The sequence below is a fragment of the Paenibacillus turpanensis genome, assembly GCF_011421635.1.
Lineage (GTDB): Bacteria > Bacillota > Bacilli > Paenibacillales > YIM-B00363 > Paenibacillus_AK > Paenibacillus_AK turpanensis.
In genome coordinates this window covers 1-115343 of record NZ_WTLI01000004.1, presented here as the reverse complement: position 1 = coordinate 115343, position 115343 = coordinate 1, and the positions used below count along the sequence as shown (strand labels likewise).

The 115343-nt window shown below is 52.4% G+C and carries 84 protein-coding genes and 1 pseudogene (1 of these 85 running past the window's edge); 58 read left to right on the top strand and 27 right to left on the bottom strand.

Annotation, left to right across the window (positions count from 1 at the left end; all coding sequences use genetic code 11):
- Window positions 1-129: the end of a Gfo/Idh/MocA family protein gene (locus tag GQS10_RS05195; protein WP_243734986.1), read on the top strand. The gene continues 849 nt to the left of window position 1, outside the view; only the last 129 of its 978 coding nucleotides appear in the window; its start codon lies beyond the left edge, outside the window; the stop codon is at window positions 127-129.
- Window positions 130-290: 161 nt separating this feature from the next.
- On the opposite strand, the gene GQS10_RS05190 is transcribed toward GQS10_RS05195, so the two are convergent.
- Window positions 291-1412, bottom strand: a complete 1122-nt coding sequence (locus tag GQS10_RS05190) for an alpha/beta fold hydrolase (RefSeq protein ID WP_166239726.1) — start codon at window positions 1410-1412, stop codon at window positions 291-293.
- 260 nt (window positions 1413-1672) lie between these two features.
- Between GQS10_RS05190 and GQS10_RS05185 the strand changes: the two genes are divergently transcribed.
- The 8 genes from GQS10_RS05185 to GQS10_RS05150 all read left to right on the top strand — a co-directional run bounded on the left by GQS10_RS05185 (window position 1673) and on the right by GQS10_RS05150 (window position 15189).
- Window positions 1673-2458 (top strand): TetR/AcrR family transcriptional regulator, encoded by a 786-nt coding sequence (locus GQS10_RS05185; RefSeq protein ID WP_166239724.1) that lies wholly within the window; start codon window positions 1673-1675, stop codon window positions 2456-2458.
- Window positions 2459-2500: 42 nt separating this feature from the next.
- A complete protein-coding gene (locus GQS10_RS05180; RefSeq protein WP_166239722.1) occupies window positions 2501-3007 on the top strand; it encodes a DUF6653 family protein in 507 nt (168 codons plus the stop codon).
- 220 nt (window positions 3008-3227) lie between these two features.
- Entirely contained in the window at window positions 3228-6083 is a 2856-nt protein-coding gene (locus tag GQS10_RS05175; protein ID WP_166239720.1) for an SLC13 family permease, read from the top strand.
- A 336-nt stretch (window positions 6084-6419) separates the two neighbouring features.
- Window positions 6420-7385, top strand: a complete 966-nt coding sequence (locus tag GQS10_RS05170; RefSeq protein WP_341805005.1) for an alpha/beta hydrolase — start codon at window positions 6420-6422, stop codon at window positions 7383-7385.
- A gap of 233 nt (window positions 7386-7618) precedes the next feature.
- The gene (locus GQS10_RS05165; RefSeq protein ID WP_166239718.1) at window positions 7619-9901 is read left to right on the top strand and encodes a clostripain-related cysteine peptidase; all 2283 of its coding nucleotides are present in this window, start codon (window positions 7619-7621) and stop codon (window positions 9899-9901) included.
- 406 nt (window positions 9902-10307) lie between these two features.
- Window positions 10308-12365, top strand: coding sequence for a methyl-accepting chemotaxis protein (locus tag GQS10_RS05160; protein ID WP_166239716.1), 2058 nt, complete (start codon window positions 10308-10310; stop codon window positions 12363-12365).
- Window positions 12366-12539: 174 nt separating this feature from the next.
- Complete coding sequence (locus GQS10_RS05155; RefSeq protein ID WP_341805004.1) at window positions 12540-14066, top strand: glycoside hydrolase family 43 protein; 1527 nt, start codon at window positions 12540-12542, stop codon at window positions 14064-14066.
- A gap of 142 nt (window positions 14067-14208) precedes the next feature.
- A complete protein-coding gene (locus GQS10_RS05150; protein ID WP_166239712.1) occupies window positions 14209-15189 on the top strand; it encodes an aldo/keto reductase in 981 nt (326 codons plus the stop codon).
- A 111-nt stretch (window positions 15190-15300) separates the two neighbouring features.
- Here the strand turns inward: GQS10_RS05150 and GQS10_RS05145 are convergent, their stop codons facing one another.
- The gene (locus GQS10_RS05145; protein WP_166239710.1) at window positions 15301-16188 is read right to left on the bottom strand and encodes a hypothetical protein; all 888 of its coding nucleotides are present in this window, start codon (window positions 16186-16188) and stop codon (window positions 15301-15303) included.
- Between the two features lie 182 nt (window positions 16189-16370).
- On the opposite strand from GQS10_RS05145, the gene GQS10_RS05140 reads away from it, so the two are divergent.
- Complete coding sequence (locus GQS10_RS05140; RefSeq protein ID WP_166239708.1) at window positions 16371-17561, top strand: M14 family metallopeptidase; 1191 nt, start codon at window positions 16371-16373, stop codon at window positions 17559-17561.
- 496 nt (window positions 17562-18057) lie between these two features.
- On the opposite strand, the gene kduD is transcribed toward GQS10_RS05140, so the two are convergent.
- The gene (kduD, locus tag GQS10_RS05135; protein WP_166239706.1) at window positions 18058-18819 is read right to left on the bottom strand and encodes a 2-dehydro-3-deoxy-D-gluconate 5-dehydrogenase KduD; all 762 of its coding nucleotides are present in this window, start codon (window positions 18817-18819) and stop codon (window positions 18058-18060) included.
- Between the two features lie 391 nt (window positions 18820-19210).
- Here kduD and GQS10_RS05130 point away from each other — a divergent pair, with 391 nt between their 5' ends.
- The 17 genes from GQS10_RS05130 (at window position 19211) to GQS10_RS05050 (ending at window position 39735) form a co-directional block, all read left to right on the top strand.
- Window positions 19211-20554: an ABC transporter substrate-binding protein gene (locus GQS10_RS05130; RefSeq protein WP_166239704.1), complete on the top strand. Its 1344-nt coding sequence runs from the start codon at window positions 19211-19213 to the stop codon at window positions 20552-20554.
- A gap of 88 nt (window positions 20555-20642) precedes the next feature.
- On the top strand, window positions 20643-21590 hold the full coding sequence (locus tag GQS10_RS05125; RefSeq protein ID WP_166239702.1) for a carbohydrate ABC transporter permease: 948 nt from the start codon (window positions 20643-20645) through the stop codon (window positions 21588-21590).
- On the top strand, window positions 21587-22447 hold the full coding sequence (locus GQS10_RS05120; protein ID WP_166239700.1) for a carbohydrate ABC transporter permease: 861 nt from the start codon (window positions 21587-21589) through the stop codon (window positions 22445-22447). The genes GQS10_RS05125 and GQS10_RS05120 overlap by 4 nt, the downstream gene beginning before the upstream one ends.
- 57 nt (window positions 22448-22504) lie before the next feature.
- A complete protein-coding gene (locus tag GQS10_RS05115) occupies window positions 22505-24265 on the top strand; it encodes a cache domain-containing sensor histidine kinase (protein ID WP_166239968.1) in 1761 nt (586 codons plus the stop codon).
- Window positions 24262-25608 carry an ABC transporter substrate-binding protein gene (locus GQS10_RS05110; RefSeq protein ID WP_166239698.1) on the top strand — a complete coding sequence of 449 codons (1347 nt, stop codon included), beginning with the start codon at window positions 24262-24264 and terminating at the stop codon, window positions 25606-25608. Before GQS10_RS05115 ends, GQS10_RS05110 begins: the two co-directional genes overlap by 4 nt.
- Window positions 25609-25632: 24 nt before the next feature.
- A complete protein-coding gene (locus GQS10_RS05105; RefSeq protein ID WP_166239696.1) occupies window positions 25633-27378 on the top strand; it encodes a response regulator in 1746 nt (581 codons plus the stop codon).
- A gap of 137 nt (window positions 27379-27515) precedes the next feature.
- On the top strand, window positions 27516-27821 hold the full coding sequence (locus GQS10_RS05100; RefSeq protein WP_166239694.1) for a hypothetical protein: 306 nt from the start codon (window positions 27516-27518) through the stop codon (window positions 27819-27821).
- 84 nt (window positions 27822-27905) lie between these two features.
- Entirely contained in the window at window positions 27906-28298 is a 393-nt protein-coding gene (locus tag GQS10_RS05095; protein WP_166239692.1) for a VOC family protein, read from the top strand.
- A gap of 40 nt (window positions 28299-28338) precedes the next feature.
- On the top strand, window positions 28339-28779 hold the full coding sequence (locus tag GQS10_RS05090; RefSeq protein WP_166239690.1) for a hypothetical protein: 441 nt from the start codon (window positions 28339-28341) through the stop codon (window positions 28777-28779).
- Between the two features lie 147 nt (window positions 28780-28926).
- Window positions 28927-30714, top strand: a complete 1788-nt coding sequence (locus GQS10_RS05085; RefSeq protein WP_166239688.1) for a stalk domain-containing protein — start codon at window positions 28927-28929, stop codon at window positions 30712-30714.
- Between the two features lie 44 nt (window positions 30715-30758).
- Complete coding sequence (locus GQS10_RS05080; RefSeq protein WP_166239686.1) at window positions 30759-32531, top strand: copper amine oxidase N-terminal domain-containing protein; 1773 nt, start codon at window positions 30759-30761, stop codon at window positions 32529-32531.
- 500 nt (window positions 32532-33031) lie between these two features.
- Window positions 33032-34219, top strand: coding sequence for an SHOCT domain-containing protein (locus tag GQS10_RS05075; RefSeq protein ID WP_166239684.1), 1188 nt, complete (start codon window positions 33032-33034; stop codon window positions 34217-34219).
- Between the two features lie 305 nt (window positions 34220-34524).
- A complete protein-coding gene (locus tag GQS10_RS05070; RefSeq protein ID WP_166239682.1) occupies window positions 34525-35220 on the top strand; it encodes an aspartate/glutamate racemase family protein in 696 nt (231 codons plus the stop codon).
- 161 nt (window positions 35221-35381) lie between these two features.
- Window positions 35382-36197 (top strand): hypothetical protein, encoded by an 816-nt coding sequence (locus GQS10_RS05065; protein ID WP_166239680.1) that lies wholly within the window; start codon window positions 35382-35384, stop codon window positions 36195-36197.
- Between the two features lie 254 nt (window positions 36198-36451).
- On the top strand, window positions 36452-37492 hold the full coding sequence (gene add, locus GQS10_RS05060) for an adenosine deaminase (protein WP_166239678.1): 1041 nt from the start codon (window positions 36452-36454) through the stop codon (window positions 37490-37492).
- 293 nt (window positions 37493-37785) lie between these two features.
- Window positions 37786-38418, top strand: a complete 633-nt coding sequence (locus GQS10_RS05055) for an FMN-dependent NADH-azoreductase (RefSeq protein WP_166239676.1) — start codon at window positions 37786-37788, stop codon at window positions 38416-38418.
- 114 nt (window positions 38419-38532) lie between these two features.
- Window positions 38533-39735 (top strand): sensor histidine kinase, encoded by a 1203-nt coding sequence (locus tag GQS10_RS05050; protein ID WP_166239674.1) that lies wholly within the window; start codon window positions 38533-38535, stop codon window positions 39733-39735.
- 103 nt (window positions 39736-39838) lie between these two features.
- Here the strand turns inward: GQS10_RS05050 and pdaA are convergent, their stop codons facing one another.
- The gene (gene pdaA / locus GQS10_RS05045) at window positions 39839-40567 is read right to left on the bottom strand and encodes a delta-lactam-biosynthetic de-N-acetylase (RefSeq protein WP_166239966.1); all 729 of its coding nucleotides are present in this window, start codon (window positions 40565-40567) and stop codon (window positions 39839-39841) included.
- Between the two features lie 304 nt (window positions 40568-40871).
- Here pdaA and GQS10_RS05040 point away from each other — a divergent pair, with 304 nt between their 5' ends.
- The gene (locus tag GQS10_RS05040) at window positions 40872-42644 is read left to right on the top strand and encodes an S-layer homology domain-containing protein (RefSeq protein WP_166239672.1); all 1773 of its coding nucleotides are present in this window, start codon (window positions 40872-40874) and stop codon (window positions 42642-42644) included.
- Window positions 42645-42881: 237 nt separating this feature from the next.
- Window positions 42882-43715 (top strand): peptidoglycan-binding domain-containing protein, encoded by an 834-nt coding sequence (locus GQS10_RS05035; protein WP_243734972.1) that lies wholly within the window; start codon window positions 42882-42884, stop codon window positions 43713-43715.
- Between the two features lie 183 nt (window positions 43716-43898).
- On the opposite strand, the gene GQS10_RS05030 is transcribed toward GQS10_RS05035, so the two are convergent.
- Window positions 43899-44858 (bottom strand): Gfo/Idh/MocA family protein, encoded by a 960-nt coding sequence (locus GQS10_RS05030; protein ID WP_166239670.1) that lies wholly within the window; start codon window positions 44856-44858, stop codon window positions 43899-43901.
- Window positions 44859-44989: 131 nt separating this feature from the next.
- Between GQS10_RS05030 and GQS10_RS05025 the strand changes: the two genes are divergently transcribed.
- The 3 genes from GQS10_RS05025 (at window position 44990) to GQS10_RS05015 (ending at window position 51610) form a co-directional block, all read left to right on the top strand.
- Entirely contained in the window at window positions 44990-46747 is a 1758-nt protein-coding gene (locus GQS10_RS05025) for an ABC transporter ATP-binding protein (RefSeq protein ID WP_166239668.1), read from the top strand.
- Window positions 46740-48590 carry an ABC transporter ATP-binding protein gene (locus GQS10_RS05020; RefSeq protein WP_166239666.1) on the top strand — a complete coding sequence of 617 codons (1851 nt, stop codon included), beginning with the start codon at window positions 46740-46742 and terminating at the stop codon, window positions 48588-48590. Before GQS10_RS05025 ends, GQS10_RS05020 begins: the two co-directional genes overlap by 8 nt.
- Window positions 48591-48787: 197 nt before the next feature.
- The gene (locus tag GQS10_RS05015) at window positions 48788-51610 is read left to right on the top strand and encodes an S-layer homology domain-containing protein (RefSeq protein WP_166239664.1); all 2823 of its coding nucleotides are present in this window, start codon (window positions 48788-48790) and stop codon (window positions 51608-51610) included.
- A 146-nt stretch (window positions 51611-51756) separates the two neighbouring features.
- Here GQS10_RS05015 and GQS10_RS05010 read toward each other — a convergent pair whose 3' ends face one another.
- Both GQS10_RS05010 and cls read right to left on the bottom strand, forming a co-directional pair.
- On the bottom strand, window positions 51757-52884 hold the full coding sequence (locus GQS10_RS05010) for a glycoside hydrolase family 88/105 protein (protein WP_166239662.1): 1128 nt from the start codon (window positions 52882-52884) through the stop codon (window positions 51757-51759).
- 167 nt (window positions 52885-53051) lie between these two features.
- Window positions 53052-54497 (bottom strand): cardiolipin synthase, encoded by a 1446-nt coding sequence (gene cls, locus GQS10_RS05005; RefSeq protein WP_166239660.1) that lies wholly within the window; start codon window positions 54495-54497, stop codon window positions 53052-53054.
- 257 nt (window positions 54498-54754) lie between these two features.
- On the opposite strand from cls, the gene GQS10_RS05000 reads away from it, so the two are divergent.
- The 4 genes and pseudogenes from GQS10_RS05000 to GQS10_RS04985 all read left to right on the top strand — a co-directional run bounded on the left by GQS10_RS05000 (window position 54755) and on the right by GQS10_RS04985 (window position 62154).
- On the top strand, window positions 54755-56041 hold the full coding sequence (locus GQS10_RS05000; protein WP_166239658.1) for an MATE family efflux transporter: 1287 nt from the start codon (window positions 54755-54757) through the stop codon (window positions 56039-56041).
- 304 nt (window positions 56042-56345) lie between these two features.
- Entirely contained in the window at window positions 56346-58064 is a 1719-nt protein-coding gene (locus GQS10_RS04995; RefSeq protein ID WP_166239656.1) for a cache domain-containing protein, read from the top strand.
- A 379-nt stretch (window positions 58065-58443) separates the two neighbouring features.
- Window positions 58444-59217, top strand: a pseudogene (locus GQS10_RS23615) (DUF2087 domain-containing protein); the annotation flags it as partial.
- Window positions 59218-59862: 645 nt separating this feature from the next.
- Window positions 59863-62154, top strand: coding sequence for a putative bifunctional diguanylate cyclase/phosphodiesterase (locus GQS10_RS04985; RefSeq protein ID WP_207952143.1), 2292 nt, complete (start codon window positions 59863-59865; stop codon window positions 62152-62154).
- Window positions 62155-62221: 67 nt separating this feature from the next.
- Here the strand turns inward: GQS10_RS04985 and GQS10_RS04980 are convergent, their stop codons facing one another.
- The 5 genes from GQS10_RS04980 to GQS10_RS04960 are packed head-to-tail and all read right to left on the bottom strand — an operon-like array spanning window position 62222 to window position 65891.
- Entirely contained in the window at window positions 62222-62452 is a 231-nt protein-coding gene (locus GQS10_RS04980) for a hypothetical protein (protein WP_243734970.1), read from the bottom strand.
- A gap of 33 nt (window positions 62453-62485) precedes the next feature.
- On the bottom strand, window positions 62486-63073 hold the full coding sequence (locus tag GQS10_RS04975) for an HMA2 domain-containing protein (protein ID WP_166239652.1): 588 nt from the start codon (window positions 63071-63073) through the stop codon (window positions 62486-62488).
- On the bottom strand, window positions 63070-65181 hold the full coding sequence (locus tag GQS10_RS04970) for a heavy metal translocating P-type ATPase (protein ID WP_166239650.1): 2112 nt from the start codon (window positions 65179-65181) through the stop codon (window positions 63070-63072). Before GQS10_RS04970 ends, GQS10_RS04975 begins: the two co-directional genes overlap by 4 nt.
- A complete protein-coding gene (locus tag GQS10_RS04965) occupies window positions 65171-65710 on the bottom strand; it encodes an HMA2 domain-containing protein (protein ID WP_166239648.1) in 540 nt (179 codons plus the stop codon). The genes GQS10_RS04970 and GQS10_RS04965 overlap by 11 nt, the downstream gene beginning before the upstream one ends.
- A 13-nt stretch (window positions 65711-65723) precedes the next feature.
- Window positions 65724-65891, bottom strand: coding sequence for a hypothetical protein (locus GQS10_RS04960; protein WP_166239646.1), 168 nt, complete (start codon window positions 65889-65891; stop codon window positions 65724-65726).
- Between the two features lie 521 nt (window positions 65892-66412).
- On the opposite strand from GQS10_RS04960, the gene GQS10_RS04955 reads away from it, so the two are divergent.
- The 7 genes from GQS10_RS04955 (at window position 66413) to GQS10_RS04925 (ending at window position 76193) form a co-directional block, all read left to right on the top strand.
- On the top strand, window positions 66413-67276 hold the full coding sequence (locus GQS10_RS04955) for a helix-turn-helix domain-containing protein (protein ID WP_166239644.1): 864 nt from the start codon (window positions 66413-66415) through the stop codon (window positions 67274-67276).
- A gap of 51 nt (window positions 67277-67327) precedes the next feature.
- Window positions 67328-68629 (top strand): ABC transporter substrate-binding protein, encoded by a 1302-nt coding sequence (locus GQS10_RS04950; RefSeq protein ID WP_166239642.1) that lies wholly within the window; start codon window positions 67328-67330, stop codon window positions 68627-68629.
- 76 nt (window positions 68630-68705) lie between these two features.
- Window positions 68706-69608, top strand: coding sequence for a carbohydrate ABC transporter permease (locus GQS10_RS04945; protein WP_166239641.1), 903 nt, complete (start codon window positions 68706-68708; stop codon window positions 69606-69608).
- 1 nt (window position 69609) lies between these two features.
- Window positions 69610-70431, top strand: a complete 822-nt coding sequence (locus GQS10_RS04940; protein WP_166239639.1) for an ABC transporter permease subunit — start codon at window positions 69610-69612, stop codon at window positions 70429-70431.
- A 69-nt stretch (window positions 70432-70500) separates the two neighbouring features.
- A complete protein-coding gene (glpK, locus tag GQS10_RS04935) occupies window positions 70501-71988 on the top strand; it encodes a glycerol kinase GlpK (protein WP_166239637.1) in 1488 nt (495 codons plus the stop codon).
- A 25-nt stretch (window positions 71989-72013) separates the two neighbouring features.
- The gene (locus tag GQS10_RS04930; RefSeq protein ID WP_166239636.1) at window positions 72014-74500 is read left to right on the top strand and encodes a glycoside hydrolase family 31 protein; all 2487 of its coding nucleotides are present in this window, start codon (window positions 72014-72016) and stop codon (window positions 74498-74500) included.
- Window positions 74501-74525: 25 nt separating this feature from the next.
- Entirely contained in the window at window positions 74526-76193 is a 1668-nt protein-coding gene (locus GQS10_RS04925; RefSeq protein ID WP_166239634.1) for an FAD-dependent oxidoreductase, read from the top strand.
- Between the two features lie 211 nt (window positions 76194-76404).
- Here GQS10_RS04925 and GQS10_RS04920 read toward each other — a convergent pair whose 3' ends face one another.
- From GQS10_RS04920 to GQS10_RS04905, 4 genes are all read right to left on the bottom strand, one after another.
- Window positions 76405-78216, bottom strand: coding sequence for an ABC transporter ATP-binding protein (locus GQS10_RS04920; RefSeq protein WP_166239958.1), 1812 nt, complete (start codon window positions 78214-78216; stop codon window positions 76405-76407).
- Window positions 78217-78391: 175 nt separating this feature from the next.
- Window positions 78392-80137, bottom strand: a complete 1746-nt coding sequence (locus GQS10_RS04915) for an ABC transporter ATP-binding protein (RefSeq protein ID WP_166239632.1) — start codon at window positions 80135-80137, stop codon at window positions 78392-78394.
- Window positions 80138-80143: 6 nt separating this feature from the next.
- On the bottom strand, window positions 80144-81529 hold the full coding sequence (locus tag GQS10_RS04910; protein WP_166239630.1) for an MFS transporter: 1386 nt from the start codon (window positions 81527-81529) through the stop codon (window positions 80144-80146).
- A 6-nt stretch (window positions 81530-81535) separates the two neighbouring features.
- Window positions 81536-81985: a MarR family winged helix-turn-helix transcriptional regulator gene (locus GQS10_RS04905; protein WP_166239628.1), complete on the bottom strand. Its 450-nt coding sequence runs from the start codon at window positions 81983-81985 to the stop codon at window positions 81536-81538.
- 185 nt (window positions 81986-82170) lie between these two features.
- Between GQS10_RS04905 and GQS10_RS04900 the strand changes: the two genes are divergently transcribed.
- On the top strand, window positions 82171-83040 hold the full coding sequence (locus GQS10_RS04900) for a manganese catalase (protein ID WP_166239626.1): 870 nt from the start codon (window positions 82171-82173) through the stop codon (window positions 83038-83040).
- Between the two features lie 197 nt (window positions 83041-83237).
- Window positions 83238-84776 (top strand): helix-turn-helix domain-containing protein, encoded by a 1539-nt coding sequence (locus GQS10_RS04895; RefSeq protein ID WP_166239624.1) that lies wholly within the window; start codon window positions 83238-83240, stop codon window positions 84774-84776.
- Between the two features lie 91 nt (window positions 84777-84867).
- On the opposite strand, the gene GQS10_RS04890 is transcribed toward GQS10_RS04895, so the two are convergent.
- The 9 genes from GQS10_RS04890 to GQS10_RS04850 form a co-directional block, all read right to left on the bottom strand.
- Window positions 84868-85857, bottom strand: a complete 990-nt coding sequence (locus GQS10_RS04890; protein ID WP_166239622.1) for a siderophore ABC transporter substrate-binding protein — start codon at window positions 85855-85857, stop codon at window positions 84868-84870.
- Between the two features lie 81 nt (window positions 85858-85938).
- On the bottom strand, window positions 85939-86697 hold the full coding sequence (locus GQS10_RS04885) for an ATP-binding cassette domain-containing protein (protein ID WP_166239620.1): 759 nt from the start codon (window positions 86695-86697) through the stop codon (window positions 85939-85941).
- Window positions 86691-87641, bottom strand: a complete 951-nt coding sequence (locus GQS10_RS04880) for an iron chelate uptake ABC transporter family permease subunit (RefSeq protein ID WP_166239618.1) — start codon at window positions 87639-87641, stop codon at window positions 86691-86693. Before GQS10_RS04880 ends, GQS10_RS04885 begins: the two co-directional genes overlap by 7 nt.
- On the bottom strand, window positions 87631-88584 hold the full coding sequence (locus GQS10_RS04875) for an ABC transporter permease (protein WP_166239615.1): 954 nt from the start codon (window positions 88582-88584) through the stop codon (window positions 87631-87633). Before GQS10_RS04875 ends, GQS10_RS04880 begins: the two co-directional genes overlap by 11 nt.
- Before the next feature lie 334 nt (window positions 88585-88918).
- The gene (locus GQS10_RS04870; RefSeq protein WP_166239613.1) at window positions 88919-90565 is read right to left on the bottom strand and encodes a catalase; all 1647 of its coding nucleotides are present in this window, start codon (window positions 90563-90565) and stop codon (window positions 88919-88921) included.
- A 1184-nt stretch (window positions 90566-91749) separates the two neighbouring features.
- Window positions 91750-92550 carry a PHP domain-containing protein gene (locus tag GQS10_RS04865; RefSeq protein WP_166239611.1) on the bottom strand — a complete coding sequence of 267 codons (801 nt, stop codon included), beginning with the start codon at window positions 92548-92550 and terminating at the stop codon, window positions 91750-91752.
- Window positions 92547-93368, bottom strand: a complete 822-nt coding sequence (locus GQS10_RS04860) for an energy-coupling factor transporter transmembrane component T family protein (RefSeq protein WP_166239609.1) — start codon at window positions 93366-93368, stop codon at window positions 92547-92549. Before GQS10_RS04860 ends, GQS10_RS04865 begins: the two co-directional genes overlap by 4 nt.
- Window positions 93328-95418, bottom strand: a complete 2091-nt coding sequence (locus GQS10_RS04855) for an ABC transporter ATP-binding protein (RefSeq protein ID WP_166239607.1) — start codon at window positions 95416-95418, stop codon at window positions 93328-93330. The genes GQS10_RS04860 and GQS10_RS04855 overlap by 41 nt, the downstream gene beginning before the upstream one ends.
- Entirely contained in the window at window positions 95411-96289 is an 879-nt protein-coding gene (locus GQS10_RS04850; protein ID WP_166239605.1) for a DUF8171 family membrane protein, read from the bottom strand. Before GQS10_RS04850 ends, GQS10_RS04855 begins: the two co-directional genes overlap by 8 nt.
- A 202-nt stretch (window positions 96290-96491) precedes the next feature.
- Between GQS10_RS04850 and GQS10_RS04845 the strand changes: the two genes are divergently transcribed.
- From GQS10_RS04845 to GQS10_RS04805, 9 genes are all read left to right on the top strand, one after another.
- Window positions 96492-97325: a MurR/RpiR family transcriptional regulator gene (locus GQS10_RS04845; protein WP_207952142.1), complete on the top strand. Its 834-nt coding sequence runs from the start codon at window positions 96492-96494 to the stop codon at window positions 97323-97325.
- A 283-nt stretch (window positions 97326-97608) separates the two neighbouring features.
- A complete protein-coding gene (locus GQS10_RS04840) occupies window positions 97609-99909 on the top strand; it encodes a helix-turn-helix transcriptional regulator (RefSeq protein WP_166239603.1) in 2301 nt (766 codons plus the stop codon).
- Between the two features lie 410 nt (window positions 99910-100319).
- Window positions 100320-101279: an ABC transporter permease gene (locus GQS10_RS04835; RefSeq protein WP_166239601.1), complete on the top strand. Its 960-nt coding sequence runs from the start codon at window positions 100320-100322 to the stop codon at window positions 101277-101279.
- Window positions 101280-101291: 12 nt separating this feature from the next.
- Window positions 101292-102164: a carbohydrate ABC transporter permease gene (locus GQS10_RS04830; RefSeq protein ID WP_166239599.1), complete on the top strand. Its 873-nt coding sequence runs from the start codon at window positions 101292-101294 to the stop codon at window positions 102162-102164.
- 163 nt (window positions 102165-102327) lie between these two features.
- Window positions 102328-103998, top strand: a complete 1671-nt coding sequence (locus tag GQS10_RS04825; RefSeq protein ID WP_166239597.1) for an extracellular solute-binding protein — start codon at window positions 102328-102330, stop codon at window positions 103996-103998.
- 102 nt (window positions 103999-104100) lie between these two features.
- Window positions 104101-104808, top strand: coding sequence for a response regulator transcription factor (locus GQS10_RS04820; protein WP_166239954.1), 708 nt, complete (start codon window positions 104101-104103; stop codon window positions 104806-104808).
- Window positions 104805-105884: a sensor histidine kinase gene (locus GQS10_RS04815; RefSeq protein ID WP_166239595.1), complete on the top strand. Its 1080-nt coding sequence runs from the start codon at window positions 104805-104807 to the stop codon at window positions 105882-105884. The genes GQS10_RS04820 and GQS10_RS04815 overlap by 4 nt, the downstream gene beginning before the upstream one ends.
- A gap of 181 nt (window positions 105885-106065) precedes the next feature.
- Window positions 106066-106845 carry an ABC transporter ATP-binding protein gene (locus tag GQS10_RS04810; protein WP_166239593.1) on the top strand — a complete coding sequence of 260 codons (780 nt, stop codon included), beginning with the start codon at window positions 106066-106068 and terminating at the stop codon, window positions 106843-106845.
- Window positions 106820-108739, top strand: coding sequence for an FtsX-like permease family protein (locus GQS10_RS04805; RefSeq protein ID WP_166239592.1), 1920 nt, complete (start codon window positions 106820-106822; stop codon window positions 108737-108739). The genes GQS10_RS04810 and GQS10_RS04805 overlap by 26 nt, the downstream gene beginning before the upstream one ends.
- Window positions 108740-108880: 141 nt before the next feature.
- Here GQS10_RS04805 and GQS10_RS04800 read toward each other — a convergent pair whose 3' ends face one another.
- The gene (locus GQS10_RS04800; RefSeq protein WP_166239590.1) at window positions 108881-109720 is read right to left on the bottom strand and encodes a manganese catalase; all 840 of its coding nucleotides are present in this window, start codon (window positions 109718-109720) and stop codon (window positions 108881-108883) included.
- A gap of 240 nt (window positions 109721-109960) precedes the next feature.
- On the opposite strand from GQS10_RS04800, the gene GQS10_RS04795 reads away from it, so the two are divergent.
- From GQS10_RS04795 to GQS10_RS04780, 4 genes are all read left to right on the top strand, one after another.
- Window positions 109961-110548 (top strand): uracil-DNA glycosylase, encoded by a 588-nt coding sequence (locus GQS10_RS04795; protein ID WP_166239588.1) that lies wholly within the window; start codon window positions 109961-109963, stop codon window positions 110546-110548.
- A gap of 54 nt (window positions 110549-110602) precedes the next feature.
- Window positions 110603-110938 carry an Mpo1-like protein gene (locus GQS10_RS04790; RefSeq protein WP_166239586.1) on the top strand — a complete coding sequence of 112 codons (336 nt, stop codon included), beginning with the start codon at window positions 110603-110605 and terminating at the stop codon, window positions 110936-110938.
- Window positions 110939-111031: 93 nt separating this feature from the next.
- The gene (locus tag GQS10_RS04785) at window positions 111032-112303 is read left to right on the top strand and encodes a methyl-accepting chemotaxis protein (protein WP_166239584.1); all 1272 of its coding nucleotides are present in this window, start codon (window positions 111032-111034) and stop codon (window positions 112301-112303) included.
- A 100-nt stretch (window positions 112304-112403) separates the two neighbouring features.
- Window positions 112404-114176: an ABC transporter substrate-binding protein gene (locus GQS10_RS04780; protein ID WP_166239582.1), complete on the top strand. Its 1773-nt coding sequence runs from the start codon at window positions 112404-112406 to the stop codon at window positions 114174-114176.
- A gap of 12 nt (window positions 114177-114188) precedes the next feature.
- On the opposite strand, the gene GQS10_RS04775 is transcribed toward GQS10_RS04780, so the two are convergent.
- Complete coding sequence (locus tag GQS10_RS04775; protein ID WP_166239580.1) at window positions 114189-115073, bottom strand: hypothetical protein; 885 nt, start codon at window positions 115071-115073, stop codon at window positions 114189-114191.
- Window positions 115074-115343: the final 270 nt, after the last annotated feature.

The window sequence follows — 115343 nt, the reverse complement described above, 5'->3', positions numbered from 1 at the left end:
CTTATAGGCGGAGAAAAGCCGCTGTCCACGATTGAGGACGCGGTCGATGCGCAGGTGCTGCTGGAGGCCATCCAGCAGTCAGTTCGTACAGGCGCTGCGGTCGAAGTGGATTGGAATCAATCGGTGTAAAAGATTTATAGATGGTGAGTAGGGGATTGGCTGCGGCGGCGGCCAATCCTTTTTTAATACCAAGAACATGTGTCCACGTTAAGCCTTAACCGCTGCGGGGAGACTTTCTTTGACGATCTTTTCCGACCCCAGCGGCCGTCCATCCATTTGGTTTGATCGGCTTACTGGCACTGTGCTTTGATCATGCGCATCCATTCGGCGAAGCGCTCGGGCTCCTCCATATGGGGAAAATGCGCCGAATCCTCGAACCATTGGAACTGCTTAAACGGAGCGTCCAGCTGCTGCATATAATCGAATGCAACCTCGGAAGGCGTCATGTGATCATGTCTTCCCATCGCTACATAAACGGGCAGCTCCAGCTTGGGCACCGTTTCGAATAAGCTGACGTGCTCGATCTGCGGCATGATCGTCTTCGCGCTGAAGGAATTGCCGACAGCAAGCCGCAGCCCGTCGAGCCAGGTATACTCCGGGGAAAGCAGAATCCCCTCCAGTAAATCGCGGGAAGAATGGCTTCCGCGCTCCGATCCGCCAAAGGCGGCAACCCATTTGCGTTCGAGGGTCGTGTCCTTGCGGGGATTGCCGTAAGGCGGAGGACCGATCGCCTCCAGCTCTTGAATCGCTTTGGCGTCGTTTCTGCGCTTCGCTTCCTCCAGCACGAACCGGTAGGATGCCGATTCCGCACGGGGAGAATCGGCAACCTGCCCGATGCCGATATAGGCTAAGTAATCGCCCGGATAGCGCTGAGCCGTCCATATGCCAAGCAAGCTTCCCCATGAATGTCCGGCTAAAAACAGCTTCGGCTGCTGAAAACGCTGCAGCAGCAGCTGTGTCAGCTCGTGCGTGTCCTCGATGAGCCGTTCTACCTGCAAATCGTTGGCGCTCATTCCCCAGTGATACGATTTGCCGGAGCCCCGCTGATCCCACTGCACGACGACAAAATGCTCTTCCAGCAGCTCCTGATGCTTGCGGGCGAACGGAATTTGAGGGTATCCCGGCCCGCCATGCAAGAAAAGCAGGACCGGGTTGCGCCGATCCTTCCCCCGGATCAGCACGGATTGCTTGAATCCGCCTAGCTCCACCTGCTCAAGAACAGCAATGCTCTCGGGAATCGGCTCCCCTTTATCGCTTCGAATGGCCGGTGTCCAGGCAGGAAAGGCAAATAAAGCAACGATGAAGAGGATTAGAACGGCAGCTATTGTGAAAAAAGTCCGTTTCCGCCGCCTGTTCACAGAGGATGCGGTACTGATCTCGATTTGGTGAATTCTGCTTGGCTTCCTTACCATGTAGTCCCCTCCGCGTACTCATTCATTATGGTGGTATTGTAGCATGAATGCTTCAAGTGATGTCCATTTTCTTCCAATGGGATTGCTGCTCATTTTAAGGTAGCGAGAATTCAATTGGCCGAAAAAGCTGGTTGTCATTACGGCTTTGCATCTTGTTGACCAGGTGGTCAAAAGAGGTGTATACTCAGTGTTGACCGGATGGTCAACTGGGCTGGATGATTTCAAAAACGAATGAAGGCTTGAAGAATGGAGTGACGCGGATGAAGGACAGAACACCGAGAAAAGGTGGAGAACCGAGGGTTTCGCAGGTTTCGCAGGTTCCGAAGGCAGCGAAGGTTCAAGCCGAACCAACAAGCGAGAGCCGGAGTGACGCTGCCACGGCGATGGCCTCCCAGGCTCAAACGGCCGATAGATCGGGGCAAGCGGGACCCGATGACAAGAAGCAGCAGCTGCTTTCGATCGCGCGGGAGCATTTTTCCAAGCAGGGGTATGCCAAAGCGTCAACCAATAAAATAATTGAGGAAGCGGGAATCTCCAAGGGGATGCTGTTTCATTATTTTTCAAATAAAAAAACGCTATATCTGATCATCTTGGACGATGCACTGGAGCGAATGCGCGGATTTCTCGAGTCGGAGCTGGGTACGCTGCCTGCGGATGTTTTCGAGCGGGTAGCCCGGGTGAGCCGGTGTAAGCTGACGTTTTTTGTGCGGTTTCCGCAGCTTTATCGGATTTTGATGGATGCTTTTACACCGCCGATGGAAGGTGAGCTTGCGGAGGAGCTGGCGCAGCGGAGCAGGCAAATGGCTGAGGCGATGTCGATCACGATGGACGATGCGGATGCATCCGGATTTCGGCAGGAGGTCGATGCGGGGAAAGCATTTGATCTCCTGGTCACCTCGATCAATGCGCTGAACCTGAGGTTCATGGCAGTGTGCCAGCAGCATCCGGATAAAGGCTTGGCACTGCTGGAAGCTCATTTGCAGGACATTGAATGTTATTTGGATATGCTGCGGAAGGGAATCGGGCGGGCTTGTAGAGGAAAATAGGCTGGCGGTTATTTAAAGGATCAGGGAAAGGTGGAGCATGCGATGACAATGGAACGGAAAATCAGCAAGCTGTACAAGCTCGATGATGCTTCTTGGATGAGGCATGCGAGCCCGTGGAGTGTGTGGACGCGGAACACGGTGCTGCCGCTGCTGGTGCTCGCCTTCTGGAGCAGAATCTGGCTTGGCTGGTGGGCCGCCATTCCGGTAGCGTTGGCGGTGCTGTGGGGGATCGTGAATCCGCATGTGTTTGCTGCACCGAAGAGCTTCTCTCATTGGGCGTCAAAATGTGTGCTCGGGGAACGGGTTTGGCTGAACCGAGATCAGGTGCCGGTTCCGGCGTATCACCGGAGAGCACCGCACATTCTCAGCACGGTTGCGGCGATCGGCTCGCTGTTTGTTATTGCGGGAGTGGTTCAGCTGCATCTGTGGATGACGCTGTTCGGTTCGGTGCTTATTTATGCCGGAAAGCTGTGGTTCTTGGACCGGATGGTGTGGCTTTATGAGGATATGAAGGAGCATCCGGCTTATCGGGAGTGGGTTCGCAATTGAAGGATAGCGCGATACCCGGGAGAATGGATGAAAGTAAGCTCGAGATAACGATATGGATGGGCCGCAGGCGCCCGGCAGGAATATGTGCAGGCAAGAGGGCAGCTTGGAAGGCATGGTTTGGTTGATAAAACAAGGCTATTCAAGCTGGGCCGGTTTGTTTACTATTAGGGAAGCTGTTTATATTACTTTCCAATAGGAATGCACGAGGTACGAGACACTGATGTCACGATTATTGCATATACCGATGTTTCAAACATTATCCAATATGGAGCTGTCTAAGCTGTTGGGCAAATTGGAAAAACAGCAGCTTCCCGCGCAATCGACACTGTTCCGGCAGGGGGACCACGGGGATAGTATGTATATCGTGGAAAGCGGACGGGTTGAGCTGTTCGTCGATTCTCCAGGCGGCGGCCGGCAGCTGATTGCGGTGCTGGAAGAAGGCAGCACGCTCGGAGAAATGGCGCTGTTAACGGGCGATCCGAGGACGGCGACGGTTGTTGCTGCGGAAGATACGATGCTCTATGTCATTGACTGGGAGACGCTGGACCGTCTCGTTGAAGAGCAGCCGTCCATCTCGGCGTATTTCATCCGGCTGCTCTCCCAACGGCTGGTGTCGACGAATGAGCGGCTGCAGGAATCGAAGGCTTCCAAGCTGCAGTGGGTGAAGCGGGAGCTGGAGCAGCTGCCGGAGGCCGTCGTGGCCTGCTTGCTGTGGGCGGCGCATGTGCCGCTGTTCGACAGCAGGCTGGCGCAGCGTGCGGTCGGAGGTGCCGCAGCCGGTCTGGCGGAGCAGCTTGCGGCGCTGCCTGCGAACGGGCCGCTGCTGCGCAAGGAAGTGGGCCAGCCCGGCTGGTACGCGGTGCAGCACAGTGCGCGGCGGGTGCTGCAGGAGCTCGCGCAGGCGCCGGATGCAGACCGCGAGCGGTGGTGGCGGGAAGCGGCGCTGGCTTACGCCGATGCGGGCCGCTGGGATGCGCTGTGCGAGCTGTACGGCGAGCGCGGCGAATGGGAGCGGCTGATCGAGGCGCTGCTTGCAGCGGAGCGGGAGCTCCTGCGGGAGCAGGGCCGCGAGCGTTCTGGCGCAGCGGAGCCGCGACAAGCGCGCAAGCTGGGGCAAGGGCTGGGGCGGAGCGGGGAGCAGGAGCGGCGGAACCGTGCGCATGAACAAGGGGCTGAGCTGGAGCAAGGGCAGGGTCCGGAGCCGGGACAAGTGCGCAAGCTGGGGCAAGGGCTGGAGCAGGGGCGTAAGCGGGAGGCGGGGCAAAAGCCGGGGACGGAGTCGCCGCAGGAGCGGCCGCTCGGCGAGCTCTATGCCGCATTGCGGACCTGCCCGCCCGATGCGCTGGCCGCACACGCCGGACGGCTGTCCGGCTTCTTGGCCGACTGCGCAGCCGCTGCGCCGGAAGCCGGTCTCGCCGTCGTCGAGGCGATCCTGCACCGCCAAAGCTGCGCCGCTTCTGAGCTGCCGCGCTTGTACGAGTGGGCGGCAGAATTTTGCCGCCTGCTCGGTATGAAGCAGCAGATGCAGGAGTATATGCAGCTGGCGGAGGCGGCCGTGAGCGCGGATTCCGCAGGCGGCGACAGCGGCGGCTTGGACGATCGGCGCTACGGCCTGCAGAAGCAAAGCTTGGCCCGCCGCCGGAGCCAGTCTCTCGCGGAGAGCGCCGGACGGCTGCTGAAACGCAGCCGCCTGACGGGCTTGTCCGCCATAGTTCTAGCGCTGCTGTGCATGCTGGCGTTCCACGTGATGGAGCCGTTCGGCGGATTAAGCCGCGAGGCGATGGATTTTATCGGTATCGGCGCGGCGGCGGTTATTTTTTGGATGGTGAATATCATCCCCGATTATATTGTCGCGCTGGGCATGGCCATGCTGTGGGTGACCGGAGGACTGCTGGAGCCGGAGGTTGCTTTATCCGGCTTCGCGTCAACGACATGGCTGTACATGATTTTTATTATGGCCCTTAGCGCGGTCATTACGAAATCCGGTATTTTGTACCGGTTTTCCCTTCATGCGCTGCAGCGGTTTCCGCCTCACTATCGGGGGCAGCTGTGGGGGATCGTAACGGGTGGAGCCCTACTGAACCCGATGATTCCCTCCTCTTCCGCCAAAGTATCCCTTGGCGTGCCGATCGCCCAGACGATCGCCGAATCGATGCACTTTAAGGAGCGAAGCGGGGGGGCTGCAGGTCTGGGGCTGGCGGCGATGGTGTTTTACGGCTTTACGGCTCCTTTCGTGCTGACCGGATCCTATACAAACGTGATGGCCTATGGGCTCACCTCTGCGAACGCCCCGATCGGGTGGCTGCAGTGGTTCATCAACGCCCTGCCGGCCTTTCTCATTTTTAGCGTAGTCATGCTGATATGGCTCTCGCTTCTATTTCGAAAAACCGCTGCGCCGAGGCCGGTGGAGGCTGCCGTGCTGAAGGAGCAGCTTGCCTTACTTGGCCCGCTGACGAAGGAAGAACGCATTTCGGTCGGCACGGTGCTTGGGGCCATTGCGCTCATGATCGCCCAACCGCTGCACGGGCTGGATAATGCGTGGGTGATGCTGCTCGCTTTTGCCGTATTGATCCTTACTGGGGTGCTGGATAAAAAGACGATCGCGACCGGGATCGATTGGACGTTTCTGCTGTTTCTTGGCATCGCCTTCAGCTTTGCCGGCGCTTCGGAGCAGCTTGGAATCACGGAGGCGATCGGCAGCGCACTGGCCGGCCCGATGTCGCTGTTTATTTCGTCGCCGGTGCTGTTCTTGACCGCAGTCATCCTGATCAGCTTTCTCGTAACTCTAGTCGTCCGCGATGACCCTGCGGTAATTTTGCTCGTCACGGCGCTGCTTCCGCTCGCTGAGCAGGCCGGTATTCACCCCTGGGTGCTGGTGTTTGTCGTTCTGCTTTCGACCGATCCCTTCTTCTTTTCCTATCAATCGCCGACTTATTTGACGGCGTATTATAGCTCGGAAGGAAAAGCGTTCTCGCATCGCCAAGGGCAGAAGGTGGCGTTAGGCTACGCGCTGGCTGTTCTCGCGGTCGCGGTGCTTTGTATTCCGTACTGGCAGTGGCTCGGTCTGATAAAATAAGCGTAATAGTGGGTAAGACGAGGGAGCAGTAGAGGGTCAGCCAGACATTCTGGCTGGCCCTTTTTACGAGATAGAAAGTAACATTATAGTGGAGTTGATGATTTGTTCATCATCGAAAGGTCTCGTAACAGGTGTCTTACGCCGTGTCGATGCTGCTGGGAACCGTGGTGTTTTGATGCAGAGTAGGGGCTGCAAGTTGAGCAAGACGGCTTTTGTCTAATCGTGTCGAACAAAAAAGATTTTACGAATTTTCGCATACCCCGTATAATAGCTCTACTGGAGATTTTGTCGAATTATGAGATATTATTTTTTTGTTAGGAAGAAAGGGGAACAGAAGTGGCGACAATACCGCAGATAAAACAGCAAGAGCAGACAGCCGTTCGTAAGCAGAGACGCCCCCTCCGGATTGTGCTGTGGACAGCCGTTGGAATCGTAATTACCGCTATCATAGCTTGCCTCGGCATATCCGTTTATGTCGGGCTTACTCTTACGCATCCGGAGAAAAAGCCGATTACGCAAACTCCCGCTGAGCTTGGCCTGCCGTTTGCCGATCAAGTGTTTACAAGTGCAGATGGGAGCACATCGCTGAAGGGATGGGTCATTGAGCCGGAGAATCCAAAGCTGACGGTCATTATGTCCCACGGGTATCGGGGAAATCGGGTGGAAAAGAATTTGCCTTTTCTTCCGATCGCCAAATCGTTCCATGATGCAGGATATCGCGTGCTGCTCTTTGATTTCCGTTATAACGGCGAATCGGGAGGAAGCATGACGACGATCGGTGCTAAGGAGAAGCTAGACCTGCTTGGTGTGATTGGGTGGGCAAAGCAAAATCATGATGAGCCCATTGTACTCTACGGCATCTCGATGGGAGCGGCCACGTCCATTCTAGCAGCCGGTTTATCGCCTGACGTTTCCGCAGTGCTTGCGGACAGCCCCTATAGTGATTTAGAGAGCTACCTAAAGACGAATCTGTCGGTGTGGTCGAAGCTTCCGGAGTTTCCGTTTACACCGCTCATTATGGCGTTAATTCCGAAAGTAACCGAGCTGGACCCGAAGGAAGCGAGCCCGATGGCCGAGCTGGATAAGATTTACCCGCGTCCGGTGCTGTTTGTTCACGGGCGCAATGACGCCTACATACCAAGCGCAGAAAGCGAAAAGATGGCGGCAGCCCATCCGGATCGATTTCAGCTGTGGGTTACGGAAAATCAGGGGCATGTGCAGTCTTATAAGCATCATTCCGAGGAGTATATGAAGCGGGCGATCGAATTTTTTAAAGCATTCGAGAAGCAGCCAGGGCAATAACAGGAACGTGTGAAAAAGAGGCAATACAGTTGGAGCTGTAAAGAGGCGCGAAGGCGTCTCTTTATTGCGTTAACCGGAGGTAAGGGCCAAAGGATGGTTATTACGCTTGAAAGCAAGAAGTGACCTGCAAGATAGGTCGCTTCTTTTTTTGCAGATTTCCCCTCCGAATGCAGGAAGTGGGGAGCGGGGCAACGAAACAATAGGACGGAAATTCGACAAAAGGGGAGAAAAATGTGAATTCGATAGTCCGAAAGCTGGGAATGCGTCTCGTCGCACTGTCTATGGCCGTATGTCTTGCGTCCACATGGGGAGCACCTGCGGCCCAAGCAGCAAATGAAAAAGTAACCGTACTGATTTACATGAACGGCTCCGATCTGGAAAGTGAGGACGGCGCAGGCGCGGCCAGCAAGGATCTTGAGGAAATGATGGCTATCGGCTCAACGGATAACGTGAAGGTTGTAGTTGAAACGGGTGGTACGCTTCAGTGGAACAACCCGAATATCAGCGGGGAGGAAAACCAGCGCTGGCTCGTTGAAAAAGACGGTATTCAGCTGCTGTCCGAAGGTCTCGGCGCACGAAATATCGGTGAACCGGCGACACTTCTGGATTTCGTCACTTGGGGTGTAAAGGAATATCCAGCGGATAGATACGTTCTGCTGTTTTGGGATCATGGCGCGGGATCGGTAAACGGATTTGGCGCGGATGAGCTCCATAACGGCGATTCCCTGCTGCTGCCGGAAATTCAGCAGGCGATGTCCGGCGCTGTCAAAGAGACCGGCGTTTCCTTTGAGCTGGTCGGCTTTGACGCTTGTTTAATGGCGACGGTTGAAACGGCGAGTTTGTTTGCGCCTTATTCGAAGTACTTCATTGCGTCCGAGGAGCTAGAACCGGGGCATGGCTGGAACTACACGCCATTCTTGGACTATCTCACGAAAAATACGAATGCAAGCGGCGCTGAGCTGGGCCAAGTCATTACCGATGGCTACCGTGCGCAGGCGGAGGCAGAGGGTACAGCGAGTGAAATTACGCTTTCCGTTATCGATTTGACCCAGATTGATGAAGTGGAAGCGGCACTCGGAAGCCTTGTGGAGAAGGCTGCGCTCGATTTAGGCCAGCCGGAGCGCATTCAAGCGATCGCGAAAGCCCGCAGTCGTTCCGAGGATTACGGAAGCAGCGGCGCGCATGGCGGAAATACCGATATGGTCGATTTAGCAGACCTTACCGGACAAATTTCCTCCCTGTACCCGGCTGAGGCGAAGAAGCTGCTGAAGAGCATTGAGGATGCCGTTGTGTACAGCATTAACAGCACGACCAAACCGAAGGCGGCAGGATTATCGGTTTACTTCCCTTATAAGGATAAAGAAAACTTCCAAAGCAATCTGGAAACCTATCGCACGCTTTCATTTTCAAAAGCATATCTGGATTTCGTGGAATCGTATGTAGAAGTGATCGACAGCGATGCAGAGCCTGTACAATTCACCAATGCGGCCCCGGAAGCGGCGGCATCGGAGGAAAGCTCAGGTGGAGCGATGCTTTATCAAGTAGCCCTGGATAAAACGGACATTGCGGAAATTGCGGAAGCTTACTCCGTTCTTACTACCTATGCCGATGAGAATACGCTTGTTACACTAGGCATGGACGACTCTGTAACCATTGATGAGGAAACGGGCATTTTAGAGGACGAGTTTACTGGGGAATGGGTTACATTGGACGGGAATTTAGTCTCCATGTTCGTGAATGGACACGGCGATGACTTTACGGAATATGCGATCCCGGCCAAGCTGAACGGTGAGGAGGTCGATATTCTCGTTACTCTAAATTACGAGACTGGCGAGAGCCGGATCATCGGCGCATGGCGCGGAATCGATGAACTATCGGGAATGGCCGACAAGAACATTTTGAAAATCAAAGCGGGAGACCGCGTGACGCCGATGTTTTACACGTACAATGAAGCCTCCGGTGAGGATGGCTTCCTGGAAGGTGAAACATTTACGGTGGGGCAGGAGCTGGCGCTCGAGGGCACGGTACTGCCGGAAGGTCAATATCAGTACGGCTTTTATTTGATTGATTTTGCTCAGAACGAATCGTATTCCGATTTTGTAGAAATCGATTGGACAGGCGAAACGGCGGGAGCAGGCGACGCTGCAGAAGAGCCGGTGGACCCGAATGCAGTGCATGTGGAAATCAACGGAGAGCTGCAGGAATATGTTCAGCCGCCGGTCATTATTAACGATAAGACGATGGTTCCGCTGCGTGCGATCTTCGAAGCGCTAGGCGCGACGGTAGAGTGGGAAGCGGCGACGCAAACGGCGACGGCGGAAAAAGACGGCACTGTTGTTGTGCTGCAGATCGGCAACCCAGTCGCAGCGGTTGACGGTGAGGCGGTAACGCTTCAGCAGGCGGCTGAGCTTGTGAATGGGCATACGATGGTGCCTGCCCGCTTTGTCAGCGAGGCGTTAGGCGCAGAGGTGAAGTGGGACGGAACTACGCGTACGGTGATCATCACCTACGAATAATTGGACGAGTGAAGCGGATAACACGAGCTGATTGATGTCCCGATTACTACATGATGCCAAGATCAGTATTATTCAGAAACAGCAGCTTTATTTCGGTTTCTACCGGGGTAAAGCTGTTGTTTTGTTGTATAAGATGCATTTAGAATACTGAGCTGGTTCATTATTCGCACTTTGAATACTATTGATCAAACTATTTTTAATGTTAGAAAAAAATAATTATTAAAAAATAGGTCATTTCGACTAGGCAAAAAGTGGTGGCGCGAGTATACTAATCCATAGATTTTGTCGAATTCCGACTGATTCAAAACTCCAAAGGGGGAAACACCACTTTTTTAAAGCGATTTGTACGGATCATGCAGATGATATCACAGCAGAAGGTTAAGACGAACTAGAGGTGGACAAAGCGATGAGAAAGTGGTTGAACGTTAGAAATAGCTTGTTCGTAAGGATTTTGGCAGTATCGCTAGGTTGTATGATCGTGCCGATGCTGATCAGCTTGTTTTATACCAGTCAGCAAACGACCCAATTCGTAGAGCGGGAAGCGAGTCATTCCTTAACGCAAATTGCAGCGGAAAAACGGGCGCAGCTCGAGGCCGTGCTGCAATCTAAAATGACGCTCGCGGATTCGATTGCCGATGAGCCGTATACTATTGATTTTTTCCAGCAAGCAGAAAAGACCGGGAAACTTGATAAAACGAAGCTTGCCCGCATTCAAGAAAACCTGACGACAAAAGTGAAGAACGCAAACGGCTTGTATGAAAACATCTTTTTTACTCATGAGGATAAAGTGCTGGTCGATGGAATCGGCGGGCAGTCCGTTGGACATGCGTTCGACGATGTAACGGAGGCATGGTATAAATCAGCCTTGAGTAACCCAGGAACCTTTAACGGTGGTCTGATGACGTCTCCGATTACCGGGAGACCGGTTATTGTCGTTGGGGATACCGTTATGAACCCGGCAACCCATACTCCATTATCGGTGTTTGCGCTGCCGATTGACCTAATCAAGCTGACGGAGCCCGTGATCAAGGGCAATACGGAGGATCAGATCACCACGATGATCTTGAACGAGTCCGGGCTTGTTGTTGTGTCGGCAAACCAAGACCAGGTGCTGAAGTTTGATTTCAGCAAGGAAGCGTCGACGCAGGAATTGTTTCAGAAAATGCAGTCCGAGGCTTCAGGCTACAGCTATGTTGACGTAAATGGGACGTCGCTTGTCGGCGCTTTTGTGAAGGATGAAAAGCTGAAGATGTACGTTGTTTCTTTCCTTCCGCTGGAAGGCTTTACGAAGCAAATCGAGGAACTGGAAAAGGGAATGCTTCTGTTCACGGTGCTGTGTATTGTGATTGCAGCGGCGGCTGTCTTTTTTGTCGTTCGAACGATCGTGAGACCGATTCGAGTTGCTTCGAGCTATCTTCAAACGATCGCGACAGGCAATTTTTCCGGAGAGATCGAAGGGAAATATCGCCGTTCCAAGGATGAAACCGGGATACTTATCGATTCGATTCACACCATGCAGCAGTCGATCAAGGAGATCGTCGGAACCGTGGTTACCGAATCCGATAAGCTGGAGCAATCGGTTGCAGGGGCAAGCAGCCATATTACGGATCTGAACGGAGAAATCGGTACCGTAACGACAACGACGAAGGATATGTCGCTGGCTATGGATCAGACAGCGGCAGCAACCAAAGAGATCAACCTGTCGGCGCAGGAATTTGAACGCGCAATTGAATCGATGGCCGAGCATGCTCAAGAAGGTGCGGAGGCGTCAGGCGAAATCAGCAAACGCGCGCAGCAGCTCAAGGAAAGCGCGGTTGCTTCTCAGCAGGCAGCGCATGATATACGCGAACGCGTTGATTCGGGGCTGCGGTCGGCGATCGAGCAGTCGAAATCGGTGGAGCAGATCCACAGCTTGACCGATTCGATCCTGCAAATTACGGCGCAGACGAATCTGCTTGCGCTGAACGCTTCAATTGAAGCGGCGAGAGCCGGGGAAGCCGGCAAAGGCTTTGCTGTTGTGGCGCAGGAGATCCGCAAGCTGGCGGAAAGCTCGAAAACCGCGGTGGAGCAAATCCAAGGCGTAACCGGAAACGTGGTCGCGTCGGTAGAAAATTTAATGATGTACTCCAATCAAGTGCTCGAATTTATCGACACTACCGTCATTCGAGATTATGGCTCGATGGTGGAGACTGGGGAGTATTATTTTAAGGATGCCGAATATGTCGAGAGGCTGGTTACGGAGTTCAGTGCAACGACCCAGCAGCTGAGCGCCGCTGTGCAAAACCTTTCGAAGGCGATCAGTGAGATTTCCGCTTCGAACGATGAATCGGCTCAAAGCACCGAGCATATCGCTGAAAGAGCGCAGGCCGTGCTGCAAAAATCGAGCGAGGTGGAAAAGGTGGCCGCCGAGACGAAGGAGAGCTCGACTCGCTTGAAGGACGCCGTTGCTAAATTCAAGGTGTAATTAATGAAGAGGACCTGTCCACATGCTTTTGGACAGGTTCTTTTTTGTTATACGGAAGCTGACCTGCCTGTAAAATAGCAACGAAATGATAATGTACACGTGAACATTTTGCCGGGGCTTCGTGATATGATAACGGTATCATTTAGGAAATCATCCTCAAAGGAGCTGGTTACTGTGTCCGAACGCACCTATACTAACCCGATTTTACCGGGATTTCATCCTGATCCATCGATTGTACGGGTTGGGGAAGACTACTATATGGTCAACTCGACGTTTCAATTTTTCCCCGCGATTGTCATTTCGCATTCCCGTGATTTAGTGCATTGGGAATATATCGGTCATGGCATTGAACGAAGCGAGGATATTCCGCTGCGGGATTTGCCGGACTCCTTCGGCATCTGGGCGCCGGATATTTCCTATGTAGACGGAACGTTTTATATTTTTGCGACGCTGCGTCTGCACGGCTCGGGCCGGGTGAACATTATGGTGCAGTCGGAGCGGCCTGAGGGGCCGTATTCCAAGCCGGTCGTCCTGAACGAGCTTGGACTGGATCCGTCGCATTTTGTGGATGACGACGGTACCCGGTACATGGTGTATGGCGGCGGAGGCGCATGGATCCAGAAGCTTTCTCCGGATAGCAAGGAATCCGTCGGCGAGCCGATAAAGCTGTGGGAAGGAACGGGACGTGCTTCGCCGGAAGGGCCGCATATTTTGAAAAAGGACGGCTATTACTATATCATCCTGGCGGAAGGCGGAACGGAGTACGGTCATTGCATCACCGTTGCCCGGTCGCGGGAGCTGTTCGGATCGTATGAGCCGTGCCCGTTTAATCCGGTACATACGCAGCGCGATCCAAACGCACCGATCCAGCGCGCGGGACATGGCAAGCTGGTGCAGACGCAGCATGGCGAATGGTGGATCGTGCACTTGGGCGGACGTCCGGTGGGCGGGCCGTTCTGTACACTGGGCCGGGAAACGTATTTGGAGCCGGTGCAGTGGACAGCGGACGGGTGGTTCCAGGTTAATGAAGGCCGGGGCCCGAGCGTGGTGCAGCAGGCGCCGCGTCTGGAGGAAACGCCGTATTCGATTCCGGACGTTGACGATTTTGACGGGGCGAAGCTGCCGCTGCATTGGAATTTTGCCCGCAATCCGTACGAGGACAATTGGTCGCTTCGCGAGCGTCCGGGACATGTGCGGATATGGACGGCGGATGCGGAGCTGCAGATGATCGAAGCGCAGAATGTGATCGTGCGCCGGGAAATGCATCACTGCTACACGGCTTCTCTCAAGCTGGAGTTCCATCCGGAGCAGCCGAGCGAACAGGCCGGGCTCGTCTGCTACTACGATTCCCGCTGCTTCATCAGCTTAGTGTTAACGTATAAGGATGGCTTGAAGGTGCGCTTAACCGAAAATCGGGCGAGAACCATCCGTGTGCTGCAAGAGTCCGATGTGGATGCGGCGCCGGGACCGATCTATTTGAAGGTTCAGGTGGACGGACAGCGGCGAAGCTTTGCATTTAGCATCGATAATGCGAATTGGCAGGAAGCAGGAGTCGTGGAGGACGCGACGTTTTTAAGCGATGAAGGAACACAGGAGAAAAAAGCGTTCACCGGCACGATGGTCGGGTTCTTTGCCAATAACGGCGGCTCCGGCCGGAGGATTGCCGCGGACGTGGATTGGTTCCGTTACGAGGCCGAGTAGGGCTGAGCAGGGGAAGTAAAATGGATGGAGCTTGAGCTGTGTGAGCTTGGGTTTATCTTTCTGAGCCGTGCGGGTTCGTCCAGATATCCAGAACAGGTATAGACTAACGCTAAAGACCTTCAGGAGGAAAGGTGGGAATTCCTTGGAGTACCGTACATTAGGAAAAACCGGGATGAAGGTGTCGCGGCTTTGCTTCGGGACGATGTCATTTGGCGGCAATGCCGATGAGGCGGCGTCCCTAGCCATATTCCACCGCTGCCGAGAAGCGGGTATTAATTTTTTTGACAGTGCCAATGTGTATAATGGCGGCCGTTCTGAAGAGATTTTAGGAAAGTGTATCGCGGATTGCCGGGATGAGCTGATTTTGACCACGAAGGTGTTTGGAGCAGTGGGCGGGAAAGGTGTCAATGACCGCGGTTTATCGCGCAGACATATCATGCTGGCGGTAGAGGATAGTTTGCGCCGGCTGAAAACGGACCGGATCGAGCTTTATTTTGTGCACCAGTTCGATCCGGAGACGCCGATCGAGGAAACGCTTCGTGCCATGGATGATTTGCAGCGGCAGGGCAAGATTTTGTATCCGGCGGTAAGCAACTGGGCCGCTTGGCAAATTGCCAAGGCGTTAGGAATTTCGGCGAAGGAGAGCCTTGCGCGCTTTGAGTGCATCCAGCCGATGTACAACCTAGTGAAGCGGCAGGCTGAGGTTGAAATTTTGCCGCTGGCCCAGTCGGAGCAGGTCGGCGTAATTACGTACAGTCCGCTTGGCGGCGGATTATTGACCGGGAAATACTCCAGCGGCGCAGCGCCGCAGCAGGGCAGGCTCGTAGAGCAGGAGATGTACCGCAAGCGGTACGGGCAGGCAAGCTACCATGCGACAGCCGAGCGCTTTGCCGCTTATGCGCGGCAGGAAGGAATCGACCCCGCCTCCTTGGCGGTGGCGTGGGTTATGGCGCATCCCGGCGTAACGGCGCCTATTATTGGCGCTCGCAGCGTGGAGCAGCTGGAGCCGTCGCTGGCCGCGCTTGAGGTGGCAATGGACGCCGAGCGATATGCGGCCATTGCTGCGCTGTCCGACGCCCCGCCTCCGGCTACGGACCGGTCGGAGGAAGCAGCAGGATCGTAAAAGGTTGATCAGGCGTTTACCCGAGGCAGCGCCGCTGAGGGTGCATTACGGCAGAGGATATTGCATAACGGGTGCCGAACATCGTCGGTGAGGATGTTGTTCCCCTTTTCCTTATTTTCCGAAAATAATTTTGATAAATGCGGGAAGGGCAATAAACTGCATATAGCGCAGCTTATCTTCATGCAGGGGTACGCGCAGCTTCAGCAAATCATCGCTCATGGTAAATGAATCCCGATTTCGCGAAGGAGTTCCGGCGTTAATAAATGTCATCAGATTGTTCTGCTCCGCATCGTTGATGACAAATTCAGAGCCGATGAGATCCTTGCTCTTGGTGGTTCCGATGAGCGTATCCTGAGTATCGAACACGGATATTTCAGCTTTGATCATTCCTTGTTTATAGGTAGCAATCGTCTCGCCGCTTGGCAGCTTGACTACGATTGGAGAATTGAGGCCCGCCTTTTGTGTAAACAACAGGCGGACCTCGCCCTGCCTATCAAGGATGGCAAAGGACCGTTTTAAGAAGGACCTCAGATCGAATAGATCGCTGAGCACATGAAGAGGATGCGTCGTTTCCTTTAGCTCAAGAAGCTTTTCGCCGTTTACGGAGAAGTAATGGATGGACGGAACCATCCCGGCCGCCTTTTTCAGCATGACTTCATGCTCTTGGATATAGAAAGGCTCCCCCTCCAAAAGCGGGCTTGTCTCGCTGCGTGCCATAGGTTTCGCCGCTTTACGCTTATATACAAGACCGACACTGATTAATGTGAGCCCGAAAATCGTAAATTCCCCTGTTGTGAGCAGCAGGTCGGTTGTTTTCTCCATCCAGTTAAATACCCAGCCAAGCAGACCGAACAGAATGGCCAATGTTAAGACAATAACCCCAACCCAGAAGCATCGTATGGAATTGCGCTCATGAAGCTGCTGCCAATCCGATTTAGGCGGTTCCGGCTGTTTCCCATCAGTGGCGCTCGATTTATTCATCTTCTCTTTTGTTCCCATATTCCCATCCCTTTCAAGATACTGTGCACCAATCAATCACTTCCCAAATAAACCCAAAACAGGATTTCATGTTCCTCAATCCATAATTACGTAGAAGGACGATTATCGTTGCGAATGGAGGCAAGTTTGCCGGAAAACACCCATATCCTATTATAAAGTCCGCATAGGGTTGGAGGTTTGCGATGAAGATTCGATTTCGTCAAGGGGACACATTATGGTTGTACAGCCGCTGGTTTGACATCCCGCTGCAGCTCATTATCGATTCGAACCCGATCCTCGATCCAGCATTGATTTCACCCGGCGAGCAGGTTGAGATTCCGGGGTTTATAGATGTTGCTTATCGTGTTGCACCAGGCGATACCTTATGGCAGATTGCCGCGTCAAAAGGTACCTCGGTGGATTTGCTGATGCTGCTCAATCCCGGAGTTACTCCGCAGACGCTTACAATCGGTCAAGTGCTCCGAGTGCCGGTACGCGTGACGGCGCCGATCGTGCAGGGCGCAAGAGCGTATGATTATGCGGCGATGGTAGCTGATCTGAACCGCTTAGTGGAAATTTATCCATTTCTGCGTCGGCGTTCGATCGGCTCCTCGGTGATGGGAAAGCGTATCCCGGAGGTTCGAATCGGCAGAGGGAGCAAAAAGATTCATGTAAACGGCTCGTTTCATGCTCATGAGTGGATTACGACGCCGGTGCTGATGCGATTTCTAAACGAGTACGTGCTTGCGCTTACGAATCAGGGGGCGATTCGCGGACTCGCTATGGAGCCGTTATATCAAGGGACGGAGCTTTCGCTGGTGCCGATGGTGAACCCGGACGGCGTGAATTTAGTTGTGAATGGACTTCCTGAGGAACAGCCGTATCGTAATCTGGTGCTGTCGATCAACGGCGGCCGGACGAATTTCAGCGGGTGGAAAGCGAACATTCGCGGCATCGATCTCAACGACCAATTCCCCGCATTGTGGGAGCTGGAAGCTGCCCAGCGCACGAATCAGCCGGCACCGCGGGATTACCCGGGTACTGCGCCGTTGACCGAGCCGGAAGCCGAAGCAATGGCGGCTCTTACTCGAGCGGGCGGCTTCGAGCGGGTGCTTGCCTTCCATACGCAGGGGAAGGTGATTTACTGGGGCTTTGAAGGCTTGCAGCCGCCGGAAGCAGAGATTATCGTAAACGAGTTTGCCAGAGTGAGCGGCTATATCCCGGTAGAGGGAGCAGGCAGCTATGCGGGCTATAAGGATTGGTTTATTCAGGATTTCCGCAGACCGGGGTATACGGTGGAGCTGGGGCGGGGAGTGAATCCGCTGCCTATAACGCAGTTTGAGGAGATCTATCAGGAAAGCCTTGGGATATTGCTGGCTTCGTTGTATATGTAAATTGGATCTAGCAGAAAACGAGCCACCTAAGCAAAATACCCAGTCTTCCTAAGTAAAACACTCTCCTCCTAAGCAGAATACCATCTTCCTAAGCAAGAGGCCCTAGTAATACAAATGATTTGTATTGTTTTCTCGATGCATCCATCTGGAAGTCGAACCAAACACAATTATTTGTATTATTTTCGGTATAACGCAAGGGATATGAGCAAATCGTCCAAACTTATACAAATCATTTGTATTGTCCCTTGTTGTTTGTCGCTAAAAATGGCGCCACCGGACGATTAATCACAATGATTTGTATTATTGATGGTGGCATTGGTTGTTTACTAGGCGGGCTGAGTGGGCTGCGGGTACTGCAGCGGTGAAATTGCGATATGAACAAAATAATCGTTATTTTATTCATAGAAAAGGACCGCCATTTGAGGCGGTCCTTCCTTTATACGACAGTATAGCTGTGCGGACGAAGCCGCTAGTCATAGTTCCGGACGCAATCGACTTATCGAGCCAGCCAGCCGCCGTCAACCGCGATGGTGTAACCGTTGATGTAGCTCGATGCTTCGGAGGCCAGGAATACGACCGGGCCAGCCAAGTCACGCGGCTCTCCCCAGCGGTCCGCCGGAATGCGGTCGAGAATAGCCTGGCTGCGGTTTTCATCTGCGCGAATCGGAGCGGTATTATTCGTTGCCATATAGCCTGGAGCGATCGCGTTGATGTTAATGTTAAACTTCGCCCATTCGTTCGCCATCAGGCGGGTGATTCCCATGACGCCGCTTTTACTTGCGGTATAGGAAGGGACACGGATGCCTCCTTGGAAGGAGAGCATGGAAGCGATGTTGATGATTTTTCCGCCGGTATTTTGCTTCATGTATTGTTTAGCCACCGCTTGGCAGAAGAAGAAGACGGTCTTAAGATTGATGTTCATGACGTCGTCCCAGTCTTTTTCCGAGAAATCAATCGCATCCATTCTTCGGATGATTCCCGCATTGTTCACGAGAACATCGATGGAGCCAAATACGTCAACCGCTTCTTGAACAAGGCCGGGAATCGGCTTAGTAGTCATTAAATCGGCCACGATCCCGTGAAACTTGCGGCCTGTAGCTTCAATGACCTGCTTCGTTTCCGGCATTTCCACGTAATCCACACCAACGATGTTGGCGCCGGCCTCCGCCAGCGAGAGGGCCATGCCTTGACCAAGCCCAGTGCTTGCTCCAGTTACAATTGCGGTTTTTCCATCTAATCGAAATGAGTCGAGAATCATCGTAAATTCCTCCATCCATATAGTGAGCAGGCCGGCCTTGTCTATCTGTGCCGGTATGCAGCTCTGTTTGTGAACTATCGTAACGGAAAACCGGACGAAACATTGTGACCGATTTCACAATACCGGTGAATTGTTTCACAAACAGGAGGGTTCACCGCCATCGGGTGGTGGTGAACAGTGCACGCTAGTACGCTTTCTCCAAAATCAGGCCTGCATAGAAAAGCTGCTCATCCAGAGTAGAGAAAACCCGTCATTTCCCCTAAAAATGAATTTAGCTCCATCGTAAAAATTTCAACCCCAAATCGGAGATTTGCCTCCTCAACTTCCCGTTTGCAATCGTTTACAGTTAAATCGTGAACAGAAAATCCAATGGGAAGGGGCAAATAAACAGATGCGGAAAATGAAACAATGGACGATCCTGATGCTCAGCTTTCTGCTAGTGTTCTCACTGGCAGCATGCACAAGCGGTGGGACGACAGAGGGCGGAGGCTCAACTCCAAGCGGAGGTGAAAAACCGAAGGAAGGCGGCGAACAGCCGAAAGCGGAAGGGAAAGTGGAGCTTTCGTTCTGGACACTCGGCAGCAACGGGTACGAGAAGCTGGTTGAGGAATGGAACAAGGCCAATCCGAATATCCAAGTCAAAATTCAAAATACCGGCGACCAAACCGCGCATCACAATAATTTGACGACAGCGCTGTCCGCAGGCTCCGGCGCACCTGACATTTTCATGCTGGAAATCGGTTTTATGGAGCGCTTCATCGGAGCTCAGGACAAATTCCAAAACCTTAACGATTTCGGGGCAAAGGATATCGCAAAGAACTACCTCGACTGGAAATGGAAGCAGGCTTCCTCCGTGGACGGCAAGTTCCAAATCGGCCTGCCGACGGACATTGGCCCGACAGTCGTATTTTACCGCACAGACCTGCTGGAGCAGGCGGGTCTTCCGACAGACCCGGAGGCGTTCGCCAAGGAAATCGATACATGGGATAAGTTTGCAGCGGTTGCAAAGCAGTTTAAAGAGAAAACCGGCAAGCCGTTTACGGATTTGAAGGATCTCGTATACAACGCTTTGCGCGATCAGTCGCAGGATCAAATTTACTTTAAGAAGGAAGATAACTCGTTCATCGGCGATCAAAATCCGCAGGTGAAGAAGGCTTACGATTACACGGTAAAAGGCATTCAGGAGGGCTGGATCGGCAATTGGGCGATTTGGTCCCCGGAGTGGGGTCAGGCCACGGATAAGGGTGAGTTTGCAGTCATGCTCGGCCCAGCATGGATGACATCGGTTATTAAGGGCAATGCCAAGGCATCGGCCGGCAAATGGCGCATCACACAGCTGCCGGAGGGCGCAGGCAACTGGGGCGGCTCGTTCCTGACGATTCCGAAGCAGGGCAAGCATCCGAAGGAAGCCTATCAGTTCATCAGTTGGATGGTGAGCAAGGAGAACCAGCTGAAGACGTTCCAAGCAAACGGTCTGATGCCTTCGATCCCTGAGCTGTACACCGACCCGGCGTTTACCGGATTCAAAGATGAGTTCTACGGCAATCAAGCGGTTGCGGTAGAGTTCGGTAAATCGGCAAACCGCGTTAAGCCGGTATACTATGGTCCGCTGCACGACCAAACGGACTCCTTCATCAAAGCCGGTTTGCAAAACGTTATGGAGAAGAAGACCGATCCTGCGCAGGAATGGGCGGACGCGATCGCCAAGGCGAAGAAGCTGGCGGAGCGTAGCTAAGGTTGCAGCCAATAGTTGAAATATGAAATGAGCCGGATTCGCGGGGAAGTCTGCGAGTCCGGTTACTTTACCGATATGGAGGTGCGCCATGCCGAATCCGGTTCCTTCCCATGCGCCCGCCAAGCCGGGGCGTCCTTGGCTAACGGAGCGAAAGCGAAGCAATCTTATGGCCTACATGTTTATTTCACCGTTTTTCGTCTTGTTCGGAATTTTCGGCGTGTACCCAATTTTTTTCACCATTTACCTGTCCTTTTATAAATGGGACGCGCTTGGCCCGATGACCTTCGTCGGCATGAAAAATTACGAGCTGATCACAACCGATCCGATCTTCTGGATTTCCTTTATGAACACGCTCATTATCGGCCTGCTCGGAACGGTGCCGCAGCTGTTGGCGGCGCTGGTCCTGGCCGTTGTCTTAAATTCGGCGCTGACGCGGTTCAAAAAGCTGTTCCGCATTCTCTATTTCCTGCCGAATATTACGTCGATCGTCGCCGTTACACTGCTCTTCAGCACGTTTTATGGCAATAACGGGATGGCCAACTGGATGCTGAACAGCTTAGGCTTCGACGCCGTCGCCTGGAATTCCGGCTGGTGGGGCGTGAAGCTGGCGATCGCCTCGATGGTCATGTGGCGCTGGACGGGCTACAACGCCATCATTTATTTATCCGGCCTGCAGAGCATCCCGACCGACCTGTACGAGGCGGCGCGCATCGATGGGGCGGGACGCTGGCAGCAGCTGATCTTCATTACGCTGCCGCTGCTGAAGCCGTTTATCATTTTTACCGTGCTGCTTTCCACGATCGGGAGCCTCCAGCTCTTCACGGAGCCTTACGTATTCCTTGGCCAGACAGGCACGGGCTCAACGCGTGAGGAAGGCATCACGATGGTGATTTACTTGTACAGCGAAGCGTTCCGCAACGGCTTCTTCGGTACGGCGGCGGCAACGGCGGTGCTGCTGTTCATCGTGACCATCTTGTTCTCGGCCGTTAATATGTGGGTCTCTAACAAGCTTAGCGGGGAAGGAGGGAAAGCATGAGCGCAGGTGCAGGTACGTCGGTTCAGGAAAAGCAGAGCTCGCTGAGCCGCGCTTTCTATTATGTCATTTTGATCGCAGGCGCGCTTCTCTCCGCCTTCCCGTTTTATTGGATGCTGGTAATCGCGACGAACGATCGCAGCGGGGTGTTCCATGTGCCGCCGCTGCTCACGGTGGGGGATCAATTTTTCGTTAACTTCAAGCGGGTGATGGAAAAGTCCGATTTTTTCCTCGCGCTCGGCAACTCCCTGTTTGTTTCGGTGGCGGTGACCGTATCGGTCATTTTCTTCTGTACGCTGGCAGGGTACGCCTTCGCCAAATACGATTTTCCGTATAAAAACGTGCTGTTCATTCTCGTCATCGGTACGCTGTTTGTACCGCAGCAGCTTAGTGTGCTTCCGACGTACGTCATTATGGCGAAGCTGCAGTGGATTGATACCTTTAAGGCGCTGATCGTGCCGGCGATGGTCAATGCCTTCGGCATTTTCTGGATGCGGCAATATATTTCGGCGGCGGTGCATTCCGAGCTGATCGAAGCGGGACGGATGGACGGCTGCGGGCATTTCCGCATTTTCTGGAACATCAATGTTCCGATCATTACGCCGGCGATGGCGACGCTTGGGATTTTGACGTTTATGAACACCTGGAATGACTTTTTTTGGCCTCTCGTCGTATTGAAGAACCGGGAGCATTTTACGATCCAAATCGCCCTTCAGCAGCTCTTTACGACCCGTGACGGTCTTGATTACGGCATGATCATGTCGGCAACCTTTACGGCTACGCTGCCGCTGCTGATCGTCTTCCTGCTGTTCAGCCGCTGGTTTATAGCGGGTCTTACTTCCGGTGCTGTAAAAAGTTAACAACGCAAACTCAAGCTGGGGTATAATGAGGGAAAGCGGTTTCAAGGGGTGGCGGGTCTGAAGCTTCGACGCAAAATTTTAACGGCAATCATCCTCCTCATTTTTATTCCCGTCATTGCGATGGGCTTGATCTCGTACTCGCATTTTTCCCATGCCATTGAAAAGAAATCAAGTACGTTTTATTGGATTTCGCTGCTGGAGACGGACCGGAAGCTGAACTTCGCCTTGAACGAAATTTCGGCCGTTTCCAATTCAGCGATTACCCAGCCGTCGCTGCAGCAGCTGCTCAAGCGCACGGAGGAGGAGCTTTCGTACGACCAAAAGCAGGAAATGAACAATCTTCTGATCAACCACTCGATGATTACCTCATTCAGCCTTTATTCAAACGACCGATTGATTTACGAATACAATGCGCCGATGACGGTGGAGGAGCTGCGGAGCCAGCCGTGGTACCACCGAATGAAGGCGGCGGAAGGGCGGCCGATCTGGTCGGGCCCGGGGGAGAACGGCTCTGCACAAGCCGGAAGGCCCCAATTGATTCATGCCCGTGTCATTAAGGATTATTACTCGCTGGAGAACATTGGCTCACTTGTCATTTCGGTGAAGCCCGATGTGCTGGATCAAGTGTTTTGGGAAGCGGCCACGCTGAAAAAAGGCGATATTTTGCTGGTCAATAAGGAAGGCTCGATTGTCTTTACGAAGTCCGGGCTGCATATTGGCGAGCGGGCGGAGTTTCCTTTTCTAAAATCAGATTACACGTCCGAAGAGGATTATTATATTGACCGGTATCGTGGAGAACGGTCGCTGATTACGTATTTGCCTTCGCATGACCCAGAATGGACGCTGGTCGCCATTACCCCACTGCAGCTGCTGCAGTCGGAGTCGGTGCCGCTGCGAAATATTGCGGTCGCTTTAGTCGCTTTTTCCCTCGTATCCGCGCTGCTGTTCGACCGTTTTTTTGTGGCACGGCTCGTGCGCACGATCATTAGTACGTTAAACGGGATGAGGAGGGTGGAGCGGAGGGTGTTTACCCCGATTTCGTCTTACGGCAAGTCCGGGGATGAAACGGATCTGCTCATCAGCGGCTTTAATCAAATGAGCAAGCAGATTAACGAGCTGCTGCATCAGGTCGAGACGGAGCAGGCGCGCAAGAAGGAAGCGGAGCTGCAGGCGCTGGTCGCGCAGATCAACCCGCATTTTATTTACAACTCGCTCGAATCCATCAATTCGATGGCGGTGCTGCAGGGCAATAAGGAAATCAGCCGCATGGTGGTCTCCTTGGGCAAGCTGCTGCGCATCAGCATTAGTGAGAATCAAGAGCTTATTCCGCTGCAAATGGAGTTTGAGCATGTTCGGCATTACTTGAACATTCAAAAATTCCGCTTTGAGGATAAATTCGAATACGAGCTGGAGCTGCCCGATTCGCTGAAGGGCTGCATGACACAAAAGCTGATCGTTCAGCCGATCGTGGAAAATGCGCTGTACCATGCCATCGAGCCGATGGAAGGCAAGGGATACATTCATGTCCGCGCGACGGATGCCGGGCATTCGATTTGGATCGATGTGACGGACAACGGTCCCGGCTTCGATAATGATACGCTATCGACGCTGTGGGAGGACACTCCGGGGGCCCCGAAAAAATACCGCAACAGCGGCGTCGGCTTAAAAAATGTGCATGAGCGTCTGCGGATCCGCTTCGGCGGCCATTTCGGCATTTTGGTCTGCTCTTCGCCGGGCAGCGGTTCGATCATTCGAATTCGCGTGCCGAAAATTACGCCGTACGACCCGGCTGTGGTGAAGGGGAGGCTGCGCGCATGAAGCGGTTTGCGAATTGGAGCTGGTTTGCGCTGTATGTCGTCGTGCTCGCGGCCACGGTGCTTATGAGTACGAGCGGAAAGACGGAGCCGATTGAAGAGGACTCGACGGAGAAAATGACGCTGACGTTCCGCCATTTCTGGACCAAGGAGCATGACCGGCCGATGCTGGCGATCTTCGAGGATGTCGTGCAGCAGTTTCAGCACACGCATCCGAATGTGAAGGTCAATTTCGAGGGCATGGATCAAACAATACACCGTGAGCAGCGGCTCAAAAGCGAAATGGTGACCGGCAACCCGCCCGACCTCTTCGTCTTATTCGGCGGGGCGGAAATTGAGCCGTATGTCCGCTCAAACCGGCTGATGGATTTGACTGGCTTTGTGGAGTCGGACCGGCTGCGTCACCCCTTTAACGATCTAAATTTGTGGACGTTTGACGGACGGGTATACGGTTTGCCGATCGAAGGGAATGCCGAGCCGTTATTTTATAATCAAGACATTTTCCATTCGCTGGGGCTGAAGCCGCCGGAAACACTGGCCGAGCTGACGAAAGCGATTCAGGTCCTAAGTGAAAACGGATATATACCGATGGCGCTAGGCAACGGCGACCGCTGGCCGGCGGGCATTTATGCGCATTATGTGATGGACCGGTTCGCAGGTCCGGCGCTGATCGATGAGCTGGCGAAGGGGGAGAGGGAGGTTTCCTTCTTCAACCTAGACTATATTCGCGCACTGAAGCAGCTGGACCAGTGGGCGGAGATGGGGGCGTTTCCGCCCGGAGCTAACAGCTTGTCTAGGGAAAAAGCGATCGAGCTGTTCACGCAGGGCCGGGCGGCCATGTATTTAAACGGCAATTGGGATATTACGCTGTTTCATAATCAACAGGCGCCGGCGGAGTTTGAGCGAAAGGTCGGGGTGCTGCCGTTCCCGGCGCTGGGAGCCGGCGGAAGCCGGTCGATGGCCGGAGGGTACACCTTCGGCATCGGGATGTCGGCACATCTTCCGGAGGCGAAGCGGGAGGCGGCCTTTGCCTTGATGGAGGCGCTGTACTCCGAGGAGGTGCAAACCCGCATCGTGTATGAAGGCCGCCGCCTTCCCGCCATGCGGGTGCCGTACGACCCGGACAAAACCGGGCCGATCTTCGCGCAGGTGCTGCGGCTGATGGAGAAGGGGGCACCGAACTTTGTGCCGTACGATAACATTTTGCCGCCGGAGGTGAAGCGGGCGTTCTTGAAGTCGGTCGAGGAGCTGATCGACCAGACGGTGACCCCGGAGGAGGCGCTCGAGCAGATGGAGAGCGCATCGGACAATTACTGGCAGCTGAGGCGAAGCTCGGCAGCCCAATAAGATGAAAGCAGGGAGCGTGGCGAGATGCGAAGGGAACCGTACAAAGTCATCCTAGTTGACGATGAACCGATTATTTTACGCAGCTTGAAGGCCGCGATTCCCTGGCAGGAGCTGAATCTCTCCATTTGCGGGGAGGCTCGAAACGGCGAGCAGGCGCTGCAGCTTGTGCTGGAGGAAGCGCCGCACATCGTCATCAGCGATATCCGTATGCCGGTTATCGACGGCATTTCGCTGATGAAAGAGGTGATGGCGCGGCACCCGAAGCTGGTGTTTATTTTCATCAGCGGGTATGGCGAGTTTGAGTATGCAAGAGAGGCGCTGCGGCAGGGCGCCTTCGATTATATGCTGAAGCCGATCGATCATGAGGAGCTGACCGACATGATTGAGCGGGCGGTGGCGAAGCTGGATGAGGAGCGGCATGCCCGTCTGGAAAACGAGCGGCTGCTGCACTCGGTGGAGACGCTGTCGATGCTGGCGCAGGAGCGGATGTTTGCGGAGCTGATCGAGGGCAACCCGCGGCCGCTTACGCGGCTGACGTGGCTCGAAAACAGCGAGCTGGAGAAGGACTATTTCATGGCGGTGGCGCAGCTCGATCAGTACAGCGCGATGAATCGGCAGTGGACGGCGGATGAGAAGCGGCTTTGGTTTTTTGCGGTGCGCAACATTCTGGAGGAATGGTCGGCGCAGAACGGCGGCCTGACGGTGTTTCCGTTTCACAGCGGGGAATGGATTTTGCTGTTCCCGGCAAAGGGTGTGGCGGAGAAGCGGCGCCTGGGTGAGGATATTGTGCATCATATTAAGACGTATACGAAGCTGTCGTGTTCGGTTGGTCTGTCATGTGACGGACGGGGCATGGAGCAGCTGAGCGACAGCTATCAAAGTGCGGCGCGTGCTCTGTATCAGCGGTTTCGCTTCGGCCGCGAAGGCGTTTATTTGGATGCGGAGCCGGATGGATCGGGCGGTGCGATCGAACGGAGCGTGGTGTCCGGGAAGCTTTCGGGCGGAGCCGAAGCGAGGGTTGAGACGGCAGGAGGGCAAGGCGGATCCGCTGAGTGGGACAGAGGCGGCAGCGGATCAAGGCAAGGAGAATCCGCCGAGGATAATCGGCAGCCCTCGATTCCGTACCCGAAGCAGTTGGAGGAGCAGATGCTGGATTGTATTCGGGCACTGTATATTCCGGGGCTGAGGCGGCGGTTCGATGAGTTGAAGGAAGAGTTGATCCGGCTGGAGGTTACTCGGGAAATCGCCGAGCGGCTCATCCTGGAACTGGTGGTGATATTGAACCGGCAAATGGAGCATGTACATTCATCCGTCCAGGGGACGGTGGAAAGCGTCATGCACCGCCTGCAGGATTCCGGTACGCTGGAGGAAATGATCGAGGTTGTAAAAAGCGAGATTGCAGGCTGGATGGAAAGCGCGAAGGAAGCCACCGCCAAAGAGGACTGCCGCTCGGTTGTCGATAAGGCCAAGAAATACATCGCCGCCCACTATCACAAAGACCTGGGGATCGATGAGGTTGCCGAGTCCGCCGGGCTGAGCACGAGCCATTTTTGCACCTTGTTTAAACAGGCTTCAGGGTATACGTTCTTGGAATATTTAACACAGTGCCGGATTGAAAAAGCAAAGTACATCCTTGCGAATACCGATGTGCGTGTGTATCAGGTGGCGCCGCTTGTCGGCTATCAGGACCCTCGTTATTTCACGCAGGTATTTAAAAAGCTAACCGGGCTGACACCGTCCGAGTATCGTGAATCCCAGACGGCGGTGTAGGGAAAGCCATTTTATGTTCGCCGATGCGGCATGGTTGCTCCTGACGTGGTACAATACGACAAAGGAAGAGCGGTGAATTCGTCGACCGGGTTCGGCCGCTTTTTTTCGCCCATTCGTTTGAAAAAGGAGCAGCCGCGTTGAACAAAAATGTCCTTAGCTTACTGTTGCTTATTGCAGGGGGATTACCTCTTATTCTCTACCCATTTGTCATGATTGCCAATATTATGAGTCTGGCCGGGGAGCGGAGCGGAAACGAAAGCATGCTCCTGCTGCTCGTTGTGTATGCGTTTATTTTTCTTTCCAGCACGTATGTGATTACCTATTTGATCAGCGTGATCCTGTATATTAAGAAGAAAAGCAGCAGACTTAAGATGGCAGCCATTCCGCTGATTCACCTTGCTCTTGTTGTGTGCTCTTTTCTTTTGTGGATGGGAATGGAGTAAGATGAAAAACCCGCCGACAGCGTGAGCGCCGAAGGCGGGTTTCGTTATGCTAGGACCTAATGTCTAAAAATAGGGGGAATTGTGGTGCTGCATGCGGTACAGGTTACAAAACTTGGTGCGGTATTTGTACAGGTCAGCGATTTGGATCAATCGGTGCGCTTTTATTCTGAGGTGCTGAAGCTTCAGCTGAGGAATATCGAGAATTGGGAGGATGGCCGGGGAGCGAATTATAAGATTGGCTCGGACGGCCCGCTGCTTACCTTATTGGAAAAAGTGAATCCGCAGAGGCTCCAGCAGCCCGCTTTTAATTTGTGCTGCGAGAATATTGTGGAGGGGTACGAGGCGCTGAAAAGCCAAGGTGTAAACGTAGGCCCCTTAAATCAGTGGTCTTCGGATCAGAACGATCATATCGATTTTGATGTGTTCGATCCGGATGGCAACGCGATAAATTTGATTGAGTGGAAACGCAGGGCATAAAATATCGTAATGGTACAAAAAGGAAATGGGGATGATGGTTATGGAAGTGGAAGCTACCCCCACATTTACGGTCAAACGCTATACGCTGCATTTTCTGGTCTTTTGGCTGCTGCCTGTAAATCTGATTAATCTAATTAATATTATAAATCCGAATGTAAATGAGTTTTGGAAAGCGGTATTGGTTGCCTGTCAGGCTGTGGTCGTCTTCGTGCTGGTAGCAGCTGTCGTCTGGGTCTTCCGGCATCGTCATGAGTTGCTGCCTGTGGAATTGAAGCCGGGCTCTATTCGAATCAAGGGGCGGGAATACGAGGTACACAGATTGAAGGAGGTTCGGCTCGTTTCGACGATGCTTCAGATTCGGTTGAATGATCGCTGGAGTGCGCCTACGTATCTGGTAGAGGCCGATCAAAAAAAGGAGATTGAGCAGCTGCTTGAGCGCTTTTGCGCCGAAAATGGGGTTCCTTATCGTAACAAAACATAGTATTGTGCGAGAAGGGGTCCGGCGCTAGCATAGCCTAGCAACCGCTGGTAAATATCTGTTGAAGAACCATGAAAAACCGTGCTACATTTAACAAGCACGGTTTTTTTCTATTCTATTGAAACAACTCTAGCAAAGGGGATACAAGATTTGAAGAAGCATCCGTTGGTTTATGGTGCAGTCAGTGCTATGTTGTTTGGTTCAATGGCATTTCCGGCGGCAGCCGAAGAGGTGTCGGGGACGACGATTCGTTTGGTGCTGGAGCATCAGGCCGAATCCGCGTTGGTGAATGGTCGGGAAGCCAAGCTGGAGGCTCCGGCAATGGTGGTGGATGGAAGCTTTTATGTACCGGTCAAGTGGGTCGGCGATCAGCTTGGTCAAAAGGTAGAATGGCACGGAGATCGCGGAGCGGTCGGGCTTACGACGCCGCTCGCATATATAGAATGGAATTTGGGTGCGGGAACGGCGGCTGTAAATGGAAAAACACTGCCGATCGCAGAAACGGCGGTGGTGCAGGACGGCAAGCTGCTGGCTAAGCTTTCCTGGCTTGCGCCGTACATGCAGGCCGCCTACAGCTACGAGCCGAACCCTAGCCGAGTGACGCTTACGTTTGTGCAGGCGCCGAATGCGCCTTATTCGGAGTCCGTGTACTCTGAGGATAAACAACCGAACTCCCGCCCGATGGCGAAATTTATGACGGATAAGGCAGAATACCGGATCGGCGAGCCGGTGCAGTATTTTCAAATGAGCTACGATCCTGATTCGGAGGGGCTCCCGGAGATACAGTGGACGGGGAAAAAGGATGCTTTCTTCGAAGCGGGAACGCACCCGGTTACGCTGCGCGTGAGGGATTGGAAGTACAACTGGAGCAAACCGTTTACGCTGAACATTACGGTGAAAGATGAGGTGCTGTACACGCCGGTGGAGTACGGTTGGTACGAGCGGGCGCCGGGCACCTTGATCGGTCGGGCTTCGGCTGTGGTTGGAGCGGATGTTGTGGAGACTGCCGAGCTTTCTTCGGAAGGGCTGCCGGAGCTTAGCGGATCGGTGAAGCAGGACAGCCGCGTACGACTCGTGAGCGGGAACGGAGCCTCTTTTGAAAGCGAAGGTCTTCTTTATAAAGGGAAAGCAGCGGGCAAGGCCCGTATCTATGCGCATTACGCCAACGGCTTGGATCGGGAAGAGCGCCTAACGGCTGTGATTCGCAACCCGAGCCGGGAAAAGGCGGTAACCGTGAAGGTGGAGAAGGAAGGCAAGCTGGCGCCGACGCTTTATCATCGGGCAAACGGCTTCGCCGCGGTATGGGAGTATTTGAATGTGCCGCCGGAAGGGCGCGAGCTAACGATTGAGCCAGGCGAGACGGCGGTGCTGGATGCGTTTGCCCTGCAGCCGGGGCAAGGTGTAGTTGCGATTCGGGATCTCACGGCAAGCGGCAATGTGGAAATCGGCTGGATCGCCCATCGGGGCGAGGTCGAGCCGCTGGAGGCGTATGCAGATCCGCGCGCTGCGGCGGGGTTTGACGAGGCTGGAAGCGCTGGAGCAGTGCGTGAAGCGAGTGGAAGCCTCGGCCTTGCGGCGAGCGGTGAATTCGCGTACGCCGATGCGGTGCTCTTGCTGAACCAGCAGGCGGTAACGGAATTCTCCAAGTGGACGATAGATACGCCCGCGATTGAGCGTGCGGGTACGGTATACACGATCAAGCTGGACAACAAAGCTAAAGCTTCTATCGCTTTACGCGCGACGAAAGGAATCGTGGACGGTTCGCTGCGCGTGAACGGCAAGGTGGTTGCTCTTCCGCAGGGCGGTTTGACGGAGCGGGACGGAGCGCTGCTGGTTCACCGTACGGACGGAACCGGCAAGGAAGTCGTTGTTGAGTGGATGGAAGCGCCGGGAAGTACGCGGACGGTCGAGTGGCTGTATTATCCGCTGCAAAAATAATCGGGTCTCACAAGGCATAGAGATCTAGAAAGGATGTTGAGATGATGCATAGGTTCCAGTTGCGGAAAATGCTGCTTTCAGCAAGTGCGTCTCTTCTGCTTGCAACTTCAATAGGGCCGGCTCCGCTTTATGCAGCGCCGGAAAGCGTGCAGCTGTTTTTATATCCGGACAGCAAGACGGTTTATGTGAACGGAGAAGAACGTCAGGCCGAAGCTGCTATGATCACGAAGGATAAGCGCCATTATTTGCCGGCAGCCCAGCTCGCCGAATGGTTGGGAACGCCGGTAGCTTGGAATGCCGAGAAGGGCGCAGTCCAAATTACGGCTTCCCAAGCGTATCTTGAGTTTTATCCGAGAGAGCAGAAGGTGCTGGTGAATGGCAACCCGGTGGCTTGGGAGGATGCAGCCTTGTTTGAGCAAGACAGGCTGTTTATCGATGTGGAGTGGCTGAAGCAATATGTCGGCCTGCACAGCAGGTACGATGAAAAGCTTCAGCGCTTAGAGCTGCGATATATTCAAACTGGCGATGGGCAGCTGTTCCGGTCGGACACTTTGCCGAACGCAGCACCGGTCGCAAATTTTGCGATCGCCAAGGATTCGTACCGGATCGGCGAGCCGATTCACTATAATAATTTGAGCTATGACCCCAAGGGTAATGCTTTGAGCACCATCGATTGGGGCGGTGCGGCGGAGGCTATTTTTACACCGGGGCTGTACAAGGTGTGGCTGCAGGTGAGGGACACCGAGGAAAATTCGAGCATTAATTTTGACCGGAATATTTGGATTCGAAATGAGCCTTATTTGGATGCTTTTGATTACAACGTTTATCATAAGCCGGTCGGCAGCTTTGTGACGGAGCAGGAAAGCGTACTTCGCAGCCGTCTTCGCGGACTTCCTCAGCTGGAGAAGAAAACCGAGGTCGTCAAGGATCGCCCGCTGCTGGTCAGCGATAGCCCCGAGATTTTCACAAAGAGGGGCGTATTGTATGAAGGCGTGGTCAACGGTAAAGCGAGGCTGTACGCGGACCATATTAATGGTACCGACCGCAAGATGCAGTTTGCGATTGCCGTCCGTAATCCGCACTCGGACCGCAGCGTAACGATCACCACGACCAATAAGGGCGAGGTCTTTCCTTCCAAATATGCGATGCTCATCGGAAATGAAGCGACGATTGAGTTTTTGCAGGGGGAGAAGAAGCCGGAAACACTGGTGGTTGGCCCGGGTGAAACGGTGTATTACAAGGTGATGCCTGGGTTTTATCCGGAGCAGGGCATGAACGTCATTTATGACGTGGAGACAGACGGCGATGCGCAGTTTATGTTCTTGGCCATGGAACCGGGCGATACGCTGGAGACGGTTCAGTACTATCCGAAGCTGCCTTACGACAGCAATGTGCGGGGGACGTTCATCGGCTCCGAAGTAAATTGGGAGATTCGGGCGGGTGGCGTGCGTGAGCCTTCTAGCTTTGCCATTGGCGACGGTACAACGGACGTGTTCTTGCCGGGCACGGATGAGATGCAGAAGATGGACTCCGTCAATTACGGCAACTACGGCGTTGTATACAACATCAAGGTGCGGACGCCTCCGAAAATGGCGGTGTTGATTCTGGCGCGAGGCGGCCATTTCCTCGGCCCGTTCACGGTGAACGGGAAGATCGTGCAGGCGCCATCGTCGGGCATTATGACCGCGTATGGAGGCTATACGATTTTAACACGGACGACGGGCACGGAGCCGATGCTGGATTTGTCGTTTTCACCGGCTGCGGGTTCGGCATTTCCGATTGATGTCATTTTTTATCCATTGAAGGATTTGGAATAGCATAGGGTGAAGGCAGCAAAATGGGGCGGGGACCGTAATGGTTCTGACGCCCCTTTTTCATGTTCGGCCGGGGGGTGAGCAGTTGGGTGCCTTGTAATGGAATGGAAAGGCAGGCGAAGGAGCCGCGCACAAGTTTATGCGACGTTGGATAATATGACCCCAAATTTCCTCTATATCTCCGAATTGTAAAGTTTAGAGGAAGAAGCTTCTCTTAACATGGTGTGGTCCCCCAAATAGCGGAAGTTCCTCCCTCTAAGATGGACGGGCCCTGGAGGGGCCTAGGGGGGCGGAGGTGGCTGCGCGATCGCTTTCGGCGTTGACTTCAACGTTGGTTCGGGTGGAGACTAGCCGTGACGTGCAAATCAAACAAACATTCAGCGGGCTTTAAGATTACTTTAAAGCTCCGCTCAGGTTGGGGGGTTAAGATAGGTCTTGTAAGGGACATACAACACAGAAAACACATAAAACGCAAAATAAAAATTGAAATGGAGAGATGGAGCATGAAGAAAAAAGCATGGGTAGCAGGTACGGTAGCATTGGCGATTACGATTGGCGGAGGGCTGTGGGCCGGGCAGTATGCAAGTGCGGCATCGGATACAGCGACCAATGCAGCGCAGTCTCAGGCGCAATCGCAAAAGATGTTCGGCGGTAAGATGGGCAAGCGCGGGGGCGGCTTCTTCGGAGGACAAGCCGAAAGCGTAGCAAGTGCGCTGGGCATCACGGCGGATGAGCTGCAGGAAGCGATGAAGTCTGGCAAAACACTGGCGGCGCTTGCAGCTGAAAAGGGTGTTGATGTGCAGGTAATCATTGATCTGCAGGTAAAGGCGATGACGGAGATGCTGGATCAGCAGCTGGCAGCAGGCAAGCTGACGCAGGAGCAGTACGATGAGCGCAAGGCACAAATGACCGATTCGGTGACGAAAATAGTAAACGGTGAGCAGCCGGCGAAGCCGGAGGCTGGCGAGCGCAGCGGACGCGCGGGTCATGGCGGCAAGGGGCTGATGAAGTCCGAGGAGCTGGCGACTGCTCTAGGCGTAACTGCCGATGAGCTTGCAGAGGCCGTGAAGTCTGGCAAGACACTGGCGGCCATCGCAGCGGAAAAAGGCGTAGACACGCAAGTGGTTATCGACCTTTTGGTGAAAGGAAGAACGGAAAAGCTCGACGAGCAGCTGGCAGCAGGCAAGCTGACGCAGGAGCAGTACGATGAGTTCAAAGCACAGCTAACGGATTCCGTAACGAAAATGGTAAACGGTGAATCCACAGGTGCAGGGTTTGGTTTTGGCGGAGGAATGGGCCATCATGGCGGTAAGGGGCTGATGAAATCCGAGGAGCTGGCGGCCGCTTTAGGCGTAACTGCCGATGAGCTTGCAGAGGCCGTGAAGTCCGGCAAGACACTGGCGGCCATCGCAGCGGAAAAAGGCGTAGACACACAAGTGATTATCGACCTTTTGGTTAAAGAAAGAACAGTCAAGCTCGACGGTCAGCTGGCAGCAGGCAAGCTGACGCAGGAGCAGTACGATGAATTCAAAGCACAGCTGACTGAATCCGTGACCAAGCAGGTTAACGGCGAAGAAACCGCAAAAGGAGGCAAAGGATTCCCAGGCAGAGGCTTTAAGGGAGATCGCGGCCCTCGCGGTACTGTAGAGCAGACGACATCGGAAACGGCAGAAACAGCGGAAACTTATTAAACAAACGAGATCGGGAGAGTCGCATCAGGAGAAGTTAAACTCAAACCATGACGAGGCAGCTCAACCAAACCAAGAACCAAACCAAGAACCAAACCTAGAATCAATTCGACTGCTGTCGGAAGCAAAATACGCATGGGCATGCGTTTCCGCGGCAATGACGCCAAAAGACATCCTTCAGGGATTCCCCCTCTCTCCCTGGGATGTCTTTTGCTTTTTGGCGCTGCCCATGGTTTGAAGGTTCCGCCCCGTTGTCATATAATTCCATCAAAGAGACTAGGATCATGATAGTAGGGAGGGTGGGGCGGATGAAAACCATTGGGTTGATTGGCGGGATGAGCTGGGAGTCGACGCAGGAATACTACAGAATCATGAATGAAGCAGTGAAAAGCAAGCTGGGAGGCCTGCATTCGGCAAAGCTGGTTCTGTATTCTGTCGATTTTGAGGAGATTAAAGAACTGCAGTACGCAGGGCGCTGGGACCGGCTTACGGAGCTGATGGTGCAGGCTGCCCAAAGCATCGAAGCTGCCGGAGCCGAAATGGTGGTGCTTTGTACCAACACGATGCACAAAATGGCCGATGAGGTACAGTCCCGCGTGCAGATCCCACTTTTGCACATTGCAGATGCGACGGCCGCGAAAATTACAGCACAAGGTATCCGAAAGATCGGTCTACTGGGAACAAGCTTTACAATGGAGCAAGACTTTTATAAAGGGCGTCTGCAGGAGCGGTTTGGACTGGAGGTTGTCGTTCCGAAGGAAGAGGACCGGCGGATCGTGCACGAGATTATTTATGAAGAACTGTGCAAAGGGGTCATTCGGTCCGAATCGAAGGCGCGATATCTTGAAATTATCGGACGGCTGGTTGACGATGGTGCAGAGGGTGTTATTCTGGGCTGCACGGAAATCACTCTGCTGATTCATCAAGCGGATTGCGGAGTGCCGGTTTTTGATACGGCCCGCATCCACGCCCTTCAGGCGGTGGATGCGGCTTTGGCCAAATAGTGAGGGAGGCATTCGTTCGTCGAGCGAATGCCTTTTTTGTATAGTCGGAACCATTAATTCGCCAAAATTCATACGCATTTCATATCTCTCTTTTATATTATGTTGAGAGGAAAGGAGATTTCTGCTTTCTCGCAACTGATCACAGGGAGGCTGATAGCATCATGAGAATCACTTTGAGAGATGTGAAAAAAGGCGTGATGGGTTCGCTTCTTTTGTTCCTCTTAGCAGGCTGCATGTTCCAAGGCTCTACGAAAAGTACAGAGGCTCCCGATCTAATGGAGGTTGGAAATTTCCGGGCCGGCCCGTCAACCAGCTCCAACGAGCCGACAACTGCGGTGGATTTCACCTTTGATCAATCCGCTTATCTCAATGGAGGAGACCGATCAAATTTTCACCTAGTACCGCTGAGTGGCGGGGACGTCATCGACGGGTCGACGAATGTGCTTCCACCAAACGATAAGGAAGGCGATAAAACAGTAACCGTACTATTCCCGGGACAATTAAATCCTGAAGATTTCGCCAGAGGGTATGTCGATTCTAAGGTCGTGAATTCCAATTCGAATAACACGAGCGCAGAGCATCCGATGAACATCAATCAGTCGAAGCCAATTAGCAATCAGGGTAAGACGGAAAACCCGGATCTAGTTCGCGTAACCCGGGATGGCAATTCTTATCTGTTTGAGTTTGATGAGGCGTTGACATCGGATGATGTGATCCAGAATTCGAGCGGCTTGCGTATTTATTTTCCTGAAGCGAAGCAGGGCAGCACCATTCCCTCGGCTGGCTCGTCGCGTGTGGAAACCGTTAACGATACCACACTGCGAGCCTTTTACGAGGGGACAATTCCCGGTGATTATACACTGGATGATGTGGTCGGCGCATACGTCGTTCAAGGGACGGTACAGGCCGCGCAAGGCTCACGAGGCGGCAATGACGGAAAAAATGCCTTTGACGAGCTTCGTATGCAGGCAAGATGAAATGTTGTTGTTAAAAAGCAGTAGGCGATTTTGCGTGCTATTGTTACCGGTCTGGGAATCAGGCCGGTTTTTTTTATTGCCGAAGCGCATATTGTGTTATGTATTTGTAACAATTTTTAACCTACAACTTAACCAAATCACAAATGAATACATATATTATAAAAAGATAAGTAAAGTATATTGACACAGAAATACCATCAATGATAGTGTGTTCAAAATATAACTGTAAACAAGGTGAAAATGGAGGGGTTGCAATGGTTGAACAGGCTGAACTGCTTCGTAAGCTTCCGAAGGTAGATCTCCATCTTCATTTGGACGGAAGTCTGAGGACAGAGACCATTTTAGACTTGGCCGCTCAGCAAGGTCTGCCGCTTCCTGTGAATACGCTGGAGGAGCTGGCCCCTTATGTCCAAGTAGGTGAGGACTGTCGAAGCTTAAGCGAATACTTAAGTAAGTTTCATTTTACAACGAAGTTTCTGCAAACAGAAGAAGCGTTGGAGCGGGCGGCTTACGAAATTGTCGAACAGTCGGCGGAACATAATTGCGGGTATATTGAGGTTCGGTTCGCCCCTCAGCTGCATCGGGAGCAGGGACTAAGCGCGGAAGCGGCGATACAGCATGTTCTGAATGGGCTCCAACGGGGAGAGAGGGAATTCGGCGTCGTTTCCCGTGCGATCGCCATCTGCATGCGAAATCATTCGACGAAGGAAAATATCGAAGTCGTGGAAGCCGCCTCACAGTTTGCCGGTCTGGGACTCGCTGCCGTCGATTTGGCCGGCGATGAAGCCGCCTATCCTCCGCACCTATTTCGCGAGGTGTTCGCTCGCTGCGGCCGCAAAGGGCTCCATGTCACGATCCATGCCGGAGAAGCGGGCGGGGCTGATCATATCGATGAAGCGCTTCATGGCTTGGGTGCTTCGCGCATTGGGCATGGCGTGCGGCTGCACGAAAATCCCGCCCTGATGAACCGAGTTATCGAGCGGCAGGTTCCGCTGGAGATGTGCCCGATCAGCAACCTTCAAACCAAATCCGTTCCCGATTGGGATCGTTACCCGATTCGTGACTATTTTGATAAAGGCATTAAGGTGACGGTCAACACGGATAATCCGGGTGTATCCGGGACCAATATTACGAAGGAATATGGCATATTATGCGAGAGGTTCGGGTTTTCTATACAGGAGCTGGCTATGATTGCATGGAATGGACTGGATGCAGCGTTTTTGGACGACTCAGATAAAATCCAGCTGAAGCGAAAGTTTCGCGAACAGGTGAAGTGTCTTGGCCTTACGGTTTAGGCGGGCATCTAACGTAACAGAACGACCCGTTGGAAGAAACGAACATCCGTTAAGGCAACGGATGTTTTTTCATGTTCCCAGAAGGAAAATCATTTGGATGAAGGGCATGCTTCGGTGGGATAGTATTTTGGGAAACTACGACGCCGCCCTGTCAACTGCCGAACCGCAAAAATCAATTAACTTACTTTCAGTATACGACTCGAAAAAAGTTCACTTTTTCTTTTGGTTCGGTTATAATGAAAAAGAAAATAATAGCTGCTAATTAAAAATCAGTTTGAAGGAGTGTTTTAATCATGGCAAAAGTTTTGTACATTACTGCAAACCCGGGCACTGTGGAAAAATCGTTCAGCTTGTCCGTTGGCCAAGCGTTAATTCAAGAATATCGCTCCCTTAACCCTAGCGATGAAGTGGTTGAGCTTGATCTGTACAGCATGACCGTTCCTTTGATCGACCGTGATGTTTTAACGGCATGGGAAGCGCTTCGCGGGGGCCAATCCTTTGACTCCCTTACTCCGGCACAGCAGCAGAAGGTTGGAGCTATCAACCAACTGACGGATCAGTTCGTTGGCGCAGACAAATTTGTATTTGTAACGCCAATGTGGAACCTGACGATCCCGCCAATGATGAAGGCTTACATCGATACCATCCTCGTTGCCGGCAAAACCTTTAAGTATACTGCTGAGGGTCCGGTTGGCTTGATGAAAGGCAAGAAAGCCGTGCACGTACAGGCGCGCGGCGGCTTGTACCCGAACGGCCCGCAATCCGGCGAATTCGGCGACAGCTACCTGAAAGCTGCACTTGGCTTTATCGGCCTGGAGCTGCTTGATTCGGTAATCGTTGAAGGTATGGCTTACACACCGGACAAAGCAAATGAAATCAAACAAGCTGCAATCGAAAAAGCAAAGCAGGCTGCAAAAGCGCTGTAAGGCGAATTGCAAATCAAGACGTCTCTTCACGGAGGCGTCTTTTTTACTGCCTAATGTTATCGTTTTGAACAAATGACGTTTTTTCCCTTCCTTCTTCGCCCTCATTGTACTAGGATGAAAGGAAGAGACAAATTCTGTCACTACGGTTTGAAAGCAGGGATCGATGTGTGGTTTACAAGATTTACGGATGAGTATAGGGATCGGATTATCGATATGTGGCTGCAAACCTTTAATGATGAATTTCCCGGCTTTTTTGATTTGGTGCAGCTCCGAAGAAATGGCGAAGTCGTTTACTCGTTAATTGCGGAGATCGAAACCCCGCTGGAAAACTGTGAGCTTTACGACTTCTTGCCTAGAATTGGAGAATACCATGCCAAACGAGGCACGAGAATAGATCAAATTATCCGCAGTTTCCATATCTGGAGACGGTCGTTTGTCGCCTGCTCGAAAGAGTGGATCCAGACCGATCAATTTCAAGTGTCTTTGCTCGAGGTTTACGAAACGTTTCCATCTGTTCATGAGCGGATTGACGAAATGCAAAAAAGGGTAAGTGCGCTCTATTGGGCATATTTCGAAACGCAGCTGAATCATAAGGATCAAACCATCCATCAGCTGCACGGCGATCGTCTTAATTTGCTAGGGAAAATGGCAGCGAGCATGGCCCATGAGATCCGCAACCCGTTATTTGCAATCGAGGGCTTTCTAAAGCTGATTCGCAAGAAGCTTCCTGAGGATGCTTTGTATCAGGTGGAGGGATATATTGATGTAATGGAGAGTGAGTTTAAGGGGCTGTACAGCCAAATTACAGGGATCCTAAGTTTTTCTAAAAACAACATATTGGAAGAGCCTCTACTCCCCTGCTCTCTGCAGGAGCTGATCACCACTGTCGTAAATCTGACGTGGCCAAGGTTGAATGCGGATAATATAGAGCTATTGCAGGATATTGACCAAGAATATACAGTTACTGTCCAACGAATCGCGATTCAGCAGGTGTTGACCAATCTGATTAACAACAGCATTGAGGCATTTTCGGACGTAACTTCGCCTGACAAAAGGATATCGATTTCCATTCAATCGGAAGGGCAAAACTACTGCGTTTCCGTGAAGGATAATGGCCCGGGAATCCCTGATCATATTCGCGACTCGATCTTTGAGCCTTTTGTTACCGGCAAGCAGCACGGTACCGGACTCGGGCTTTCGATTTGCCGTCAGATCATGGAGAAAAATCATGGAGAGTTATCGTTTCGTTCGAAAGCTGGGGAGACGGAATTTGTCTTGGAGTTCAACAAGGTATCGTCAATTTCGAATGTTTCTTGATCATGAAAAGAACCCCTTCACGGGCGCCGTACAAATGGCCGTATCGGTGCCGTTGGCCCGTGAGGGGAGGAAGAAACCTTTACAGAGATAAGTGTGCTTTTCGTTACGGTTTCTTTGTTAGTTCATCCAAGCTTTTAAATTCATAACCCTGCTTCCTTGCCTCGTCAATGATTTTGCCGAGAGCTTCCGCGTTGTCTTTGGACACGGAATGGAGCAAGATAATGGCCCCGGGGTGGAGCTGCGCGGTTACTTTATCAAAGGCGTATTTCCAGCCCTTCTGATCTTTTACATCCCAGTCTTTATAGGCGACCGACCAGAACACATTGGTATAACCCGCCTGATGGCTTACCGCGAGAGTGCGGTCACTGAAAATTCCGCGCGGCGGGCGAAGATACCGCATTTCCTGCTGTCCGGTAACAGCTGTTACCTCGGATTTCACCTTCTCCAGCTCCGTACGGACCTTCTCATCGGAAATCCGAGTCATGTCCGGATGACTCCAAGAATGGTTACCGATGATATGTCCCTCATTGACCATTCGCTTGAGCAGCTCCGGCTGGTCTTCGATATAGTGCCCCGTAACAAAAAAGAGAGCGGGAACCTTTTTTTCCTTTAACGTATCGAGAACCTTGGCGGTGTAGCCATTTTCGTACCCGTTATCAAAGGTAAGAAAAAGCTCTTTTTTGTTTGGATCTCCCGTAAAAATCGCGCCGTTTTTCTCCAAAATTGCCTTGAAGCCTTCTTGGTCGATCGATGCCGGCTGCCCGTTTTTGCTCTTTTTAAAGCCAAAATGGAACGGCTGATCCGCATGGACCCCCGTGGACATGCTGAACATCGCCAGCAGCGATAGCAGCACGGCTAGAACCCGGTTACGTGTGCCTGTCAATTTCAAATGACCTCCTTACAGGGAACTAGGGGTAATATCCCACCGAGGGGAAGGATTTACTCCACACCGCAAACGGTTGTATACATTTTCCAAAGGGGAGGAAAATGAAGGTTTGGACATGTAATAAAGTGGAAACTTATTTCTAAAAACTCTTGTGGTAAAAAGTGGACGAGCAATCATATAGGAGTTTTCGTTTCCAAGGTGTTCCTTCGCTGGTATAATGACTCTATTCTTTCAAAAGGGGATAGACATCATGAGAAAGCCGATTCAAACGAAGATGGGGCTCCTGCTAAGCAGCTTGCTTCTAACGACGCTGGCTTCGCCAATGGGGGCGAGTGCATCCGCGGTACAGTTCAGTGACATAAAGAATTCCTATGCGAAAGATGCGGTTCAGTCCTTAGTGGAAAAAGGCATTATTAACGGCGTAGGCGATGGCAGGTTTGATCCGGCTGGCCAAATTAAACGTGCCGATTTCGCCATTATTTTAGCGAAAACGCTGGATCTCGATGTTACCTCGGCCCCTGCAGAAGCTACCTTCTCGGACGTCCCTTCCTCACATTATTCGTATAAATTCGTTGAAGCGGCGGCAAAAGCAGGTCTGATCAGCGGGATGGGGGACGGAACGTTTGGTGCGGGCTCCAGTCTTTCGCGCCAAGACATGGCCGTGTTGTTCACTCGCGCATTAGGAGCCGATATGGAAGCGGCGAAGGGGAAGCAGAATTTATCATTTGCGGATGCAGGTGCGATTGCGGATTATGCCAAAGATTCGGTAGCATATGTTGTTGAATTAGGACTCATTAGCGGCAATCCGGGTAACTCGTTCAATCCGCAAGGGAATGCAGAGCGTCAGCAGGTGGCTTTGGTTGCTTCGAAATTCCTAGGTGTGAAAGAGGCTATTGGTAAGGCAATGATCACAGATGCGGGAGCTGTAAACGGTACAAGCTTCAATGTACATTTCAGCAAAGCACTTGAAGATTTGAAAGCGACCGATATGGAAGTTACAGTTAAGGCGACGGGCGAAAGTGTTGACATCTCTACAATCAATCCTGACGCCTCTAACAAAAGCTATACAGTAGAAGCAAAGCTGGAACCGGGAACAACTTACCAAGTTACTTATGATGAGCGGACCGTGGAATTCACAACCGCTCCTGCAGAAATGACCGCGTCTTTCGTCGACGCGGAGACGGTAAAGGTTGCTTTCCAAGGGATAAAGCCTACCGGGCTTCTCAAGGATTACGCAATGAAGGTAAAAGGTACAGAAGAGCGTGTAGCCTTTACTCTTCTCAGCCTAAGCCCCTCTACCTCGACGGTTACACTTCGAGTGGCCAAGCTCAGTCCGGCAAAGACGTATGTGATCTCCTATAAAGATTCGGTTATGGCTGAGTTTGTATCGGATGCAGGAACCACTCCGGTATCGATCGATGTAGCGACGCCATCCAGCTTTGTTGTGCATGCGGGGGATTCGATTGCGCTGACCTTAAAAGTGATGAATGTGTACGGACAAGACATTTCGGCAGGGAAAGCAGAACAGGTTGAGTGGAGCTACCCGACGGATGACGGCTCTTCCTTTGATACCGCTGCGCTGAAGTTTACCGGTATGAGCGGCAAAACCTATAAGATCACGGCAAAGTACGGCGAGTTGAGTGATACCGTCGAAGTGCCTTTTAATAGCGTAAGCAGCGGCTCCAGTCAGGAAGAAGTCATTGTGGTTGAGCCGCCTATCGACGCTCTTCCGCCTGTTGATGAAGTGGCCCCGACGTTGACGGCAGTATCGGTTACGGGGACGACGTATTCCTTCTCCAGCAATGAAGTAGGGAAGATCTATGTGACAACCGATTTCGGATTTATCGATCCACCGGCGCAGGTCACGCAGCTGCAGCTTGAGGAGCACGCGTTTGTGAAGCAGGAGATTTTATCCCCGAATGCGTCTTTCGAGAGAGTGCTTGATTACGGTACATTTTACGCTTTCGCTGTTGATGCGGCGGGGAATGTAAGTCCGTGGACACGAATTCAATTCATAGACTAGTAGGTTAACACTCATTTTGGTAGAACAGGCCGCAGCCTCGCTGCGGTCATTTTTGCGCTTTGCGCGGCGGCTTTGCACGAGTGAAGTCTAGTAATCTTGTAATCGGGCTGTCATTTGAAACGATATTTTTTAACAATCTCTTAAATATCTGGTTACATCAATCTATCAATTTGTATGATAGAATAACAATAACAACAAGAGTTACAGAAAAACCAATAAATGGAGGTATGTGAAAAGATGAAAATGCGGAAAAAGGTGTTTGCGTCGTTTGTCCTCACAGGTGTTATGATGGCTGCCTTGTCCACGAGTGCCTTCGCCCAGTATGGAACGAATGGAATTGCAGCGGTTGGAACCAGTGCGTTAAATTCCAAATGGGGCACCAATTTTCAAAGCACGTACTCTCTCGGACAAACGCATGCCCAGATCGGCGTGTTGAAGGAAAACTTGAAAAAATGGCGTTCCTATAATCCTAGCTTATTTACTGGCGTTCAAGCGATAACAAGCACATCGAACTATTTTGACCAAGCAACCAAAGATAATTTGATCGTGTTCCAAAAAGCGAAGGGCCTGACGGCGGATGGAATCTACGGCGCCGCATCGCGCAACGCTATGCATGCTTCGATGGGAGTTTCTCCGAAGGGGTGGGTCCGGATCGCGAACACCTCGTACTATATTAACTACAACGATACGAAGGCGGGTCTGGCGGCCGATGCTGCTTATAAGCTGGACCACAGCTGGGTCACGACTTCGACGAAGTCGACGCTGGACAGCATTGCGAAGAGCTTCTACAGCGCGTACAGCAAAAAGCTGGAGATTAACGATGCCAGTCTGATGGATGGCTACGATACACCAGAGCATGCGACTCATATGGATGGCAAATCGGTCGATGTCCGCAATAAATTCGGAACGACAGCGATGACTGCAGCGCAAGAGAAGAAGTTCTTGGAGCTTGCGGTGGCCAATCCGAACGTGAAGGAAGTATTGTTCTACAAAAACCATGGCTTGACCAGCGCCAAGATTAAAGTTCGTGCGGATCATGCCGACCATTTCCATCTGACTACGGTAAATTAATAGAGTAGGTTAAATAGCCCTAATTCTACTTATCTACAAAAAAAGCCGCCGTCGCTGCGGTGAACTGCACAGGGAGTGCAGTTCACTTGCGATCGGCGGCTTTCTCTATTTACGGGCAAATGCTATAGCTGGACATAGGAATGGGGATGCTCCCTGCATACATAGAATGTAAGATTAGGGCGATTAGCTGCGCAAGGTTTGCTGCAGCATGTCCATCACGCTCATACAGCGCAGCGTCTCTTCATGGCTGACCAGCGGCTGGCGGTCTGCAAGAATCGCGTCGGCAAAATCGGCAACCTCCAGCGTGTAACGGTCGGATTCCTCGACCTCGACCTGGCGGGTCCCCGATTCGGTAACGACGGTGATCGCGCCTGCATCGCCGGCAAAGGTGTCCGGCACCTCGATCCGGCCGGCCGTGCCGATAATTTCGGAACGCATATGATGATATGCGTTGAAGCCGCTGTGAATGGAAGCGATTACGCCATTCGGATATTTCAACACGGCGGAGAAGATCATGTCGACGCCGTTTTCTTCGATGTATTCGCTGGAGCACGACACCGGCAGGTCCTGCGTAACAAGGCTGACGAAGCTGATCGGATAACAGCCGACATCGTAAAGTGAGCCTCCTCCGAGCTCGGGCTGGATCTTGATCGTGTTCGGGCGGTTCAGCAGGAAGCGGAAGCTGGAATTGATGAAGCGAAGCTCGCCGATTTCACCGCTGGCGAGAACGTCCTGCACCTTGCGAATGCGGTCGGTATACCGGTACATAAACGCTTCCATCAGCAGCACGCGGCTTTCGGCAGCCACGGCGATCATTTCCGCGCAGTCGGCGGCGGTTAAAGCCATCGGCTTCTCGCAGAGCACATGCTTTCCGGCGCGCATCGCTTGGATGGCCCAATCCTTATGCATGGAGTTCGGCAGAGGAATATAAACGGCTTGAACCTCCGGATCCTGCAGCAGGTCTCCGTAGCTGCTGTAGAGCTTCGTGTCGGGGTAAGCCGTTTTGCATTCCTCCAGCTTTTCAGTATTCTCGGTAGCTATGGCATACAGCGAAGAGTTATCCGCTTTCAAAATTGCCGGGATGACCGAGCCTTTGGCGATGCGGGCATAACCGAGAATTCCCCATTTTACGGGCGTTGTCATGGCTTTCACTCCTCCATTGAAATCGGTTTCCTCTCTATTATAAACGTCTAATCGGCACGCTGGGCAGAAACATGGTAAAATTTTTATGCGGAGTTGGGTACGGGGGGATCAAAAGAGATCGGAGGGCAATGATGCGAAGCGTACTTTCTTTTTTATATCCATATCGTAAATCGATGTCTGTGGCCATTGCTCTCATGCTCGTGGAGCTTATGGTGGAGCTGTGGCACCCGCTGTTAATGGCGAAAATCATTAATGAAGGCATTTTGACAAGGGATTTGTCTGTCGTGCTTACTTGGGGCGGGGTTATGGTGGCGCTGTCCTTGGCGGGATTTGCTGCGGGAATTACGAATTCGTTTTTCGCGGCGCATGCGAGTCAAGGCTTTGGGTTTGATTTGCGGAAGCAATTGTTTGATCGGGTGCAGTCGTTTTCCTTAGCGACGTTTAACCGGTTTCCGACCTCGACGCTGATTACCCGCATGACCAGCGATATTCAGCAGCTGCAAAACATGGTATTCATGGGCTTGCGCATTATGCTGCGGGCACCGCTTTTTTTGATCGGCGGGTTGATCATGGCCGTTGTTGTTCATCCGCGGCTGGCGCTGCTTTTGCTGGTGGTGACTCCGCTGCTGATTGTCTTTCTTGCATGGATGATGCGCAGGGGCTTCGGGCTGTTCCGGGCGGTACAGGAGAAGCTGGACCAGACGAACGGCGTGCTGCGTGAAAATTTATCCGGGATACGGCTCGTGAAGGCGTATGTCCGCGAAAAGCATGAAATCAAGCGCTTTACGCGATCGAATGAAGAGCTGATGGAACGGAGCAGATCGGCGCTGCGGCTGGTGGAAGTGACCATTCCTCTGCTGCTGCTCGTGATGAACGGAAGCGTGCTGCTTATTTTATGGCAGGGCAGCAATCTGATTGCGCTCAAAGGGGCGAGCGTCGGCGATGTCGTTGCCGTAGTCAATTACGCGACGCGAATTACGGGCGTGTTTTCGATTGTTTCCATGATTGTCATGGGGCTTTCGCGGGCGAAGGCGTCTGCGTTGCGAATTGCCGAGGTGCTGGATGTGGAGGCGGAGGGTCAAGCAGGTGGCGGGAAGGCTGCTGCTGGTCAGAAAGAAGAGGGGCTGCGCGAAGCGGACCGTCGACCGGCCCGCATCGAATTTGACCGCGTTACGTTCCGTTACCCGGACACGCAGGATCCGGTCCTCGAGGAGGTGACCTTTACGGCCGAGCCTGGATCGACGATCGCGATCCTTGGCGCTACAGGCTCCGGGAAGTCGACGCTGTTCCAGCTCATTCCCAGGCTGTACGAAGCGGATTCGGGAAGCATCCGCATCGACGGGGCGGAAATCGGCAGCCTGCCGGAGGAGGCGCTGCGCAGGAGAATCGGCTATGTGCCGCAGGAGTCGATCCTGTTTAGCGGAACCGTGCGGGACAATCTGCTGTGGGGCCATGCCTCCGCAACAATGGAGGAAATGGTGGAGGCGGCTTCCCGCGCGCAAATCCACGAAACGATTATGAAGCTGCCCAATCAATATGAAACGGTACTCGGGCAGAAGGGAATGAACTTATCGGGCGGCCAAAAGCAGCGCATGTCGATCGCCCGCGCGCTGATACGCAGGCCCTCGATTTTGCTGCTGGATGACAGCACGAGTGCGCTTGACGCGGTCACGGAAGCGAAGCTGATGGAGGGTTTGCATCGCTACGCCTGCACGACCCTCCTTATTACGCAGAAGATCAGCACGGCCCAAAAAGCCGATTGTATCGTGCTGCTGGAGGACGGCAGGGTGCTGGCTAGCGGAACGCATGATGTGCTGATGGAACAATCGGAGCTGTACCGCAGCATTGCCGCATCGCAAACGGGAGAGGAGGTGCCGCGTCATGCTTAAGCCGATTCAGCCGCCCATGCCGAACCCAAGCCCGGGCACCGGCTCGGGAAGCGGGAATCCGTCAGGGGCAGGGGCGGTTCCTGCCGCAAAGAAAGGCTCGGTGAAGGACTGGCTCGGAACCTTAACGCGGATTTGGCGGTATTTGGCGGTGCACCGGGGCAAATTGGCCGTCATCTTCTTGTGTATCGTGGTCAGCTCGGCTCTCGGCTTGCTGGGGCCGTACCTGGTCGGTTATACGGTCGATCACTATATCGTGAACTCGAAAGGGACGGGGCTTGGCTCTATGCTGCTTGTGCTTGGCGCGGTCTACGCACTTTATTCGGCGGCTTCTTGGCTGCAAAGCTATTGGATGGTCGGTGTCGCGCAAAAAACGGTGTTCACGATGCGTGAGGAGCTTTTTACCAGACTACAGCATCTGCCAATGCCTTTTTTCGAGAAACGTAAGCAGGGCGAGCTGATGAGCAGGCTGACAAACGATATGGACAATGTGAGCCAAACGCTGAACAGCTCCTTTATCCAGATTGTTTCGAGTGTACTGACGTTTGCCGGGATGCTGGCGGTCATGCTCTGGCTCAGTCCTATTCTTACGTTACTTACGCTGTCGATTATCCCGCTGATGTTTGCGGGGATGCGCTGGATCACCAACCGGACGGGCGTCTATTTTAAGCAGCAGCAGCGCAATGTGGGGGAGCTCAACGGCTTTATTGAAGAAACGCTGTCCGGTCAGCGTATTGTAAAGGCCTTCTCCCAGGAGGAAACGGTACGGCGGGAGTTTGCCGACAAGGCGCAGCGGGTGCGGGCCGTCGGGTATTGGGCGCAGACGTATTCGGGGTTCATCCCGAAGCTGATGAATGTGTTGAACAACGCCAGCTTTGCCGTAATTGCAGGCGTCGGCGGAGTTCTTGCCCTGCGGGAAATCGTGACGATCGGGGTCATGGTCACGTTCGCGGAATACGCCCGCCAGTTTACCCGGCCGTTGAATGATTTGGCGAATCAGTTTAATACGTTCTTATCGGCGGTGGCCGGTGCGGAACGGGTATTTGAAATTATCGATGAGAAGGAAGAGGCGGCCAATGAGCGGGGGGCAGGGGAGCTGTCTGCCATCAAGGGCGAAATGGAGTTCGACCGGGTGACCTTCTCGTATGAGGCCGGACGGAGCATTCTTAAGGATGTTTCCTTCCGGGTGCAGCCGGGAGAAACGCTGGCGCTCGTGGGGCCGACGGGGGCGGGCAAATCAACAATTGCCCAGCTGATCGCCCGGTTTTATGAGCCGGAAGCGGGCGAGATCCGCATAGACGGGGTGCCGCTTTCAAAAACGCGGCGCAGCGAGCTCCGCCGGCAGATGGGCTTTGTGCTGCAGGATAGCTTCCTGTTCCAAGGAAGCATCCGGGAAAATATTCGGTACGGCAGGCTCGACGCAACCGACCAAGAGGTGGAGCAGGCGGCGCGGCTCGCCAATGCGCATGGCTTTATCCAGAAGCTGCCGAAGCAGTATGATACGCAGCTGAGTCAGGATGGGAGCGGCATAAGCCAAGGGCAAAAGCAGCTCATTTCGATTGCGCGGGCCGTGCTTGCCGACCCGGCGGTGCTGATCCTTGACGAAGCGACGAGCAGCATCGATACGGTGACCGAGCTGAGCATTCAGGAGGCGCTGTACCGGCTGATGAAGGGGCGCACGAATATTGTAATTGCGCACCGGCTCAACACGATTCGGCGGGCGGATCAAATCTTGGTCGTGCAGGAGGGGCGCATTGCCGAACGGGGAACGCATGAGCAGCTGCTGGCGCAGAAGGGCTTTTACTACCGGCTTTATGTGAACCAGTTTAGCGGCGAAGGAAAGTGAGCAAATTCACAAGCCAATTAAGTATATAAAATGTAGGAAAATGTCTAATTTGTATTGTGAACTGTCATGTATTTTCCCATTTCCTGTAGTATACTTGTTATCGCTTCTCTGATTTAGGTCTTTGGGTCTATTCTAATGGAATGGAGTAGGTCCAATAGATTGGGAGGCAAGTATAAACTACATAGGGAGAGAAGAACATGCGATTTACTGCAAACCGCCGAAAAATCAGCGCGCTTTTAATCCTTGTCCTGCTCGTAAGCACCCTTATGCCGGTTATGGCATTCGGTGCAGCGACGCAGCTTAAGGATATAGCTGATTCCTACGCGCATCAAGAAATTCAGGCTCTTGTGGAGTCAGGCGTGATTTCCGGTTATGATGATCATACCTTTCAACCGAAGAAAGCGATGACGCGTGCCGAATTGGCGAAGATTATCGTTCTATCGCTTGGTTTGGAAGAAAATAGTGCAAAGGCGGCATCCTTCGAAGACGTAGCTGAAAACAGCTGGTATCGCGGTTTCGTAGGCGCTTTGGTCGGGTCAGGAATTACGAAAGGAACTTCACCGACGACTTATAATCCGAATGCGAATGTTACTCGTGAAGAGCTGGTTGTATTTTTCGTTCGGGCTTTTGGTTTGGAAGATACGGCGAAGAAGCTTCCGATTGACGCGGAGCTGTCGGATTTGGAAGTTGTATCCACGTGGGCGCAGGCTCATGTTTCGCTCGCTTTCAAAATGGGCTTTATTAACGGATCGGAAAGTCCGGATGGAAAACTTAGCTTTAATCCGAAAGAAAATGCGGAGCGTCAAGCACTCGCTCGCTTAGCTTACGAGTTTACATCGAATCAATCCACATATGTTGAAAAGGCAAAGGAAATTGCTTCAGCGGCAGGAGCGGGAGCTCCGTCGACGACAACTCAAACAACACCGTCGGCGATACCGGGTGCTTCCGGGGGCGGCGGACCGTCCAGCGACCGTGATGACGATGATTCCGTATCGGTTCCTTCCGAACCCGCTTTTCCGACTACACCAGGGCAAAATGGTGTGCTTCAGGTACTGACAAATGGCCAACCTACAGATTCCATTTTTGTTGGCGAGCCAACGGAGCTGACATTTAGAATTGCGCTAAATACGAGCAGCTCGGTAACTTATAAAGTGTATAAAGTGGATACGAGTATCAATCAGGTCCAATATATTACGACTCTTTATGACGACGGGGACAGCAGTCACGGCGACAGCATTCAAGGAGACGGAATTTTCAGCGGTACCACTGTATTAACGGCAAGTGAAGAAGGCTCCCTTCGTTTTGATGTGCCTACGGACCTTACAACGACTTACACAACGGTCATTTCAGCAGTGAACCATCTCACCGAACAGCAGTTCACGCAAGCGATCAGCGTGTCCGATGAAACGCAGGCAAAGCTGGACGAATTGGTCGGACAGTATGGAAACACACAGCAGGCGAAAGAAGAAGCGGTAACCTGGCTTCAAGCTCAGCCTGGGGTTGAGGAAGCGGGCATTTCCGGAACGAACGGAAGTGTGTGGTACGTTCTTGATTCGGGAATTTTAGGAGGGGTTTCCACCGCTCCTGAAGATTCGAAAGGCTCTGAATCGGATACTGCAGGTACAGTGGATGAGCTGAGCCTGTACAACCAAGCCGTACAAAGTATCGGACAGACTAGTGAATCTCTAGGAAGCAAGAAAGTAGCTGTGATTTCACCATTTGCCGCAACGTTGCCGTCGGCATCGGTTTATGACAGTGTTTATAACCTATTTAAGGAATCCGAGTATCCATTCAACGTGGAGAGAATTAAAAACTCGGCCGCGGATGTTGCGTTTTTTAAGGGTCTGAATCAATACGGAGTCGTGGTGTTGGATACACACGGCGATACTTTTTATGATGAAAAGGTTCTTCAAAAGCTCCATACGAAATACGGCATAGATTTCAAATATGCCGGTCCGCAAGTTATATTTATGACTGGTGAAAAAGCTACAGTTGAAAATAGACAGAAGCACGAGCTTGATTTAAAAACAGGACGATTAGCTATTATTTCTGGATATTATGCTGTGACCCCATCATTCATCACTCGATATGATAACCTAATGCCGGAAACAATCGTATTTAATGGCAGCTGTAGAAGCTTATACAATAGTTCCATGTCGGATGCTTTTATTAACAATGGAGCTCAAACATATTACGGCTATACCGATTATGTAAAAGTAAATTATGATCAGGCTATTGTACAATCCGTGTTTGACAGCTTGGTAAATCAAGATAAAACAACCGCTGAGGCGTTTCAAGCTGCGGTAGCAGCTCATGGAGCCAACGACGGCGCAGCGGCTGCTTTTGCGATGAAGGGAAGCAGTTTAGGTCTTAAGACAACCGGTGTAGTTAACGGCACATTCGAAGATGGCACTTGGAGAGGCTGGAATGGAACCGGAGATGTGCGGGTAATTCCTAAGTTAGGACCAATAGCCCCAGCTTCCGGCAGTTACATGGGGATTATTAGTACAGGACTCGGCTTTGAGAATAACGATATTGGAGGATTCGATTACAATTCGGACAGCTATATCGAACAAAATTTTGTGATTCCTAACGGGGTTAGCAAGCTTTCCTTTGATTATAACTTTATTTCCGAAGAGCCAATCGAATTTGTTGGAAACATCTACAACGATACGTTCCTCACGACGGTTACATCAAATGTATATATCGATACTATTGCTGTAACATCGACGGTTTATGGTGGAGGGACAGTTACATCGAATGTATACGGTGAGTACAGTGTTATTATCGCTGAGGAGTCCATTAACGGATCCACTGAGTATTGGGTTGAATCGAACAAAGTAGACGTTGATTTCTATGGCGGCGATAAAACGGCTTATATGACTGGATGGAAGCATGTAAGCTTTGATGTAAGTAAGTTTGTCGGCCAAAAAACATTTGTTCTTCGTTTCCGTGTATTTGACCAAGGTGATAGTATTTTTGACACGGCCGTATTGATTGACAATATTAAGTTAGAGTAGTCTTAACCAGCTAGCCCGATATAGCCTCCTTCAGAATAATGAAGGGGGTTGTTTTTTTATAGGTCCGTACTCATGAATGTAGAGTGGAATGACCCATGAAAAAAACCGACCCCAAATGGAATCGGTTTTTGATAACTATGCTTCCTTTACGCGTTTGCTCTTGCGTCCGCTTCTTCGATTTCCAGGCACGCCATCAGGAACGGCGCAAAGCCCTTCGGATCGTTCTTGCGCGTCGGCTCGCTCATGTAATACTCGAAGGAGCCGTCGCGGTACGGGTTGCCGCCGAGACCGGCTACGCTGCAGATGTGGTCGACGTTTAGGAAGCCGTCTTCCGTCTGCTCTAGGCAGTGCTCCAGCAAGCCGGCATGGCCCTTGCGTGCTGCCTTCAGCGCATTGCCGCCGAGGTAGCCTTTGTTCGCGCCTTTCGCCAGCGCGCAGGTGAACATCGCCGATGCGGATGCCTCAAGGTAGTTTTCCTTGCGGTAGCCCATATCCACGACTTGGTACCAAAGACCAGTCGCTTCATCCTGATAACGGATCACGGACTCGGCCAAGCGGTGGAAAATACCGATAATTTGTCCGCGCTTCGGATGGTCGATCGGCAGGAAGTCGAGCACGTCCACAACCGCCATCATGAACCAGCCGATCGCACGGCCCCAGAAATGCGGAGAGCAGCCAGTTTTTTTGTCCGCCCACAGCTGTTCCTTGCTTTCATCCCAAGCATGGTACAGAAGGCCGGTCTTCGGATCGCGGGAGCGCATTTCCATCAGCAGGATTTCGTTCGCTACATCATCGAACCATTCCGGCTCGTTGAATGTTTTCGCATAGTTCGCAAGAAGCGGGGACGTCATGTAGACGCCGTCCAGCCACATTTGGAACGGATAAATCTTCTTATGCCACAGGCCGCCCTCGCTTGTGCGCGGATGGCCCTTCATTTGCGCAACCAGCAGCTCAATCGCCTTGCGGTATTTCTCTTCGCCTGTTTGCTCATACATCAAGAACAATGGCTTTCCTTGGTTAATCATATCCACGTTGTATTCTTCCAGCGAGTAGGTCGCGATTGAACCGTCCTCTTGGATGAACAAATCCATGTTTTCTTTAATATACGCCAGGTATTTGTCATCGCCGGTTTTTTTCCAGAGACGCTCCAGCGCTGTTAGCAAGACACCGTTTTCATAATTCCAGCATCTTCTTTTTTGAAAAGGCATATCGGATACGAGCGGGTATTGGCGAATGAATGAATCCGCCATAGCGACAGACCACTGCTTGCTCAAAGCAATTCCTCCTCAGAGTTAAGTTTAACGTGTGCATTCGATACTCAAATACTACTATATCATAACTTTGGACGGGTGCCGATATGGAAAACGTTTTGTTACAACTTTGAGCAAGGGATGATAATCGGCTTAGCCGGGCCCGCCTTCAAGGACGGGCAGGATGGCCGCTATAAGATAGGAGAAAGCAGCCGAGTGACGGATTCCATTATTTTACCGCTGATCGGGCGCTGTTTATACAGCTCTAAGGTAAGCTCGCGGCAAGCCTCAAGGTCGTCCTTATAAATCTGCTCCAGCCTTTGGGCAATTTCCGTATCGTACAGGACGGCGTTCGCTTCAAAATTCAGCTTAAAGCTGCGGATATCGACATTGGCCGTACCGACGGAGGCGACGCTGCCATCGACGACGAGCGTTTTGGCATGGAGGAAGCCTGCATCGTACAAAAAGCATTTTACGCCTGCCTCCAGCATGTCGCCTAAATAGGAATAGGTCGCCCAGTAGACCATTTTATGATCAGGACGGCCTGGAATCATGATGCGTACGTCCACCCCGGACCAGACGGCGATCCGCAGCGCTGTGATAATGCTGTCGTCGGGAATAAAGTACGGAGTTTGAATCCAAATCCGCTCCTTCGCCGACATAATCAGCTTCATATAAAGATTGCGTATTTGCTCTCTTTCATGATCGGGGCCGCTGGCTACAATCTGCATGCCGATCTTCCCGCTGGATTCCGCCGGGGAGAAATACCGGGGGTCGCGAGGCATCAGCCGCGGCGAGGCTAAATTCCAATCCATGTAGAACAATACCTGCAGCTGCAGCACCGCCCCGCCGGTAATGCGGATATGGGTATCCCGCCAGTGCCCGAAACGAGGGTTCAATCCCAAGTACTCGTCGCCGACATTAAAACCGCCGATATAACCGCGGATGCTGTCGATGACGGCGATTTTCCGGTGGTTGCGGTAGTTGACCCGGATATTCATATAAGGCACTCTCGAAGGGAAAAAGGCGACAGCCTGCCCTCCGGCCTTCCGCAGCGGGTCGAAAAACGATGCGGGCAGCTTGCTGCTGCCAATATCGTCATAAAGAAAGCGAACCTGGACGCCCTCCGCCGCTTTGCCGGCCAGCGCCCGGATTAGCCTGCGGCCGAGCTCGTCGTCGCGTACGATATAATACATAAGGTGAATATGATCCTTCGCACGCTCGATATCTGCAAACAGCGCCTCATACTTGGAGACGCCATCCGTGTAAATTTCCACTTCGTTATCTTGGAAGTAGAGTGAGTACCCGCTGTACAGATTTAATAAGATCAGATCCTGGTAATGCTTCATTTGCGGATCGCTGAATTCGACCAGCTCTTGCCGCAGGGTCTCGCCCTGGCTTTCGATCAGAGACTGAAGATTGGCCTCATCCTCTTTGCGAATCTTGTAAATCTTGCGGCGGCTCAAGTTTTGCCCGAGAAATAAATACAAGATAAACCCGAAGACCGGGATAAACAGCAGAACGAGCAGCCAAGCCCAAGTCGCCCAAATGTTGCGGCGCTCCAGAAAGATAACGGTGCCGGCCAGAACAACGTTCAACAGCGTGATAACTAACGATATATTTTGCGCTAAAGTCATGTATGGGTTCTCCCTTGCAAGAAGGCTAGGCTTTCCAGACGTCCCTGGTAAGCCTTCTTCTCTGATATCCTCTTTGTTCGTCATGCGGCGAACCGTATAAGTCCAGTCACCTCTATATAGTATCCCAATATGTGGTTTCGGCAAAAGTGATTTACCCTTAGCAGCAACGGTAGTATACTATCTAAATTGAGTGGAAATCGTTTTCCCTAAGCTCTATATAAAATAAAAAAGCCGCAGGAACTTCGGAGGAGAGAGCCATGCTACGCATCATGATGTTTTACGTGCCGATGGGCATTTCCGCCATGCTGGCTGCCTTGACGCATGTCATTATTAACGGAGTGCTGGCCCGCTCGGATCAGCCGGATGTAACGATCAGCAGCTATGCGGTTGCGTTAAGCTTATCGTTTTTAATTGACCTGCCGATGAACGTGATTCGGCAGACTTCCAGTAAATATGCCCGGGACCGTATTTCGTTCCGGGCCGTCGCCCGGCTTTCGGCAGTTGTCGCCGGCCTGCTGCTAGCCTTCAGTATCGCGGTTGGCTGGACGCCGCTTGGTTCGATGATTTTCCGTTATGTGTTCGGCGTGAAGCAGGAGCTGCTGCTGCCGACCGTGGAGGTATACCAGGTGCTGGCGTTCCTGTACGCCTTAACGGCCATGCGAAGCCTGTTCCAGGGGGTCATCATTAATCAGCTGCGCACCGGCTGGATGACGGTGGGCATGGCGGTTCGCGTGGCGACCATGTTCGCGATGTCCTGGCTTTGCATCCACAACGGCTGGGTCAACGACGGACGGGTCGGAGCGATCATTTTCGTCGTCGGTGTCGCTATCGAATGCGTGGTTGCCGTATGGGAAGGCATCGTGCTGAAAAACCGCCTGCCCGAGACCCGGGAAGAGCGGGTCGAGAAAACGTGGAGCCTGCTGCCTTTTTATATGCCGCTGCTGTATTCATCGTTAGTGCTGGTGCTGCTCAATCCGTCGATTCAGGCTGCATTAAACAACAGCGCGAACCCGACGATGGCGGTTGCATCCTATGCCGTAGCGATTCAGCTCGTCAACATGGTTGCCTGGTTTTGCGGCTCCGTGCATCAGATCGTCATCCAATTTTATGCGGAGGATCGGCGCAACGTGCTGCGGATCGTGACGGGGCTTTCGATATTCGCACCCGCATTTCTCTTGACGATCTCCACCGGAGCGGGGGGATGGCTGCTGGAAGGAGTACTTGGCCTGCGCGGACCGCTGCTTGAGGAAGTAAAAATAATTTTGCGCTTCTTATCGGTGCAGGCGCTTCTGTTCCCATGGATCGATTACTTATCCGGTAAATCGATGCTGCTTGGCAATACGCGCCCGGTCATGGTCGGCAAGCTCTGTTCGGTGGCGATTTCCGTCGCCCTTCTTATATTGTTCGTTTACACGATTCCGGCTTTAAACGGAGGACTGGCAGGATTGGTCACGGCTTTGGTTGCCCCGATTGAATTCCTCGTCATCTTTGGCTGGCTGCGCCGGACGGAAAGACGTATGGATCGTTCGCAGGCGGCTGCATAGCCGCAGAAGAGAATAAGATGAATTTGTAGGAGACAGTGGAATCGCTGTCTCTTTTTTATTTAATGACAAAAATCGACAATTGTCCTATAATAATCTTATTCTTTTTTAATAAATAGTAGAAAGTACGTGACGCACCATATGGGTTTAGAGCATAGTTCACCACGTATTTCGCACTTTTTGAAAGAGGACAAAGCGGGAGGCGGCTTAACGATTACCGGGTTACAGGGAACGGTGAAGGAATGGTTCGCACTTACGCGTTTGGAACAAATTTTTCATATCATCTAAGAAGTTCAGGAGGATCGTCGTGAAGAAGTTTGCTTTTAAGCTTGGAATCCAAGCGCAAATCTTTTTATTTATCGCCATAGTTCTCGTGCTTGGAAACGGGATCATTGGCTATTTTTCGGTATCAAGAGCGAAGGAAGAAATTTTGGCGACCGCACAGCAGAAGCTGAAGTCGGATTTGGCTACGGGAATGCACTTGATTGATGAGATTTATCCCGGACCATGGGAGATTAAAGACGGCAAGCTCTACAAGGGCGAAACATTGATGGAAGGCAACGACGAGCTGGTCGATGATTTCGGCAGCCGAACGGGAGATACGGTAACGATTTTTAACGGTGACACGCGTGTGTCGACCAACGTGAAGAAAGAGGATGGAAGCCGGGCGGTCGGGACGAAAATATCCGCTGAAGTGGGCGAGAAAGTGCTCAAGCAGGGCATCCCGCATTTTGGCGAGGCAAACGTGGTCGGCAAAATCAATCAGGCGGCGTATGAGCCGATTAAAAATGCGAAAGGTGAGATTATCGGGATTTGGTACGTCGGGGTTCCAAACAAGCCGTATGAGGACTCGATCCAATCTTTCCGTGAGGGAATTGTAGTGTTTGCGGCGGCGCAGCTCGTTATTGCGGTCATCGTCATTTGGGTGCTGGTTCGCCGGAAGGTGAAGCCGCTGATTGCGGTTACCCGCATTGCGGAAGAGGTGGCAGGCGGCAATCTGAAGGTGGAGCTGACCCCATATCGTTCCGGCGACGAAATCGGGCGGCTATCCGTTGCGGTGAATGGCATGATCACAAGCCTGCAGCGGATGATTACAGATATTAACGAAAATGTCCTGACCTCTGCGGATCAAGTGGCGGTTTCCTCCGATTCAATGGCCCGATCCATAGAAGGGGTTACGCAGTCTTATCATGAGGTCGTTGTCAGCAATCAAAGCATGACCGAGAACGCAATGGCCGGCAACGAGGCAGTGCGCGAGTCGTCCCAGGTGTTGCTGGAGCTGTCCTCCCTGATTCAAATCGCGAACGCCAAGGCGACGGAAGCGCAGCAGGATTCGCTTCGCACGTTAGACGTAGCGGAGAAGGGGAAGGAAACAGTCGTTCACACGATGGAGTGCATGGAGTCGATTCAAGTTTGTTCCAGCGATACGGAAAAGCAGGTGGCTGCCCTGCAGCAGTATTCCAAGCAAATTGAAATTATCGCCAATACGATTACGGAGATCGCGAATTCGACCAATTTGCTGGCGCTGAACGCTTCGATCGAAGCCGCTCGAGCCGGAGAGTCCGGCAGAGGCTTTGCCGTTGTAGCGGGTGAGGTCAAAAAGCTGGCCGAGCAATCGAATAAGGAAGCGGCAGAGGTTAACGTACTTATTAAGAAGATTACCGATTGCATCGAGCTGGTGGTTCATACGAATGAGCGCAGCCGCAATGAGGTTGTGAAAGGCGCTGAATCGGCGGATGCAGCCGGACGTGCGCTGGCGGAGGTCATGGCGGCAGTTGAGGGTACGGTAAGTAATATCGAAGCGGTCACGGATATTACCAATGAAGAGGTTGCAAGCTCGGAGCGCATTATTCAGCTGATTAACGGTGTGGCCAGCAGCATTGAAAGCACGATGGCCAGCGCTCAGCAGGTGCTCAAGGCGACGGAGCAAATTTCCGATGAGCTGCAGGAATTGGCGGCGGGCTCGGAGGAATTGACGGCGATGGCGACCGATTTAAAGGCAACGGTAGGCAAAATCAACGTATAAATTGCTGCGATTGCGCGAATACAAAACAGGACAAGTCTCGGGGATCTCTTCTCAGGAAGAGGTCCTTTTTTTTAACGATAAAGAATGTATAAGTTTTCAGCGGAGTTGAACACATTCTTTATCACAAGAAAACCTACCTCTGAGTTGCGGTCACTCATCCTTGAAGGGGCCTCGATAGAGGTTTTCTTAACGTTATAGAATTTATAAGTTTCGCTGAGGCCGGAACGAGTAAATTCTATACCAAGGAAAACTACCGCTTAATGACGTACCCGCTTCTTTGAAAGGACTTCGATAGAAGTTTTTCTTATATAATAAATTTGTGGTGTTGATTAATTAAGTAGACAATATTATAATTTGTTTATGAAAAAGGTAAACATTTATGGGGTTGATCTATATAATGGCGATTAGCGAGCTATTCTGGGAAGCAACGGTCGATGAAATGAAACGGGGATACATTGTGGACGCCAAAGCCGAGGCGTTTGTATGTCTCGTATGTGGACGCATGTTCGAGCACGGGGTGATTTACCCGCATGAAGGAGTGCTGTACGAGGCGGAGCGTTATGTGCGTAAGCACATCGAGACGGAGCACGGCTCGATGTTTCAATATTTGATCGGGCTGGATAAGAAATGGACCGGGTTGACGGATTTGCAGCGATCCCTGCTGGAATGGTTCCGGGCTGGGCTGCAGGATAGCGAGATTGTCAAGGAGCTGGGTGGGGGCAGCAAATCGACGGTACGAAACCATCGGTTTACCCTTCGCGAAAAAATGAAGCAGGCCAAGGTATTTCTCAGTATTATGGAGCTTGTCGAAGAGGGGCAATCGGGCAGCCCCAGCCAACAGAGTCCGGTCCGCCGCACTGCGACGATGCTCGATGAACGATATGCCGTGACGGAGCAGGAGAATGAGGAGATTATCCGCACCTATTTTCCGAATGGGATCGAGGGACCCATTAGCGAGTTTCCCAAGAAAGAGAAGAGGAAGCTCGTTATTCTTCGTCAGCTTATGCGCAGATTCGAGCCGAACAGGAGCTACACGGAAAAAGAAGTGAACGCCGTGCTGGAGCAGGCCTTCGATGATTATGTGACGATCCGCAGGTATTTGATTGAATATGGGTTTCTGGACCGAAAGCCGGACGGCAGTGCGTACTGGGTGAACAGTAAAGTCGCATCGGAGACGGTTTCGAATGCAGAGGAAGAAAGGATGAGGACGATGGATACGAGAAATACAGAAAAAAGAAAGCAGCTGGTAGCTGATTTTATGGATTCAAAACGAACAATTGGGGTGTACCAGATTCTCAATCAAGCGAATGGGAAGCGGTTTGTTGGCAGCAGCGTAAGGCTGGACAGCATTTTGGCCCGGCACCGGTTTACCCTGCAGTTAGGGACTCATTCCAACAAGGTGCTGCAGCAGGAATGGAAGGAATACGGGGAAGAAAGCTTTGTGTTTGAAATATTGGAGCTGCTTAAGCCGGAAGAGGAAGAGACGCGCGGGCGGCCCATATCAAGAGTAAGCAAGGAAATGCTGGAGAAGCTCGAGGAAAAGTGGATTGCAGATCTGCAGCCGTTTGGCGAACGGGGATATAACAGCGTGAAGCATAATTAATTCGAGAATGCGTGATGAAGGGCATCCTTAAAGAAGGGATGCTCTTTTCTTTGCCTTGGAAAGAGTCGAGACTTATGGGAAGGCCATAACGGAAACTTCAATATGAATTTTTTCACATAGACGAAGGAACAAGCGCCGTCTATACTTATCTGTTATACAAGATAGGAAAAACTGCGTGCTATGGGAGGAAAAGGAATGTTGATGTACCGGTATCGAAAATGGCTTTGGCTTTTGTGTATTGTTCATATCGGTCTCCTCTACCTCATGAACCGGAGTGCGCTTGGAAACGATCAATTCCTGTTATCACTGCAATGTATTGCTCCATTAGGATCCGGCCTTCTCTTGTATTTCACAAGCAGAAAGAAGCCGGCGCCATATCGGAGATTTTGGAGGCTTCTCTCATGGGGGAGCTTTTGTTATCTAGCAGCCGTGCTTACCTGGGGCTGGTATGTTTGGGTACAGGGTGTGCAGCCTCCGGAAGTCGGAGTGGCGGACATGCTGTGGGCGGCGCAAATCTTCTTGTATGCCGGGGCGCTTTGTTACTTATTGATGAAAGAGCGGTCGGTGTTCCAGGGGCTGCGGCTCGCCTTTGATACGCTCATCACCCTTCTCATCGCCGGGACGCTCAGCTGGATTTATATTATTCAGCCGAAGCTGGAAATGATGCTGGTGACCAGCACGAAGCTGGAGATTACAGTGAACCTGCTTTATCCTGTTGCTGATTTTGCACTGTTATGCGGGCTGCTGTTTACGATGTTTACCTATAAAAATATTTTGGCTTGGAAGGCGCAGCTGCTCATGCTGGCCGGGCTCGCTTTGATTATATTTGCAGATACGGTGTATTTGTTTGAGGCGGCGGCCGATCAATATGTAATTGGCGACTGGGTCGATCCTTTATTCGACGCTTCATTGCTTGTGGTAGCCATGTCCGGCGTCTATTCCTGGGACCAGGATACGGAATCGGTCGGGAGTGTGCACCATTTTCGCGAAGCGCCAGTGCGAGCCGCGCTGGGGATGCTGCTGCCTTACGTTTGCTTCTTTGCCCTCGTTGTGCCGATGTGGTGGAACGCACAGCTTTTTAATGGTCCGTCCTTCATCGCTCTTATCGCAATCGTGCTGCTGGTGCTTCGCCAGATGATGGTGCTGGGGCAAAACCAGCGGTTGATCCGCAATATGAAGGAGATGCTGGAGAAAAGCAACCATCTGGCGCATCATGATTACTTAACAGGTCTGCCGAATCGGCGGTTGTTCGAGAAGAAGCTTGCATCCGCCATGTACAGTGGAGAGGGTGGGCTGATTGCCGTTTTTTCGATGGATTTAGACCGCTTTAAATTTATAAACGATACGTACGGACATGCCACGGGTGATTTGTTTATTCGGCAGGTGGCAGAGCGCTTGCTGCAATATTTGCCGGAGCCGTTCTTGGTCGCAAGGCAGGGCGGGGATGAATTTACCGTGCTGCTCCCGGGTTTGAGCAACTTTGAAGAGGTTATGGCAGTTGCCGAAACGCTGCTGAAGGAGACGGCCAAGCCCTTTGAGGTAGAAGGGATTGAGCTGCTTACTACGACCAGCATCGGCATCAGCTTGTTTCCCGGAGACGGCTTGAATGTGAATGATTTGATGAAGCAAGCCGATGCCGCCATGTATGAAGCAAAGGCGCGAGGTGGAAACCGGTGGCATCGCTTTGAAATTCAGATGAACGATATGCTTCAGAAAAAAACCGGAATGGAGCGGGCGCTGCGCCGGGCTTTGGCCGAGGAGCAGCTTATGCTGTACTATCAGCCCTTGGTATCCGCAAATGACCAACAAGTGGGCAGTGTGGAAGCGCTGCTGCGCTGGCGGGGCGCGGAAGGGAAGATGGTCTCTCCAGCGGAGTTCATTCCTGTAGCCGAGGAGACGGGACTTATTGTCCCCATCGGGGAATGGGTGCTGCGAACGGCATGCCGACAGGCAAAGGAATGGGAAGAGCAGGGACTTCCGGAGATGAGCATGGCAGTCAATGTTTCGCCGCGGCAGTTTTTACAGGACGATTTTGTGGCACGAACGGCTGCGATTATCGAAGAGTCAGGCTGGCCGCCGGAGCGGCTCGTGTTTGAAATTACAGAAGGCATTGCCATTCAGGATCAAACGAAAACCGTCGCTCAATTGCAGCAACTGCAGGCGATGGGGATTACGATTTCTATGGATGACTTCGGGACGGGCTATTCCTCCTTAGAGTACATTCGTAAGTATCAGGTAAACTCGCTGAAAATTGCCCAGTCGTTTATTCGGGAGGTGTCGGTCAACTCCAGCGACGCCACGATTGTAAAGGCGATCTTGGCGATGGCGCAAAGCCTGAAACTTACTGTCACCGCGGAAGGCGTGGAGACGAAGGAGCAGTTCGAATTTTTGAAGGAAAACGGCTGCGACCGGATTCAGGGCTATTATTTTTATAAGCCGATGTCTTCGGAGGAGTGGACGGAGAGGCTGCGTGCGAAGGTATCGTAGACGAGCCCTTGTATAAAAGAAAGAAGGACACCTCATGCGAAGGTGTCCTTCTTGTTTGAGCGGGCGGCTACGCCAACGCTTTCTTTTCCGCGATGAGATCCTCTAAACGCTCCTTCTGGGAAATAAGCTCCTCCAGCGAAGGGTTTGACGAGCCTGCAGCAACCTCCTGCTGACCCAGGAATGGAGCGGAAACCAGCTTCTGCAGCTGTCCGCCGTTCTGCTCATACAAACGATAACCTACGGCGCCCGCAACGGCACCAACTACGAATCCTACGACAAAATCTCTTGTCAGCAACATGCTTTGTCCTCTCCTTTATACGGTATCCTAGTTTTATATGGGTAGGAGACGTTTGCTCCTATTCATATCATGAAGAATTTCCAGAAGGTTCACACCCCACGTCAGCGCCGCGACCTGCAGCAGATTGCCGTGTCCGAGCGACAGCATACTGATAATGCCGGTTAAGACATCCGGGTGTGAGAAACGGTTGGTTCCATGTGAAAGAACAGTATAGCCGGTGGACACGGTCGCCAAGTAGTCGATAAAGTCCGGTCTTGGCCCGGCTGTTTTCCGCAGGGCGGCAACCAGCAGAAGCGCGCCGGTCATAAGGGATCGAAAGAGATCGGCCCGATGCTTCGGCTTCACGTTGACCATAAGATCGTCGATAGGATCAAATCGGGTTTGTTTAAAAAAGACGGCGATAAATTGTAATAGCGCGCTCCGTTTCATCACCGTCTGCTGGTACTCGATCACCATCGACTGGATTAAGGGCTCAATTCGTACCAGGGTAACCCCTTGGAGCGAACGAAACATACGCTCAATAATTTTAACGTCGTTGCGTTCCGTCAGCGCGGGGATGATAAGCCGAATCCTTCCCGACAATTCATGGGTAATGAAAAACGATGCTGGCACTGGCTTCATTTTCTAACCTCCATCCCTAAAATCCGTGTACTGTTCAGTACGACTGCGATCGTGGCAGAGTTATGGATCAAGGCTCCGGCCACCGGTGAAATCGTTCCAAGTGCGCCCAGCAGCATGGCGGTACTGTTGACAAGCAGGGTAGCCCCTATATTTTGATGAATAATCCTCATCGTTTGCTTAGACAAATTCACAATGGCGGGCAGGTTGCCCGGATCGTCGGAGGTGATGGTCACGTCACTTGCTTCAACGGCAATATCCGTTTTCTTTCGGCCCATCGTAATTCCGACATTGGCGTACGCTAAGGCCGGGGCATCGTTGACGCCATCGCCGACCATCATCACCGAAGCGCCTTGATCCCGATACCTTTTGACAATACCGGCTTTATCCGTCGGTAACGCCTCCGCATAATAACGATCCAGGAAGAGCGAAGCGGAGATTTGCTGCGCCGTATGCTTCCGGTCCCCGGTCAGCATTAGTACTTCATCGACGCCCAGCCTGCGCAGCCGATGAATGGCTTTGCTCATGCCGCTGCGCAGAGGATCGTGAATATGGACGACACCCATGAGCAGACCGTCGTAGGCCACATAGACGGCATTGCGCTCGTCGTGCTTGAAGCGGGCATTCAATACGGAAAGGTCGATGTCCGATTCCTCCATAAAAATGGCGCTTCCAATGAGCACGTCATGCCCTTCAACAACAGCGTAAATGCCCCGTCCGACGATCGTCTGGAGAAAATCGTATTTCGGGATGGAAAGATTCCAATCCTTGGCCTGCCGCAGGATCGATTCGGCGATAGGATGGGAGGAATGCTCCTCAGCCGATGCGGCCGCGGCGATAACCTCCTGAACGGTAAAGCCGTAGTAAGGAATGACCTCCTTCACCTCGGGGCTTCCCTCGGTAAGGGTACCGGTTTTATCGAAGATGATCGTGTCAATCGCGGCAAGACGTTCAACGTACTGCCCGCCTTTGACGAGAATGCCCTGCTTGGCGGCCTTGCCGATGGCAGCGGATATGGCGGTTGCGGTAGACAGCTTGAGGCCGCAGGAAAAATCGATGAACAGCATATTCAGCACGCGATCCCAGCTGCGGGTCGTCAAATAGACGATACCTGCCATTAAAAAAGAAATCGGCACCAGCTTATTCGCCATCCGGTCGGCAAGATGCTGCACCGGCGCTTTTTTGCTCTGCGCTTGTTCGATCATTTTCACGATTCGGGTTACCACGGTGTCGTCTCCCGCATGCTGAACCTGAATACGGATTGTGCCGGATTTAACAATCGTTCCAGCATAGACATACGAGCCGCAAGCGACCTCCTTCGGCAAAAACTCTCCGGTAATCGAAGACTCATCGATGGCCGCCGAGCCGTCGACAACCCTTCCGTCCACCGAGATTTTCTCTCCCAAAAATACCGTAACCGTATCTCCGGGCTGAATTTGCTCCATCGGCACTCTGGCTTCTCTTCCGTCCGGCTGGACCAGCCAGGCATACGGAATATCGACCTTGAGCATATCGGTGATATGCTTGCGGGTCCGTTCCGCCGTATATTCGGTAAGCAGCTCGCTAATACCCGAAAGAAGGATCATGACGAAGCCGGAGCCCGGGTTTCCTTTCAAGATTGCGGCGGCCAACGCGGTTGTCGTCAGGGTATCGGCATTCAGCTGTTTGTTGATAAGCGCGCCTCTTGTGCCGTTCCATAGGATGTCTTTCGCAGCGAACAGGGTGGCCAAAGTAGTCAGGTTAAAAAGCCTTCCCCACCCGACTCGGATCATTCCCGGAAAGAGCAGCCGGTCGATCACGTACGCGGAAGCGGCAATCCCGACAGAAAGAAGCTGTTTTTTTAGAGTAGAAGGGCTGTTTATCTTTGCTCGGGACGCGGTGCGAACGTATTGAAGCCATTGAAACTGGATAAAACGTGTCAAGTCCTCCGTTGTCGCTGCCGGATGATGATACAGAAGGAGGGATGAGGTTTCCTTGGTGTAGACACAAGAGTAGATGTAAGGGATCGCAAGCAGGCGAGCTTTGATTTGTGCAGCAAAGCTTGGGATCCGAGGCAAACGCAGCCTTGTGCGGCCGGGGATCGCATGCACAACCGCCACCCTAATTCTCATGGGGCGTTTCCTTTCCATCCATGGAGGTGTACGCCCACAGCAGAAGCGTGACGGCCAGCGGATGCTTATGCCGCCCTGTATCCCATAAAACCTTGCCGAGCACGGATAGTGTAACGACGGACTTGAGATCGAAAGCTCCCCGGCTATGCACCTTAATGTTTTGATCCGCGCGCCGAAGCGTCTTTCGCATCGTCTGCATCACGGTTGAAGGAGCGCGTCGATAACCTTCCGTTGTAGAAGACACCGCCAGTTTTAGGATTTCGTCAAGCTGGTCCGGGGTTAGGCTGGGTGCATGGAACAGGAGCAGCAAACTGCCGGTGATCGGTGAAACCTCAACCCGTTCAACGAGACGATGCGCTTCCATTTGTTTTGTGAGCACCGGCGCGATATTTGCATTTTTCCATCGGTCACATTGTAGGCGGAGCCGGCCCGGAGAGGCGTGGAGCACTTTGATGTTGAGATTCTTCGATTTTTGTATGTAATGGGTCAGAGCGATTGAAGCTCCGATTCCGATCAGATGCTGAAGCATGAGACACCCGCTTTCAAAGGGAGTTAAGCAGCGTATCGAAGGTTTTCAGCCATTCCTCGATTTGCCTTAGGTCATGACTTACCTCCGGTGCAAAATGGATGAGCAGTGTTCCGACTTCTTGCGTGTATTGGATGGAATGGATCCGCGGGTCGGTTTGCAGCTCATCAATGATTCGGTTCAAAGGAGGGCTGCCGGCGGGGAAGACCCATTTGGGCGAGCGCAGGCGAATGCGTCCGGGTACGTAATGCAGGATTTCGATTTTATGGTGATGAAGGATTTTATTGATTCTGACTCCTAGGAAAAATTGCTGAATAGCGGAGATTCAAAACTCCCCCTTTTGGTCGAAGGCAATAGTGTTTTATTAGGCGAAAATAGTAAGCTTATTTTAACATATTTGCTGGAAATGTAAACCATAATTTAGTTTATAAATCAAATAATAGGTACAACTTCCCAGTTGGTTGAATGGAGTGTGGAAAAGGTTGGAAGCTGGGGAATGAGGTCGTATTTTGGGGATACAATATTTCTAGAAGAAAAAACATTTTAGGGGCAAAAATACCGGGGGCGTCATGTATCTTTTTCAACAATAAATGAAAAATGAAGAGCAAGATATGTTAAGTGATCGCAAATTTGGTGTGTTATATTCTAAGTGTGATAAACATCACAGCCTGTTGTATCAACGTTTTGCAGGAAGGGAGGGGCCCCTTGGTCATTCATACACCCACAAATCTTGCTCTACAGAAACTAGGGATTTATGTGAGAGCGGATGCGAATGATTGGCAGTACAGCTGGCCCGTTCATTCTCATGATGGGCTCGAAGTATACTACTTCATTCGCGGGGATGCGAACTATATTATCGGAGAAAATATATACGATTTGTCTCCTGGGGACATGCTTTTGTTTCGTGGAAGTATCCTTCACAGGGTGAACCCTTCAAAAGATGTGTCGTACATTCGCAGCTACGTAAACTTCACGGAATCCTTTCTGCAAGAGCAGATGTCTGAGGATATGTTTGAAAAGCTGATGTCGTTGTTTGAAGCGCCCCACGGTATGTTAATTCGGTGGTCTCCCGAGGAACGTGAAGATATTGACAAGTTTTTCCGAGCTATTCACCGAGAAAATGAGAGGGAATCGTTCGGATACGAGCTAGTTTTGAAAACGCTTTTAATTCAGCTTCTTGTAACCGTTTACCGAAAAACGAAGCGGCTGCATGAAGTGGCTCCTACGGGACAGCAATCGCATGGTCAAGAGAATGTTCGGCGCATCCTGCAGTATATTAATCAGAATTATTTGGAAAACTTTTCACTGCAAGATCTTTCGAATGTCCTTCATTTGAACAAATATTATATGTGCCACTGCTTTAAAGAGGTGACAGGATACACCATCAACAACTACATCATGAGTAAACGGATGGAAGAAGCGAAAAAGCTGCTTCGAACTACGGATGAGCCGATCGGCCTCATATCCGAAAAACTTGGGTTTAACACGGCTGTTCATTTTAGCCGTTCTTTTAAAAAAAATACCGGTGTGTCGGCTCAGCAATATCGTAAGCAAAACGATACACCATGATTGTGCAAGAAAAGCATTCCAAACCAATGAAAACAACAAAGGGGTAGTATGATGAACAAACTAATGAAAACGGTATCAATGTCGCTCGTGCTCGTCATGTTAACGCTAATGTCCGTTGCTTGCGCCCAAAAGGATTCGGGTGCAGGAACTGGAGCAGCTGAACCGGCAAAGAAGAATGTAACACTTGATTTTGTTTGGTTCTCCGATGGTAATGAAGGTGAGATTATGAAGGGCATTATTAAAGACTATGAGGCAAAAAATACCCATGTCAAAATCAATATGATCGATGTTGCATACAAAGACTTGTCCACGAAGCTAAAAACGATGATTTCGGGCGGCCAGCCACCTGCGCTTGCTCGGATCAGTACAACGGAGCTTGGGGCATTCTCGAATCAAGCGATAGATTTAAGTGAAAGCAATGGCGGTTTAGAGCCATTCACGAGCCAGTTTATTGATGCGCTTAAGCCTTATTATGTGATTAACAATAAAGCGGTTGCAGCTCCAATGGACGTTACGGCTAACGGCTTATTCTACAACAAGACGTTGTTTGATAAAGCAGGAATAAAGGTGCCGGCATCGCCCGAAGAAGTATGGACTTGGGATGAGTTTTCCGCTGCTATGAAGCAGGTTATGGAAAAAGGCGGAGCGAAATACGGGCTCGTGTGGGATTATACCCCGCATCGCTGGTCCACACTGCTTTATCAATTCGGCGGAAGCATGATGAGTGCTGACGGAACGAAGGCGACGATCAACAATGAAGCAGGCGTTAAGGCGGCGGAATATTTCAAGAAGCTTCATGACGACGGTTTGATGCCGAAGTCGGTTTGGATGGGTGGGGAAAACCCGAACAACCTGTTCCGTACGGGGACGGTTGGAGCGCATTGGGCAGGCAACTGGATGATTGGCAACTATAAAGATGTTACGAACTTTGAATGGGGCGTGACGTACATGCCGAAAGGCACGCAGCGTTCCTCGGTGCCTGGCGGTAAGTTCGCGATGGCTTTCCAAAAGTCCGGAGTGGAGAAAGAAGCGGTTGATTTTATCAACTACATTTCCACGAAAGAAATCAATTCGAAATTCAATCAGGAAGCCTTGTTCTTGAGCCCGCGTAAGGACAGCGCAAAGCTGGATTATGCTTTCGGCAAAGAAATGATGGAGCTGTTCTCCAATGAGCTGAACAACACGGCGCCGGCAGCTGCAGAAGACTGGTCCAAGCAAACGATCGTTCCGAAATTCAGTAATGATCTGAAGACGACCTTGACGGAAATTATTGCTGGCAAGACTTCGGCCAAGGACGGTCTGGACAAAATTGCTACATTGATCGACAAAGCGATTGGCGATGCAAAAAAATAAGATTGCACAAGCTGCTGCCGGGTAAAACCGGCAGCGCTTTTCTTAGAGAAGCTAGTAAAGGAGAGGAGAATGCCTGATGTCCGCACAAGCCTCGGCAGCAGACCTGAAAAAACGGAAGCTTAATCCTTCGATGGGATGGATTCCTTACTTATTCGTACTGCCCAACTTGTTGATTTTTTCCACGTTTATTGTGATTCCAACCATTATCGGGTTCATCTATTCCTTCCACGAGTACGATGGATTGAATCCAATGGAATTTGTCGGCACTGCTAATTATCAGGAGATCTTTGCCAGCGCGGACTTTTGGAGCGCGCTAGGGAAAACCGCGGTGTATGCTATGACCGTTGTTCCTTTAATTTATTGCATGGCTCTGCTGGTTGCCATGATGCTGATTCAGCCGCTTCAGGGCAAAGGCTTCTTCCGTTCCATCTTTTATTGGCCGACGATGATTTCTTACATTATAGTCGGTCTGACATGGAAGTGGATTTTCGGTGATTTTGGGATCATGAATTACATCGTTACCCTTTTCGGCCTAGAGCCGGTTCAAATCTTGTCGAGTCCGTTCTGGGCGAATGTTTCCGTCGTGATCGCTACGGTATGGTCGCGTCTCGGGTTTTACATGGTCATTTTTATCGCGGGTCTGCAGGCGATTCCTACGGAATATTACGAGGCCGCGAGATTGGATGGGGCATCCAAGCTGCGTGTGTTTTGGAATATAACGCTCCCGCTGCTTAAGCCGACAACGGTGCTCGTCGTGATGCTGTCGCTGATTGAAGCCTTTAAGGCGTACCCGCTGTTATTTGCTCTTACAGGAGGGGGCCCGGGGAAAGAGACCACGTTTATTGTACAGTTCATCTACGAAACCGGGTTTGCAAAGCAAGAGCTGGGTATGGCTAGCGCCATGTCCGTCGTACTGTTTATCCTAATTTCGATCTTTACCGCGCTGCAGTTTAAACTTTCCAAAGGAGGCGCGAATTAACGTGGAACTCAAATCCTCCGCTAAGATTTCATTGTATGTTCTTCTTTTGGCGTTAGCCGCAATCTGGTTGTTTCCTGTACTCTGGATCATCATTTCCTCCTTCAAAACGAACAACGATCTGTACAGCTTTCCGCCGCGTTTTTGGCCGGAGACGATCACATTCCAGCATTTTATCGATGCGTTTGAAAAGGGGAATTTCGGCCGTTATTTTCTGAACAGTGCAATTGTGACGATCAGCTCGACCCTTCTTCTACTGCTTATTAATTCGATGGCTGGTTTTGCATTGGCGAAGTATAAATTTAAAGGTGCTACCGTGCTGCTTGTCGGTTTCTTATCGACCTTAATGATTCCCCTTGAAGTAATTATGATTCCCATCTTTAAGGTGTTGAGCTTCTTAGGAATGTTCAACAGCCTGCTGGCTCTTATTATCCCGCCGGCGGCTACACCGACAGGTGTATTTTTGATTCGGCAGTACTTATTATCCGTTCCGGATGAGCTCTTGGAGGCCGCACGAATCGACGGCGCTTCCGAATGGCGCATTTATACGCAGATCATTCTGCCGGTGTGCAAGCCGATTTTGGCCGTGCTCGCAATCTTCTCCTTTATGTGGCGCTGGGATGACTTCCTGTGGCCGCTGATCGGGATCAGCGATCCTTCGCTTTATACGATTCAATTGGCTTTATCCAACTTTATCGGAGAATATAATGTCGATTGGGGCAGCTTGCTTGCGATGTCCGTGATTACGATGATTCCGGTGCTGGTTGTTTTCATCATCTTCCAGCGTCAATTCGTCAGCGGCATGGTGACATCCGGCATGAAGTAAAGACACCATTCGAATCTCCCTTTACGGATGCTGGAGCTTCGGTGAAGGGAGTTTAGGGGAGTTTGAACAATGGAACGCTTCATCTTGTCCTTAGATCAAGGAACAACCAGCTCTCGGGCGATATTATTTAATCAACATAGTCAAATCGTAAATATTGCACTACAGGAATTTCCCCAGTATTATCCTCAGCCCGGATGGGTTGAGCATGATGCTGAAGAGATATGGAGCTCCATGCTAAATGTCATCACATCCTGTCTAGAGGGAGCCGGGGTCGGACCGGAAAGCATTTCGGCCATCGGAATTGCCAATCAGCGCGAAACGACGGTTGTGTGGGACAAAAAGACGGGAAAACCGGTTTATCACGCAATCGTTTGGCAGTCCAGGCAAACCGTTTCCATGTGCGAGCGGCTCAAAGGACAGGGCTGGCAGAGCGTCATTCGTGAGAAAACAGGACTTTTGCTGGACGCCTACTTTTCCGCTACCAAGATCGCCTGGATTCTGAATGAGGTGCCGGGGGCGAGAGTGCGTGCGGAGCGAGGCGAATTGCTGTTCGGAACGATCGATACATGGCTGATTTGGAAGCTGAGCGGGGGAAAGGTTCATGTGACAGACTACTCCAACGCATCCCGTACGATGCTGTTTAATATTAAAGACTTGCAATGGGATGAGGAACTATTGGAGCTGCTGCGCATTCCCCCATGCATGCTCCCCGAGGTCAGACCTTCCTCTTGCCTTTACGGTGTCACGTCCAAGGAGCTGTTCGGCGAGGAAATTCCGCTTGCAGGAGCCGCCGGCGATCAGCAGGCTGCGTTATTCGGGCAGGCGTGCTTTGAGGAAGGCGAAGCGAAAAACACATACGGAACGGGCTGCTTCATGCTGATGAACACCGGAAGCAAAGTGGTCAGCTCGAAGCACGGGCTTCTGACTACGATCGCATGGGGAATCGGCAATCGAGTGGATTATGCGTTGGAAGGAAGCGTTTTTGTTGCAGGGTCGGCGATTCAATGGCTGCGAGACGGGCTTGAAATGATCGGAAACGCCATGGAAAGCGAGCTCTATGCATCGCGAGTGGAGTCGACGGAAGGTGTGTACGTAGTCCCGGCCCTAGTCGGGCTTGGAACCCCTTATTGGGACAGCGAGGTGAGGGGCGCTGTATTTGGGCTTACCCGCGGGACGACCAAAGAGCATTTTATCCGGGCGACGCTTGAAGCCTTGGCCTACCAGACGAAGGATGTGCTGGCCGTCATGGAAGAGGATGCGGGCATACCGGTGAACAGACTGCGCGTGGATGGCGGCGCGGTAAAAAATAATTTCTTGATGCAATTTCAGAGCGATATTCTGAATGTTCCCGTGGATCGTCCCGTAGTGAATGAAACAACGGCGTTGGGAGCGGCCTATTTGGCTGGTCTTGCGGTAGGCTATTGGACCGATCAGTTGGAAATTGTGAAGCAGTGGAAGATCAATCGAACCTTTGAACCGAATATGGAAGATATCCGGCGTCGCGACTTATATGAAGGATGGAAAAGAGCCGTTCATGCAGCGAGAGCTTTTAAATAAGGATAGGAACCATGGAGGGTAAATCATGAAAGTAAGCAGCAAGCTTGTACAATTCGCAGAGGCTCAGCAATATTTGGAGTTGACCACCGATGCAGCAAAATATCGCATATATTTGATGAATGATCATGTGATCCGGATTCGCTGCACTTTCGATGAGAGCTTTGCCGAAGAAGCCTCCTACACGCTGGCCATGACGGCCTGGGAGGACAAGATGGACTCGATGATCGAGGACCGTAAACGTGTAGAGGCACTGCCGGCTAAAGTCGAGGATTTGGGGAGCCACTTGAAGCTCAGCACCAATGAAATGCGAATCCTCATTCACCGGGAGCCTTTTGCAATCCAAATTACGGATAAGGAGGGGCGTGTCCTGCACGAGGATCTGAAGGAGCGCTCCTACGGCAAAGACAAGCAGGGCAGAGTATACCACTATACCTGCATGAATGACGATGATTACTATTACGGCTTCGGCGAAAAAAGCGGTCATTTGAACAAAAAGAAGCGGAGACTGCGAATGCACAACGTGGATACGATCGGTTACGATTCGGAGCACACGGACCCGCTATACAAGCATATCCCCTTCTACATTAAGTTCAATGGTGCGATGCAGGCCGCGACGGGGCTGTTCTATCATAACAGCTATGCTTCAACCTTCGATGTTGGCTGCGAGCGCAGCGGGTACTGGAATAAGTATAGTTATTTTTGTGCGGATGGCGGGGAGCTGGATCTCTTTTTTATGTACGGTCCGCAAATCAAGGATGTCGTGCGGCACTATACCGACTTGACGGGGAAGACGATCCTGCCGCCTCAATATTCTCTTGGTTATATGGGCTCCACGATGTACTACACCGAGCTGGATCGCGATTCGGATCAAGCAATTTTGAAATTTTTGGACAAATGCAAGGCCGAGGGCATTCCATGCGACGGATTCTTTATGTCTTCCGGATATACGACAGGCCAGGACGGCAAACGATATGTGTTTAACTGGAACTATGACCGGTTTCCGAACCCGCAGCGTTTTATTGAAGAAATGCAGCGCAAGGGGGCGGCTCTGGCTCCGAATATAAAGCCGGGGATGCTGCTGACTCACCCGCTGTACAGCCAGTTTGACAAGGCCGGCGCTTATATTAAGGACGACCAAGGCAATACATCGGAGACCGACCGCTATTGGGGAGGAAAAGCTTCTTTTGTCGATTTCACGAACCCTGCGGGTCGGGAATTGTGGAAGAAGCACTTGAAGGCCTCGTTCATTGAACTAGGAGTCACCTCCATCTGGAACGATAACAATGAGTACGAAATCAACAATCCGGACGCGCAGTGCGAATTTGAGGGAGATAAAAAGGAAATCAGCGCCTTACGGCCGATTATGCCCAATTTGATGGCGCAAATGGCGAAGGAAGCGATCGCCGAGGCAGCGCCGAATACGAGACCGTATATTGTGAACCGAGCCGGGTTTGCCGGAATTCAGCGTTACGCCCAAACCTGGGCGGGTGACAACAACACAAACTGGCACAGCTTAAAGTTCAATATTCCTGTAATTTTGGGAATGGGTCTGTCGGGTGTGGCCAACCAGGGCTGCGACATCGGAGGGTTTTTCGGGCCGGCACCGGAGCCGGAGCTTTTTGTCCGCTGGGTGCAGAATGGAATTTTCCAGCCGCGATTCTCGATTCATTCCTGCAACACCGACAATACCGTTACCGAGCCGTGGATGTATCCTTCGTACACGCCTTACATCCGGGAAGCTATTCAGCTTCGGTATCGGATGGTTCCTTACTTATATTCCTTGCTGTACGAAGCTTCTGTCGCGGGCTCTCCGATCATGCGGCCGATGGTGTACGAATTTCAGCATGATCCCGCCACGTGGGAGGAAAGCTTCAATTTTATGCTGGGGCGCTCGCTGCTGGTAGCTAATGTGCTGGAAAAGGGTGCGAAGACGCGTAAGGTTTATTTGCCGTCAGGAAGCGGCTGGTTTAACTGGGGGACAAGGGAGTTTTATGCCGGCGGGCAGACGATTGAGCTTGGGGTTTCCCTGGCATCGATTCCGATGTTTATCCGTACCGGAGCGATCATACCGTTAACGCCGGATTTGCAGAACATTCATAATGACCGCTTGGAAGAGCTGCATTTGTTAATCGAACCTTCGGAAAATACCAGCTTCGTATTGTATGAGGATGACGGCAAAACGAATAATTTTAAGAACGGCGACTATCTGAAAACCACGATATCGGTGGAGACGGAGCACAATACGGCTATTTCTTTCAAGAGAGAAGGAGCTTATGGCAGCGGCGTGAAGAAAGTCGTGATCGATCTGGTATGCAAGCAAATCGCACCGGTTCGTGTCGCGCTTCAGGACCGAAGCCTTCCGATGTTTCTTGACCCCGCAGAGTGGGAAGCGAGCGAAGAAGGCTGGTATTACGATTTGGAATATCGATCGGCCAAAATCAAGTATGCCAATATCGCAGGTGATTATAAGCTCTCGGTGAACTTCGATGTGAAAGATTTAATTTCTATATAACTTGTAGGGTTCGGAGGAATGCAAGGTGGGCGGAAGCTTTTCAAGCGTCGACAGGACGGAGCGATTACAGGGCCTGCACAAGGAAGTGTTCGATGTCCTGGTCATCGGCGGCGGGATTACCGGAGCGGGTATTGCCTTGGACGCGGCGACCAGGGGCATGAAGACGGCTCTTGTAGAAATGCAGGATTTCGCTGCGGGAACGTCCAGCCGTTCGACCAAGCTTGTTCATGGCGGACTTCGTTATTTAAAGCAGCTTGAAGTGAAGATGGTTGCCGAAGTCGGTAAAGAACGCGCAGTTGTGTATGAGAACGGCCCGCATGTAACCACTCCGGAGTGGATGATGCTGCCGTTTCATACAGGCGGTACGTTCGGAAAACACAGCACCTCCTTGGGACTGAGGCTGTATGATTTTTTGGCCGGCGTAAAACGAAGCGAGTGGCGGAGCATGCTGGACGTTCAAGAGACGATCCGGCGGGAGCCCCTCATCAAGCCGGAAGGGCTGAAGGGCAGCGGGTTGTATGTTGAATATCGAACTGACGATGCCCGGCTTACGATCGAGGTGCTGAAAGAAGCGGTGTCACGGGGCGCGCAAGCCGTAAATTATGCGAAGGTAGAGCAGTTTCTCTATGATAACGGAAAGGTCGTTGGCGCCAAGGTGAGGGATACTGTCCATGGCGGGAGCTACGACATTTATGCCCGCAAGGTTGTTAATGCGACCGGGCCGTGGGTAGACTCGCTGCGGGAAATGGACAAATCGAAGACCCGCAAGCACCTGCAGCTGACCAAAGGGGTGCATCTGGTCATCGACCAATCCCGGTTTCCGCTGCGGCAAGCCATTTATTTCGATACGCCGGACGGACGGATGGTATTTGCGATTCCCCGGGAAGGGAAAACCTACGTGGGCACCACGGATACGGTGTTCAAGGGAGATCCTGCACACCCGAGAATGACCTTGCAGGACCGGGACTATATTATCGAGGCGATTAACTATATGTTCCCTTCATTACACCTAGGTGCCGAGGATATTGAATCGAGCTGGGCAGGACTTCGTCCGCTGATCTTTGAAGAAGGGAAAAGCGCTTCGGAAATTTCCCGAAAGGATGAAATCTGGCAGTCGGAGTCGGGGCTCATTACGATTGCCGGGGGCAAGCTCACTGGATATCGCAAAATGGCGGAAATGGTGGTTGATCTTTTAGATCGTTTGCTTCAGAATGAGGGCCAGACGGGCTTCACGTCCTGCAAGACCAAAACCATGCCGATTTCAGGCGGTCATGTAGGCGGGCCGGACCGCTTCTCCTCCTTTGTGAAACAGAAGACGGCGGAAGGGCTGAAGCTGGGCTTCAGCGAAGAACAGGCGGAGCGGCTGGCCCGCAAATACGGCTCCAATGTGGACCGTGTGTATGAGCTGGCTAGAGCGCAGGACAGCTCCGCCGCCGCGTTTGGGCTTCCGGCGGATGTGCTGGCTATGATCGTGTATGCCATGGAAGAAGAAATGGCGGTGAAGCCGATTGATTTCTTCAACAGGCGTACGGGGGCGCTGCTTTTTAACCTTGCCTGGGTGGAGCAATATAAGGAGCCGGTTATTGCCTTTATGAAGCACTATTTGCAATGGAGCGAAGCAGAAGCCGGCCAATACTCGGAGGAGCTTGAGAAGTTCATTCACGAAGCTGTTGTCCCTGCAGAAGCGGATTGAGGCGAAGGCCAATGGGTTGTCTGCTGTTTTGGACGGGATTCTGAGATGGGTGACTATAGGAAAGAGTAGGATTCAATAGGGACAGGCTGGAGTAGACCGCTCCAGGGCTGTCCTTTTTTGCGCCGAGCTCAAGGTAGGGTGAAGAAAGAAAGGCTTGTTGTTGTGCTGTGTCATAAAAAAACCCTGTCGGTTTCACCCGACAGGGGTTGGTCTAGATCGCTTTGGCAAACTGGCTCGTATACAGCTCGTAGTAGAGTCCGCGCTGGGCGAGCAGCTGTTCATGTGTGCCGCGTTCGGCGATTTCACCGCCCGAAATGAATAAAATTTGATCGGCATCGCGAATCGTGCTGAGGCGGTGCGCGATCACGAAGCTGGTGCGCCCTTGGCGCAAGGCGGAGAGCGCCTCTTGGATTTGCATCTCGGTGCGCGTGTCAATGCTGCTGGTCGCTTCATCCAGAATGAGGATGGCCGGATTGGCTAGAATCGCGCGGGCAATGGTGATGAGCTGACGCTGGCCGTGGCTCACATTGCCGCCTTCGGCGGAAAGCACGGTATTGTAGCCATCCGGCAGCTTGCGGATGAAGGCGTCGGCATTGGCCATTCGTGCGGCCGCCTCTACGTCTTCGTCGGAGGCATCGAGCCTGCCGTATCGAATATTTTCGCGGATCGTATCGGTAAACAGGTGCGCGTCCTGCAGCACGATACCGAGCAGCCGGCGCAGCTCGCTCTTCTCGAACTCGGCAATGCTGCGGCCGTCAATGCGGATTTCCCCTTCTTGGATTTCATAGAAGCGGGTAAGCAGGTTGACGATCGTCGTTTTGCCGGCCCCGGTCGGCCCCACAAGGGCGATCGTCTCGCCGGGGTGCGCGGTTAGACTTACGTCTCGGAGAATGGGCTGGCCTTCGGTATACCCGAAGGTAACGTGCTTGAAGCACACGTGACCGCGGATCGGCTGGGATGTAAGGGCTGAATCTGGCATAAGCCCATCATCTGGCTCCGGCTCCGTATCCATGACCTGAAACACGCGCTCGGCCCCGGCGATGCCGGATTGAAGCATATTATATTGGGTCGCCAGTTCGTTAATCGGACGGGTAAACTGCTTCGTATAATTCAGGAAGCTGACGACGATCCCGATCGTTGTCCAGCCTTCATGAATCATCCACCCTCCGGCAAAGGCGATGAAGGCGAAGCTCAGGTTGTTCATGACGTTCATGACCGGCCCCATAAAGCCGGAGTAAATTTGTGCTTGAATCGCCGCTTTGCGCAGGCTGGCGTTAATATCGTCAAACTGCTCGGCGCAGCGCTCTTCGCGGCGGAACACCTGAACGGCCTTTTGCCCGGAGACGGTTTCCTGTATAAAGCCGTTCAGCGCTCCCAGATGCTGCTGCTGCCCTTTGAAATGGCTGCGCGTGTGCCGGGCGACAAACCCGGTCACCGCCATCACCAGCGGAATCACGAGAAGGCTTAACAGCGCGAGCATCGGCTCCAAGTAAATCATCATTGCAAATGCACCGATCAAGGTAAGAATACTCGATAAAAATTGCGTGACCGATTGGTTCAACGCCTGCGACACGTTGTCGATGTCGTTGGTTGCGCGACTCATCAGGTCGCCGTGCGTCCGGCGGTCGAAGAACGGCACGGGCAGCTTCTGCAGCCAGGCGAATAAGTCGCCGCGCAGCTCACGCACGGTGCCTTGCGACACGCCGGCCATGACATAGGCTTGCAGCCAAGTGAACAAGGAGGCGGCTGCGTAGATGCCGATCAGCTGCAGGCAGGCCCGCAGCAGCCCGTATTCGTCGCGCTGATCGATATAATGGTCGATCGTGTAGCCGATCCAATAGGGGCCGGCTAGAGTCAGGCCGGAAACTAACACCGTGAGCAGGCCAACACCGACCAAGCCGGAGCGCTGCCTGCCAAGATAACCCCACAGCCGCCGCAGAGCGGCTCCGGCGTTCTTCGCGCGCTCCTTCGGCAGCATCCCGCGCTGATTACCCGCGCCGGGCCCTCCCGGGCCGCCGCCCATGCGCCCCGCCGGAGGCAGCCCGCCCAGGCCGCCGGGCGCCCCTGCGCCTGCGGCGGAGCCGACGCCCTCGCCGGCTTCGCGCTCACGGCTGCCGGCAGCCTCGCCGGCGTACCGGCTCGCGCTTGCGCTGCCATCCGCCGGTCCGGGCGGCCGCTGCGGAAGACCTCGATCCTGCTTATCCATAAGCTGCATCCTCCTCTCCCGAGCCTAACTGAGACCGGTAAATGTCGCGGTACACTTCACTGCCCGCCATCAGCTCGCGGTGAGTACCCTTCGCGACAAGCCTGCCTTCCTCGAGCACGAGAATCTGATCTGCGTCCATAACGGATGAAATCCGCTGCGCGATCAGAATACAGGTGCTCCTCTGCGTCAGTTCACGCAGCGCACGCTGAATGCGCGCCTCCGTACGCAGGTCGACGGCGCTGGTGCTGTCGTCGAGAATCAGCACCGCAGGCTTCGTCAGCAGCGAGCGGGCAATCGCAATGCGCTGCTTCTGTCCGCCGGACAGCGTGACGCCGCGCTGGCCGATTACCGTCTCGTAGCCGTCGGCGAACGACGTAATAAAATCATGCGCTTCCGCAGCCTTCGCGGCAGCCTCCATCTCCTCGCGGGTGGCGTCCGGCCGCCCAAAGCAGAGGTTGTCGCGGATCGTGCCGCTGAACAAAATCGTCTGCTGCAGCACGACACTGACCCGGGAGCGGAGATGCTCGAGGTCCAGCTCGCGGATCTCCACGCCGTCGATGCGAATTTGCCCTGCGGTCGGGTCGTACAGGCGCGGGATGAGCTGAACGAGCGTCGATTTGCCGGAGCCGGTCGCACCAAGAATCGCTACCGTTTGTCCGGGCTCCGCCGTAAATGTAATGTCGCTCAGCACAGACTTGCCTCCGCTGCCGTGATAAGAGAACGACACCCCGCGGAACTCGACCCGCCCCTCCCGGATGGCAGCGGTTCTAGGCTCCGGTGCGTTACGGATATCCGGCTCTGTATTTAGAACCTCCTCTACGCGGTCTGCAGAAACCTTCGCTCGAGAGAAGTTCATCAGAATCATACTCACCATGAGCAGAGAGAACAGCATTTGCGTTACATAATTAATAAACGCAATCAGATCGCCGAGCGGCATGGTGCCGTTCCAGTGCTGATGCCCGCCGAACCAAAGCACGGCGACAATGCTTCCGTTTAACACCATCGAAGTCACCGGCATATTTAAAGCCACGGCCCGTGCGGCGCGCAGAGAAGTATCCGTCAGCTCGCGGTTCGCCGTGCCGAAGCGTTTGTTTTCGTGATCCGCCCGTACGAAGGCTTTGACCACGCGGATTCCGGCGAGGCTTTCCTGCAGCACCGTATTGACCCGGTCCATGCGCTGCTGCACCTGACGGAAGAAAGGAAAGGTATACCGGATTAAGGTGAACATCACAACAATCAGAACAGGAATGGCAATTAGCAAAATCATACCAAGCCGCGGGTTCATCCAGAACGCCATGATAAAGCTGCCTAAGGAAAGAAAAGGTGCCCGGACAACGATACGCAGGGTCATCAGCACAAAGTTTTGCAGCTGTTGAATATCGTTGGTTAACCGGGTAATCAGAGAACCTGTCTCTAGTTGGTCGATATTGCGGAAGGAAAGCTTTTGCACATGCCGGTAAAGATCCGCCCGTAAATCGGCGCCGAAGCTTTGCGAAGCGATACTTGCATAAATGGTACAGCCAACCCCGCCGACCAGCCCGAACACAGAGGTGATGGCCATATATACCCCGGTCAGCTGAATATGGGAAAGGTCTCCCTTGGTTACTCCTTCGTTAATCATGCTGGCCAGCAGCAGAGGCTGCAGCAAATCCATTGCAACCTCGAGCAGCATGAGCAGGGGAGCCAGTAGGGCAGCCTTCCAGTACGGCTTACTATATCGAACGGCGAGCCGAAGCATCCTCCATCACCCCCGAAGCACCGCCGCCTTTTCCGCTGCGGCGAATTTGAAGTGGAACACGAAGGCGACCATGACGATCGCTGCGGTTAATACGGTAAAAATATTGCTGTACAAGGCGGCGCCGTTATCCACAAGCAAAGGATTAAGCGTAAAATCAGCGGTTCCCGTATCCATGACTTTGCCGATAAAGGTCGTTGCTGCGGCGCCGGATATAAAGTTGATCATCATCATCAGGCCCATGCCGACGCCGGCCTGCTCGCGGGACAACGACCGCGAAATTAAGCTGGAGATGGTGATCTGCATAAACGTTTGACCGATATTCCCAAACAGTAGGAATAGAGCAATCAAATAAGGCGAGAGCCCGGCAGTTACGGATAAGAAGAAGAAAGAGAGCAGCAGGGACGAAAGGGCGATATACCCGAGGAACGCACTGCCCTTCTCATCGACAAGCTTACCGCCGGTCCGGCCCATAATCGCGGCAGCCAGCGCCCCCGGAAACATAACAAATCCGATCGCAGCGGGGGTCATTTGATTAAGCCCTGTAAGCATAAGCGGTGTAATGAACGGAATGCCGAAGCTTAATCCCGTTGAGAAAAAAGCAATAATAATGCCCCAGGTATACTGCTTGTTCAAAAATAGCTTCGGCTGAATAAACGGCTCGTCGGCCGTGCGTACGCGAATCACAAATAATATAAGGACAACAAGCCCCGCCAACAAATAGAGGAAGGAGCTTTGGGTCACAGCGAGAAGCAGTAGCGAAATCGTCCCTGCCAGCAGCGCGCCGCCAAGAAGATCCGTCTTTCCGGCCTGGCCCTTAGCGTCGTCAAGATATTTGCGGTAAAAAGGCAAGGTCAGCAGCGCCAGCAGCGACAGGCAAAACAGGAAGCGCCAGCTGGCGAAGCTGATAATAAAACCGGAAACGATCGGGCCGATCGCCGTCCCGAGCGCAATGCCCGACGAGGTCGTCCCTAGCGCGCGGCCGCGCTGCTCCGGAGGGAAATACCGCACCGGGATAAGCATGGCCGTAGCGGGAATAACGGAAGCGCCGACGGATTGGAGGATGCGTCCGATCATAATCATCGCGAAGCTCTGTGCGGCTAAGCCGATGATCGACCCGGCGGCAAAGAAAATGAGTCCGAAGGTTAAGAGGTCCTTCAAACGATATTTATCGGCAAGCTTGCCGTAGGTAACCGAACCGATCGCGTATACGATAATGTAGCCGGTTACGATCCAGCTCACTTGAGAGGGGGTCAGCTGAAACTGCTGGCTGATCGAAGGCAGAGCAATGTTGAACATCGTTGCGTTCATCACCGAAAGAATGAGTGTAAACACAAGGACGGACAAGAGCTTGCTTCCGGCTTGTCCGTTTGTTTTGGCGTCAGGTGTGGTCATGAGCTGTTATTTGTCTCCTTTTAGGTTCGTGATGATTTGGTCGGCCACACGCATAAAGGTTTCGAGGTCCTTTTCGTCAATGCCCTCGGTGGTCTGCTCAATGGTCAGCAGGGCCTGCTCGATCAGGGCCTTCTGCATTTCGCGGCCTTCCTCCGTTAAATAAATGAGGTTCGCCCGCTTGTCCGTCGGGTGGGGGCGGCGGACGACCAGGTTGCGTTTCATCATGTTGTTGATAAGCCGGGATACGCTTGCTTCGTCGCGCTGGGTGGAGCTGGCCAATTCATGCTGGTACAAACCGTCCCTTTCCCAGAGGCGGATCATAATGCTCCACTGTTCATTGGTGACCGGGAGCCCCGATGCCTTGAAATTTTGGTTTAACCGATTGGTCATCAGGCGGGTGGCCTGCGTAATTTTATGGCCGATTGACTTATCTAGACGGTAGTTGCGGTAGTCCATGGCTTTCTCCTTTACCTTGTTTTCGGAATCATCATAACGGATGAAACTTGTTTATGCAAGAAATATATCACGGGGAGGTGAAAGGGACAAGGAACTGAAATTATTTGTCAAAGGTGAAGAATACTGTACATTCTTTGCCGCGTAAAAATAGAGGGTGATTGCATACCAGGCAGGGAGGGCAAACCATGTTTTTTCATGTAAAAGAGCTGCAGTACCATGCAAAGCCGGAGCGTCCGGATCCGGTTTACGCACGGAAGCTGCAGGAAGTGCTGGGCGGCCATTTCGGGGAGATTACCGTTGCGATGCAGTATATGTTTCAAGGCATCAATTGCCGTGCGGACATGAAATACCGCGATTTGCTGCTCGATACGGCGGCGGAAGAGCTGGCTCACGTGGAAATGCTGGCAACGATGATCGCAAGGCTGCTCGACGGAGCGCCGATTGCCGATCAGGAGGATATGGCGAAGGATCCGCTGATTCGCGACATCATGGGCGGGATGAATCCGCAGCATGTCATTGTGAGCGGTCTCGGCGCGATGCCGGCGGATGCAGTCGGCAACCCTTGGACGGCAAAATATACGATTTCCAGCGGTAATTTGCTGGCCGATTTCCGCGATAATCTTTCCAAGGAATCCCAAGGACGTCTTCAGGTAGTGCGGCTATACGAGCTGGCCTCCGATCCCGGCATAAAAGACATGCTTTCCTTCCTGATTGCCAGGGATACGATGCATCAAAACCAATGGATTGCTGCGATTGCCGAGCTTGAAGCGAGAGAAGGCGTCGTGGTGCCTGCGACCTTCCCGCGTGAGCTTGAAAAGCAGCAGGTGTCCTATACCTTCTATAATTTCTCGGCAGGCGAAGCAAGCCGGATGGGCAGATGGGCGCATGGCCCGAGTATGGACGGTCTGGGTATGTTCAATTACGTCGCGCAGCCGCCGGCTTACGGGGAGAAGGCGTATTTGCACCCGGCGCCGCTGCAGGTGCATGACACGATCCCGGCTCCCGGAGGACCGAACATGCCGCTGCAGGGACCGCTGCACCCGCCGATGAAATAAATCGGCTGCCGCTTTTATATACGAAACGCTTGGACGGCCCCGTCCAGGCGTTTTTGGTATAACAAAGGCTTGTCCGCCCCAGAGGGGCCTTTCTATTGACAGGGGGGGACAACTTCCCTAAGATAACCTCAAGCTACCCATTAATCGTCGAGGATGTGAATTCGGACTTGAACTCTTTCGGGCAACAAGAGATCCCTTTGCTGCGATTTTTAGGGGTAGGCGAGACAGAGCTGCAGGCTTTACAGCATGCAAGCTTCCCTTCGCTTGATACGTATGCGTTCGGCTTTGTCGCGCAGGAGAGAGTCAAGGTAACTCTCCGCGACGAAGAGGAGCAAACAGCTAAGCTTTCGGCGGGAGAGTTGTTTTTGTTGTGTCCCGGCTGGGGCTATTCGATATCGAATTTGTCTTCGCGACCTGCGCGTTTGTATTGGCTGATGTTTGACCAAGCTCATGTCCCGGTGGATTTAGATTCTGAGGAAGCCGGCGGCGGGAAGGCGTGGATGGATTCCTCGCGGCTTTATCATAATCGGCTTCCTCAGGTGCGGGCATGGCTGGAGGAATTGCTTCTGGAGCGGGAGCGGGATGATCTTGCCTTTGCTCTTCATAAGCAGTCCCGGCTTTTTGCCATCGCCTCATTATTTAGCATGGATGTACATCGGCCAAGAAAAGCAGAAGAGGATATGCTGGCGTTCGTCCGGCAGATGAAGCAATATATTGAAGAGAATTATTATGAGACACTGGATTTGGAAGCGGAGGCACGGCGCAACGGCTGGAGTGTCACACGATTTTATCAAGCGTTCAAGCGTTACGTCGGACTCAGTCCACATAAATTTGTCATGAAAATTCGTCTGGACGCTTCCCTCCGCCTGCTTTCCGATCAAGCGACCCCCATCACGGAAGCGGCGCATGCGGTTGGATACCACGATGAATTTTATTTTAGCCGCCTATTCAAAAAGCAGATGGGCATTGCTCCGTCGGAATACGCGGCGCGTGCAAAGAAGCGGATTGTGTGCCTGGCTCCGGTCTATCTTGGCGATTTGGCGGCATTGGGGTTATCTCCTGCGTACACCAGGGAAGGGACCTGGGCGGAGCAGCTGGAAGAGACGGTGGCAGAGCTGGAGCAGCTGAAGCCGGAGCTTATATTCATGTATGCCAACCGCGAGGACCGTAGCGGCTACGAGAGGCTTTCCCGCATCGCTCCCACGGTGGAGCTCCCGCTAAAGGGGTACTCCTGGAAGGAAAGGCTGCTGGCGATTGCGACCAAGCTGGAGCTAACCACTGTTGCCGAGCGCTGGCTGGGGTATTACGAGATGAAGGTGGAGAATGCGAGAATGCATGTAAGGCGGCATTTAGCCGATTCGCCTGTTCTGCTCGTTAGTACTCGTGAGGGCAGGTTCCGTCTTTGGGGAGCGGGCGTGTTAAAAATGAGAGATGTGTTTTATGATGATCTTGGAATCCAGCCTCCCGACCAAGTGAGCGCTATAAAAATTTTAGACGTGACGAGTCTGGAAGAGATTGCCCGATTTGATTGCAATAATGTGTTGTTCTTTATTGACCCCTCTGAGCCGGAAAGCTTCCGAACGGAGCTTGAGGAGCAGTGGCGCAGGTTGAAGGAGAATCGTACTATCAAGCGCTGTATGTTTGTTGCGATCCCGCTGCCGGTCCGGTACAATGCCTCCGTTCATGAGCAGATGGTTGATCAGCTCGTTGATCAGCTGCAGCAGTTTGATCAGTAAATAGGAATTAGACTTATCCCGATGGTGAACACAGCAAAAGAGGCCTGCTCCCGATTGGACGGAAGAGGCCTCTTTGTTTCGTTTATGATGTTTATTTTACCGCTGCGGAGATTTGTTTTACCATTTCGGATACGGATACGAGCCCGCCGCCGGAAAGGTACCAGTAGTTCGGATCGAGGTATACGATATGACCCTCTTTATACGCCTTCGTATTTTTTACCAGATCGTTTTCAACGGTTTTCTTTGCTGCAGCCTCACCGGTAACGACAGCGTTACGGTCGATGACGAACAGGTAGTCCGGGTTTTTCTCGGCAACAAATTCCGGGGAGACGCTTTGACCGTGTGTCGTTACTTTAATGCTTTCGTCTACCGGCTTAAAGCCAAGGACGTCATGGATAATGCCAAAACGGGAGCCTGTGCCGTACGCGCTCAGCTTACCTTCGTTTGCAAGCACGATCAACGCATTTTTACCTGTAGCTTTAATTTTCTCACTAACCGTCTTAATTTCCGCATTTACAGCAGCAAGCTCTTTCTCTACTTCTGCTTCTTTACCAAAGATCGTTCCAAGCGTCTTCATGTTTTCTGTAAAGGAATCCATATACTTGGCAGTGTCCAGTCCAATAAATACCGTCGGAGCGAGCTTGCTCAGCTCTTCATATTTCGCAGACAAGCGGCCGGACATGAGGATCAGATCAGGCTGAAGTGCAGCGAGCTTTTCGAAATCCGGCTCAACCACGGAACCCACATTCTGGTACTTGGAATCCTCGAATTTTTTCAGGTATGGAGGAATGTTGGATTGCGGAACGCCCGTTACTTCAACGCCGAGCTTATCAAGGGAGTCCAATGCGCCGAAATCAAAGACAACAACCTTTTTCGGATTCGTTTTCAGCTTTGTTTCGCCAAGCTTGTGCTTAATTGTAATTTCCTTCGACTCTGCAGCAGGCTGCGCAGGAGCCGCGCTTTCGGTTTTGCCAGTAGCGCTGTTATTTGTTTCTGTTGTCTTTTCTGTTGTGCCGCCGCAAGCTGCCGCAACAAGTGCAACAATCAGAGTTAATACAAGCAGTGAAAGCTTCTTTTTCATAAAATACCACCCCATAAAGTTTTTTTTGTATGTCAAATGATGCGAACGGAGATGCCCGTTTTCACCACGTATGACCGCGTTTTACGTGAAGTAGACGGCGATTTTGCTGCCATTAATCGTTTCGATCGGAATGTCCATATCGTAGATCTCTTTCAGCACAGGCGTAGCAATGATTTCATCCGTGCTGCCTTCCTTCACGACCTTTCCGTCTTTCAGCGCGACGATGTAGTCCGAGTAACAGGAGGCGAAGTTAATATCGTGCAGGACAAGCACAATCGTTTTGCCGAGCTCCGTAACCATACGGCGAAGCACCTTCATGATTTGCACGGAATGCTTCATGTCCAGATTGTTCAGCGGTTCATCCAGCAGGATGTACTCTGTGTTTTGAGCAATGACCATCGAGATGAAGGCCCGCTGCCGCTGACCGCCGCTGAGCTGATCCAAGTACTTATGCTGCATATCCTGGAGCTCCATGTAGGCAATTGCTTCATCAACATGCTTCAAGTCTTCCTTGGTCAATCTGCCCTGAGAGTAAGGGAAGCGGCCAAAGCCGACAAGATCGCGAACGGTGAGGCGGATGTTAATATGGTTGGCCTGCTTTAGGATGGAAATCTTTTTGGCAAGCTCATCGCTTTTCCAATCCTTGATCTCCCTGCCTTCGATCCGGACTTCCCCGCTGTCGGCGGAGATGAGTCTTGAAACGATGGAGAGCAGCGTGCTTTTTCCGGCTCCGTTCGGGCCGATAAAGGAGGTGATTTTCCCTTTTTGGATCGACACGGAAACCTGATCGACAACGGCTTTATTTCCGTAAGATTTGGATACGCCTTTGACTTCTACCACGCTTTATTCTCCTTTAGCAGCAAGTATAGGAAGTACACGCCGCCGACAAAGTTGATGATGACGCTTAGCGTAGTGGAGAAGGTGAATACCCGTTCTACGATAAGCTGGCCGCCGACGAGAGCGATGATGCTGATGAGGGATGAACCCACAATTAAATATTTGTGCAGATAGGTGCGTAAAAACTGGTAGGTAACGTTGGCGACAAGCAGGCCGAGGAATGTGATCGGTCCGACGAGCGCCGTTGAAACGGATACGAGCACGGCGATCACGATAAGCAGACGCTTTACGACGTAATCGTAGTTCACGCCAAGGTTTACCGCGTGCTCCCGGCCAAGCGACAGCACATCCAAAAATTTCGTGAAGCGAAGGCTGTACAAGGTGACGAGTGCCATCGTGATGAAGGACACAAGCAGCAGTTTCGTTTGGATATTGTTAAAGCTGGCGAACATGCGGTCCTGCACAAAGAAAAACTCATTCGGATCGATCATGACCTCCATAAAGGTGGACAAGCTGCCGAACAGAGAGCCCAGTACAATACCGATGAGGAGCAGGAAGTAAATATTGCGTCCCTCACCGCGAAACAAAAATTTATAGAGCAGGCCGGAAAATAAAATCATCAGCCCGACGGAGATGAGAAAGTTAACGTTGGGATTCGTGACGGCAATGCTCATCGATCCATAGGTGAAAATAATGAACGTCTGAACGAGCATGTACAACGAATCGAGACCGATGATGCTTGGTGTCAGGATTTTATTGTTCGTTATCGTCTGAAACACGACGGTTGAAAAAGCGATCGCGGTTCCTGTTAAAACGATGGCCGCAATCTTGATCGCGCGCCGTTCGAGGATATATCCCAGATTTCCAACTAAATTGATAAAGAGGAAGATGCCAATCATGGCAATGGCCAAGGCAGCCAGCACACCGATTTTTGTTTTAGGATTCATGGGCCCTTCTCCTCATCAGCAAGTAAAGAAAAGCAAAGCTTCCGATGACACCGACGGTCAGGCCGATCGGCATTTCATACGGGTAAATGACTAGGCGTCCCAAAATGTCACAGGCCAGCAGGAAAATAGCACCGAGCATAGCCGTGTGGGAAAGGGTGTTTTTCAGGTTGTCTCCGAGATACATGGTCACAATGTTCGGAATGATTAAGCCGAGAAACGGAATCATGCCTACTGTTAGCAGCACCACTGCGGATACCATGGCGATGATGACCAAGCCGATGTTGACGACCTGCTTGTAATTCAAGCCGAGATTGATCGAAAATTCTTCACCCATGCCGGCAATGGTAAAACGGTTTGCAAACACGTAGGCGATGATCACCAGTGGAATGCTTATGTAAAGAAGCTCATAACGGCCTTTTAAGATGGCGGAGAAATCTCCCTGCATCCAGGTTGAAATGCTTTGGATTAAATCATGCTTATAAGCGAAAAAGGTCGTGACCGAGCCGATAATGCTGCCGAACATGAGACCGACGAGCGGGATGAAAATCGTGTCTTTAAACTTCACCCGGTCGAGAATCTTCATGAACAGGAAGGTCCCTATTAATGCAAATACAAACGCAACGAGCATTTTTTGCATCGTGGTCGCAGCCGGGAAAACGAGCAGAGCAACCAAGACGCCGAGCCGTGCGGAATCCATCGTGCCGGCTGTTGTCGGCGATACGAACTTATTACGTGTCAGCTGCTGCATAATGAGGCCGATGATGCTCATGCTGATTCCGGCTATAATGATACTGGCGAGCCGCGGTACACGGCTTATGTAAAAAACTTGTGCTTTCTCCTCCGACAAATTCAGCAGGTCGAGGGGATGTAAATCCTTGACCCCGACGAAGAGGGAGCAGAGCGACAAAAGGATGAGGATGGCAAATAGGGTTCTCTTTTTCATAAGTCTCCCTGCTTAAAAAGATAATCATTCTCAATTGGGTTGAAAAAAATAAAGCCGCTGGGACTTATTTGAAACGTAAGGGTAAAGCGCGAAAGTGATAATCATTATCACCGAGCTTTATTCTACACACGAACAGATGGATCGTTGAATGGACATTTCTGTTTTTGCTATGGACTTTTCTTTGGGTGCGTGTTAGTTCCTTCCATTATCGGACTTTTACGGACGAAACGGTAAAAAACCGCCTAAACGCAGGAGATGCGCTCGGCGGTTGTTTGTGTTTTATGCGTTTGTACTGCTAAGCCTAAGGGTTTGGTGGGGCTGAGCCCGGCTCGGATTAATAGCCGTCGGTTTTGCCGCCCATGTTGTCGGCACGCTTCTCCGCCTGATCGGCAGCGGCATTGCTGAAATGTCCGCTACCCTTCATTTCCTTCATTGCGCGGGCAAGGCTTTCCGCGACGCGCTTGCCATAGTCGGCGTCGGCGTTGGTGAAATAGGAGATCATCTTCTCCTGGATATGCGGACGGCACACCTTCAGCGCACCTGTAAGATTGGAGACGAGCTCCTCGCGCTCCCAATCCTGAAAGGCGCGGTAGGTTTCGCCGGCCTGCTTGAAATCGTTCGTACGCTCAATTTTTTGCCGAACGAGGTTGGCATCATAATGCGGCTCATGCTCTTTGCCGGATGGCGTCGCTTCTTTCAGCCCGCCAAGTGTGGACGGCTCGTAGTTGACATGCGGGTTTTGCCCCGGTGCCATGTCGACGCGGTACTCCATCTGTCCGTCACGCTGGTTGGTTGCCACGTGCTTCTTAGGGGCATTAATCGGCAGCTGCAAATAGTTGGAGCCGACACGATAACGCTGGGTATCGGAATAGGAGAAGGTCCGGCCCTGCAGCAGCTTATCGTCAGAGAAGTCGAGACCGTCGACAAGGACGCCGGTTCCGAATGCCGCTTGTTCGACTTCGGCAAAATAATTTTCCGGGTTTTTATTGAGTACCATTTTACCGACAGGAAGGAATGGGAATTTATCCTCCGGCCACAGCTTCGTCGGGTCAAGCGGATCAAAGTCCAGCTCCGGATGCTCGTCGTCGCTCATGATTTGGACGCGGAGCTCCCACTCTGGATAATCGCCGTTTTCGATAGCCATATATAAGTCTTGGGTTGCGTGGCTGTAGTTGGTCGCCTGGATTTGATCGGCCTCATGCTGGCGCAGGTTGCGGAAGCCCTGCTTGATCGGCTCCCAATGATACTTGACCAAAACGCCTGTGCCGTCTTTGTTGACCCATTTGTATGTATTTACGCCGGAGCCCTGCATTTCACGGTAGTTCGCCGGAATGCCCCAAGGGGAGAACAGGAAGGTTACCATATGTGTTGCTTCCGGCGTTTGCGACAAGAAGTCGAACATGCGCTCCGGATCGTTTACGTTCGTTACAGGATCCGGCTTAAAGGCATGAACCATATCCGGGAATTTCATCGGATCGCGGATAAAGAAGATCTTCAGGTTGTTGCCGACGAGGTCCCAGTTGCCGTCTTCGGTGTAAAATTTAACGGCAAAGCCGCGCGGATCGCGGAGCGTCTCCGGCGAATGTCCGCCGTGCACGACCGTTGAGAAGCGTACGAAAACCGGCGTGCGCTTGCCGGCTTCTTGGAACAGCTTCGCTCTTGTATACTTGGAAACCGGCTCGTTCCCAACTTTTCCGTAGGTTTCGAAGTAGCCGTGGGCGCCTGCGCCGCGTGCGTGAACGACACGCTCTGGGATTCGTTCGCGGTCGAAGTGCGAAATCTTTTCAAGGAAGTGGTAGTTCTCCAGTGTTGTCGGGCCGCGGCTGCCCACGGTTCTAACGTTTTGGTTGTCGCTGATCGGGTGGCCTTGGCGGTTCGTGAGCGTCGTTGCGTCTTCGCCTTGTCCCATGCGAGAATCGGTGGAACTGCCGACTCCAGTGACGGCCGTGCCGGTATCTTGATCCATGTGTTCGTTGTTCATCGGTACCCTGCCTTTTGTTTTAATTTATACATAGGTAATTTTTCCCTTAATAAAATGGCTTTATACTTTGTGCGGATTATGTGACAGTGGCGAGCGATTTGCTACTGGAGTGAACTGGGGCGGACTGTGGCAGGGGGCATAGAAGAAGAGCGGAAGGGGGGAATGGCAAAGGGGCAGGGAACCGGGGCTGTAGGGCACGAGAGGTGCAGAGTGCCAGAGCTGTAGAGCAGCGGAGCTATAGGGCGTTAGGGCTGCAAACCACCGAGGCTGTAGGACGCCAGGGTGTAGAGTACTGAAGGTGCGGAGCAGTGGAGCTATAGGGCGTTAGAGCTGCAAAGCAGCAGGGCTGCTGAGAACACCAAAGCTGTAGAGCCACAGAGCTGTAAAGCACTGAGCTGTGGGATCGTTCCAACGCCACCGCTGCGGGGAGAGCTGCGGTTCATCGTGATTCGGGGACGATGAAGAGGTTATGGGGCGAGGCCCGGCAGGGAGTCGGGACGGATGTGGCCGGACGGAGTTACTTTGGGGTAGGCGGACATAGCTGGGTTTAAGGTAACCATGGGTTAGGTTTGCGGGGCGAGGTGGTTGCGAGTTGGGAGTGAAGGAATCGGGCCGGAGTTACTTTTGGGAGGGTGGACATAGCTGGTTTTGAGGTAACCAAGGTTTTGGGGTTGCGGGGCGAGGTGGTTGCGAGTTGGGAGTGAAGGAATCGGGCCGGAGTTACTTTTGGGAGGGGGGACATAGCTGGTTTTGAGGTAACCAAGGTTTGGGGGTTGCGGGGCGAGGTGGTTGCGAGTTGGGAGTGAAGGATCGGGCAGGAGAGTTACATTGGGGAGGGCAGACATAGCTAGGTTTAAGGTAGATTAGGCGAGGGACAGGTGGTGCTTTTGAGTAACCAGAGGCGTACAGCCACTACCAAGCTTATTTCGAACAATCAACTATACAAATTATTTGTATTGTTCGTGCGTGAGGGCGAATTCAGGCGCAATGAATACAAATCACTTGTATTAATCTGCCCGCGACCCGTCGTTTGGCTTCATAAGGCCCCAAACAATACAAGTAATTTGTATTATCGGGGGAGAAAAAGGGTGGGTCCAGCTGGTTAATACAAATTACTTGTATTATCGCTTCGCCCACCCTTTATCCTTCATCCTCCCAGCAGCGTTATTGTTACCAACGTGGAGTTACTCCTCATCCAAATGAACGACGCTTTCCAAAGCGCAGGCGGCTTCCTCGAAGCCCTGCAGCTTCAGCAGCTTTTTCACAATTTTGGCGGACTTCACCTTCGTGTGGAGGGCATCGGAAACCACAGCCTCGTACTGCTGCTCAGCGATACAGCGCTTCAAATCCTCCACCGTCCGGCAGTCAGCGGCCAGCCGGTTCCAAACGCTGCCGTACTGCAAATGCTGATGCGTGTCGCTCCCAGCGACAATCGGCTTGCGATGCTCGGCAGCAAACCTGCGAAGCCGCAGCGAGTAAGGCTCCACGCCCTGCTGGAACAAATCCTTCGCGTTCAAATCGAACGCATCAAGCCGAGCAAGCAGCTCCGCTGAAATATGGTGAAGCGGCGTGCTGTCGCGGAACGGATGCGCCCCGATGCGCAGCATGCCATAGGGCTCGGACCAATCGAGCAGTCGAGAAACCGGCACAAAACCGCCCTCCATCGTATAAGGCTCCAGCAGCGCTCGAATCTCACGGATGTGCTCGCGCTCGCCAATCAGCAAAATATGCCCGGTCTCCGCAATATCGACCTCCATGCCCGGAAATACCCGAACTCCATCGACATCGTAATACCCATCAGCATAAGTGTAATGACGATCCAAAGCATCGTACATATCCTCAAAGCGCAGCGTGTTAAAATGCTCGGTTAGAGCAAGGCCCTGCAGGCCGTTTTTCTTCGCTTCGCCGATCATTTCCGCAAAGTAAGGGAGCGAAAACGCCATTTTCTTAGAAAGCTTTCCGTGCGTGTGAAAATCAAAATTCATGTTAGCATCCTTCCTGCCCAGAAAACGAAAGCCACGTAAACGACCGAACCAGCGATAAAAATGTAATCCCGCGGGCCAATCGCCAAATAAGCGAGCTTCAGGCGAATAACCTCCGGCCGTTTAAACGCGTAGGGGAAGCCCCTAGTTTCGAGCGCTTCTACCGTTGTGCGAGCCTTTTTGGCTGTACTGAGAATGAGGGGGTAGAAGCTGAGCACTGATATTTTGAGAAAATGAGTGATATAACGCCAGTAAAATAAGCCCGGACGAGCAGGAGCGCGCCCCCGCAGCCGGAACGAAAGAAACACATGGTGGTACTCCTCCAGCAGCGTCGGCAAAATCCGATAGCTATAAGCGATGGAAAAGGAAACATGTCCGGGGACGCCGAAGCTCAGCAGTCCGTCGCTGAATTTTTCCGGATCCATACTGGAGAACACCGTAATACTGGATAAAGAAATGATCGACAGCTTCAACGTTAAAACGAGCAGCGGGTAGGCAGACTCCAAATTTCCGTTGAAAAATAAGGAGAAAAGGAACAGGTACCCGGCCTGGCTGAGCAGCCCCATGCACAAGATGAAAATGATAAACGGGCTGACCCTGGACATCGCGGTCGTCGTTACCATGAAGGCAAATAATCCGAGCAGGATCCATTCGTTAAAAATGAACCAAGGTGCGATGGCGAAAAAAAGGTACCAGATAATCAAGGTTCGCGGATCGAGCCGGGCGAGAAACGTATCATTGTTGCCAAAGGCGGTTTTCAGCAGCTCGCTTTTGACCTGCTCAACCGATACTTTGTCCAGCAGCTTGCGTACAGCTTCCATAGACGCCCTCCTTTCCGGCGCGCTCAGCAAATTCATCGACCGAATAGCAGAGCGGGCTCCAGCCCAGCATGCGGCTGAGCTCTGTAATTTGCGGCGGAGTCAGACCGGCGCGGCGCATGATGGGTTCATTTTGAAAAAGCTGCTCTCGGCTTCCGTCCAGCAAAATCGAGCCGTGATTCAGCACGAGTATGCGGTTGGCCCATTCAGCGACAAGCTGCATGTCATGCGTTGCGATGACTACGGTGCCGACGAGATCATTAAGCTGGTCCAGTAGGCGAAAAAGCTCGCTGCGCGTGGCCATGTCGAGGTTAGCCGTCGGCTCGTCAAGCAGCATGATCGACGGCTTCATCGCGGCGGCAATGGCCATCGCCGCTTTGCGCTGCTGGCCGCCGCTGAGCATGCGCCCGTCGCGGTGCTGCAGCCCGGTCAGCTCGAAGCGGGCGAGCAGCTCATCCGTCCGGGCCTCGTATCCGTCGAGGCCGCGAGCTTTGCCGAAGTACTCGATATCCTTGCGGATCGAGTCTTCGATAAACATTTCCTCCGGGTTCTGGAACACGAGGGCGACGAAATCGCTCAGCCGCTCCGGCCACACCTTTGCCGTGTCCAGACCCGAAACGATCACCTGCCCGGACTTTGGGCGGGTGATGCCTGCAATGAGGCGCAGCAGCGAAGACTTGCCTGCGCCGTTGTTGCCCACGAGGGCGATGCGCTCGCCCCGGTGGAACGTAACGTCGAGTCCGTCCAAGACGGTCTTCACCTCCCGATTCATCATTGGGTAGGTGAGCGTCGCTTGACGGAACTCGACGAGTGCTTCCGCGGGAGCGCTAGGCGGGCGCTCCTCGGAGGCGCCGCCCGGCGCCGCAGCGGCGGCCTGCTCGGGCGAGCGGACGAGGCCGGCGAAGTACGCCGCTGCCTCGTCCATGCGGATCGGCCAAGGGCCCCCCGCCGCGCTGCCGCTTGCCGCAGGCACCGCTGCGCTAACGCCCGCCAGCGCCACTTCGCTCGCTACACCCGCTCCGTTCCCCGCAGCGCCCCTGCTAGCCGTGGGTGCTGCTACGCCCGCCGCGCCGCCGCTTGCCGCAGGCACCGCTGCGCTAACGCCCGCCAGCGCCACTTCGCTCGCTACACTCGCTCCGTTCCCCACAGCGCCCCTGCTAGCCGCGGGTGCTGCTACGCCCGCCGCGCCCACGCCTTCGCGTATCGCCGACCCGCCGATCTCGCCGCCGCGAGCCACCGCGGCCTCGCCGCTGCCCGCCACACCGGCCTCGCCAGCGCGCCAAGCCACCACCCGCGCCGCCTGCGTCACCTGCGGCGGGTGGATGCTGCGCGCTAGCAGCTCGTCCACGAGGGTGAGCGCCTCGCGGACGGGCTTCTTCCAAAGCAGCCGCCCGCCGTCCATAAGCGCGGCATGCTTACAGTACTCTGCGATAAACTCGGTGTGATGCTCGATCACGATAATCGTCTTGCCATGCTGCTCGTTGAGCACGCGCAGCAGCTCATAAATTTCCCGCGCATGCTGCGGGTCCAGCTGCGCCACCGGCTCGTCGATGACGAGCAGCTCCGGCTCCATCGCGAGGCACCCGGCCAGCGCCAGCAAATGCTTTTGCCCGCCGCTCAGCTGCCACACGAACTCGTCGGCCAGCGGCAGCAGGCCGGTCAGCCGGAGCGCCTCCTCGCCGCGCTCTTTATAATCGGCCATGCCGTAATTGAGCGGGGCAAAGCAAACATCATCGCGCACCGTTGGACGAACGAGCTGATTTTCAAAATCCTGATACACATAACCGACATGCTTGGACAGCTCGGTCACGGGCACCGCCGTAGTCGAATGGCCATTGGTCATGACCTCGCCGGCAAACTCGCCGACATAATAATTCGGAATGAGTCCATTGAACGTTTTGCAAAGCGTCGATTTTCCGCAGCCGTTGCTGCCGATCAAAGCGAGAAAATCGCCGCGTTCCACTGTAAGGTGGACATCCTTTAAAATCGGTTCCTCCGATCCAGGGTACGTGAAGGTCAATCCCCGAACCTCAATGACAGGCGAATTAGGCATGATGAGTTCCTTTATCCGATGATCCCGAAATTTTGGCTTTTCGTCTCAGCAGCATAACAGTAAGGAGCGCCACCGCAGCTGCGGCCCCAATGCTCACCCAAATAAAGCCGTCCCCGAACTGCCCGAGGAAATCCGCTTCCCATTCCACATTAAAATCACTTTCCGAAGCAAACTCCGCCATCGTTGCGATAAAAGCAAGCACGATCGATACGATCAACAGGCGCGGCGTCACGATTTCAGCCATCGAATATTTCGTTTTGTTATCGCGGGGCTTCATGCCGAGCAGCGGCTCGATTTTGCCATACAGGCGCGGCACCAGATAGAGCGTCGGCAGCAACGCGAACAAAATGCCGGAGAACAGTACATCGTTCAGGAAGCTTACGCCTTCGATCACAAGGATACTTTCCGCCAGTCCCTCAACGGCTTCCAGCTCCTCAATCCCGAACCACACCTTAGCGATATCGACCATGCCGCTCAGCATTTGGTGAATGATGACGCCGACCATAGCGGCAGTGCCAACCTGCAGACGGTTTTGCGGATTGCGCACGATTGAGCCTGCAATGAACATCGCCAAGGAGAACGTAATGAACTTCTCCACCTCGCCAAGTCCGCCGAACTGACCGAGCATCAGCTCTCCGAACACGACCTCGCCGACCGACGCGCCAACGGCAGCATAGAACGGATGAAACAGAATACAGAGCGTAAGCGGAATAAAAGCGAAATACTCAACGGACAGCTCAATCGGGCCGAACCGCACCTCCGGAATCAGCTCCGTAAACATGTTCGACAGGCCGTACAGCGACATCGACAAAATAAACACCATCATTTTCTGCGACTGCGTAAGTGAATACTTGGGCTTGTTCAAGCTCATAGGGGAACGCCTCCTTGGTTTCATTACAGCCATTGTAGACGCGATTCGTTAAAAGCAAGTCAACGCAGTGTTAAGTAATTGTAATTTTTATTTCATATGATTACAATGTGTAAAAATATTTTCATTATGCAGTGTGATATGATTAGACATATATGGGAAGCGCCAAACGATTGCACGGTCGTCGTACAAACAGGAGGAAGCCATGATTCATTTTGACTGGAATGTGGAGTCTTTATCGTCAAACCAACAGAAAATCGCCGATTATATTCAAAAAAACACGCAGCGCGTGCTCTATATGACCGAGCAGGAAATTGCCGATGAGGTCGGGCTCAGCATTGCCTCGGTGTCCCGATTTTGGAAGGCGGTCGGGTTCCGCAACCTGAAGGAAGTGAAAACCTTCCTCCGCGAGCATTATGAAGTGACCCCGGCCAACAAAATGAAAAATACCATTAATAAGGTGAATGCAAGTGAGCTCCCGAGCCAGCTCATGGAGCTGAGCATGGCGCATCTGCAGGAAACGGTGAACCATTTTCGGCAGGAAGCATTTGAGCAGGCGGTCGATTCCCTGCATACGGCACGCCAAATTTATATTTACGCGCCGGGACCGTCCGAGGGGCTCGGGCAGCTGATGAGCTTTCGTATGAGCAGGCTGGGCTTGTCCTTTCGCACGCTTCCGAAGAGCGGGCATGAGTTGTATGAAAGCCTGCTGCATATCGGGGCGGAGGATGTTATCGTGCTGTTCGGCTTTATTCGAATGCTTCCGGAGGCGAAGGTGCTGCTCGATTTTGCCAAACAGACGGGCTGCCGCACACTTTTGATCACAGACCGGCTCGTATCGGAGTTTTCTGAGCAGGCGGATCTGACGCTGTTTGCCAGCCGTGGGGAGGTGTGGGAGTTTCACTCGATGATCGCTCCGACCTTTATTGTAGAAAATTTAATTTTGGGCATCGGCCTGAAGCGCAAGGATCTGGTGCTGGAGAAGCTGGGCCAGCTGAGCGAGCTGCGCAAGCGGTACGATTTGCAGCTGCCGAGATAGGCAGTATGTTTAAAAATTGTAAAGGTCCGTGCTTCCACACCAACAACTCTCCCAGCTGGCAGATCGGCGGGAGAGTTTTTGTTTACCGCCTTCTAGTGCTTTTTACTGAGAAAAAGCCGCTATCAATATTCGTATCTTCTATCACAAATCCGCATATTTCTTGTTTTTTAGGCCTTTTTTCATGCATCTTCATCATATCTTTACATTAGATTTGCCTCCCGTTCGTTATAATTATCAAAAAATACGAATGTTCATCATAGATACGCAGATTCGGGAGGTAGTCATGAGGATCACGAAACGGTTCAATACGATTTTCCACCGGCTCGTTTTTTCCTATGTCATATTAATTATTGTCACAGCAATTTTCATGGGAACGGCGTCATATGCCTACTTTACGAAGCATTTTAATCAGGAGGTTGAAAAGGCACACCGCTTGATGCTGGATCATGTACAGGGCACCTTCCAGCGGCAAGTATTCGACCAAATGGTAAAGGTATATGTCGAGCTGTCGGCCAATCGGCAAAATCAGGAGCATGCGCTTCTGTTTTTCAATCATTCGGTAAAGCCGAACCATGCCAAAATTGCAGAGGCCTACGATTATCTGCAATACTTAGCGGCTGCGAACGAAGGATTAATTCATTCTATTGATATGTATTACCGGAACAACCGGATGACGATCTCATCGACCACTGGCTATCAAAGGGTAGAGCCGGCGGCGCAGTGGACGCAGCTAGATTGGCTGGATTCGTTAGATTTTTCAGGCAGTAACTTTGTATGGCTTGATGAAGCGCCGTCAACGATTACCCGGTCCGACGGTCAGAAGATGATGACGTTAGTCGCTTCGTACCCTTATCGTCAGGATATGGCTAACCTTGGTTACGTCGTCATCAATGTCGACGCGAGCAAAGCCATGACGCTCCTGCAATCGAAAGGGAGCGGCCTCAGCTCCGGAAACTTATTTGTCGTCGGTCCGCAAACGCAGTATTCCACCGCAGGTGTGGTTGCTCCGGAAGACGTGCTGGCCTCCGTTGGCGAAGCCTCGGAAGAAAGCGGGAACCGGGTAGTTGATGTGGGCGGCTCCGAGCACATGGTTACGCATAATTCTTTTACTTCGCCTCCGGGATGGAAGCTGGTCAGCATGGCCCCGATCAACCAATTTTATGAGAAATCGGCCACGATCCATCAGATGCTGCTCGTGATCGGACTTGTCTCGATCGCGCTCGGGGTACTTGTGTCCAACGTGTTTACCAATCAAATCTACCATCCGCTTCGCTCCTTGCTGGAGCGGACGAAGGATTTATTCCGTGATGGGGTAGGCCCGCGCAAGTCGGCAAATGAATATGTACAAATAAATACGCTGATCGATAATCTTTCCGTGAAGGTGAATCAGCTTGAAGATACGCTGCAGGCGAATTTGCCGCTCGTGAAGCAAAGCTTTGTAAGCAGTCTCCTTCAGCATATGGTGGTGGGAGAGGAGCAGCTGCATGACTATTTGCGGCTGATGGGAATTCCCAACCCGCCTCGTTACTGCTCTGCGCTAGCTTTCCGGTTTGACGAAGAAATGGTGAACAAGCTGAATGTGGAAAATGCGCAATTTTTGATGTATCACTTCATTGAACGGCTGGAAAGCGGGAATTCGAAGGATTTGCTTTGTTTAGCGGTGAAAACGTCGGACTTTGGCGTAGGGGCAATCGTTTTCTCCGATTCTCCGGTAGAGGAAACGCTGATAAAGCGTATTGAGTATGTTCAGAGCTATACCTACGCGAATTTTATGTTTCAGGTGGTCGCCTCTGTAGGGCCGTGGACGGAGCAATTGCTGGAAGCGGGACAGTCCTACCAGGCGGCGATGAATCAGCTCCAATACCGTTATTTGTTCCCTGATATCGAGGTGTTTACCGGAGAAAGCTGGCAGCTTCGGGAGGAAGGCGTGGAAACGATCGACGGTAGCTGGGTGCAGCGCTGGATGAAGGTGCTGAAAGCCAATGACCTTCCTGCGGCCGAGGAGGTTCTGCAGCAGGTCAAGAGCAGGCTGCGCGAAGGGAGATTTTCTACCGTATACGCGAAGCAGGCGGCACATGATGCGGTGCATATGTTCCGGCAGTTTTTGTTTGAGGTAAGCCTCGATAAGGATGAGCTGCTGGCGGAGGAAACGGCGAGGCTTGCGGCCGGTACGGAAACGATTGAGCAGTGGGAGGAACGGGTGATGCTTGCCGTATCCCGGGCATTCAGCTTATTAAAAGAACGTTCGGAGAATCGTTCGCTGCACGTGATCGATAAAGTGAAGGAGCATATCCGGAATCATCTTGCGGTTGATTTATCCTTGAATGCGGTGGCGGATCAAGTTTCCCTGAACCCCGCGTACTTGAGCCGAATGTTTAAATCGTTAACGGGTACAAACTATGTGGATTACGTCACGAGTGAGCGGATGAGCAAGGCGAAGGAGCTGCTGCAGACGAGCAGTGAAAATATCGAGCAAATTGCGTTAAGCGTGGGTTACTACAATCCGGCGTACTTTACCAAAAAGTTTAAAGAGACGTTTGGTATGACACCAAGCGAGTTCCGGATGAACAGTCAGCAGTCGTGAGCGGGGAAAAGATAAGAAGAATAGTCGGGGCAGGTAAAGACGCCCAAAATCGAGGCAAGGAATCGCGATGATGCGGTTCCTTGCTTTTTAGATGCTGGGGAGTTACGAAGTGGAAGCTGATGATGACAATCGCGCAAAATTCGACAGCATGCATTGTTATCGCCGAATAAACGAAGTGTTAACGCAGTGTAAAATCGTCATTTTTGTAGGAAAGTTGCTACCGTTACGAAATCGTAATAGTCTTGTAAATCCCGTATTTACAACGTTTTTTGCTAGCTTGTCAAAACATTTGGATTGTTGGAATGCCCCTTATCTCGGTATGTTGGAGGTGCAGAAGCGAAATGCATTACCGGCGTCGATGAAGCCTGAACGCCGCTGCATGAACATACAGAGAGAGGATGTCATTCGATATGCAGACAACTGCGGTCAGCCGCGGGAAAGAGACGGGGACAGCTCGAAGCTGGAAGCGATCCTCATGGTATGGGTACTGGAAGCATCGCTATTTAACGCTGCTTCTGTTCCCGGCGGTTGCTTATTTTATCGTATTTCATTACGTCCCGATTTACGGGATTCAGATTGCGTTTAAAAATTACCGTTTTATCGATGGAATCACGGGGAGCCCTTGGGTTGGTTTTGAACACTTCCAATACTTATTCGAATTGGACAGCTTCTGGACGGTGCTTCGAAACACGCTGATCATAAGCTTAATGAAATTCGTAATCGGATTTCCGGCGCCAATCCTGTTCGCGATATTTTTAAATGAACTGCGTAAGCTGCTTTTTCAACGCTTTGTACAGACCGTTACCTTTTTCCCGCACTTCATTTCATGGGTTGTGCTTGCAGGGGTGCTGGTGCAGTTCTTATCTCCGTCGATCGGTCCGATCAACCACATTTTAAAACTGTTAGGCCTGCAGTCGATTTACTTCCTGGCCGATCCCGGCTGGTTCCGGTGGGTGCTGGTGCTGACAGACATTTGGAAGGATATCGGCTGGAGTGCAATTGTGTATTTGGCGGCAATGGCCGGCATTAACCCCGAGCTGTACGAGGTAGCAAAGGTAGATGGAGCGAACCGGTTTCACCGGATGTTCCATATTACGCTGCCCGGCATCGCGCCAGTGATTACGATCATGTTAATCCTGAGTATTGGAAAGCTGATCCAGGATGATTTTGACCAGGTGTACAACCTGTTAAACCCGGCCGTTTACGAGGTTGGCGATGTGCTCAGCACCTATACGTACCGTGCCGGTGTGGAGCAGTTGAAGTACAGCTTCGCCACAGCCGTCGGGTTGTTTAAGAATATCATTTCACTGATTCTCGTATTGTCGGCCAACTGGCTGGCTAATCGGGTCAATCAGAATGGCTTGTGGTAGGGAGGGCTTCAAATGAAACGTTGGCTTACGTGGGGGAGCTTGTTTGACCTTGGCAACTACACCTTAATGACCCTGCTTTGCATAACAACCCTGTATCCGTTTTTGTATCTGCTTGCACTGTCTCTTAGTCCGGCGGATGTATCCTTTACAACGCTGAAAATTATTCCGGAGCGAGTAACGTGGGATAACTTTGAAGAGGTGCTAAGCTACAGCTATATTCAAACGGGCTTTATTAACGCAATAAAGCGAACGGTGCTCGGCACGGTGCTGTCTGTAGTCACAACGATTGCCGCCGCTTACGTGTTGTCCAAAAATTATTTTCCGCATCGGGTATTTTGGACACAGCTCATTATCTTTACGATGTTTTTCAGCGGCGGATTAATCCCGAGCTACCTGCTTGTTAAAAATCTCGGCTTGATGAACTCCGTCTGGGCACTCGTTCTGCCTTCCATGATCAGTGCCTTTCAGCTGCTCGTCGCCCGTAATTTCCTTGCCGGACTTCCGGCGGAGCTGGAGGAGTCGGCGAAGATCGACGGCGCCAACGACTTGAAAATTTTGTTCACTGTCGTTTTGCCGTTATCGATGCCGATTGTCGTGACGTTAGCTTTATGGAATATGGTTTCTAACTGGAACGCGTGGTTTGACAGTCTGCTTTATATGACCAAGCCGGAAAATGAAGTGCTGCAGGTTGTCATGCGGCGTGTCGTGCTGGAAGGGCAGATGGATATGCTCGAAGCGGCCGTTCCAGAGGACCGGAAAAATATCAATACGGAAACGATCAAAGCTGCAACGCTAATGGTAACGACGATTCCGATTGTTGCGATTTATCCTTTCCTGCAAAAGTATTTCGTCAAGGGTATGCTCGTCGGCGCTGTGAAGGGGTGATCACGTATGCTTCGAATTTCTTGGCCGAAAGGAAGGCAGAGTGCTTTGTATGAGCCGCCTAGCAGCCCCTTGAACAAAAACAAAGCGCAGTTTTTTCCGCGCTTTTATATAAAGCAGCAACCAAATAAACCAAAAACCAATCGTTACTGGAGGGTATCAAGCAATGAGATTCAAGGTTCTTACGAAACGCAGCGTATCTTTGTCTACAGCACTTATGCTTTCTTCGATGCTCGTATTGTCCGCGTGTCAGCCGGAGCAGTCCGCCAAGACGGGTGGAGCGGCAAGCGAAGCAGGCTCCGCAGGCGCAAATTCGGCGGATGCGTTACAGAAATACGAGCCGGTCGAAGGCAAGAAGTATAAGATTTCTTGGGTTCCTTATGAGAAGGTGCCGGTACCTGACGATGCCGACATGGTGAAATATTACGAAGAAAAATTCAATGTCGACTTCGATATTTGGAATTTTGACCACAGCAAAGTGACGGAGCTGTTCAACATGCGCCTCGCGGCTGGGGAAATCCCGGATTACAACCGTAACGCAGTAAAAATGACCACTCTTCCGGAGTACGTGAACCAAGGCGTGCTGGCTGAAATTCCAGAAGAAGTTGTGAAAAAGCTGATGCCCAACGTCTACAAAAAGGCAACAGAGCTGGAGCCGGATTGGCTGAACTTCGCCAAGGTGGACGGCAAAATCTATGGACTTCCTATTCTGTCCGACTCCGCGTTGTTCCACACGACAGTGGTATGGAGAGGCGACTGGCTGAAAAAGCTCGGCATCGAAAAGACGCCGGATACGCTGGAAGAATTCGAGCAAGCACTATATAAAATCGCGAATGAGGACCCGGACGGCAACGGGGTGAAGGATACCTACGGCTTGTCTAAATCCGGTCTGCAGGTAATCTTCGGTGCCTTCGGATATTTGCCTGGCTTTAGTCCACACAAGTGGCAGGATTGGTTCTGGCAGGAGCGGGACGGTAAAATTGTGTATGGTGCCGTACAACCGGAAGTTAAGGAAGCACTAAAGCTTCTCAACAAGTGGTATAAAGACGGCGTGCTTGATCCGGAGTTTATTACTGGGGAAAACACTGGCGGATATTGGGGCTTATCGCATGCGTTTATCAACGGTAAAATCGGCTTTACCGGTCATGCGCAGTTCCACCACTGGTATAGCCCGATTCCGGAAATTGCAGGGGATAAGGGCGGGACAAACTATCAGGAAATCGCCAAGAAGGATCCAAAGGTTGCGGAAGCGCTCGTACATGGCCTGCCGCCGCTCGGTCCGAACGGCAAACGCACTTTGTTCGCCAACAACTTCGTAGACGCTCCGGTTATTGTATTCGGAAAAACGTTAGACAATGAACCGGACAAGATGGGTAAAATTATGCAAATCATGGAACATAACATGGGCACTACCAAAGAAAACTATATTACCGCAACAATGGGGATCCGTGGCAAGCACTGGGAATCGCAGGATCCTGAACTGAACCAAATCAAGCTTTTGCCTCCGTATGATAAGCAAGAGTTGGATACTTGGGGCGCGGGCACATTTGCGGCTAGCTTTATGACACACGATACGAATGCGGCACGCAACAAATGGGCGTATGACAACAAGTACGACGTAGGTGCGGTTCGTAATAAGCTGATCGGCGCACTGCCTTCCGATGCGAAGTATAAGGCCGAGCTCCTGAAGATGCGTGATGAGGCGATCATTTCGATCATTACCGGGGACAAGCCGATCGAGTATTTTGATACCTTTGTAGAAAAGTGGAACAAAGCGGGCGGCGAGCAGCTGACGAAAGAAGCAAACGAGTGGTACAGCAAAATGAAGGGCAAATAAGGAGTCAAGACCTTGGCCAACAATGGCCGGGGTCTTTTCTTTTGTATTCCGCACGTCCCGTTGCTACAATAATTGGAAAAACAAGGTTACGGGGGAGAGAGCATGTACCGCATCTGGATCGTCGAGGACGATGCCAAAATCTCCGGCATTATGGCCGAGCATTTGCGCAAATACGGCTACGAGGTAGCGGTGGCGGAGCACTTCCATGAGGTGAAAACGCAGTTTGTACAGGTGCAGCCGCATCTCGTGCTGCTGGATATCAATTTGCCGAGCTACGACGGGTTTTACTGGTGTCGTCAGATTCGCACGGTGTCCACGGCGCCGGTGATTTTCGTGACGGCGCGCGAAGGGGAAATGGATCAGGTCATGGCCATCGAGAACGGCGGCGATGACTATATCGTCAAGCCGTTTCATCTCGATGTGCTGACCGCCAAGGTAAAAAGCGCGCTGCGCCGAGCCTACGGCGAGTACGCGCAAGCCTCCGACGCGGAGCTTGAGCTTCGCGCAGTGGGCGGGCTGCTGCTGGACCGTTCCCGGCTTACGGTGGAATGGAAGGGCGCTAAGGTCAGCTTATCCAAAAACGAATTTTTGCTTCTTGAATGCTTAACCCGCAAGCAGGGACAGGTGGTCTCCCGCGAAGAGCTGCTGGAAGCGCTGTGGGATGACGTCGATTTTGTGGACGATAATACGTTAACGGTCAATGTGACCCGCGTCCGCCGCAGGCTGGAGGAGCTGGGGCTTACGCAGGTCGTGCAGACGGTCCGGGGGCAGGGGTACCGTTTGGCGCTTCAGGAAGGTGCTTCCGAATGAGGCGGCGGGATTGGCTGCTGGACCGGATGCTGCCGCTGTCCATCTATGCGGTCAGCTTGAGCCTAGTCGTGCTGGTGGTCTATTTCGGTTATGGGGAGAAGGGGGTCGTGCTCAGCTTCGGCAATGTGGTGTATATGCTGGTGCTGGGCGCCGCTATGGCCGCGCTGTGGATCGGTATCGATTACCTAAAGCAGCGGCAGTGGCTGCGGACGCTGCGCGGCTTTGAGCGCAAGGGAGAGCTGTCGCTCGACCGGCTGGCGCAGCTGGAGGGGGCGGCGACGCGCGAGCAGCAGCTATTCGTAAGGCTGCTGCAGGAGCAGCACCGCCTATACGCGCAGGAGCTGGCGCGGTATAGAGAGCAGGGCGAGCGCCAGCAGCTCTTCGCGAGCCAGTGGGTGCATCAGATGAAGACGCCGGTCTCCGTCGTCGATCTGGTGCTGCAGCAGACCGGGCCGGATGCCTCACCGGCGCAGCTGCGGGAAGCGCTCGACAGCATCGCCGAGGAAAACGAGCGGCTTACGTCCGGGCTTGACCTGATGCTATACTCCGTGCGGCTGGACAAGCTTGAGGTCGATACGCGGCCGCAGCAGGTGGCGTTAGATGCACTGCTGCGGGAGCTGATAAATGAGCAGAAGAAGCAGTGGATTCGCGCATCGATTTATCCACGGCTTGTCGGATCAGCGGAGCTGCCTGTCGTTGAAACGGATGAAAAGTGGATCGCCTTTGTGTTTCGGCAGGTGCTTTCCAACGCGTTGAAATATACATTGGCGGCCGGAAAAGAGAAGGCGGAGATTACGATCCATATCCGGAATGCGGCGGATGGAATCCAAGTGGAGATAACGGATGAGGGAATCGGCATACCGGAGCAGGATCTCGGCCGCGTGTTCCATCCTTTTTTTACCGGAGAAAACGGGCGTGTCGTTAAGGAATCGACGGGGATGGGATTGTATTTGGCGAAGGAGGTATGCCGCCGGCTCGGGCATACGCTGCTGCTCCGCTCGGAACAGGGAAAGGGAACGAAGGTGACGGTCGGCTTTACCGGCAAATCGATACACAAGCTGTCCCAATCGGAATGATCCTACGGTGCGGCAGCTTTCGCTCGTTATACTGTCTTTTTAAGCACGAGAATTGTCTTCGCCGCCGAAAGTGACAATATTGTAAGCCGCTCCGCCCGGATTGTCATGTAATTCGATGGGAGCGGCACGGCCTCCATTTTATACTTAAGGCATGTGATTACGAGGATGGAGGAATGCAGGAATGGAAGTGTTGAAGGCACGAGCGCTGACGAAGGTATATGGCTCGACTCAAAGCGGTGTTACCTACCGGGCGCTCGATGGGGTTGACTTGGAGGTAGAAAAGGGCGAGTTTGTCGGGGTCATGGGGCCGTCAGGCAGCGGAAAGACGACGCTGTTAAATCTGCTGTCTACGATTGATAAGCCGACATCGGGCAGCATTGAAATTAACGGAAGCGATCCGGCCGGGCTTCGACCCGACGAGCTGGCGCTGTTCCGACGCAGGGAGCTCGGTTTTGTATTCCAGGATTTCAATCTGCTGGACACCTTGTCGCTGCAGGAAAATATTATGCTGCCGCTCGTGCTGGAGCGGGTGCGAAAGCAGGAGATGCTGCGCCGCCTTCAGGAAATGGCGGAGCTGCTTGGCATTACGCCGATTTTAACGAAGCGGACGTATGAGGTATCCGGCGGCCAGCAGCAAAGAGCGGCGATTGCAAGGGCGATGATTCACAGCCCGGCGATTTTGCTTGCCGACGAGCTGACGGGCAATCTCGATTCCAAATCGGCAAGCGACGTAATGAATGCCCTTAAGGACTTGAACGAGCGGCAGGGAGCGTCGATTTTAATGGTGACGCATGATCCGTTTGCCGCGAGCTTCTGCAAGCGCATCGTCTTTATTAAAGACGGGCGGCTGTTTTCGGAAATTCGTAGAGGACAAAATCAGCAGGCGTTCTTTCAGCTGATTTTGGATTCCCTCAGCATGCTGGGAGGGCGCAGCGATGACATTCCGACAGCTCGCGCTTAGCAATATCCGGGGCAGCCTGCACCGGTACGCCGCGTTTTTTCTTAGCAGCTCATTTTCTGTGCTTTTGTTTTTTATCTACGCGCAATTTATTTTTCACCCGGATGTGGTGAACGGCCATATCGAAGCCGCCGGTGAAGTTCGCCAGGGCTTAGTGGCTTGCGAATACATTATTATCGTCTTTTCGTTCTTCTTCGTGCTCTATTCCAATACGGCGTTTCTGAAATCGCGAAATAAAGAGTTCGGCCTGCTGTCCTTGTTTGGAGTGACACGCAAGCAGCTGGCGCGGATGATTTGGTACGAAAATGCGGTCATCGCTCTTGCGGCAATCGCCGTTGGAATTGCCTTCGGATCGTTGTTTTCCAAGCTGTTTTTTATGGCGCTGGCGCAGCTGCTGGAGGTTCAGAACCCTATACGTTTTCTCGTTGTGCCGAAAGCGGTGCTTGTGACGGGGGTCGGATTTTTCGTACTGTTTCAGCTGATTACGCTCGTGTCGCTTTGGAAAATCGGCAGGCAGGAGATTGTTGAGCTGCTCAAGGAAAGCCGGAAGCCGAAGAAGCCGCCGGTCGCCTCCGTTTGGTTGACCCTGCTTGCAGTGGTGACGATCGGCGCGGGCTATTATTTAGCTTACACGACGACGCTGATGACGTTGATGGTACGCTTTTTACCGGTCATTGGGTTGGTTGTCCTCGGTACGTACTTCTTATTCTCGCAGGTGAGTGTTTTTGTGCTGGGGCGGCTGCAAAAATCACAGTCTTATTTTTCCGGGACACGAATGCTCGTTATTTCACAGCTGGTGTTCAAGATGAAGGATAACGCGAGACTGCTGTTTTCTGTGGCGGTGTTAAGTGCGGTCGTGCTTACGGCATCGGGAACGTTCTATGTCTATATGCAGGGCAATAAGGAGCAAATGCTGATGCAGTTTCCGCAAGCGGCGGGATATATTGAGGAGGGCGGCAAAGGCCAACCGGTTGTGGATCCGGAAAAGGTAAAGCAAGCGCTGGAACAGCATGGCGCTTCGGACGTTTCCATTGTATCGGCGCATGGCGTACTCATCCCTTTCCGGGTGGAGCATTTTAATATGCCGAAAGACTCGACCATTATGGCCCTTCCGGAATCGCAATATTTGCACATTCGTGAAACGTTAGGAATGCCGAAGGAAGGGAAGCTGGAAAAAGGGCATGCCTTGTTTATTTTCCCTTATCCACAAATTAAGGTGTTTGAAGGCGGGGTCACGTATTCGTATGAGTTTGCGGGAGTGAAACACAGCTTTGTGATCGATAAGCAGCTGAATGAGCCGCTGCTTAATGCGTATAAGGACTCGGGGCCATGGTTTGTGCTGGATGACGACGATTTTGCGGCACTGAATCAGGCGGCGCCGGAGGAAACAAAGCTTCACGCCTATGGCTTTGAATGGAGCAACTGGGAGGATACCCTTCCGGCCGTGGAGCAGGCGCGTCAGCTGCTGCCCAAGGGTACTTATATGACCAGCCGGACGGAGCAGTACATCAATACGAAGCAGCTGTCGTCTTTGACGATGTTTATCGGCATCTTTATCAGCATCTTGTTCTTTATCGCTGCGGGAAGCATGATTTACTTCCGCCTGCTTACCGAGCTTCAGGACGAGCAGCAGCTGTACCGCTCACTGCGCCGTATCGGGCTGTCGAGCCGGGAGCTGAAGCGAATCGTTACCGCGCAGATCGCGCTGATCTTCTTCGTGCCGTTTCTGGTCGGCACCGGGCATGCGGCCTTTGCGATGAAGGCGCTGAGCAACCTGCTTGGGCAAAATATCGGCGGTCTTGCGCTGCTCGTAATGGCCATATTCTTTGCTATGCAGACCTTGTTTTTCCTAATTACGCGAGGGGTGTATAGTAAGCAGCTGCAGACCGTGAGGTAGTAGCCGCACATTCAGCAGAGTGCTCTTTGAAACTAGGCTGGCATGAGGAAAACCGGTGGCTCCACTGTTTTGTTACAAGTCGCTGCTGCAAGTAAAAACCCCGCCGTGATGAAATCAATCAGGCGGGGTTTGCTTTTGCGATTAGTGGTTTGCAAGCACCGGCTCCATGCCTGGAGTCGAATGAGCGAATGCCGGAGCAGGCTTCAGCACAGGCACCTGGCCTCTTGCCTTCGGCTCGGCAACGTATTCGAATTGGCCTTGGCCGTCGAAGCTCGGGCCGTTTGCCCAGCGGCCTTGGCTGCTTTCTTGGCCTTTGGAGAAGTTCATGAACTGATAGGAAACCTCTTGGAATTCCAGCTCCTGCGGGAAGGATGCAGGAACAAGCGCTTTTTGCTTGGTTTCCAGCTCTTCGATGGCAGCCATCCATTGGTTTTGATGCATTGTATCACGAGCAATCAGGAAGGACAGCATATCGCGAACGCCGCGGTCGGTTGTTTGCTCGTACAGACGAACGACCTGCAGACGGCCCTGCGATTCCGCATTCAGGTTCGCGCGGAAATCTGCCAGCAGGTTGCCGCTGGAGATGATATAGCGGGAGTTCCACGGATAGCCTACGCTGTCTGTCGCTTGGGCGCCCAAGCCGGAAACAATCGCATGCTGCGGATTCATGCCGCCTAGAACTGCGCCGATGACAGGGTCCTTCGCTGCCTGCTCCTGCTGATCTACCGGAGCATCGTCCAGCAGCTGTGCGATCATCGTTGCAAGCATTTCAACGTGAGCGATTTCTTCCGTTCCGATATCCAGGATCATATCGCGGTATTTCGCTTCCGCACGGCAGTTCCAGCCTTGGAACAGGTACTGCATCATGACGCTGATTTCACCGAATTGGCCGCCTAAAACCTCCTGCAGCTTCTTTGCGTATACTGCGTCCGGACGTTCAGGCTTTGCATTGTACTGCAGCTCTTTAATGTGGAAAAACATGATATTCCCTCCTTGGAAGCTGTTTGTAAATGGCATTTCATAGCGTACCCCTCGGGCGGTGTAGTATGCACAGGTTTGCAGAAGAGAGAAGAGGGAAAGCTAGGAATACTTTTCCTCGAAATGGGGGGACTTGTATATTTCCGGTCGTCCAATGGGGAAAATGGGACATGCCGTTATCTTCTTCATGCAGGTTTCAATCGGTAATACCCATTGAATAAGAGGAGAGAGGGGGTCGTTCCTATGGATTTGGAGCAGGCAGGGGAGGCGTTGTTATGGGAGGAAGAGCCCGCACCGACGGAGGCCTCATCCTGCACGCTGTGTGAGTTGTCCGGACAGCGGAAGCGGGTCATTTGGGGCGAAGGGAGTTTAACCGCTCCCATTGTTGCTGTACTGGATAACCCGGGGGCTCGCGAGGACCGGGAGGGAAACCCTTTTGTCTGCGGAACGCGGGATACTTTGCAAAAGGGCTTGCGTCAGGCGGGACTATCCGAAGAACAGGTGTATGTGACTTATTTATTGAAATGCCGCCCGATCCGTGCCTACGAAAAAGAAACTGCCCGTGAGGCTTGCAGGCCTTACCTTGATTTACAGCTGGGTCAAAAGCGGCCGGCGATGCTTCTCTGCTTAGGAGATACGGTGGTAAAGGCGTTGTCCGGGGACCCGGAGGCTTCCGTGAAAACGATGAGGGGGCATGTCCATCACATGCGAGGGTATAAAGCCGTCGTTTCGTATCATCCTCTTGCGGTAAGAAGAAGGCCGAACCTGTGGGGGCGGTTTCTCGAGGATTTGCAGCTGTTGAAGGAAAAAATAGAGGTAAAACAGCAGTAAGCTTGGTATACTAACTAATGAAAGCGCTTTTATTACGGCAAAAGGGGGCAGCTTATGAGCTTTTCTCGTTTTGAACAATATTGGCCCTTTTATTTGTCCCAGCATAGCAAGCCGGCAACGCGGATGTGGCATGCTGTAGGGATGACCTCCGCGCTTCTTTTTATACTCACTGCAATATGGACCATGAATGGGTGGTACCTGCTGTTAGCTCCGGGTACGGCATACCCTTTGGCATGGTTCAGTCACTTTGTTATTGAAGGAAATAAACCGTCAGCCTATGGCCATCCGTTATGGCTACTTCGGGCCGAGCTGCGAATGTATCGTTTTATGCTCAGCGGGAAAATGGATGAGGAGCTGCGCCGCGTTTCGGAAGAAATCGAGCTGCTTTAATAAATGTTTTGGTAATCCTAGCAGGAAATTCCTCGAAATATGTCGAATATGATTAGGAAAACAGACGGAGATCCGTACATATGGAGGAATTTCATGGACGCCAAACGCGAAATCTTGAAAAAATTAATAATTTACTTACTGCGCACCTTTGCGCAAGGGGCGTTGATCGGCGTTGCTGCCGTCGCAGCAGGCAGCTTGATTGGCGGATTCCCATGGTTGAGCTTGTTTAATGTGGTTGTCGTGTTGGTCGTCGCCCTGGGTACAACGGTGTTTGGACTGTTTAACTTTTTGGCCTATGCCAAGCCGTTTGCGGAAATTGAAAGCTTTATTTCCACGATTGCCAATGGGGATTTAACCCGGGATATTCGCCTTGAGAGGCTGGGATCGCTCGGCAGATTTGGCGTGCCGATGAATGAAATGCGCAGGAACCTGCACGAGCTGGTATCGGAAGTGACAGGCTCGTCGGCGAAGGTCAGCCAATCCATTGCCGCTATGGAGCAGCAGCTGGAAAGCACAGAGCGGTACTACCAGTCGATCTTAAATCATATGAAATCGATAGCGGCCGCATCTTCAACCCAGTCCCAGTCAGCAGGAGAAAGCGCGCGGGCTGTAGAAGAAATAGCGAGTGGGATCGGACGCGTTTCCGTTTCTGCAACTTCCGTGAACGGCACATCCAAAGAAGCGACGCAAACCGCTTCGACTACGAAAGAAGAAATGTCGGCATTCCGGGGTCAAATGAGCCGGGTGCAGGCTTCGTTTGAAGGTCTTGCAGAGACGATCGGGCAGCTGGCCCAGCGTGGTCAGGAAATCGGCGGCTTTATTCAAGACATCAAAGGCATTTCCGAGCAGACGAACCTGCTTGCGCTTAACGCCAGCATTGAAGCGGCGCGCGCCGGAGAGCAGGGCAAGGGCTTTTCCGTTGTTGCCAGCGAGGTTCGTAAGCTTGCTACGCAGTCCAGCGACTCCGCGATGACGATCAGTGAACGTGTTGGGGAGATGGACAGCTACTCGGTAAAGGCCATGGAAGCAATGAAGCGCGCGAAGGATGAGATTGAAGCCGGTACGGCGATGCTGAACCGTACGGAGGTATCGATGATGGGGATTCTTCAATCGGTCGAGAATATTAACGTCGAGATGCAGGAAATCTCCGCTACAGGCGAACAAATGGCGGCCGGCAGTGAGCAGGTCGCAGCCACGGTGGATGAAATGGCGAAGACCTCGCAAGCGTCCAATCAGAGCATTCAAGAGGTAGCTCGTCTTACCGACTCCGTTCAGGAGCTGATGGAAGCGTCTGCGCAAGCATCCCGCGAGCTGTCGGAGGAAGGCCAGCGGTTAACGAAGCTGATGAGCCGCTTTACACTATAGAAAGCAACGAAGAAAGCCGCTGCAGCAGGGTCAGTCCCGACCCGAAGCCAGCGGCTTTCTTTTCGCAGGATGACCTTATCACGAAAGGAGCGGTCCATGAATGAGCCGCTTATCAACAGATTATTTGGCGCTTTGGAGCGCCTACCCGAATCGTCCGCTGCGCGAGTCCCACTCGATCACTCTGCAAGCCTTGGCTGAAGTATGGTTTTGTACCCCGCGCAACGCGAAAAATATTGTAGCCAAACTGAAGCAGGCGGGCTGGATTTTGTTTGAACCCGGGCTCGGAAGAGGCAATGTATCGCATATTACGTTATTGGCCGATCCGAGCGAGCTGCTTTACGAGGAAGCGGTTGAAAGCGCAAAAGCAGGAAAAATTGAAGAGGCGCTGCAGCTGATTAAAGCTTATGATCAGGGGGCGGTCAAGGAACGCTTTATGAGCTGGCTGAGCGGATACTTCGGGCATGAGCTGTCCAAGGAAGAGGATACGTATATCGAAACGATCCGTCTGCCGATTTATCAGCCCATCCATACGCTTGATCCTGCCGAATGCTTTTACAGCTTGGATGGGCATATGACGAAGCAGATTTACGATACGTTAACGGAATGCGACTCGACCACGGGGGAGATTCGTCCGGCTTTGGCGCACAGCTGGAGGTGCAATGAGGCAGCGACGGAATGGACGTTTTTCTTGCGGAAGGGCGTGCGCTTTCATCATGGCAAGGAGCTGGACGCCGGCGACGTGCTGTATACCTTTGAGCGTTTAAAGCGGCATTTTCCGGCACAGCAGTGGCTGGTGAATTCTATCCGAGAGGTGCAAAGGCTGGGGAAATACTGTGTCCGGTTTGTGCTGGATCGGCCGCATCATTTATTTCTGCATTACGTCGCTTATGTTCATACGTCTATTGTTCCTTCTGACGGTGCGGAACGCAAAGGAACCGGGCCTTATATGCTAAAGCATTATAGTCCGGGGAAAACCGTGCTGGAGGTTTATCCCGATTATTATCAAACCCGGGGCCATATTGATGTCGTAGAGGTGTTGAATGTCCCGGAGAGTGATGAGTGCATTGAGTGTTTGACGGATCACTCGTTTCTGCTCATGATCAATCCCAGTGTGTCGGAGTATGGCGGAAGGGGAGAGTGGGAGCAGTCGGAGGAAATGGTGACCGGTACGAATGTTCTCACGTTTAATCTGCGCAAGGAAGGGCCTCTCCGCGATGAGCGTCTGCGGCAGGCGATTACGCATTGTATTGACCGGCGCAAAATCGTCGTTGAGCTAGGGGGGCCGCGGTTTTATCCTGCCCGCGGATTCCGGCTGCGCCTGAGGCCGTCCTTTACCGACCCCGATTTTTGGGGAGACCGTGTGTTCGAGCTGCTGAAGGGCTCCTCCTACCAAGGGGAAGTGCTCCGCATGTACATTTACAAACGGCACGAACAGGATGCCTACTGGTTGAAGTCGTACTTGGAGTCATACGGCATCCATGTGGAACCGACCGTGTTATCGTGGCGGGAGCTGCTCGACCCGAGTAAGCAGGCGGAAGCCGATTTAATATTGTTTCAGGCGGTCGTCCATGAAAGGGAAGGGTCGTTGGAGGAACTGATGCAGAGCGGATACAGCTTTGTGGTAAACCATCTAAGTCCTGAGATTCACACGGAGCTTGAAGCGGGCGTAAACCGGTTGTTAGCAGAGCCTACGGCAGCAGGGCGAGAGGCTTGCTTCAGCTCGATTGAAAAGCTGCTGCGGGAGCGGTATGCATTGGTGTACCTCGTCCATAAAAATGGAACAGCCTTTTCGCATCCCCGTGTCAAAGGCATCAAGGTCAACGAAAAAGGCTGGATTGATTTTAAGAACATATGGTTTGACACGGTAGATTAACGAGCTTGCGGACTAGGAGGAGAAGCTTTTGGGCAGTGCCGCCTTGCTGCGTTCTGCGTTGCGGATGTGGGTTAGGCAGCGGATAAACACGGTGAACCAGACCAAGATGGCGGCTATGGACAACCACGTCCACTTGGTTGGAAATACGAACGGTAGGCTTTGGAGCGACGGGACGGTAACGGCGACCGTTCCGGAAAACCAAGCTAAGCCGGCGGTGTGAACGTAGGCCAGCTTTTGTTCCTCGGGCAGCGGCGTGCGAGCCATGGCCCATCCGATGAAAGAAACGGCATGAATGCCGTGAAAGCCGAATAAATGAATAAACAGCACGCCGCCCACACTATCGCCGCTGTTCTGGAAGAGACTCATAATAAAAACAGCTACAGCGCCAAGCGCGGTCGATAAGAGGCCATACCGGATGCCGAGAATGGTTGGATAAGACTGCGCATGTACCGAAGGTCTTGAAAAGAAACGAACAGCAAGCAGCACGCATAAAGCGGTAAGAATCGCGACGGCTGCGTAGAGTGGAATGTTCGTTAACTCCGAAGTCAGGAACGGTCCGCTGCTGAAAGGGGAATTCCGACCTAGGAGGGTTAGCAGATTTTCGTGGATGTAAAGATATAAGAGCGAAAGGATGTAGAAGAAACGAAAAAGCCGGAGCGTCATGGAATTCCATGCTGTGAGCGTTAAAAATACGGCGGTTGTAAACGAATAGATGCCCATGGCAAGGTTGAACTGCAAAGGTTGAAGCCATTGTACCTCTGAGGTATACCAAATTCCTTCAAGCAAAAAACCTGCGCAGGAATGCACAGCGAGGACGATGCCGACCGTTCCGATCCCCATCATGCTCTTTTCTTTCTGCAGTGCGCTGAGAAGCGACTGCCATGCCTCCAAAATCATGCGTTGTACCCCCCTTTTTAGCGAAGTAGAAATATAGGAAACTAGGAAAAGCAATTTGATAGTACCATAAAATGTAATTCTAGGTAAGTTATTTTTCTTAAAAAAATTGATCAGGGTATGAAAAATTAGTGACTTTCAAAAGAAGAGGTCTAAATATTAGTATACTTCCTCTAGTTTACATTATTATTTAATACTTGGAAACTATCTTGATTGAAGATGTAAAAGATTTTTATAAGAAAAACCTCTATCGAGGCCCCTTCAAGGATGAGT

What these genes read in the sequence shown, in the direction of transcription:
- GQS10_RS05190 (WP_166239726.1), bottom strand. Translation starts at nt 1,412, where the DNA reads ATGGTAAGGAAGCCAAGCAGAATTCACCAAATCGAGATCAGTACCGCA.
- GQS10_RS05185 (WP_166239724.1), top strand. Translation starts at nt 1,673, where the DNA reads ATGAAGGACAGAACACCGAGAAAAGGTGGAGAACCGAGGGTTTCGCAG.
- GQS10_RS05180 (WP_166239722.1), top strand. Translation starts at nt 2,501, where the DNA reads ATGACAATGGAACGGAAAATCAGCAAGCTGTACAAGCTCGATGATGCT.
- GQS10_RS05175 (WP_166239720.1), top strand. Translation starts at nt 3,228, where the DNA reads ATGTCACGATTATTGCATATACCGATGTTTCAAACATTATCCAATATG.
- GQS10_RS05160 (WP_166239716.1), top strand. Translation starts at nt 10,308, where the DNA reads ATGAGAAAGTGGTTGAACGTTAGAAATAGCTTGTTCGTAAGGATTTTG.
- GQS10_RS05145 (WP_166239710.1), bottom strand. Translation starts at nt 16,188, where the DNA reads ATGGGAACAAAAGAGAAGATGAATAAATCGAGCGCCACTGATGGGAAA.
- GQS10_RS05140 (WP_166239708.1), top strand. Translation starts at nt 16,371, where the DNA reads ATGAAGATTCGATTTCGTCAAGGGGACACATTATGGTTGTACAGCCGC.
- kduD (WP_166239706.1), bottom strand. Translation starts at nt 18,819, where the DNA reads ATGATTCTCGACTCATTTCGATTAGATGGAAAAACCGCAATTGTAACT.
- GQS10_RS05130 (WP_166239704.1), top strand. Translation starts at nt 19,211, where the DNA reads ATGCGGAAAATGAAACAATGGACGATCCTGATGCTCAGCTTTCTGCTA.
- GQS10_RS05125 (WP_166239702.1), top strand. Translation starts at nt 20,643, where the DNA reads ATGCCGAATCCGGTTCCTTCCCATGCGCCCGCCAAGCCGGGGCGTCCT.
- GQS10_RS05120 (WP_166239700.1), top strand. Translation starts at nt 21,587, where the DNA reads ATGAGCGCAGGTGCAGGTACGTCGGTTCAGGAAAAGCAGAGCTCGCTG.
- GQS10_RS05110 (WP_166239698.1), top strand. Translation starts at nt 24,262, where the DNA reads ATGAAGCGGTTTGCGAATTGGAGCTGGTTTGCGCTGTATGTCGTCGTG.
- GQS10_RS05105 (WP_166239696.1), top strand. Translation starts at nt 25,633, where the DNA reads ATGCGAAGGGAACCGTACAAAGTCATCCTAGTTGACGATGAACCGATT.
- GQS10_RS05090 (WP_166239690.1), top strand. Translation starts at nt 28,339, where the DNA reads ATGGAAGTGGAAGCTACCCCCACATTTACGGTCAAACGCTATACGCTG.
- GQS10_RS05080 (WP_166239686.1), top strand. Translation starts at nt 30,759, where the DNA reads ATGCATAGGTTCCAGTTGCGGAAAATGCTGCTTTCAGCAAGTGCGTCT.
- GQS10_RS05075 (WP_166239684.1), top strand. Translation starts at nt 33,032, where the DNA reads ATGAAGAAAAAAGCATGGGTAGCAGGTACGGTAGCATTGGCGATTACG.
- GQS10_RS05070 (WP_166239682.1), top strand. Translation starts at nt 34,525, where the DNA reads ATGAAAACCATTGGGTTGATTGGCGGGATGAGCTGGGAGTCGACGCAG.
- GQS10_RS05065 (WP_166239680.1), top strand. Translation starts at nt 35,382, where the DNA reads ATGAGAATCACTTTGAGAGATGTGAAAAAAGGCGTGATGGGTTCGCTT.
- add (WP_166239678.1), top strand. Translation starts at nt 36,452, where the DNA reads ATGGTTGAACAGGCTGAACTGCTTCGTAAGCTTCCGAAGGTAGATCTC.
- GQS10_RS05055 (WP_166239676.1), top strand. Translation starts at nt 37,786, where the DNA reads ATGGCAAAAGTTTTGTACATTACTGCAAACCCGGGCACTGTGGAAAAA.
- GQS10_RS05050 (WP_166239674.1), top strand. Translation starts at nt 38,533, where the DNA reads ATGAAAGGAAGAGACAAATTCTGTCACTACGGTTTGAAAGCAGGGATC.
- pdaA (WP_166239966.1), bottom strand. Translation starts at nt 40,567, where the DNA reads ATGTTCAGCATGTCCACGGGGGTCCATGCGGATCAGCCGTTCCATTTT.
- GQS10_RS05040 (WP_166239672.1), top strand. Translation starts at nt 40,872, where the DNA reads ATGAGAAAGCCGATTCAAACGAAGATGGGGCTCCTGCTAAGCAGCTTG.
- GQS10_RS05035 (WP_243734972.1), top strand. Translation starts at nt 42,882, where the DNA reads ATGAAAATGCGGAAAAAGGTGTTTGCGTCGTTTGTCCTCACAGGTGTT.
- GQS10_RS05030 (WP_166239670.1), bottom strand. Translation starts at nt 44,858, where the DNA reads ATGACAACGCCCGTAAAATGGGGAATTCTCGGTTATGCCCGCATCGCC.
- GQS10_RS05025 (WP_166239668.1), top strand. Translation starts at nt 44,990, where the DNA reads ATGCGAAGCGTACTTTCTTTTTTATATCCATATCGTAAATCGATGTCT.
- GQS10_RS05020 (WP_166239666.1), top strand. Translation starts at nt 46,740, where the DNA reads ATGCTTAAGCCGATTCAGCCGCCCATGCCGAACCCAAGCCCGGGCACC.
- GQS10_RS05015 (WP_166239664.1), top strand. Translation starts at nt 48,788, where the DNA reads ATGCGATTTACTGCAAACCGCCGAAAAATCAGCGCGCTTTTAATCCTT.
- cls (WP_166239660.1), bottom strand. Translation starts at nt 54,497, where the DNA reads ATGACTTTAGCGCAAAATATATCGTTAGTTATCACGCTGTTGAACGTT.
- GQS10_RS05000 (WP_166239658.1), top strand. Translation starts at nt 54,755, where the DNA reads ATGCTACGCATCATGATGTTTTACGTGCCGATGGGCATTTCCGCCATG.
- GQS10_RS04985 (WP_207952143.1), top strand. Translation starts at nt 59,863, where the DNA reads ATGTTGATGTACCGGTATCGAAAATGGCTTTGGCTTTTGTGTATTGTT.
- GQS10_RS04980 (WP_243734970.1), bottom strand. Translation starts at nt 62,452, where the DNA reads ATGTTGCTGACAAGAGATTTTGTCGTAGGATTCGTAGTTGGTGCCGTT.
- GQS10_RS04975 (WP_166239652.1), bottom strand. Translation starts at nt 63,073, where the DNA reads ATGAAGCCAGTGCCAGCATCGTTTTTCATTACCCATGAATTGTCGGGA.
- GQS10_RS04970 (WP_166239650.1), bottom strand. Translation starts at nt 65,181, where the DNA reads ATGAGAATTAGGGTGGCGGTTGTGCATGCGATCCCCGGCCGCACAAGG.
- GQS10_RS04965 (WP_166239648.1), bottom strand. Translation starts at nt 65,710, where the DNA reads ATGCTTCAGCATCTGATCGGAATCGGAGCTTCAATCGCTCTGACCCAT.
- GQS10_RS04950 (WP_166239642.1), top strand. Translation starts at nt 67,328, where the DNA reads ATGAACAAACTAATGAAAACGGTATCAATGTCGCTCGTGCTCGTCATG.
- GQS10_RS04945 (WP_166239641.1), top strand. Translation starts at nt 68,706, where the DNA reads ATGTCCGCACAAGCCTCGGCAGCAGACCTGAAAAAACGGAAGCTTAAT.
- glpK (WP_166239637.1), top strand. Translation starts at nt 70,501, where the DNA reads ATGGAACGCTTCATCTTGTCCTTAGATCAAGGAACAACCAGCTCTCGG.
- GQS10_RS04930 (WP_166239636.1), top strand. Translation starts at nt 72,014, where the DNA reads ATGAAAGTAAGCAGCAAGCTTGTACAATTCGCAGAGGCTCAGCAATAT.
- GQS10_RS04920 (WP_166239958.1), bottom strand. Translation starts at nt 78,216, where the DNA reads ATGGGCGGCGGCCCGGGAGGGCCCGGCGCGGGTAATCAGCGCGGGATG.
- GQS10_RS04915 (WP_166239632.1), bottom strand. Translation starts at nt 80,137, where the DNA reads ATGCTTCGGCTCGCCGTTCGATATAGTAAGCCGTACTGGAAGGCTGCC.
- GQS10_RS04910 (WP_166239630.1), bottom strand. Translation starts at nt 81,529, where the DNA reads ATGACCACACCTGACGCCAAAACAAACGGACAAGCCGGAAGCAAGCTC.
- GQS10_RS04905 (WP_166239628.1), bottom strand. Translation starts at nt 81,985, where the DNA reads ATGGACTACCGCAACTACCGTCTAGATAAGTCAATCGGCCATAAAATT.
- GQS10_RS04900 (WP_166239626.1), top strand. Translation starts at nt 82,171, where the DNA reads ATGTTTTTTCATGTAAAAGAGCTGCAGTACCATGCAAAGCCGGAGCGT.
- GQS10_RS04890 (WP_166239622.1), bottom strand. Translation starts at nt 85,857, where the DNA reads ATGAAAAAGAAGCTTTCACTGCTTGTATTAACTCTGATTGTTGCACTT.
- GQS10_RS04880 (WP_166239618.1), bottom strand. Translation starts at nt 87,641, where the DNA reads ATGAATCCTAAAACAAAAATCGGTGTGCTGGCTGCCTTGGCCATTGCC.
- GQS10_RS04875 (WP_166239615.1), bottom strand. Translation starts at nt 88,584, where the DNA reads ATGAAAAAGAGAACCCTATTTGCCATCCTCATCCTTTTGTCGCTCTGC.
- GQS10_RS04870 (WP_166239613.1), bottom strand. Translation starts at nt 90,565, where the DNA reads ATGAACAACGAACACATGGATCAAGATACCGGCACGGCCGTCACTGGA.
- GQS10_RS04865 (WP_166239611.1), bottom strand. Translation starts at nt 92,550, where the DNA reads ATGAATTTTGATTTTCACACGCACGGAAAGCTTTCTAAGAAAATGGCG.
- GQS10_RS04860 (WP_166239609.1), bottom strand. Translation starts at nt 93,368, where the DNA reads ATGGAAGCTGTACGCAAGCTGCTGGACAAAGTATCGGTTGAGCAGGTC.
- GQS10_RS04855 (WP_166239607.1), bottom strand. Translation starts at nt 95,418, where the DNA reads ATGCCTAATTCGCCTGTCATTGAGGTTCGGGGATTGACCTTCACGTAC.
- GQS10_RS04850 (WP_166239605.1), bottom strand. Translation starts at nt 96,289, where the DNA reads ATGAGCTTGAACAAGCCCAAGTATTCACTTACGCAGTCGCAGAAAATG.
- GQS10_RS04845 (WP_207952142.1), top strand. Translation starts at nt 96,492, where the DNA reads ATGATTCATTTTGACTGGAATGTGGAGTCTTTATCGTCAAACCAACAG.
- GQS10_RS04840 (WP_166239603.1), top strand. Translation starts at nt 97,609, where the DNA reads ATGAGGATCACGAAACGGTTCAATACGATTTTCCACCGGCTCGTTTTT.
- GQS10_RS04835 (WP_166239601.1), top strand. Translation starts at nt 100,320, where the DNA reads ATGCAGACAACTGCGGTCAGCCGCGGGAAAGAGACGGGGACAGCTCGA.
- GQS10_RS04830 (WP_166239599.1), top strand. Translation starts at nt 101,292, where the DNA reads ATGAAACGTTGGCTTACGTGGGGGAGCTTGTTTGACCTTGGCAACTAC.
- GQS10_RS04825 (WP_166239597.1), top strand. Translation starts at nt 102,328, where the DNA reads ATGAGATTCAAGGTTCTTACGAAACGCAGCGTATCTTTGTCTACAGCA.
- GQS10_RS04820 (WP_166239954.1), top strand. Translation starts at nt 104,101, where the DNA reads ATGTACCGCATCTGGATCGTCGAGGACGATGCCAAAATCTCCGGCATT.
- GQS10_RS04815 (WP_166239595.1), top strand. Translation starts at nt 104,805, where the DNA reads ATGAGGCGGCGGGATTGGCTGCTGGACCGGATGCTGCCGCTGTCCATC.
- GQS10_RS04810 (WP_166239593.1), top strand. Translation starts at nt 106,066, where the DNA reads ATGGAAGTGTTGAAGGCACGAGCGCTGACGAAGGTATATGGCTCGACT.
- GQS10_RS04805 (WP_166239592.1), top strand. Translation starts at nt 106,820, where the DNA reads ATGACATTCCGACAGCTCGCGCTTAGCAATATCCGGGGCAGCCTGCAC.
- GQS10_RS04800 (WP_166239590.1), bottom strand. Translation starts at nt 109,720, where the DNA reads ATGTTTTTCCACATTAAAGAGCTGCAGTACAATGCAAAGCCTGAACGT.
- GQS10_RS04795 (WP_166239588.1), top strand. Translation starts at nt 109,961, where the DNA reads ATGGATTTGGAGCAGGCAGGGGAGGCGTTGTTATGGGAGGAAGAGCCC.
- GQS10_RS04790 (WP_166239586.1), top strand. Translation starts at nt 110,603, where the DNA reads ATGAGCTTTTCTCGTTTTGAACAATATTGGCCCTTTTATTTGTCCCAG.
- GQS10_RS04785 (WP_166239584.1), top strand. Translation starts at nt 111,032, where the DNA reads ATGGACGCCAAACGCGAAATCTTGAAAAAATTAATAATTTACTTACTG.
- GQS10_RS04780 (WP_166239582.1), top strand. Translation starts at nt 112,404, where the DNA reads ATGAGCCGCTTATCAACAGATTATTTGGCGCTTTGGAGCGCCTACCCG.
- GQS10_RS04775 (WP_166239580.1), bottom strand. Translation starts at nt 115,073, where the DNA reads ATGATTTTGGAGGCATGGCAGTCGCTTCTCAGCGCACTGCAGAAAGAA.